Below are 115,343 nucleotides of genomic sequence, written 5' to 3' on the forward strand. Positions count from 1 at the left end.
CTTGTCGTCGCGCTCGTCTGCGGCGGTGGCTCGGCGCTTTTGCCCTCGCCACCACCCGGCTTGACGCTGGAAGACGAGATCGCCGTCAACCGGGCGTTGCTTGCCTCCGGCGCGCCGATCAGCGCCATGAATGCCGTGCGCAAGCACGTCTCGATGATCAAGGGCGGTCGGCTGGCTGCCGCGGCCTATCCGGCCAAGGTCGTTTCGCTGATCGTTTCCGATATTCCGGGCGACGATCCGGCGCTGGTCGCCTCCGGCCCGACACTGGCGGACGCCAGCACGCGCGAGGATGCGCTGACGCTGATCGAGCGCTACAGTCTGAACCTGCCGGCAAAGGTTATGGCGTGGATCAATAGCCCGGAAAGCGCCGCGCCATCTCCTGATGACCCGCGTTTTGCCCGTAACGAAGTCCGGCTGATCGCATCCGCATCCGTCTCGCTCGAGGCCGCGGCTGCAGAGGCGCGTGCCGCCGGCATCGACGCCATCATTCTTTCCGATGCGATCGAGGGCGAGGCGCGCGACGTTGGCGGTGTGCATGCGGCGATCGCCCGGGAAGTCGTCGGCCGCGGTCGACCGTTCACCAAACCGGTCGTCGTTCTCTCGGGCGGCGAGACGACCGTCACCATCCGCGGCAAGGGCAAGGGCGGACGCAACAGCGAATTCCTGCTGGCGCTGGCGCTCGGCATCGACGGTGCCAAAGGGGTCTCGGCGCTGGCCGCAGACACCGACGGCATCGACGGCTCCGAGGACAACGCCGGCGCTTTCGCCGACGACACCACCATCGCCCGCCTCGCGGCGCAACGGCTGGATGCCGCGACATTCCTGCAGAAGAACGACAGCTGGTCGGCGTTCGATGCGCTCGGCGATCTCTTCAAGCCGGGGCCAACGGGCACCAACGTCAACGACTTCCGCGCCATCCTGGTGCAGTGATATCCGCGCGGCGGGTGTGTAGCCTGCCTGTCGTTATACACTTCACGCGAAGTGGCAACTGACCGAGCCATAAGCGCCGAAATCGGCGACGATCGTGTCGCCGTTCCTGGCTTCGAGCGTGCGGATGAAAGAGCCTGAGAGAACGATCTGGCCGGGCTCGATCGCGTCGCCGCATTGCGCGAGACGATTGGCGAGCCAGGCGATGCCGCGCGCCGGATGGTTGAGCACACCGGCCGCAAGTCCCGTTTCCTCGATCACCGCATTGCGCGAGACGATCGCCCCCATCCAGCGCATGTCGACCGTATCGGGGCGCACGGCGCGGCCGCCGAGGATGAGGCCGCCATTGGCGGCATTGTCGGCGATCGCATCGACGAGGATGCGCGCCTTCTTTGTTTTCGGATCCGTGCGGACGATCCGGCTGTCGAGAATTTCCAGCGCCGGCATGACATAATCCGTGGCGTTCAGGACCTGGACGATGTTGACCCGCGGGCCTTTGAGCCCGGTTTTCATGATGAACGCGATCTCCGCTTCGACCCGTGGCTGGATGAAGCGATCGGCGGGTATGCTTGCGCCGTCGTCGAACAGCATGTTGTCGAAGAGCACGCCGGAATCGGGCGTGTCGATGCCGAGCGCCTGCTGCATGGCATTGGACGTCAGCCCGATCTTCCAGCCGATGATGCGGTGGCCGTCGTCGCGTTTGCGCCGGACCAGAGCCGCCTGGATCGCATAGGCGTCGTCGACCGTCATTTCGGGATGCTTGAGCGAGAGGAGCCCGATCTGTTTTCGATCGCGTTCGGCCTGATGCAGGCTTTCGGCGGCCTTGGCGATCTCGGTTGCATTCAGCATGGCGCCCCCCGACTTCAGCGTCCTTAAGGATACACCAAGGTCGGACCCGGCGCGCGCACCGTCTTTGGGCGATCAGATCGGCTGACTTGCCAGCATCAGGCCGAGGCCGATGAGGATCGAACCGCAGGTGCGCGGAACAAGATTGCCGGCGCCACCAACCAGCCGACCGAGCGTGAAGGAGGCGAGGAAGACGGCCGCGATATCGGCGACCGACAGGGCAAGGTTCACCAGCAGGCCGAACATCAGGAACTGCAGCGACATCGGCATCGCCACGGCCGGATCCACGAACTGCGGCAGGAAGGTCACGAAGAACAAGGCGGTCGTGGGATTGAGGACCTCCACCACGATGCTGTCGCGCAGGACGCCGGGTTTCGCAGCCTCGGCGTGGGCGGCATGTTTGCCGACTCCGAGCAGCATGGTCGCGCCGAGCCAGACCAGATAGACGGCGCCGGCAAGCCTGATCGCCCCATAGAGAAGCGGTGCATGGTGAAGCAGGGCGGCAAGCCCGAGCGCCGCGGCGGCGATGTGGACGTAGCAGCCGATATGAATGCCGAGCGCCGCCAGGAGGCCGGCCTTGCGGCCATGCGCCAACGTCTGCGCCGTCATATGGAGAATGGCAGGACCCGGCATGAAGGCGAAAATCGCCGTTGCCAGTGCGAACGAAATCCAATGCTCCAGCGACGGCATGGGGGCTCCTCCCGAAATAGCCGGAACGCCCCGGGCCGACGTCTTGGCGTCGAACCATCTCGGTGGCGCGATAGAGCGGGAGAACTACGCTTGGTTGTATCCGATTGACATACGGCAGGTGCCGTATTTCGGCGTTGTGGCAGGATCGCCTGTTTTGCCGTGGTTAAGGGAAGGTGACTTCCGGAAAGACCGGCGAGGACTGCGATATCAACCGATCGGCAGGCCGATGCGCAGCGCATAGGCCGCGATCTCTGCCGTGTTGTGCAGACTGAGCTTGCGCATCAGGTTCTCGCGATGCTTGCGGGCCGTGAGCGGGCTGATACCGAGGCGATCGGCGGTCTCGCGCGCGGTCAGCCCCTGGGCGGCGAGAGAGAGGATCTGCATTTCGCGGCGGGTGAGGGGGATGGGGGAGAGCGCCGTATCGGTTGTCGGCGGCGGCTGGTGGCTGCGGGGATCGTCGATGGCGAAACGAACCGATTGGCTGAGATAAATTTCGTTTCGCAGCATTGCGTCGAGTGCTGCATTCAGTTCGGCCGGGTCGCCGGTCTTCGTCAGGTAACCGCTGGCCCCGGCGGCGATCACGGCCCGCACGGTTCGCGGCTCGATGTTTGCGGTCAGCGCCAGGATCTTCATGCGCGGCGCGACCGCCCGGAGTTCGTTGATGAACTGCACGCCGGCAACCCCCGGCATGCCGAGGTCGAGGATCACCAGATCAGGACTGCTGGCGCGAACGATGGTCGTCAGCGTCTCGCCGTCGGCCGCTTCCGCAACCACCGATACGTGGTCCATGGTGGAGAGCAGCAGCTTCAGGCCCTCGCGAACGATGGCGTGATCGTCTGCCACCACGATCGTCAGCAGTTTGCGCATGTAAGCAATCCTTCATCGAAATCGGCAATTCTCCGCGGACATGGCGTTGCATCGAGACAGGAGCGGCAATGGAGACTCGCGAACACCTGCAACCTCTCCTGATAGGCTTATTATTTCGTCAATCTTACGCGGTGCTTTTTGCCAATTTCGCAATTCCACTGCCGGTTGCTTATGTCCTGCGCGATCTTGTGTCGTGGGATCTGCTGTTTTCATGGGGTGCCGCACTCTATCTGCTGACGTTCGCCCGCATTCTTCTCGACTGGCGATATCGGCGTCAGACCGATGAAGGGCGGACGCGGGACTGGCGGCGATGGGCCTGGCGCTTCACGCTGCTTTCGTGGGTTTCCAGCGGTCTCTGGGGCGCGCTTGGCTGGTTTGCCTTCCATCCGGACGAGCCGCAGACGCTTGCCTTCGTCTGCATCGTGATCACAGGCATTGCCAGCGGCGCGGTGCCGTCGCTGTCTGCCTTTCCGCTCGCCTATGCCGGCTCGCTGGTTGCGATCCTCCTGCCCTTCGCGATCCGCTGCTTCCTCGGCGAAGGGCCGATCTACGACACCTATCTGATTTTCACCATCTGCCTCTTCGGCGTCGACCTCTACTACAGCCGCGTTACCCACAGGACGCTTGCCGAAACGGTGCGGCTGCGTTTCGAGAATCTGTCGCTGATCACCAGCCTTGAGGCAGAGCGCGACAAGGCGCAGAGCGCCGATCGCTCCAAGTCGCGGTTCCTCGCTGCCGCAAGCCACGACCTGCGTCAGCCGATCCACGCCCTCAGCCTTTTCACCTCGACGCTGGCAGCACTCGGTCGCAACGGTGACGTTCCGGCCAAGAGCGCGCGCGACCTCGCCGATCGCGCGCGCTCGGTCATCGGTAATCTCGGCGGTCTGCTCGATGCGCTGCTCGACATTTCCAAGCTTGACGCGGGAATCGTGACCGTCGCGCGCGAACCGGTGTCCCTACGGCGACTGTTCCACGACCTCAAGGCGGAGTTCTCCCGCATTGCGAAGGACCAGGGCCTCGGATGGCGCGTGGTGATGACGGATGTCTGGGTCGATACCGACCCGATGATGCTGAAGCGCGTCCTCGACAACCTTCTTTCCAATGCCTTCCGCTACACGCGGACCGGCACGGTGCTGATCGGTTGCCGACGCCGCGGTGCTGCGCTGGAGGTGCAGGTCTGGGACACCGGTGTCGGCATCCCGGCGTCCGAACAGGACGCAATCTTCGAGGAGTTCGTACAGCTTCAGAACCCGGCGCGCGACCGGGCGCAAGGGCTCGGGCTCGGCCTTGCTATCGTCCAGCGTACCGCCGCTCTGCTCGGCCACCCGGTCAAGGTGGTCTCGACGGAGGGCCGCGGTTCGATGTTTTCCATCACTTTGCCGGTGGTTGCGCCGCCTTCGCTGGCACAGCCCGGACGCGCCCATCCGGCCGCTGCGACGCAGCATGGGGGCATCGTCGTCATCGACGACGAGCGCGACGCGCTGGATGCGACGGCGCTGTTGCTCCGCACGCTCGGCTATGCGGTCTATGCCGGGCGTTCGGCTGCCGGGGCCCGAAAGGAGCTTGCGAAGGCTGCGCGCTTAGGAGAGGTGCCGGTCGATCTTGTCATCACCGACTACCGTCTCGAGGCCGGAAAGACCGGGATCGGTGCGATCCGGGAGATCAGGGCCTATCTCGGGCGGGAGGTGCCGGCGCTGATCCTTTCCGGCGATACGTCGCCGGCGCGGCTGAAGGAAGTGACCGCAAGCGGCCACCGTCTTCTCCACAAGCCGCTCGATGCGGTGCGGCTGGAGGAGGAGATCGAAGCGCTCCTCGCCGAGCGGGCTGAAGACGCGGCACGCGAGATCCGCACTGTTACTCGATGAAGACGCGCACGCTGGCGGCGCGGCCGACGGAATCGATCACCGTCAGCGTCGAATAGCCGGCACCATCCGGTTGCCACTGCGTGACCCGCCGGCGGGTGAGCTCCGGCAGAGGCTTGCCATTGGCAAGCCAGCGGAACGGCGCGCGTCCGCCTTGGAGCTTGAGTGTCAGCGGCGAAAGCGCCTGATGGTTCGCACTGAGCTCGACGCGTGCGCCCTCGGGCGGAAACACGATCTGCGGTGCCGGCTCGCGGGCCGAAGCGTTGACGAGGCCGCTTGCCGTCAGCGAGAAGCGGCGCTGGCTGATCGGCAGTTCGGCTTGAGAAATGCGGATCGCGCCGGCCGGCGCATCGGGCAGCGGCGTGATGCCGAAGCCGGATTTGGCGAAGCTTTCGAAGAGAATGGGGGCGGCGCTGCCATAGCCGGTGAGACCGGGAACCGCGCCATTGTCGGGCCGTCCGACCCAGACCCCGAGCACATGGCGGCCGTCATAGCCGACCGACCAGGCATCGCGGTAGCCGTAGCTGGTGCCGGTCTTATAGGCGATGCCGCGCTGGCGACTGCCAGCGGGCGGCAACACGCCGGAGAGCGCGTCGGAGACATTCCAGACGGCGACCGGCGAAAGCACCGGTTCCGCTTCGATCAGGCCCGCCTTGCCCTCAACGCCGTCGCCGAGCCGGAGCGGGAAGCCGCGGTTGGCAAGCGCCGCATAGAGCTGCACGAGATCGCGCAGGGAAAGTCCGACGCCGCCAAGACCGATCGCAAGGCCGGGTGCTTCGCCGGCAGGAAGTGCCGGCTTCACCTCGCCGCGGCGAAAGCGCATCATCAGCTCGGCCGGGCCGACCGCGTCGAGCAGGCGGATCGCCGGAACGTTCAGAGACAATTGCAGCGCCTCGCGCACGCTGACATCGCCCTGGTAGCTCATGTCGAAGTTGCGTGGGCGGTAGCCGAAGAAGTCCGCCGGCCGGTCCTCGATGATCGTTTCCTGGCTGACGAGCCCTTCTTCGAAGGCAAGGCCATAGATGAAGGGCTTGAGGGTGGAGCCCGGCGAACGCGTGATGCGCGTCATGTCGATCCAGCCGGAGCGGCTCGCATCGAAATAGTCGGCCGATCCGACCGAAGCGACGATCTCTCCGGTCTTCGCATCGGCCATCACCATGGCGACCGAAACCTTCGGTCCGAGCTTGGCTGCCCCTTCCTTTGCCACGGCTTCGAGGTTGCGCTGGACGGCAAGGCGCAAGCTCGTCTCATGCCGAACCGCCCGCGGGTCCTTGCGCAACGCCCGTTCGGCGAGGTGCGCGGCATAGGCCGGGAGTTGCAGCCTGCGCGACGGAACGGACGTGGCGATTGCGCGTTCCGCTTCGCCGTCGCCAATCACGTCAGCAACGGCGAGACGCGTCAGCACCCGTTCGCGGGCGGCGACAGCGGCGGCATGGTTGCGGTCCGGGCGGCGCTTCTCCGGCAATTGCGGTAGTGCCACGAGCAGGGCCGCTTCGCCGGCCGTCAGCCGTTTCGGCTCCTTGCCTAGCCACGAGAGGCTCGCGGCGCGCACACCCTCGATATTGCCGCCATAAGGCGCATGGGTGAGATAGAGATTGAGGATCTGGTCCTTCGATAGCCGTCGCTCGATCTGGATCGCGCGTGCGATTTGCAACAGCTTGGCGGTTATCGAGCGCTGCTGCCGCGGCTCGATCAGCCGGGCGACCTGCATGGAAAGCGTCGAGGCGCCCGAGACGATCCGGCCATTGCTGACGAATTGAAGCGCGGCGCGGCCAAGCGCCAAGATATCGACGCCGGAATGCTCCTCAAAACGCTGGTCTTCGTAGGCGATCAGCATCTTCAGGAACTGCGGATCGACATCGTCGACCGTGGTCTTCAGTCGCCAGAGGCCATCCGGCGTTGCGAAGGCGCGCAAGAGCTGTCCGTTGGCGTCGTCCACCTCGCGCGAGACGACGTCCGCCTCCGCAAGCGGCGGCGGGAAGGCCTCGTCAGCCTTTTCGATCGCAAAGCCCGTCAGCCCCGTCACCAGCAGGCAGACGGGCAAGGCGATCAGCAGTTTGCGCCCAATCGACATGATCTTGCCTATTGCGCGGCCAGCACCTCCATGCGCCCGGTCGCGGTGCGGGCCGAAAGCTGCGGCCGGTACATGTCCTCGACAGTTGCGGCCGGATGGTCATAGGTGCCCGGCGTTACCGCGCGCACGACATAGGCCAGCGTGACCTCGCGGCCGGCGCCGATGCTGCGGTCGAGTGCTGCGACGAAGCGGTCGTTACGGAACTCCGTATGGGTCGCGGTGATTTCGCCGAGCCACTCGAAATTGCTGAGCTGGGCACTGTCGACGAGGCTCGGATTGTCGATCTGGAAACCGGCCGGCAGCAGGTCGGTGACCAGCACGCGCGACGGCCAGTCGTTGGCCTCCGTGACTTTCAGCACGACGACGTAGCGTTCGTTCTGCCGCGCTTCCATGACGTTCGCCTCGGCTCCGTCGAGCGTGTAGTAGGTGCGCTCGATGGTGAAGCCGTCGCCGCCGGCCGAAAGCGGCTGGGCGGGGGCGGCGACCGTGGTGACCACGGCCGAAACCGGATCGGCACCCTGGTTGCGGATCACCACCGGGTGGGTGATGAGCGCGTCGCCGGTCATCTGGGCGGCATAGCTGCCGGACTTCGATGCGCCGTTGACGTCGAGCGCCATGTCCTCGTCGCCATTCTGGATGGCGCGGGCGGCAAGCAGCATCCAGGCCTGTTCCTGGGTGCTGGTATAGGTCTTCTGTTCCCATTCGCGGGCGACCATTTTCGATAGCTCTGGAACGATCGGCGGGACCGGTCGGCTTTCGGCCGCAAGCGCCAGCACCGCCGCGCCGTCACGCAGCGACGAGCCGTAGTCGGAGCGCGACAGGCTGACATTGACGAGGCCCGTCGACATGTTCGCCGCGTTGGCAAACGTGTCCTGCGCCCCTTGAGCATCGCCATACAGCGAAAGCGCTGCGGCGATATGAGCCTTGGCGAGCGGCGTCGGGAAATCGTTGATCAGCGTGTTTGCGTAATAACGCAGGTCGTTGATCGCCGCCTTGCGATTGCGGGCAAGCACGTAGAGCGCATAGGCGATCTCGTTGCCGCGATCCTTGGCGTTGGTGTCGTAGCTGACGCCGTTCTGCAGGTTTTCCAGCGCCTGAACCATTGCGGCCTCGGGCACGTCATATTTCTGCTCGCGGGCGCGGGTCAGGAAGTCGGTGACATAGGCATCGAGCCAGAGGTCGCCGTAGCCCGGGCCCCAAAGACCGAAGCTGCCCGACGAGGACTGGTTGGAGAGCACGCGGTAGATCGCCTCCTGCACCCGTTTCGTCACGCCCTCGTCATCGGCAAGGCCGGACTGCTTGGCGAGTTCGCTCAGGTAGAGCAGCGGCAGCGCGCGGCTGGTCGTTTGCTCCGTGCAGCCATAGGGATAGCGATCGAGGGTCATCAGCAGTGCCGGCATATCGAAGGCGGCAGAGCGGGTGACGCTGAGGTTGACGGAAGCGCCCTGCAGGATGCTGTCGGCGAGCAACTGCCCGTCGACCGTCAGGCTGCTTCCTGGCGCGATCGAAACCACTTGTCGCTGTGTCACCGGCAGGGTTGCCGGACGCACGAGCAAGTCGAGCGACTGCTCGAGCGAAAGGCCGTTGGCGCCGGTCAGCGCCACGGTGACGACGCCGTTGCCGGGATATTGCCCGACGACCGGCAAGGTGATGGAGGAGCGACCGCCTTGGTCCAGGGTGACCGTGCTGCCCGTCCCCGGTTGCTCGACGGTGGCCTGGCCACTGGTCGTCACATGGATCTGGTAATCGCCGGCCGGTGCGTCGGTATTGGCGATATCGAGCCTCAGGTCCGACCGGTCTCCGGGTGCCAGGAACCGCGGCAGGCTGGCGGTAACGACGACGGGGTCGCGGATCACCACGTCGCGCGTGGCGTGGCCGACACCGGATTTCGTCCAGGCAACGGCCATCAGTCGCGCCGTTCCGTTGAACTGCGGGATGTCGAAGCTGACGGTTGCCTTGCCGTCGCCGTCGAGCTGTACCGGTCCTTCGAAGAAGGCGACCAGCTTTTCCGTGGGCGGGCTGCCCTGGAGCGCGACCTGGCCGCCATCGCCGCCGGTGCGCAGTTTTCCGGTCGCGCCGAGCGAGCCGTCGATCAGGCGACCGTAAAGGTCGCGGATTTCAAGGCCGAGCTGTCTCTGGCCGAAATACCAGGCTTCCGGGTTCGGCGGCTCGTAGCGGGTGAGATTGAGAATGCCGACATCGACGGCGGCGATCGTCACATAGGCTTCCTCATTGGCACCGGCACCGGCGACCTGGAGGCTGATGTCGAGCGGCTGGCGCGGCTCCATCTTTTCGGGCGCGTTAAGCGTGACGGCGAGCTTGCGCTCGGCCGGATCGACGGTGAGCCATTTGATGCCGATGGCGCGCATCGGCATGCGGCTTTCCTGGGCATCGCCCGGCCGGTAGAGCGTGGCGGTGACATAGGCGCCGGCGCCCCAGGCGTCGGTGACCGGCAATTCGACTTCGCCGCCTTCAGCCGCAATCGATACCGTCTCGGTCGTGATCAGGTTCTCTGTGCCGACGGTGACCAGCAGTTCGCCGGCAAAACGCGGCGAGACCTTCAGCTTGGCCGTGTCGCCGACCGCATATTTTTCCTTGTCGAGCGCGATTTCCAGGCCGTCAGGCGTTTCCGTCGAGGTGGCGGCGACATACCAGCCGGCGTCGAATTCCACGCTCGAAGTCGGGCCATCGACCGCGGCCGTCTCGACTTCCAGGCGATAGTGCCCCCAGCCGACGGGCACGGAGATATCGCCGCCGTCTTCCGTCAGGTCGACGCTGCCGTTGGCCACCTGTTTGGTGGTAACGACGGGCTCGTATTTCCAGGCGCTGCCGTCGCGATACCAGTGATAGTTCCGTTCGACGCTGATCAGCTTCCAGAGGAGCCCCTGCATGGCGACCTTGCTGCCGGCCGGATCGACGGCGATGACGCGGAACTTGCCGACGGAGTTTTCGGCGAGCTCACCCTCGAATTCCGGCTTGATGCCGAGCATCGGGCCCTCGGCGCGCACCGGCAGTTTCAGCGAGCGCTCGACGGCGCGGCCGCCGGCTTCACGCATGCGAACGGTCACGGTGGCATTTAGCAGCTGCGTGGTCGAGGGCACTTCGTCGATGAGGACGTCGAAGCTGGATTTGCCTTCCTCGTCGAGCGACGAAAGCTCTTCGAGCGGCAGGCGCGTGTCTTCGCTCGCCTCTTCGTCGGCAAGACCGAAGGAATAGCCCTTGAAGGCGGCGTTTTCGCGCGTCGGCTTGATCGTCACTTCGCCTTCAAGTTCGAGGCCGGCAGCCGGTGCGCCATAGAGATAGCGCCCGTCGACTGCCACGCTTGCCGTCTCACCGACGGCGATTTCCTTGGCGTCGCTGGTGAGATCGAATTCGGTGCGATCCGGCACGAAGTCATCGATCAGGAACTGCTTCTCGCCGATCGCAGGCGACTTCGGGTCAGTGAAGATCTGCATCGTCCAGGTGCCGCGCATGGCGTTTGCCTGGGTGTCGAGGTCGAGCGTATGGCCGCCGAGCTTGCCGCCGGCACTGGTCATGCGGCGATATTCGACACCATCCGGGCGGAGGAAGACGAAGGTCAGCGGCAGGTTCTCGATCGCCATGCCGTCAACGTCACGGGCAAGCGCTGCCGCATGCACGGTTTCGCCGGCACGATAGATGCCGCGCTCGGTCCAGGCGAGAATGTCGATGGCGCCAGGAGCCGCGCGCCCGGTGACGCCACGATCCGAAAGGTCGAAGCCGGCGCGGCTCATGTCGAGGAAGACATAGTCGTCCTCGCCCTTCTTGGCGGTGATGACGGCGGGCGTGAGCCCGGCCGTGCCGCGGATCAGGCCAGCAGTGAAGGTCACGCGGCCGTCATCATCGCTCACCGCCGTGCCGAGGATCTCGTTGTTTTTGGCGACGAGCTGCAGTTCGACGCCTTCGATCGACTCGGCAGTCGCAAGCGAGCGCACGAAGACGTTCAGCCCGTCTGTGCCGGCATAGGTGGAGATGCCGATATCGGAAACGACGAACCATTGCGTCGCGCGCGCATCCCATTCCTGGCTGATACCGGTGGTCGGTGCGGCGGTGAGGACGTAGACGCCGGGCTTGCGTTGAGGCAGTGCCTCGTCGACCGGGAAGCTTGTGACGACCTCTTTGTTGACGTCGCGCTCGATGTCGATCGAGCCCTGCCAGACGAGTTCGCCGATCTCATCCTCGATGCGCTGGGCGCTGTAGCCGTCGAGCTGGGTCAGGAACTGCGAGCTCTGCAGCACCTGGGCGATGCTGCGATCGCCGACGCGGTAGAGTTTCAGCTTGGCGCTGTCGGTGTTGACGGAAACGAGCGGGATGCCGCGGCGCGCGGTCGACGGCAGCACGAAGCTGTCGCCGGTGAAGCGCACCATTTGGGCGCGGTCCGCGACATAGATATCGAGGGTGACGGGCGCTTCGAGCATTTCGTCGACGGTGGACGGCAGGCCGGCGCGAAGGGTCAGCTTGTAGCGCTCGCCATGCGATAGGCCTTCGATGCAGATCTGGTCGCCCTTCGCCTCAAGCGCCTTTGGCGCAGCACCATTGACGGTGACGAAGGAGGCATAGTCGGCGCCGCTCTTCAAAAGCTGCTCGGAGAACTGCACGCAGGCGCGCGGCGTCGCAGCGTCGGAATCGATCGTATGTTCGACGACGCGGAAGCCCTTGCGCTGCTTAAGGTCGAGATAGGCTGCCTCGACCGATTTTGCCTTCACCAGTTCCAGGCTCGCCTTGTAGGCGTTCAGTGCGGCGCGGAAATTCTCGGCGCCTTCCAGCGATTTGGCCATGACGGCAAGCGCATGCGCCCGGCTCTCGGTGGTGCGGGTCAGCTCGTAGCCGTTGATCGCGGCGATCGCCGCCTGGATCGATACGCTTGAATTGTTGGTGATGCGGTTCGCGGTTCGCGCCGCCTCCAGCCAGAGTTCGGCGTCATCAGGATTGATCGCCAACGCGCCCTGGAAGGCCTTCAGCGCATTTTCGATATTGCCCATGCCGGCCTGGCCGCGTGCCATGTCGATGAGCGTATTGACGCCCATGCCCTGCTGATCGTCGGCAAGGGTAAGATTGGCCTTGGTGTTGCGGGCGTCCTGCAGCAACTGATCCGACAGGAATTTCAGGCGCGGCGGCGCCCCGATGTCGGCTTGTGTGACCTGCGGCTGCACGACCTTGCCGGCGATGGCGCCGGGGAAGGTGTTGAGCTGGTTATAGTCGGACTTGAGGAAGCACCACTTCACCTTGGGATTGTAGGTGAAGGCGCGGCAGGCCTGGTCCGCGATGCATGTCTGCTGGCATTCGTCGAGCGAGACGTTCTGTTCGGTCCTGAGGTCGAAACCGAAATAATCGCCGTCCTGAGTGATCTCGATCTGCCGTCCACTCTCCTGGGCAACGGCGGGGATGCCGGCGGTCAAAAGCGACAGGAAGAGGGTGGAAAGGCCGAAAAACGCGCGCACAGACATCAAGTCCTCCCAACGCTGCCGGTCTCGATAGAGGCTTCACTTTTCAGGCTTCCGCCCCGCTTGTCAACCGGAGAGCAGTCGACGTGCGGCGCAATTTCAGCGGGAGCACTGCTGTGAAGGATCGAGCATCGATCCGGAATGAAACACGATAAAACGATATGTAAATCAAACTATTATGACGGTCGGCCAAAGCCGCGGGAGAAACCGCGCCGCTAGCCTCGTTGTTCTCTCAGGAAGACGGTCAGCGAGCGACCGGCATCGAGGATATGATCGCGCGTCAAGGCGCTGGCCCGCTCGGCGTCGCGCGCCACACAGGCATCCAGGATCGCCTTGTGTTCGCGGCGCGCACGCGCAACGCCCGAGGTTAGCGTCAGCTGCGCCCGCAGGTAACGGTCGATGCGATCGAGAGAGGCGCGAACGATCTGCAGGTAATAGGGGCGACGCGCTGCCTCGTAGAGGCTGTAGTGGAAGTTGCGGTTGATTTCGCCCCAGCGGTCGGAATTTTCCTCCTGCTCGAATTCCTCGCAATGCTGGCGTGCAAGGTCCAGCGTACGGCGGTCGAGACTGGGTACGGCAAGCCGAATGACCTCCGCCTCGATCAGTGCGCGAAACTCGAAAATCTCCTCGATTTCCTCAATCGAGAGGCCGGCGACAACGGCGCCCTTATAGCGCTCGGTGGTAATCAGCCCATGCTGCTCCAGCCGCGAAAGCGCCTCGCGCACCGGAATGCGGCTGGTGTTGAACATCTGGGCGATGTGGTCCTGGCGCAGGTTCTCGCCTTCGGCAAGGTCGCCTTCGATGATCGCCTTGCGCAAGGCCTCATAGACGATATCGGCCGCTGAGGCGGCTTGCCTGACATCGACGGCGTCGAGTTTCATCCTGTTCAAACCCCGCTGGCCAAGCCTCTCGGCACGGCGAATTCGGAAGCGTTTTCGCGCTGTTGGTCAACGGTCATAGGTCCAATCCGGGCGCCGGGCAACAGAGCTTTGGAAAGTAGGCGCGACGATCTCGTCGCCGGAACCGGAAATCGTCTGACGGAGGAAAGGTCTCTGATGAAGCGGAGCGGCAGAGCGTGATATGGTCGAGCCTGCGAAGCCAGCCTTGTCTTGGAAACCTCTCGTGGTGTTACCAATGCCGCTCGTTTACAGGCCCGCTCGAGCCGACGAATTGGCTGCGACCGATGCACTGGTCGTCTCAAGCATCAACGATCTTACCATTCGGCACGGCTTCGGCCCGATGGCGGCGACAAGCCCTCCCAATTTTCAGCTTTTTTGCCTTAGGGACGATCCGGACGGCCTCTGGGTGGCCGAAGAGGGCGGGGGCATCGTCGGATGCGCCTGGAGTTGGACTTGCGGGGATCTCTGGTTTCTCGCCCAGTTGTTCGTCGATCCCGCTCAACAGGGCCGGGGCATCGGAAATTCGCTGCTGGAACAAACTCTGGAACATGCGCGCAAGTCAGGCGCAGCCCACAAGGCGCTGATCACCTTCACCTTCAATCGGGTGTCGCAGGGGCTCTACATGCGACACGGCTTCTTTCCGCGCACGCCGATCTATTTTTTCGATGCCAGGCGGGAGGCAGTGCGGAGGCGGTCCTGCGCGCCGTGCCGATCGAACCCGATGCAGCGACCATGGAGACGCTGGCGACGGTCGATCGCTGCGCCATCGGCGTATCGCGGGACAAGCACCATCGCTACCTGCTTGGCGATCTGGCAACCCGAGGGTTTCTGTTTTACGCCGGCAGCGATCCTGCCGGATACGGCTATATCGGCGCCAACGGGCACATCGGCCCACTCGCCGTCCTGCGGCCCGACCATGTTCAAGATGCCTTCGCGGCCGCGTTGCGATTGGCCGCCGCGGGCACGTCTGAGAGGATTTCGGCCTTCTTGCCCGGGGCATGCGACGGCGCTTTGAGCCTTGCGGTCAATCAGGGGATGCGGATCACGTTTCCAATGCTGCTGATGGCGTCTCCCGGTTATGGCGACTGGACGCGCTATCTGCCCCGCAATCCGGGGTTCATGTGAGCTCTTGAGGTGTGCTCGAGGCGCTTCCATGTCGCTGATCGAACTCAAAGCGCAGCTATTTCGACGTCGTTGCCGACAAGCCGGTCGGCGGACTGTCACGGCGTACGTTTGCAGGCCTCTGGCCGGATTTGGATTATGAGTATTTTCAGATTGTATATTGGATCCAATTTTTCTAAGAGTCGTTTCGTCGACGGGCGACGCCATCGCGTCACCCAGTGAAATGGGGGAGCGGCCGCAAGTGAAGGGCGCGCCCGGGTGGCGTCCGTCCACCGTCACGGAAGGAGAAAGCGCATGCGCAGCAACAAGGTCGTTCATATCGTTTCCTGCCACGCGGAAGGGGAAGTCGGCGACGTCATCGTCGGCGGCGTCGCGCCGCCGCCTGGAAACACGCTCTGGGAACAGCGCCGCTTCATCGCCGAAGACCAGGCGCTGCGCAATTTCGTGCTCAACGAGCCGCGCGGTGGCGTCTTCCGCCACATCAATCTGCTTGTGCCGCCGAAGGACCCGCGCGCGACCATGGGCTTCATCATCATGGAGCCCGAAGATACGCCGCCGATGTCCGGCTCGAATTCGATCTGCGTCTCCACCGTTCTGCTCGACAGCGGCATCGTACCGATGCAGGAGCCGGAAACGCGCATGGTGCTGGAAGCGCCCGGTGGACTGGTCAACGTCGTTGCCGAGTGCCGCAACGGCAAGGCCGAGCGCATCACCGTCACCAACGTGCCGTCCTTTGCCGACAAGCTCGACGCCAAGCTTGAAGTCGAGGGTCTGGGCACGTTGACGGTCGATACCGCCTATGGCGGCGACAGCTTCGTCATCACCGACGCTCGCGCTCTTGGTTTCTCGGTGACGCCAGACGAGGCGCGCGAGCTTGCCGAAACCGGTATCAAGATCACCCGCGCGGCCAACGAACAGCTCGGCTTCACCCATCCGGAAAATCCGGAATGGGATCATATCTCCTTCTGCCAGCTGACGATGCCGGTCGAAGAAAAGGACGGCATCCTGCATGGCCGCAACACCGTGGTCATCCAGCCGGCCAAGCTCGACCGCTCGCCGACCGGCACCGGCTGCTCGGCGCGCATGGCGGTGCTGCACGCGCGTGGGCTGATGAAGGTCGGCCAGCGCTTCAGCGGCCACTCGATCATCGATTCGACCTTCAATTGCCGCATCGTCGGCGAAACGACGGTCGGCGGACGCCCGGCGATCGTGCCTGAGATCTCCGGACGCGCCTGGATCACCGGCACGCACCAGGTGATGCTCGACCCGGCCGATCCGTGGCCGGCCGGCTATCGCCTTGCCGACACCTGGCCGCGCAAGCAGTAAGGTCTGCCTTTGCGGGCCGCCTCGTTGCGGCCCGTACCTTTCGGCCCAGGCCTTTGGATTGTTCTGCCGGTTCAGTCTTCCTTGATGATCCGGGTGGTGCCGACCCAGAGTTCGCGGGCCGGTCCCGCGCCGACATTGCGGGCGCGGTGCGGCAGCGAGGCGGGGAAGTGCAGCGTGTCGCCGGCCTTCAGCAGATAGTCCTTGCCATCGATCTGGTAGAGCATCTCGCCCTCGATCAGGTAAAGGAAGTCCTCGCCCTCGTGGCTGGTCAGTTCCGACGCATAGCCCGGCGGCATATGGGTGATGCAGCCGTTGAGCGCCGCGCCCGGAAAGCCGCGTTCGATCAGTTCGTAGACGCGCTCCTTGGTCTCGACATTGTAGCCGGGGCGTTCCCCTGCGTGCGAGACCATCGAATGCGAATGCTGCGGCGGCTGCGACAGGAAGGTGTCGACGCTGGTGCCGAGCGCATTGGCGACGTTGTACAGCGAGATTAGCGACGGGGTAGAAATGCCGCGCTCGATCTGGCTGATGAAGCCTTCCGTAAGCCCGGCCTCGCGCGCCACGTCCTTCATTGTCTTGCCGATTTCCTTGCGGCGGGCTCTGAGCATTTGCCCGAGCGAGGCGGGTGTCGAGGCTTCGGGGAGGGAGGCGCCTTCATGGGCTCCGGGCGCCTCTTCGATCTTTAGGGGCATGACTTTCTTTCCGCTTGACTCACGTCTATCGATGTACTTTAGTCCAGCTAAAGTTGGTTCGGCAAGCCGATCAGATCGTATGCCAGCCTTCTTGAAAAGGGGAACTACAAGAACGTCTTCGCGGCAATCCGTCGGCGGCAAAAAACACTAAGAAAAATTGGATCCAATATCCAATAAACGTGTTCAGCGCGCGATCGATGTCGGCTGCGGTCAAAAGGAGGAGTGAGATGAAACCTATATTGCCTATTCTGCTCGGCACGACGCTGGGTCTGCTTGCGGCCACCTCGGCGTTTGCGATCGAACGCGGTGGCGCGATGACATTCGCCCGCTACGACGACTCGACCGTCATCGATCCCGTTTACGCCGACCGCAATCCCGATCTCTGGATGGTGAACGGTCTCTACGAAACGCTGCTCCGCAACGGTCCTGATGGTTCGATCGTGCCGGGTCTCGCCGAGGCTCACGAGGTTTCGGCAGATGGCAAGACTATCACCCTGACGCTTCGAAGCGGCCTCAAGTTTTCCGACGGCTCCGACCTCACCGGCGCCGACGTCGTCTTCTCGCTGGATCGGGCACGCAATGCCGAACTCGGCCCCTGGGCGGGGCTGCTCGGCGCAGTCGACGCGGTCACGGCCGATGGCAACAAGATCACCGTGTCGCTGAAAAATCCCGACCCGACGATCATCTCGATCCTCGCGACTTTCAACACCGGCATCATGCCAAAGGCAGCCTTCGAAAAGGCGGCCGGCGCGACCGACCAGGAAAAGGCGCGCGCCTTCTTCTCGGCCGGTCCGGTGACATCGGGGCCCTTCGTCATGAAGAGCCATGTGCAGGGCTCGAGCATGAGCTTCGGGCGCAACCCGAACTACTGGCGCCAGGGCGAAGACGGCAAGCCGCTGCCCTATCTCGACCGGGTGGAATTCCTCGTCATTCCAGATGACGCGACCCGCATCCTCAAGCTTCAGGCCGGCGAAGTCGACGCCGCCGAGTTCATTCCGTTTGCCCGCGTCGGCGAGCTCGGCGCCGATCCGAACCTGAAGATGGAGCTCTTCCCCTCGACCCGCATCGTCTACGCGCCGATCAACACGCGCGAAGCGAAGAAGGACGGCGCGAAGAACCCGCTTGCCGACGTCAAGGTGCGCCAGGCGCTGAACTATGCGACCGACAAGAGTGTGCTGATCAAGCTCGTGACCTTCGATACCGGCAAGCCGATGACCTCGCTGATGTCGGCTGCGACGCAGCTCCACTATGGCCCCGAGCCGCTCTACCCCTACGATCCGGAAAAGGCCAAACAGCTGCTGTCCGAAGCTGGCCTCAGCGGTGGTTTCGAGGTGAATCTGACGACGCTTGCCGGCAGCGCAGACGATGCAACATTGTTTACCGCACTTCAGCAGATGTGGGCGCCACTCGGCGTCAACCTCAAGGTCGAGCAGGTCGACAACCCGACCCGCGGCGAGAAGAACCGGTCCGGCGATTTCGACATCCATACGTATGGCTGGGCGAACGACGTCAACGACCCGGCGCAGGTGACCGGCTGGCTCGGCTATTACAAGCAGCGTCAGGCCGTCGGCACCGGCTGGAACAACCAGGAATTCAACACGCTGTTCGAGGCCTCCAACGTCGAGACCGATCCGGCCAAGCGCAAGGACGAATACAAGCGCATGCAGGAGATCTACGCGGCCGAGGCACCGTTGCTCTTCCTGTTCGAAACGCCGTTTGCCGTCGCCGTCTCGAAATCGATCGAAGGCTACGTCCAGACGCCGCTCGGCGCCAATGACTTCTCTGAAGCCTGGCGCGCCGACTGATAGCGGAACGATCTGCGAAAGCCGGGCGGCAAGCCGCCCGGTTCTCCGTTGAAGGTTGGAACCATGCCCTCACTTTCCTATCTCGTTGCACGGCTGCTGCAGATCATCCCGACGTTCCTGTTGGTGATGATCTTCATCTTCCTGCTCGTGCGCCTTTTGCCGGGAGATCCGGCCATCGCCATGGCCGAGGCCAAGGCGACCGATGCGCAGCTTGAACAGATCCGGCACAATCTCGGTCTCGATGAGCCGTTGCCGGTGCAGTTCCTCGTCTTCGTCAAGAACACGCTGGCCGGCGATCTCGGCCGCTCGATCATGTTGAAGGCGCCGGTGACCGAGGTCATTCTCAGCCGGTTGCCGACGACGATCTTCCTGGCGCTCTATGCGGTCGTGCTTGCTGTGTTCCTCGCCGGGCCGCTCGCCTTCCTCGCGGCAGCGCGCGTCAACAGCCCTGTCGATGTTGCCATCCGCAGCGTCTTTCAGGTCGGTCTTTCCATGCCCGTCTTTTACATCGGGCTCCTGCTGCTCACCGTGCTTGCGGCGCAGTTGCGCTGGTTTCCGGTCGGCGGCTACGGCAAGACCTTTTTCGCCAATCTCTATCACCTGATCCTGCCCGCACTCAGCGTCGCGCTCTATACGTCGGCGATCATCCTGCGCAATCTGCGCGCCTCGCTGATCGAGGTGCTCGACGCCGACTATGTGCAGTTCGCGCGGGCCAAGGGCCTGTCGCCGCGCATCATCATGACCCGGCACGTGTTGCGCAATGCGCTCGTTTCGACGGTCACTCTGCTGGGTTTGTCAATCGGCAACCTGATGAGCGGCACGCTGGTGACCGAGACGGTTTTTGCCATTCCTGGTGTCGGCCGGCTGATGCTGGAGGCGATCTTTGCCCGCGACTATCCGCTGATCCAGGGCCTGACGCTCACCTTCGCCGTGCTCGTCTCCGTCGTCTTCCTCTTGACGGATGTCGTGCAATCCTGGCTCGATCCGAGGCTTCGCCAATCATGACGGTCCTGACTCTCACCCATTCGCGGACGCGGGGACGGCTCGCCGCCTTTCTGGCACGCGCCTTCGCCCGTCCTTCTTTCGTGATCGGCATTGTCATTCTCGGCCTGTCGCTGGCGCTTGCGGTGTTCCCTCAGCTCTTTGCTCCTTACGACCCGCTTGCCTTCGACCTTCAGGCGATCCAGCAGGGGCCGAGCCTTGCGCATCCCTTCGGCACCGACAATTTCGGCCGCGATGTGCTCTCGCGCGTCATCTGGGCCTATCGCGTCGACATGCAGATGGCCTTCTTCGCGACGATCTTCGCGCTTTTGATCGGCCTCACCGTTGGCGCCTTCGTCGGTTACTACGGCGGCATTGCCGACGTGATCTTCGGCCGTTGCGTCGACGCGATCATCACCTTTCCCTTCCTGGTGCTGGTGATCGCGATCGTCGCGGTGCTGGGGCCTGGCCTCGTCAACATGTATGTGGCGATCACCGCGGTGAACTGGGTCTATTACGCCCGGCTGACGCGCGCCGAAATCATGGCGCAGAAGGCCAACGACTATGCCGCCGCCGGCCGGGTTCTCGGCTACTCCGATCGCCGCATCATCTTCCGCCATCTGCTGCCGAACGCGATCTCGCCGATCCTCGTCTACTGGATGACCGATATGGCGCTCGCGATCCTGCTCGGCTCGTCGCTCGGCTATCTCGGCCTCGGCGCACAGCCGCCGGCTGCCGAATGGGGCGTCTTGATCGCCGAGGGCCGCAACTTCCTGATGACGGCCTGGTGGATGAGCCTGATGCCCGGCATCGCCATCGTTCTGACCGGGCTCGGCTTCAGCCTCGTCGGCGACGCGCTGGCCGATCTGCTTCGGCCGAAGGGGCGCTGAGATGAAAAGCACAGAAAAACCGGTCGTGCTCGACGTCAGGCACCTTCGAACCGAGTTCGGCCCGCAAGATCGCCCACTGGTCGCGGTGGACGACGTCTCGTTCCAGGTGGGGCAGGGCGAGATCCTTGGGCTGGTCGGCGAATCCGGCTCGGGCAAGAGCATCACGCTGCGCTCGATCCTCGGCATCATCCGGCCGCGCGGCCGGGTCGCCGGCGAAATCCTCTGGAACGGCCGCGACCTCGTTCCGCTCGACGAGGCGCGTCTCCGGCGCATCCGCGGCCGCGAGATCGCGATGATCTTCCAGGAGCCGATGTCGTCGCTCAATCCACTGCTGACGGTCGGCCTGCAGATCCAGGAAAACCTCGTGGCGCATACGAACCTCGACGCAAAAGCGCGGAAGGCACGCGCGATCGAACTGCTCGATCTCGTCGGCATCCCCGGCGCCCGCAATCGTCTCGACGATTTCCCGCACGAGTTCTCCGGCGGTATGCGCCAGCGGGTGATGATCGCCATTGCGCTTGCCTCCAATCCGAAGCTGCTGTTGGCCGACGAGCCGACGACGGCGCTCGATGTCACCATCCAGGACCAGATCCTCAGGCTCATCCAGTCGCTGAGCCGCGATCTCGGCATGGCGGTGATCCTCGTCACCCATGACATGGGTGTCGTCGCCGAGACCTGCGATCGCGTGGCCGTCATGTATGGTGGCAGGCTTTGCGAAGTCGGTACGACGACGGATGTGATCGCCGACGCGCGCCATCCCTATTCCTTGGGGTTGTTGCGCTCGATCCCGCGCGACGTTGCGCCGCGAACGCCGCTCTATTCGATCCCCGGCGCGCCGCCGGCGTTGAACGCGCTTCCAGGCGGCTGCGCCTTCAGCGCCCGCTGCCCGGTCGCAGGACGCGAATGTCCTGACATTCGGCCAGCGCTCGAAGCGATCGGTTCGTCGCGGCTCGTTGCCTGCCATCATCTTGAAGATGCCCAAGCGCATTTCGGACCGCGGGAGGCGGCGCAATGATCATGCCCACTTCAGCAAGCACAACGCCTTTGCTTTCGCTGCGTGCGCTGTCGATCCAGTTCGAGAAACGGCGCTCGCTGTCCGACACGCTCGCCCGCCGTCCGCAGCAGGTCGTCTCGGCGGTCAACGGCATCGACCTAGAAGTGATGCCCGGCGAGACGCTCGGGATCGTCGGCGAATCCGGCTGCGGCAAGTCCACGCTTGCGCGCCTGATCGCCGGCCTGCACCGGCCGACATCAGGCGATATCTTGTTCGAGGGCGAGAGCGTCGTCGGCCTCAAGGGGGCACGGCGGCGCGCCTATAACCGGCGCGTCCAGATGATGTTTCAGGACCCCTATACCTCGCTTAACCCCCGCATGACCGTGCGCGATACCTTGCGAGAGGCGATCACGGTGCATCGCATGCGCGATGGAGCGGCGATCGATCGTCGCGTCGACGAGCTGCTGGATCTGGTGCGGCTGCCCGAAGGGGCCGCGGATAAGTTCCCGCACGAGTTCTCCGGCGGCCAGCGCCAGCGCATCGGCATTGCGCGGGCGCTGTCGCTGGAACCGACTTGCCTGGTCGCCGACGAACTCGTTTCCGCGCTCGACGTTTCGGTGCAGGCGCAGGTCGTCAATCTCCTGATCGAGCTTCAGGACGAGTTGGGGCTGACAGTGCTGTTCGTTGCCCACGACCTTCGTCTCGTACGCCATGTCTCGCACCGCGTCGCCGTCATCTATCTCGGCGCCATCGTCGAAATCGGCCCGTCGGAGGCGCTGTTTTCGAAGCCGATGCATCCCTATTCCAAGGGACTGCTTGCTGCCGCACCGTCGCTTGACCCGGGCGCCAGGCGTCGCACGCCGGCACTGTCGGGTGAGCTGCCGAGCCCGCTCGCCATCCCGCCCGGCTGCCCCTTCCACGTGCGCTGCCCGCACGCGACCGAACGCTGCCGCCGCGAAAAGCCGGCGTTGCGCCCGGTCGGATCGGGCATGACCGCCTGCCATTTCGCCGAGACGATCGGCGGCGCCTCAAACTCCACTCGATAGGAAAGACATCATGGATACGAGAGCAAGGCCGGATATCTCCGGCCGCATCGGCGCGCTGCGGCGCAAACTTGCGGAAGCGGGGCTCGACGGCTACGTCGTGCCGCGCTTCGACGAACATCAGGGCGAATACTGCGCGCCACACGACCATCGACTGGCCTTTGTCACCGGCTTCACTGGCTCGGCCGGCGTGGCGATCGTCATGCGCGACCGCGCCGCGATCTTCGTCGATGGTCGCTATCAGGTGCAGGTGCGCGACGAATTGGATCTCGGCACCTTCGCGATCGAACACTTCTATGACGCACCGCTCAAGGATTGGCTGAAGAACAATCTGCGCAACGGCGAACGCGTCGGCTTCAATGCGATGCTGCTGCCGTCCACCTGGGATGCGGATTGCAGCCGCTCGGTCGAGCTGGCGGGGGGCGTCTGGACGCCTGTCGACGGGGATCTTGTCGACGCGATCTGGACCGACCAGCCGGAAAAACCGCTCGGCAAGATTACCGCCTTCCCGGTCGCCAATGCCGGCGAAAGCGTTGCCGAGAAGAAGCGCCGCATCGCCGCCATGCTGGCGGAGCAGGGGGCCGATCTTTTGATCGAGGCGCAGCCGGACAATATCGCGTGGTTCCTCAATGTCCGCGGCCGCGACGTCGCCTTCAACCCGATGCCGCAGTCCTTCCTGATCTTCGACCGCGCCGGGCAAACGGAATGGCTGGTCGATCATCGCAAGCTTCCGAACGACCTCTCGGACTTCGAGCTTGACGATGTTGCCATTGCCGAGCCTGGCAAGTTGCTCGACCGCGTCAGGGCGATGGCGGCCGGACGCACGGCGCTGATTGATCCCGGATTTGCCCCGTCGGCCACGGCCCATGCCACACGTGCCGCAGGTGGCACCGTGCAGCTCGCGAAGAGCCCGATCACGCTCGCCAAGATGCACAAGAACGCGACCGAGCTCTCGGGCTTCCGCGATTGTCACCGTCTGGACGGCGCCGCCTGGGTTCGCTTCTTTGCCTGGCTCGAGCGGCACGCCGCCGAACGGGAGGCGAGCGGCAAACCGGTGACCGAACTGGAAGCGGAAGAGCGTATCCTCGCCTATCGCCAGATGGCCGAAAGTTTCGTCGAGCCGAGCTTCCGCTCGATTTCGGCAGCCGGCGGTCATGCCGCCATGTGTCACTATGCAGCCACCGAGGCGAGCAACGGGCTGATCCGCAAGGACGGTGTCTATCTGCTCGATTCTGGCGGGCAGTATCTGACCGGCACCACCGATGCCACGCGCACGACGGCGATTGGTCCGGTCAGCGACGAGATCCGGCGGGCCTACACGGCCGTCCTTAAGGGGTTGATCTCTATGGCATCGCTGAAATTCCCCAGGGGAAGCTTCGGCCACCAGCTCGACGCTTTTGCCCGCCGCCCGCTTTGGGATCTTGGTCTCGATTATGACCACGGCACCGGCCATGGGGTCGGTCACTTTCTCTCGGTCCACGAACAGCCGCAGCGCTTCGATCGCCGCGTCAACGAGATCGAGTTGAAGCCGGGCATGGTGACGACGATCGAGCCGGGCTACTACAAGGCCGGCGCCTACGGCATCCGCATCGAAAACCAGGTGGAGGTGGTCGACGACGGCGACGGTTTCCTGAGCTTCCGCAGCCTGACGCTGGTGCCGATCGATCTGCGGCTGGCCGATTTCGGCTTGCTGACGGCGGCTGAGCGGACCTGGATCGATGCCTATCACCGTCGCGTCGCGCAGGAACTGGACGGCTTGCTTGAACCGGAGACGGTGGGCTGGCTTTCCGACCGGACGGCTCCGATCAGCGCGTGATAGCGCCTCGTCCGCTTCTTCTCGCGGATTAATATGACGACAGTGGAGCGGCGGGCCGGTAGGTCCGCCGTTGTCATTTCTTGGCGATCGGCTCCCCGGCCGCGATCAGGTCGCTTTCAATCAATGTGACTCCTCTTGCTTGGGGGAGAGGGTTTGTGATATTTTTCACAAAACCTGTTCACGCCATGAACGGCTGCAGAACTCGTCGGACACGAAAGAAATCATGGTCAGCCGCAAGACAGCCCGCATCATCCAGCTCGCCGATGCCCTTTCAGGACGGAGAGTCTTGCACTTGCGCGACGCCGCGGCCCTGCTCGGCGTCTCTGAAATGACGATCCGTCGTGACGTTGCCGACAATCCCGGACAGTTTGCTTTTCTCGGCGGACATATCGTGCCGGCGTCGGAGATCGAAGGCGATGCGCCCTACGAGCTGGCACGCGAGGCAGACAGCCACGCTGCCGCCAAGCGCGAGGCCTGTGTCCACGCGGCGCGCCATATCCGCCCGGACGAGACGATCTTCATCGATTGCGGCACCACACTCGAATATCTCGTCGACCTCGTTCCCGAGAATTACTCAATAACAGCAGTATGTTATTCCCTGAACGTGGCGGAGAAGCTGACCCATAAGCCGAATGTCCGGATCGTCATGCTTGGTGGCGTCTATCACCCTTCGTCTGCGTCTTTTTCCGGCAACTCCGGTCTGGAGACTCTCGATTCGCTCGGCATCAACGTCGCCTTCCTGTCGGCCGCCGGCATCGATCCGGCGCGTGGTGCGACCTGCGTGCATTTCCACGAGGTGTCGGTGAAGCAGAAGGTCATCTCGCTGGCGCGCGAGAGCCATCTGGTCGTCGACCTCAGCAAGATTGGCAAGCTGAAGCCGGCTTTTTTCGCGCCAATCGGCGTTTTTCGCTCTATCATCACCGAAGAGGGCGAAACGCAGCTGCCGGGCCTGTGAAGGCGGCATCCGCAAAAATATTACGAAATCGTCAAAACGGCGGTGTCTCGCTTGACACTCTCTGTTCTTGATGGAATAGTCACAAAAAATCGATAGAAAAATAACAAAAATGAGTTCTCGGCGGCTGTGCTCGAGTGCGGCTGGTCGTGACAGGGAGTTCAAGGAGCCATCGCTTGGAAGACCTTGCTGTGAAAACTGGCGCGCCGAAGGCCGCGCATTCGCCGGCGGCGGGCCATAACTGGCCGCGCAACAACGGCATCGATCTCGATCTTGGCTGGGTGCTGGACCAGCGCGTCAACCTGTCTGCCGCCGAGCGTCGCGTTGCGACGCTGCCCGGTCGCCGCACGGTGAAGAAGGACGCGCAGGCCGCCTGGCTGTTGAAGGCGGTTACCTGCATCGATCTGACGACCCTCAACGGCGACGACACGACGGAGCGCGTCAAGCGGCTCTGCGCCAAGGCGCGCCAACCGGTGCGCCAGGATCTGCTCGACGCGCTCGGCATGGGCGGTCGCGGCATCACGACGGGCGCTGTCTGCGTCTATCATCGCTTCGTCTCGACCGCCGTCGAGGCGCTCGAAGGGTCCGGTATCCCCGTTGCTGCCGTCTCCACCGGATTTCCGGCCGGCCTCATCCCGCATGATGTGAAGCTGCGGGAAATCGAGGCATCTGTCGCCGATGGCGCCAAGGAAATCGACATCGTCATCACCCGCGAGCATGTGCTGACCGGCAACTGGCAGGCGCTCTACGACGAGATGCGCGATTTCCGAGCCGCCTGCGGTGACGCTCATGTGAAGGCTATTCTTGCGACCGGCGACCTGAAGACGCTGCGCAACGTCGCGCGTGCCTCGCTCGTCTGCATGATGGCTGGCGCCGATTTCATCAAGACCTCGACTGGCAAGGAAGGCGTCAACGCCACGCTGCTGGTGACGCTCATCATGCTGCGCATGATTAGGGCCTATCAGGAGCAGACCGGCCTCAAGGTCGGCTACAAGCCGGCGGGCGGCATTTCTGCGGCAAAGGACATCTTGAACTACCAGTTCCTGATGAAGGACGAGCTCGGGCGCGAATGGCTCGAGCCGGATCTCTTCCGCATCGGCGCATCGAGCCTGCTTGCCGATATCGAGCGCCAGCTCGAACACCACATTACCGGCGCCTATTCGGCCCTCAACCGTCACCCGATTGGATGATCCCGATGACTGTCGCAAGGTATTTTGACGAAATGTCCTATGGTCCAGCACCGGAAGCCGACACGGAAGCCCGCCAGTGGCTGGCGCGCCACAAGGGCGAATTCGGCCACTTCATCAACGGCGCCTTCGTCGCCTCCGCGTCCGGCAAGACCTTCGAGACGAACGAGCCGGCAACCGGCAAGCTGCTCGCAAAGATCGCGCTCGGCGGTGCCAAGGATGTTGACGATGCCGTCGCCGCTGCCCGCAAGGCGCAAGCCGCCTGGGCGAAGCTGCCGGGCCATGCCCGCGCCCGCCATCTCTATGCGCTCGCCCGCGTGATCCAGCGCCATGCGCGCCTGATCGCCGTGGTCGAGGCGATCGACAACGGCAAGCCGATCCGCGAAACCCGCGACATCGACGTGCCGCTGGCCGCCCGCCACTTCTATCACCATGCCGGCTGGGCGCAGCTGCAGGAAACCGAGTTTGCCGATCAGGTTCCGGTCGGCGTCGTCGGCCAGGTCATTCCCTGGAACTTCCCGTTCCTGATGCTCGCCTGGAAGGTCGCGCCCGCTCTGGCGCTCGGTAACACGGTGATCCTGAAACCGGCGGAATTCACGCCGCTGACGGCGCTGCTCTTTGCCGAACTGGCCGCTGCAGCAGGTCTTCCGGCCGGCGTGCTCAACGTCGTTACCGGCGAAGGTGAAACCGGCGCGCTTATTGTCGAGCATGCGGACATCGACAAGATCGCTTTTACCGGCTCGACCGAAGTCGGCCGCCTCATCCGTGAGCGCACCGCCGGCACCGGCAAGTCGCTGACGCTCGAACTCGGCGGCAAGTCACCCTTCATCGTCTTTGACGACGCTGATATCGACGGCGCCGTCGAAGGCGTGGTTGACGCCATCTGGTTCAACCAGGGCCAGGTCTGCTGCGCCGGCTCGCGCATCCTCGTGCAGGAAGGCGTGGCACCGCTGTTCTACGAGCGCCTGAAGCGCCGCATGCAGACGCTGCGCGTCGGCCATCCGCTCGACAAGGCGATCGACATGGCGGCAATCGTCGCGCCGGTGCAGTTGCAGCGGATCGAAGACCTGGTCGCCAAGGGCGTCTCCGAAGGAGCAGCGCTGCATCAGCCGAAGATCGAACTGCCGCAGGGCGGCAGCTTCTATCCGCCGACCCTGCTCACCGGCGTGCAGCCGACCTCGATCGTTGCGACGGAAGAGATCTTCGGCCCCGTCGTCGTCTCCATGACCTTCCGCACCCCGGAAGAGGCGATCCAGCTTGCCAACCATACGCGCTACGGCCTTGCCGCCAGCGTCTGGAGCGAGACCATCGGCCTGGCATTGCATGTCGCGGCCAAGCTCGCCGCCGGTGTGGTTTGGGTCAATGCGACTAACCTCTTCGATGCGTCTGCCGGTTTCGGCGGCAAGCGCGAATCCGGCTTCGGCCGCGAGGGTGGTCGCGAGGGCTGCTACGAATATCTGAAGCCGAAGGCTTGGGCCGGCCGCAAGCCGCGTCCCGCCGCCGTCGAACCGGCATTGAAGCCCGTGGCTGGCGATTTCGCCATGCCTGACGTCGACCGTACCGCCAAGCTTTTCATCGGCGGCAAGCAGGCACGGCCGGATGGCAACTATAACCGCAACGTGCTCTCGCCCAAGGGCAAGGTGCTTGGCGAGGTCGGCGAGGGCAACCGCAAGGACATCCGCAACGCAGTCGTCGCAGCGCAAGCCGCATCCGGCTGGTCGTCGGCAACGACGCACAACCGCGCGCAGATCCTCTACTACATCGCCGAAAACCTGAGTGGCCGTGCGGGCGAATTCGCCGATCGGATCGCCGACATGACCGGCGCGTCTGCCGCCAACGCCAAGGCGGAAGTCGAAGCCTCGATCGCACGCCTCTTCACCTATGGCGCCTGGGCCGACAAGTACGAAGGCGCGATCCACCAGCCGCCGCTTCGCGGCGTAGCACTTGCGATCCCCGAGGCGATCGGTGTCGTCGGCGTCGTTTGCCCGCCGGAAGCGCCGCTGCTTGGCATGATCAGTCTGGTCGCGCCGCTGATCGCCACCGGCAACCGTGTCGTCGTGGTGCCGAGCGAACAGCATCCGCTGGCGGCCACCGATTTCTATACGGTGCTCGAAACATCAGACGTCCCGGCCGGTGTCGTCAACATCGTCACCGGTTCGACGATCGAACTGGCAAAGACGCTCGCAAGCCACAACGACGTGGATGCGCTCTGGGCTTTCGGCTCGGCGGAACTTTCGACCCTCGTGGAGAGGCTCTCGGTCGGCAACCTGAAGCGCACCTTTGTCGACTACGGAAAGGCGACGAACTGGCTCGATCGCGAGGCGGCAGAAGGCCCGGCCTATCTGCGCCGCGCGACGGACGTCAAGAACATCTGGATCCCCTACGGCGAGTAGGAGAGCCACCACGCGCGGGGCGGGGGGAGCCGGCCCGCGCTGTGGGACAATTGAACAGTAGGGAGACGCGTTCGCCTGCAAGGGGGAATGCATTGCGCGCCACGGAAACCGGAGCGCGCCAGGAGGAGGACTGTATGCTGAAGAATATCGATCCGGCGCTGAACGCCGATGTGCTGCACGCGCTCAAGTCCATGGGACACGGCGACACGCTGGTCATTTCCGACACCAACTTCCCGTCCGACGCCATTGCCCGCAAGACCACGCTGGGCACGCTGTTGCGCATCGACAACGTCTCGGCCGCGCGTGCCGTCGAAGCGGTGCTTTCCGTGCTGCCGCTCGATACGCCGCTGCAGCCTTCGGCCGGGCGCATGGAGGTGATGGGTGCGCCCGACGAAGTGCTGCCCGTGCAGCAGGAAGTGCAGGCGGTAATCGATCGCGCTGAGGGTAAATCGGCGCCGATGTACGGCATCGAGCGCTTCAAGTTCTACGAGGAAGCCAAGAAGGCCTATTGCGTCATCACCACGGGCGAGACGCGCTTCTATGGCTGCTTCCTGTTCACCAAGGGCGTCATTCCGCCCAAGACCTGACGGACCGCGCGGTCGCCGCGCGGCACGAGACGACAGATGAAATCGCGAGAGATTGCCTGGGCACGCCGCTTTGCTTGCGGTGCGGTCGCAGGGGGAGGCTTGAATGAAGACTGGTGTTTCGATCCTTGGCATCTTCGTGGCCGACACGGCCTATCTGGCGCGGCGCATGCCGGTTGTCGGTGAAACGATTACCGGCAGCGGCTTTTCCGTCGGGCCGGGTGGCAAGGGCTCGAACCAGGCGGTCGCCTGTGCTCGGGCGGGAAGTCCCGTTTCCTTCATCTCCAAGCTCGGCCGCGACACCTTTGGCGAGATGGCGCTGCGCACCTATGCCGAGGCCGGCGTGACGCCGAAGATCGTTGAGATGGACGATCTGCCGACGGGGGCTGCCTTCATCTATGTCAACGACCAGAACGGCGAAAACGCCATCATCGTCTATCCGGGAGCCGCCGGCTCGATCGGGATCGACGATGTCGAGGCCGCGCGCGAGACGATCGAAGGTTCGCGCATCTTCGTCACCCAATTGGAGCAGCCGGTGGTCGCCGCTCGGCGGGCGCTCGAAATTGCCCATGCGGCCGGCGTCATCACCGTCTTCAACCCGGCGCCGGCCGAAGCCTTCCCGGATGCGATCTATCCGCTCTGCGACTATCTTGTGCCGAACGAGACGGAAGCCGCAGCCATCGTCGGTTTTGCGCTCGCCACGGAAGACGACGTTCGTCGTGCCGGTGACGCGATCCTGAAGAAGGGTGCGAAAACGGCGCTGATCACGCTCGGTGAACGCGGCGTGCTCTATCACAACCACGAGCAGTCGGTGCTGGTGCCGGCGATCGCCAGCGGGCCGGTAATCGACACGACCGGGGCGGGGGACGCTTTTGTCGGAGGCTTCTCCGCAGCGCTCGCCCGCGACCTTTCACCCGTTGACGCTATACGCTTCGGCTGCGCCACCGCCGGCATCGCGGTCACCCGCCGCGGCACCGCGCCCGCCATGCCGACGCTGGCCGAGATCGAGGCGCTGCTTGCGCGCGGGGCGTCCGCATGACGCGCAACGACCCGATCAAGCACTTCTTCATCTGGCCGGCGCTGATCATCGTGCTGATGATCTCGATCTTCCCGCTCGTCTATTCGCTGACGACCAGCTTCATGAGCATGCGGCTGGTGCCGCCGACGCCGGCCCGCTTCGTCGGCTTCGGCAACTATCTCGATCTCCTGCAGAACCCGCGGTTCTGGCATGTGGCGGGTACGACGACGCTGATCGCCTTCATCTCCGTCGGGCTGCAATATGTGATCGGCCTTTCGGTGGCGTTGGCGTTGAATTCAAGAGTGCCGGGAGAGGGCATCTTCCGCGTCAGCTTCCTGCTGCCGATGCTGGTGGCGCCGGTCGCCGTCGCGCTGATCGCCCGCCAGGTGCTGAACCCGACGATGGGCCCGCTCAACGAGCTGATGACGGCAATCGGGTTCCCCAACCTGCCGTTCCTCACCCAGACCAGCTGGGCGCTCGGCTCGATCATTGCCGTCGAGGTCTGGCAATGGACGCCTTTCGTCATCCTCATGCTGCTTGCCGGGCTACAGACCTTGCCCGACGACGTCTACGAGGCGGCCGCGCTCGAAAATGCCACGCCCTGGCAGCAGTTCCGCGACATCACCTTTCCTATGCTCCTGCCGATCTCGGTTGCCGTCGTCTTCATCCGGCTGATCGAGAGCTACAAGATCATCGACACGGTCTTCGTCATGACCGGCGGCGGGCCGGGGATATCGACCGAGACGCTGACGCTGTTTGCCTATCAGGAAGGCTTCAAGAAGTTCAACCTCGGCTACACCTCGGCGCTTTCGTTCCTGTTCCTGATTGTCATCACAGTCATCGGTCTCGTCTATCTCGCCATCCTCAAGCCCTATCTGGAGAAGCACAAATGAGCGTGCGCACTCTCAAAGGGAAACGGCGCTGGCTGGCGCTCGGCGGCTGCCTCGTCTGGCTCGCCATCACCTTCTTTCCGCTCTATTGGGTGCTGATCACCTCGTTCAAGACGCCGATCGCCGTCGTCGGCGGGCCGACCTATCTGCCCTTCGTTGATTTCGAACCGAGCTTGACGGCCTGGAGCGAGCTGTTGTCGGGCCAGCGTGGCCAGTTCTTCAACACCTTCCTGGCCTCGACAATCATCGGCCTTTCGGCGTCGATCGCCGCGACCTTCATCGGCGCCATGGCAGCCTATGCGCTGGTGCGCTTCACCTTCCGCTTTCGCCTGCTCTCGGCACTGATCTTCGTGGTGATCGCCTTCGGAGGCTTCCTGCTCGGCCGCCATGTGCTTGGCTACGGCCAGGGCATCTCGCTGGTCTATGCCTTTGTCGCAGCGCTCGCGCTTGCGGTGATCTCGAGCCGCTTTCGCCTTCCGGGGCCGGAACTCGGCAACAACGACATCGTCTTCTGGTTCGTCAGCCAGCGCATGTTCCCGCCGATCGTCGCTGCCTTTGCGCTCTACCTGATGTATACCGAGATGGGAAAACTCGGCTTCAAGCTGGTCGACAGCTATATCGGCCTGACCTTCGCCTATATCGCTTTCTCGCTGCCGATCGTCATCTGGCTGATGCGCGATTTCTTCGAGGCGCTGCCTGTGGAGGTCGAGGAGGCGGCGATGGTCGACAACGTGCCGTCGTGGCGGATCTTCTTCGGCATCGTGCTGCCGATGTCGAAGCCGGGTCTGATCGCCACCTTCATGATCACGCTCGCCTTCGTCTGGAACGAGTTCCTGTTCGCGCTGTTCCTGACCAACTCCAAATGGCAGACGCTGCCCATTCTCGTTGCCGGCCAGAACAGCCAGCGCGGCGACGAATGGTGGGCGATTTCCGCTGCCGCCCTCGTTGCCATCATTCCGATGATGGTCATGGCCGGGCTTTTGAGCCGGCTCATGCGCTCCGGCCTGCTTCTTGGAGCGATCAAGTAACCAACGCTTTGGCATGCATTCATTCACAGGGAGGATAGAATGAGGAAATTGCTACTGGCATCTGCATCTCTCGCCGCACTCGCATCGGGGAGCGCGGGAACGGCGCTCGCCTGCGACCCGGACTACACCGGCGTCGAACTGACGGCGACCACACAGACCGGTCCTTACATTGCCTCGGCGCTGCAGCTTGCGGCCAAAGGCTGGGAGGAAAAGACCTGCGGCAAGGTCAAGGTCGTCGAGTTCCCGTGGTCGGAGCTCTATCCGAAGATCGTGACCTCGCTGACCTCTGGCGAAGACGCTTTCGACGTGATCGCCTTTGCACCGGCCTGGGCCCCTGATTTCACCGACTTCCTGTCGGAAATGCCGGCCGACATGCAGAAGGGCGCCGACTGGGACGATATCGCGCCCGTCTACCGCGAACAGCTGATGGTCTGGAACGGCAAGGTGCTGTCGCAGACGATGGACGGCGACGCCCATACCTACAGCTACCGAATCGACCTCTTCGAGAACGCCGACAACCAGAAGGCCTTCAAGGAAAAGTACGGCTACGATCTGGCGCCGCCGAAGACCTGGAAGCAGTACCTGGACATCGCCGAATACTTCAACCAGCCGGCCAACAACCTCTGGGGCACGGCGGAAGCTTTCCGGCGCGGCGGCCAGCAGTTCTGGTTCCTGTTCAGCCACGTGGCCGGCTATACCAGCCATCCGGACAATCCGGGCGCCATGTTCTTCAATCCGGAAACGATGGATGCGCAGGTCAACAATCCCGGCTGGGTTCGTGGCCTCGAGGAATACATCCGGGCCTCAAAGCTCGCGCCGCCGAACGCGCTGAACTTCTCCTTCGGCGAAGTGAACGCCGCTTTTGCCGGCGGCCAGGTGGCGGAATCGATCGGCTGGGGTGATACCGGCGTCATCGGCGCCGACCCGAAGCAGTCGAAGGTGGCCGGCAATGTCGGCTCGGCATCGCTGCCGGGATCGGACGAGATCTGGAACTACAAGACCAAGAAGTGGGACAAGTTCGACCACGTCGTCCAGACCTCCTTCATGGCCTTCGGCGGTTGGCAGGCGGCAGTTCCCGCGACCTCGACCAAGCAGGAAGCAGCCTGGAACTACATCCAGTATCTGACGAGCCCGGCCGTCTCGGGCCAGGCGGCGATTACCGGCGGCACCGGTGTGAACCCTTACCGCATCTCGCACACGACCAATCTCGATCTCTGGTCGAAGATCTTCTCCGAGCGTGAGGCGAAGGAATATCTTGGTGCGCAGAAGGAGGCGGTGACCGCCAAGAACATCGCGCTCGACATGCGCCTTCCCGGCTACTTCTCCTACACCGAAGTGCTGGAGATCGAGCTTTCCAAGGCGCTTGCCGGCGAAGTGACGCCGCAACAGGCGCTCGATAGCGTCGCCGAGCAGTGGAACAAGCTGACCGACGAGTTCGGCCGCGACAAGCAGCTTGCCGCCTATCGCGCCTCCATGGGCTTGCCGCAGCAGTAACGAAACCACGCCCGCCCCGAAGCGATCGGGGCGGGCGCCACCGTCCCCGGCGAGACCGGGCACAGACAGCATCAGAGGCTACAGCATGTCACAGGTCCGATTGCAGCAGATCACCAAGTCCTTCGGGAGCGTCACCGTCATTCCGCCGCTCGATCTCGACATTGCCGATCGTGAGTTCGTCGTGCTCGTCGGTCCCTCCGGCTGCGGCAAGACGACGACGCTCAGGATGATTGCCGGCCTCGAAACTGCGACTTCGGGTTCGATCCGGATTGGCGATCGCGACGTGACCGATCTCAGACCGGGCCTGCGCAATTGCTCCATGGTGTTTCAGAATTACGCGCTCTATCCGCACATGACGGTCGCCGAGAACATCGGCTACGGCATGAAGGTGCGCGGCACGCCGAAGGCGGAGATCGAAAAGGCGGTAACGGATGCCGCTCGCATCCTCAACCTCGGCGCCTATCTCAATCGCAAGCCGAGCGCACTTTCGGGCGGCCAGCGCCAGCGCGTGGCGATCGGCCGGGCGATCGTACGCCAGCCGGATGTCTTCCTCTTCGACGAGCCGTTGTCGAACCTAGATGCCAAACTTCGCATCGAAATGCGCACCGAAATCAAGCTCTTGCACCGGCGTCTTCAGACGACTGCCGTTTACGTGACCCACGATCAGGTGGAAGCCATGACCATGGCCGACCGCGTCGTCGTCATGAACCAGGGCCGCATCGAGCAGGCGGCCGATCCGATCACGCTCTATGAGGCCCCCGCCAATCTTTTCGTCGCCGCCTTCATCGGTGCGCCGAGCATGAATTTCCTCGAGGGGCGGCTGGAGCGCGGCGATGGAGGGATGCAGTTCATAGCTGATGGGGACGTGGCCGTGGCTATCCCGGAAAACCGCGCCGAAAAACTCGGCGCCTACGTCGGAAAAGCGGTCGTGCTCGGCATCCGGCCGGAACATACGATGGCGACGGACGCCAATGCGCCAACAGTCAGGCTGATCGTGCGCGATATCGAACCGCTCGGCCCGCATACGCTGGCTCTTGGCCGGGTCGGGCCTGCCGCTTTCACGGCGCAGGTTCACGCCGCGTCACGCATCGGCCCCGACGATCAGATCGCGGTGCCGATCGAGACGGAGAAAATGCATTTCTTCCTGAAGGAAACCGGTGGGGCGATCGGCCGCTGAGCGGATGGATGGCCGAAGGCGATGACGCCTCCGGCCTGCTGTCTTACTTCTTCTCGGCGCGTGCTGCGGCGAGGAAGGCGAGCTTCGCCGGCAGCTCCAGGTGCTTGGAGAGTGCCACGCGCTCCGGCGTGTAGTGATGCTCGACGTCGAGGCAGTTGACGGTGCCGAGCAGCTCGCCGCCGACAACGACCGGGATGTTGGCAACCGAGCCGCAGCCGAGCGACCAGATCGTCTCGTGGTCCGGGAAAACCTTGGCGATATCGGCGATGGTGTTGGCGACGAAGGTCTGGTGCGCCTTGTGCACGATGTCGAACCAGCTGTCGTAGCGGATCGGCTTGGTGCCCGAGGTCGGGTACTCCGCGGGGTGCGAGGTGTAGGCGCGGCGCGCGACTTCGTTGACCATGTCTACGGTCATGATGGTGAAGAGCTTGGCGCCGATCACCTGGCGGCTAAGCGTCTGCAATGCGGTCCATACCGCATCGGCATCGGTGGTCTTGGCAATGGCCGCGTCGAATTCCGCCAGCGCGGCAGCGATCTGTTCACTGTTCATGCTATGTCCTTGGGGTTACTCGATATCTTAGAAGGGGACAGACGATAAATCGTCGGTGTTGTCCCATCCTAGTTGGCATGCGCGGCGCTGATCTGCATCAGCTCGCGCGAATAGGGATCCTTGAGGTCACCGCGCTTGAGGTCGGCGACATCGGCAATCTCGACGATCCGGCCCTGGCGCATGACAGCGAGGCGATCGCAGAGGAAGGAGACGACCGCCAGGTTGTGGGTGACCATCAGGAAGGTGAGGTTCTGCTCGCGCCGGAGGCGCTTCAACAGGTTGAGGATTTCGGCCTGGACCGAAACGTCGAGCGCTGATGTCGGCTCGTCGAGTAAGAGCACCTTCGGCTTCAGCATCAGTGCACGGGCAATCGCCACGCGCTGGCGCTGGCCGCCCGAGAGCTGGTGCGGAAAACGGAAGCGGAACTTGCGATCGAGGCCGACCGAGGTCATGACCTCTTCGATGCGGGCGTTGCGGTCGCCGATGCCGTGGATCGTCAGCGCTTCGCCGAGCGTGGCGTCGACCGTCTTTCGCGGGTGCAGCGAGCCGTAGGGATCCTGGAACACCATTTGGCACTGACGCGAAAAGGCGCGGTCGATGCCGTGGCCGCGGGGCGAGCCGAGCACGGTGATCTCGCCGGTCCATTCCGGCGCGAGACCTGCGATTGCCTTCAGCACCGTCGATTTTCCCGAGCCGCTTTCGCCGACAAGGGCAAAGCTCTCGCCGTCGGCGATATCGAGATTGACGTCGTGGGTGATCTGCACGTCGCCGTACGAGATGTCGAGGTTCTTCAGAGAGAGCGCGGTCATGCCTTGGCCCATGCGCTGCGGTCGAGCACCGGCAGCTCGTCCCGTGTTTCATCGAGGCGCGGAATGGAGGCGATCAGCCCGCGCGTATAGGGGTGCTTGGCCGCCATCAGTTCGCCGGCCTTGCATTCCTCAACCACCTCGCCGGTGTTCATCACGAGGATGCGGTCGCAATAGCTGGAGACGAGATTGAGGTCATGGCTGATGAAGATCAGGCCCATGCCCTTGCGTTTCACCAGTTCGTCGATGATGTCGAGCACCTGGGCCTGGACGGAAACGTCGAGCGCCGAGGTCGGCTCGTCGGCGATCAGAAGGTCCGGCTCGGGGATCAGCATCATCGCGATCATCACGCGCTGGCCCATGCCACCGGAGACTTCGTGCGGGTAGAGCTTGGCGACGCGTTCCGGATCTGCAATGCGCACCGATTCCAGCATCGTAAGCACGCGCGCGTTGACCTCGCGGCGCGGCAGCTTCTGGTGCGTCAGCAACGCTTCGGCGATCTGCTCGCCGATGGTCATGACCGGGTTCAGCGAGAACTTCGGGTCTTGCATCACCATGGAAATGCGGGCGCCGCGGATGGCGCGCATCTGCCGCTCGGACTGCTTCAGGAGGTCGACGCCGTCGAAGACGAGCTTGTCGGCGGTGACCCGACCCGGTGCCCGGATCAGCTGCAGGATCGAGCGACCGGTCATCGACTTGCCCGAGCCGCTCTCGCCGACGATGCCGAGGCGTTCGCGGCCGAGGGTGAAGGAGATGCCGCGCACGACTTCGAGATCACCGCGGGGCGTCGGGAAGGTGACGCGCAGGTTTTCGACTTCGAGAAGATTGCTCATCAGCGCTGCTCCCCGCTCTTCGGATCGAGCACGTCGCGCAGGCCATCACCGAGGAAGCAGAAGCCGAGGCTAACGAGAATGATGGCAAAGCCGGGCATGGTCGCGACCCACCACTGATCGAGAATGAAGGAGCGACCGCGCGAGATCATCGCGCCCCATTCGGGAAGTGGCGGCTGAGCGCCAAGTCCGATGAAGCCGAGACCGGCGGCCGTCAGGATGATGCCGGCCATGTCGAGCGTGACGCGGACGATCATCGATGAGGTGCAGAGCGGGAGCACGTGGCCGAGATTGACCCGGAGGCTCGACGCGCCGAGCAGACGCACCGCCGAAATGAATTCGGAGTTCTTGAAGGTCAGCGTCTCCGCACGAGCGACACGGGCATAGCCGGGCCAGGAGGTGATCGCGATGGCGATGATCGCGTTCTCGATGCCGGGACCAAGGGCTGCAACGAAGGCAAGCGCCAGGATGAGCTTCGGCAGCGACAGGAAGATATCGGTAATGCCCATCAGGATACGGTCGACCCAGCCACCGAAATAACCGGCAGCCACGCCGATCACCAGGCCGGCAGGGGCTGCGAGCACTGCAACCAGCGTGACGATGGCCAGCGTGATGCGTGAACCGTAGACAACGCGGGACCAAATGTCGCGGCCGAGTTCGTCGGTTCCCATCCAGTGGGCGGCACTCGGCGGCAGCAGGCGTTCGCTCAGCGACTGGCGCAGCGGATCATGGGTGGCGAGCCACGGCGCAAAGAGTGCGGTCAGCACCAGAACGAGGATGATGACGGCGCCGACAACGGCGAGCGGATTGCGCATCAGCGCGCCGAAGATGCGATAGAAGCGCCCGAGGCGCGCCTGCATCGGCGAGGCGGGGCTGTCGTCGATCAGCCAGTCGCGAAGTGTGGTCATGGTCGCTCCTCCCTTAGCGTGCACGCGGATCGAGCACGCGATAGAGCACGTCCGAAATCTTGTTGATGCCGATAAAGACCGCGCCGATGACGAGGGTCGAGCCGAGCACGGCCGACATGTCGGCATTGAGCAGAGCGACGGTCAGGTAGTTGCCGATGCCGGGCCAGGAGAAGATCGTCTCGATCATCACGGAGCCTTCGAGCAGGCCGGCATAGGACAGGCCGATAACGGTGATCAGCGGCACGCGGATCGGCCGGAAGGCATGGCGCCAGATGACCAGGCGCTCCGGCACGCCTTTGACCCGGGCGGTCGTCACATATTCCTGGCTCAGCTGGTCGAGCATGAAGGAGCGCGTCATGCGGGCGATATAGGCGAGCGAGAAGAAGCCGAGGCAGGACGCCGGCAGGATCAGGTGCCAGACGGCGTTGCGGAAGATCTCCCATTCGCCAGCAATGATGCTGTCGACAAGGATCAGGCCCGTGACCGGCGACACCATGCCGTCGTAAAAGATGTCGACACGGCCGGGGCCGCCGACCCATTTCAGCTTCGCGTAGAAAATCGCCAGGCCGACGAGACCGAGCCAGAAGGCAGGCACCGAATAACCGAGCAGACCGATGACGCGGATGCCCTGATCGAGCCAGGAGCCACGGCGGGCGGCGGCAAAAACCCCGAGCGGCACGCCGATCAGCACGCCGAGCATGATGCCGAGCGTCGCCATTTCGAGTGTTGCCGGGAAGACGCGAGCGAGGTCCTCGATAACCGGCTTGCCCGTCGAAACCGATGTTCCGAAATTGAAGGTGGCGACGTCACGTACGTAGCTGACGAACTGCGTGATCAGCGGCTGGTCGAGCCCCATTTCCTGGCGCACGCGCTCATAGACGGCGACGGGTGCGCGGTCGCCGACGACAGCCAGAACCGGGTCGATCGGCACGATGCGGCCGATGAAGAAGGTGATTGCGAGCAGGCCGAGGAAGGTTATCGCAAGCGTTACCAGGAAGCCTGCCAGTGAAAGAAGGCGCTGCCGTCCCCGACTGGGTCTGGCGGCGCGGCGCGCCGGCGCTGCTGCTGTCGTGCTGTCGTTTGCCACGTGGCGTCACCATCCCTCTTCGCTTGCGGTCTCACTTGTCGATACCGCAAAAATTTGCTTGGAGTATATAAATAAGTTTGCTTAAATCAAAAAAATTTTACTGGGGCGGAAACGGGAGGAATAACCGCTGTGAGCGATCCGTCAGAGGATACGCAGGCCGCGTCGGGCAAATCGGCCGGGGCAGGGCAACCGAAGGTGGGCGCGCTGGTGCGTGCGCGCCGCCGGCAGATGCATATGACCCTGCAGACGCTCAGCGACGCAGCGGGCGTTTCGGTCGGCTATTTGAGCCAGATCGAGCGCGATCTTGCCATGCCCTCGCTCGGCACACTGGCCCAGATTGCGCAAGGCCTGGGCGCCGAACTCAACCATTTCATCCTGGCACCGGCGATCGACACCGGGCTTTCGCGCGCCGAGGGGCGCATGGTGTTTTCGGTCGGCGGCTCGCCTGTTTCCTATGAGCGCATTGGCGCGGATTTCGCCGGCAACCAGCTTTCGAGTTTCGTCATCACCATTCCGCCGGGGCATCGCTCCGAGGTCTTCAGCCATGAGGGCGAAGAGCTCGTCTACATGCTCGAAGGCGAGATCCTCTTCGGGCTCGATGGCGACGACACCATGCTTTCGCCTGGCGACGGCCTGCACTTCCGCGGCATCCAGCCCCACTACTGGTGGAACAAGACAGACGCACCCGTGCGGTTGATCTGGACCGGCACCCTGCCGCTCTTCCGGCCCCGCGCTTCCCAATCCAACGAGACCGGTCAGCCGCAATCGGCGCTGAAGCCGGCACCGACAAAAACCAAGCCTCATCGAAAATAGGAGAATGATGATGAGAATGTTCAAGGCCGCGGTCTTCGCGGCGTCCCTGATGATGAGCGTGGCGCCGGCCGCACTCGCCGAAACGCCAGCCGATGTGTTGGTCGTTGCCCAGAATATCGACGACATCGTCAGCATCGACCCGGCCGAGGCCTACGAGTTCTCCTCGGGCGAATACGTCACCCAGACCTATGACCGCCTGGTGCAGTACGATGCGCCCGACGTGAAGAAGCTGGCGCCGGGTCTTGCCTCCGAATGGACGGTCGACGATGCGGCAAAGACGATCACCTTCACGCTGCGTGATGGCGTTACCTTTTCCTCCGGCAATCCGCTGCGTGGCGAAGACGTCGTCTACTCCTTCAAGCGCGTCGTCGTTCTCAACAAGGCGCCGGCCTTCATCCTGACGCAGCTCGGCTGGACGCCCGAAAACATCGACAAGATGGTGACCGCCGAAGGTAACAAGGTCACGGTCAAGTATGACGGCGACTTCTCGTCGGCCTTCGTTCTCAACGTTCTCGCCGCTCGCCCGGCTTCGGTGATCGACGCGGAAACCGTCAAGGCCAACGAGGCCGATGGCGACTTTGGCAATGCCTGGCTCAAGGCCAATTCGGCCGGTACCGGCCCGTTCGTGCTCAAGGCCTTCCGCGCCGGCGAGCTGCTCAACCTTGCGAGCAACCCGAACTACTTCGGCGGCGCTCCTGTTATCAAGGGCGTCATCATCCGTCACGTGGCCGAAGCCGCAACCCAGCAGCTGATGCTGCAGACCGGCGACGTCGACATGGCGAAGAACCTGACCCCGGACCAGGTTTCGGGTCTTGAAGGCAAGGACGGCGTGAAGGTCGAATCCTATCCGCAGGCCGCCGTACACTTCCTGTCGTTCAACCAGAAGGACGAAGCATTGCAGCCGGAAGCCGTCTGGGAAGCCGCTCGCTACCTCGTCGACTACAAGGGCATGACCGACAGCTTCCTCAAGGGCCAGATGGAAGTTCACCAGGCCTTCTGGCCGAAGGGCTTCCCGGGCTCGCTCGACGAGACCCCCTACAGCTACGATGTTGAAAAGGCGAAGAAGATCCTGGCCGATGCCGGCATCAAGACGCCGATCAAGGTGACCCTCGACGTCATCAACTCGACGCCGTTCACCGACATGGCGCAGTCACTGCAGGCGTCCTTCGCCGAAGCCGGGATCAACTTCGAGATCATCCCGGGCACCGGTAGCCAGGTCATCACCAAGTACCGCGCGCGCACCCACGAAGCGATGCTGCTCTATTGGGGCCCGGACTTCATGGACCCGCATTCGAACGCCAAGGCCTTCGCCTACAACGAAGACAACGCCGACGACAAGTATCAGTCGACGACCACCTGGCGTAACGGCTGGGCGGTTCCGGCGGAACTCAACGAAGCGACCAAGGCAGCCCTCAAGGAAGCCGATCCGGCCAAGCGCGACGCGCTTTATGTCGACCTGCAGCGCAAGGTTCAGGAAAAGTCGCCGATCGTGATCATGTTCCAGGCAGCGACCCAGGTCGCGATGAAGGACAAGGTCGAAGGCTACGTCAATGGCGCCATCTCGGACTATGTCTTCTACCGCCTGGTGAAGAAGAACTGATCCGCCAGCGATCGCCCTTGCGCCGATGAGAAAAAGGCGCACATATCAAAACGCCCTGGGCCTTCCGGCCCGGGGCGACGTGTTTCTACCGATCGGTTTGATAAGTTCTGGGAAGGTTTTACGACATGGCGGATGTGAAGGTGAGAACGCGGGAAACCGGTGCGACGGCTGTGGTCGGCAAGACCGGCTTTCCGCATGTGACCTCGGTCACCGGTGGTGAACTCGATATCGTCACCGGCCCGTCGCAGGCGGGCTACGGCCCGCTCGATCTGCTCTATGCGTCGCTCGCAAGCTGCCTGGTGCTGAGCGCCCGCATCGCCGCCAGCCGTTTTGGCGTGCTCGACCGGCTGACGCAAGTGAGTGCCAAGGTGACGGGCGAGAAAGCCCATGACGAGCCGTCCCGCGTGGCGAAGTTTAACATCGTCTTCGACATCAAGGGTGATTTTGACGACACAGTCCGCCATGCGATCGCGGAAGCCGCCGAAAACGAGATCTGCACCGTCAGCAATACGATCCGCGGCAATCCGGAATTCGTGACCGAGTTTGCCCACTGACGTTCATTGGGTCTCAGCGTCCAACAAAAGGGCGGGCTGCCATTGGCAGCCCGCCCTTTTCGATGCAACTGGCAGAAGGACTCAGGCCGGTTGCGGCGTAAGCGCCTCCGGTTGACGCCGACCGATCGTCAGCACCAGCAGGGCCGCGACAATGCAGAGCATCCCGGCGGCAATCAGCGCCGGCGTATAGGTTTCAAGCGACGTCCGGCTGGCGCCTGCGAGGAAGGTCGCACTGGCCGCACCCAGCTGGTGACCGGTGAAGACCCAGCCGAAGACGAGGGCGGCGCGTTCCGGACCGAAGCGTTCGGCCGAAAGTTTCACCGTCGGCGGTACCGTCGCGACCCAATCCAGGCCGTAGAAGATCGCAAAGATCGACAGCGTGTAGATGTTGAAGCCGCTGAACGGCAGGAACATCAGCGACAGGCCGCGAAGGCCGTAGAACCAGAAGAGCAGCCAGCGGTTGTCATAACGGTCCGAGAGCCAGCCGGAACCGATGGTGCCGATCAGATCGAATACGCCGATCAGCGCCAGCAGGCTGGCTGCTGCGACGGGGGCAATACCAACATCGCCGCAGATCGAAACCCAATGGGTCTGGATCAGCCCGTTGGTGCTGAAGCCGCAGACGAAGAAGGTCGCAAACAGCACCCAGAAGGTGTTGGTCTTGGCGGCGTCGGAAAGCGCCCGGATCGGTGCCATCAGCAGTTCCCCGAAGCTCTTCGCCTTCGGCGGCGCCGCCACCATTTGCTTGCCGCCGAAGGGCGCAAGGCCAAGGTCCCCAGGGCGATCCTGCATCAGAAGCAGGACCAGGGTGAAGGCCGCAAGCAGGATGACGATGATCAGCGTCAGCGCCGAGCGCCAGCCGATCGTTTCGGTGAGAGAAGCGAGCAACGGCAGGAAGACCAGCTGGCCGGTGGCGTTGCTGGCGGTCATCAGCCCGACGACGAGCCCGCGCCGTTTGTCGAACCAGCGCGTTGCGACCGTCGCGCCGAGCACCAGCGCCGTCATGCCGGTACCCACGCCGAGCACGACGCCCCAGATCGCCACCAGGTGCCAGAGTTCCGTCATGTAGAACGAGGCGGCGATGCCGGAGATGATCAGGATCAGCGCCGTAGACACGACCGGGCGCACGCCGAAATGGTTCATGAACGAGGCTGCGAACGGACCGAGCAGACCGAAAAGGCAAAGCCGGATGGCGAGCGCCAGCGAGATTTGCGCATTGGTCCAGCCGAATTCGGTCTCGAGCGGTTTGATGAGCACGCCGGCCGAGCCCATGGCGCCCGCTGTCGAAAGCATGACCAGGAAGGTGACGGCGGCGACAGCCCAGCCGTAGTGGATATTGCGTCTGGCAAGATAACGCGCAAGCGCCGGACCGAGCATCGTCGACTTCCTTTCGTCGGTGTTTTTAGGGCGTGCGACAGCGCTGCGCGGGCTTTCGGAGCGCAGGTCGCAGATTGAACTGTTGTTTGGCAGTTTTCTGCCGGTTCCTGGCAGCTTAGGCTGCCCGGATTCTTCTGGCCTCAAGTCGCAGACTGCGACCAGAAAGTTGGTCTGGAAACGAGGCGCTAGAGCGCCAGCAGCAGGTCCTCCAGCTGGGCGGCGGCGTCGGCTCCCAGCCGCGCCTCGATCTTGTCCTGAGCGGCCTGCCAGAGCGGCGCGCCGTCAGCCAGTATCCGGTGGCCGCTCTCCGTAAGCTCGACAATGGCCTCCCGCTGATCCTTTCCGCTTCCAGTTGCGGTCAATCCCATTCCCTCCAGCACTTTGACGTTGCGGCTGACCGTCGATCGCTCGAGTTCGATCTTGCGGCCAAGCTCGGTCATCGAGATCGGTTCATCGCGCGCGATGTGTCGAAGCAGGCTGAACTGGGCAAGGTTAAGACCAATCGGCTGCAGCGCGTCGTCATAGACTGACGTCACTCGCCGGGTGGCTTTGCGTAAGAGGGCACAATAGCAACGAGACATAATGTGTGTATATACACGCAAGCGATCGACGTCAACCGTTTCTTGGTGTGAAGGCGCTGTTCGAAGCGATCAGCGGTCCAAGCGAAACTGAAGAACGTGGTTGGGGTAAGCCTTGTCGCCGATCGTGAAATGGGTTTGTCCCGCCATCTCAAAGCCACTCGCGAGGTAGAAGGCCGTGGCTTTTTCGTTTTCGGCGTTCACCGCCAGCCAGGTGCCTAGCTGGCCCGTGTCCAGGCAGAATTGCAGGCCGGTCTTCAGGAGTGCCTTGCCGAGGCCGCGACCATGGTGACGGGGCTGGACATAGAGCGTCGTGATTTCCAGGTCGGAGGCGATATCGACCGGTGCCGGCGAATTCGCGGACATGCGCAAGAAGCCGTCGATACCGACAACGTTCTGCGAAACCCAGACGGTCTCGTTGCGGTCGCCCAGAATTTCTTCGAAGCGCGCGGTGGTAAAGTGCTGCAGCGCATAATCGGCAAAGAATGCGTTGACGCCATCCCTGATATACGTGTTCAGCCAGACTTCCAGGCTGATCGCCGCAAGGCTTGACGCATCCGCGACGGTCGCGCGCCTGATTGTCATATCGTTTGTCACGCTGCTCTTCACTGTCTCAATCGACGAAGGGTTCCAGTTCCTTGTCGAACTCCACTTCGACGACATTGTTGAAAAGCGCCGTCGCCACCATGATACCGGAGAAAGCGACGAGGTCGACCAGCGCCTTGGCGTCGTAGCGTGCCTTGAGGCCAACCCAGATTTCCTCCGTAACGGCATTGCTGTCGGCGACGATGGCGCGGCCGAACGCGATCAGGCGCTGTTCGTCTTCGCTCGGCACGTCCGTGTGAAAATCGATGCCGGCATTGGCGAAGGCGCGACGAAAGAAGCCCATGGCGATTGGGGATTTCATGGCCTCCGAAATGGAATGGGAGAGGAACCAGATCGCCCTGTCGTCGAGGGTAGGGCGTAGTTCCTCGCGGAGCGTGAACCATTCCGCATAGATCCGGTGCGCGACCGGCGAATGTAAAAGCGTGCGCTTCATGTTGGTCATGCGGCCACGCACGCGCACCTCCTCGTCGTGGGCGGCGCGGATTTCATCCGAGGCGGTGTCGTAGTCGATCTGGGGGATATGGCTCATGGTCATGCCTGTCTTGGTCGTGCGCGAGCTGCGCAGATGATGGGTAGGAGCGTCAGACGGTGCTGAGCAGAATGCTCGTTTCGCTGTTCGACACGCCCTCGACGTCGCGCACTTCGCGCAGGATGCGGTCGAAATCGCTGAGGCTGTTGGCGCGGATTTCGGCGACCAGGTCCCAACCGCCGTTGGTGGTGTGCAGGGCATAAAGTTCCGGCAGGCCGCGCAGGTATTTGATCACCTTGGTGGTGTTTCGGCCGCTCACCTCGATCATCATGATCGCACGGATGGCGCGATCGTCATAATCCTGCCGCACGCGCAGCGTGAAGCCCAGGACCGCGCCGCTTTCGAGCAGCCGGTCGATGCGAGTCTGCACGGTCGCCCTCGATATGCCGAGCACCGCAGCGATCTTGGAGTAGGGCGCGCGCCCGTCTTCTCGCAGGAGCGAGATGAGCTGGTGGTCGAGGTCATCGAAGATATGCATGAAAGGTGTATATTACGATTGCGCAAATTGCTCAATATGTCCTGTAATTTTGCGCAGGTTTAAAATTTCAACTCACTTCTTGCAAGCCTAGGCTGACTTCATCGAATTTCTCCGATGGAGTTTTAAACGTGGTTCAGTATGTCGGTGTCGGCAACGTAATCGAGCTGGTCAAATCGATCGGCATTGAGACGTTTCTTGTGGGTCTTGCGGAATACATCGAAGACGATTTCCGCCGGTGGAACGTTTTCGAAAAAACTCCGCGGCTGGCCAGCCACTCGAAGACCGGCGTCATCGAGTTGATGCCGACCTCGGACGGCGAGCACTACGGCTTCAAATACGTCAACGGCCATCCGAAGAACCCCAATGTCGGCCTGCAGACGGTGACCGCCTTCGGCGTTCTTTCCGACGTCAGCACCGGCTACCCCTGTCTCGTTTCCGAAATGACGATCATGACGGGACTGCGCACGGCGGCGACATCGGCGCTTGCCGCGAAGTACCTCGCACGTCCTGATGCCCGCTCGATGGCGATCATCGGTCTCGGCGCCCAGTCCGAATTCCAGGCGCTCGCCTTCCGCGCCCTTCTTGGCGTCAAGCGCCTTCAGGTCTTCGATATCGATGCGGAAGCCGCCGCCAAGTTCTGCAACAACCTCTCGGATATGGACTTCGACATCGTCGTCGCAACCACGGCGGAAGAAGCGGTTGCTGGCGCGGACATCATCACGACCGTCACGGCCGACAAGCGCAATGCCACGATCCTCTCCGACAACATGGTGGGCGCCGGCGTTCACATCAACGCCGTTGGCGGCGATTGCCCCGGCAAGACGGAGTTGCAGGGGGACATCCTGCGCCGCGCCGACGTCTTCGTCGAATATCCGGAACAGACCCGCATCGAGGGCGAGATCCAGCAGATGGCGCCGGATTTCCCGGTCACCGAACTCTGGCAGGTCATTGCCGGCGAGGCCGAGGGCCGCCGCAGCTCCGCCCAGATCACCATCTTCGATTCCGTCGGCTTTGCCACCGAAGACTTCTCGGCCCTGCGCTTCCTGCGCGACAAGATCCAGGGTACCGCATTCTACACCGAGCTCGACCTGACGACCCAGCCGGACCATCCGCGCGATCTCTACGGCCTGTTCCGGCAGCAGCCGGCGGCCCCTGCCGAGCGGAGTGCCGCATAACATGAAGAGACTGTCCGTACAGGCGCCGAAGGGCGTCGTGATGATCCGCCCGCACCACTTCGGCCCCAACCCGATGACGGCCAAGGACAATGCCTTCCAGGCGACCGACGCGGCGCGCCAGCCGACTGCGATCGCCAAGGCCGCCTATGACGAAGTCAGCCGCATGGCCGACGGGCTTTCGAACGCCGGCGTCGCAGTCCATCTCTTCGAAGACGAGACGACGACGCGGCCGGACTCGGTGTTCCCCAACAACTGGTTCTCGACCCATTCGGGTGGCCATGTCGCGATCTATCCGATGTATTCGGAAAGCCGTCAAAGCGAGCGCCGCTCCGACATCATCGAGATGCTGAAGAACGAGTACCGCGTTCAGGACGTGATCGATTACTCCGGCCTTGAAAAGGACGGCGTCTATCTCGAAGGCACGGGCGCCATGGTGCTCGACCATATCGGTCGCGTCGCCTATGCCGCACGTTCCAACCGCACCAATGAAGTGGCGCTAGAACGCTTCTGCACCCACTTCAATTTCGAGCCGATGATCTTCGGCGCGGTCGATCGCCAGGGCAACTCGATCTACCACACCAACGTGCTGATGTGCATCGGCACCGAGTTTGCGCTGATCGGCACGAGCATGATCCCGGATCTCGCCCGTCGCCAGGAGATCTGCTTGCGGCTTGAGGAAACCGGCCGCCAGGTCATCGATCTGACGCTGGAGCAAATCGAGAACTTCGCCGGCAATGCCATCGAACTCGACGGTGCCGATGGCCGCGTCGTGGTCATGTCGGCTCGCGCGCTCGCCTCGCTCCGCGCCGACCAGATCAAGGCGCTCGAAGTCTCTGCCCGTGTTCTCGCCTTCGACGTTCCGACCATCGAGCTCGCGGGCGGCTCCGTGCGCTGCATGCTCGCTGGCGTTCACCTGTCACGTCGGGAAAACGTGAACAAGCAACCGCTTTACGCCGCCATGTCCGATCGATAGAAGCACCTCATCCAAGCCAAAGGTCTACAAATGTCGCAGTCACGCCCCGTCTACCAGTTCAACAACATCATCGTCCGCACCCCGTCGAAGTCGGTCGTCAACGGCCTTCGCGCCGATGACCGCGGCAACCCCACCTTCGAAGGTGTAAAGGCAGAACACGATGCCTATATCGCGGCGATGAAGGACGCGGGCGTCAAGGTGACGGTGCTGCCGGCGCTCGAAGCCTTCCCGGACTCGATCTTCGTCGAAGATCCGGCGCTGGTCTTCACCGAAGGCGCGATCCTCTTGCGTCCGGGTGCCGAAACCCGCGTCAAGGAAACGCCGGAGATCGAGCCGACGCTTCGCGCCATGTTCGAAACGGTTCTCGATCTGCCAGGCACCGGCTTTGCCGATGGCGGCGACGTTCTGACCACCCGCGAAAGCGTGATGATCGGTCTTTCGGCCCGTACCAACAAGGTTGGCGCCGAAGCACTTCAGGCCTGCCTGACCAAGCTCGGTCGCAAAAGCGAGATCGTCGCCACGCCTGAAGGCGTGCTGCACTTCAAGACCGATTGCTCGCTGCTCGACGACGAGACCGTGCTTTCGACCGCGCGCCTCGCCAAGTCCGGCGCCTTCGAGCGCTTCAAGCAGGTGATCATTCCCGAAGGCGAAGAGCCGGCAGCGAATGCGCTGCGCGTCAACGACGTCGTCATGGTCGGCTCGGACTTCCCGCGCACGATCGAGATGCTCGACAAGCTCGGCTACAAGGTCGTGCCGATGAAGACGACGGAGATCGGCAAGATCGACGCAGGTCTTTCCTGCATGTCGCTACGCTGGTTCAGCAACACGCTCTGACCCGACGCAATCCCCGAGGAGGAACATTATGAAGACGTTGAAGACCGCCCTGTTCGCAGGGATCGCCCTTTCCATGGCTGCCGGCAGCGCGTTTGCCGAGGAGACGCTGCGCCTCGGCATGACGCCGGAGCCCTACATGCCCTTCACCCAGGTGAACGCCGGCGGCGAGTGGGAGGGCCTTGAAGCCGATCTCTCCCGCGCGCTCTGCGAGAAGATGGCCGTCAAGTGCGACATCAACCAGATGGCCTGGGACGGTCTCATCCCGTCGCTGAAGGAAAACAAGGTCGATTTCATCATCGGCGCCTTCTCGATCACCGACGAGCGCCGCCAGGTCGTCGATTTCTCGACGCCCTATTACACCGAAGGCACGTCCTTCGTTGGCTCCAAGGGTGACACGAGCGAGATCAAGACGGCCGACGCCGCCGACGGTTCTGGCAAGATCATCGACCCGGCAAGCGTCGAGGGCAAGATCATCGGCGTGCAGACGTCGAGCGTGCAGTCGGCCTATGTCGCCAAGTACCTGACCGGCGCCGAAGCCAAGAGCTACGACACCGCCGACAACTCGGTCGCCGACCTCATCGCCGGTCGCGTCGACTACGTGCTCATCCCCGACCTCTACATCCAGACCTTCCTGAAGACGCCTGAAGGCGCCGACTACGAGGTCAAGGTCGAAGTGCCGAAGAACGTCACGCTCGGCGAAGGCGTCGCCTATGCCGTCCGCAAGGGTGACGCTGCGACCCTCGACAAGGTCAATGCCGGCCTTGCCGCGCTCGAAAAGGACGGCACGACGCAGAAGCTCGTCGACAAGTGGATCTTCGGCAAGAAGTAAACCGAATTTCGGAGGGCGGCGGCCAGCGTCGCCGCCCTCATTCGCCAAAACCGGCCGCAGCGCCGGGGCACCATCGCAGCAACCGCTACAGCCACCTTGCCCGCACCGATCGGGCAGCGGCGTAGGGGCTGACGAGACAATCGGGAACAGGTAACGACGGATGGACTATTACTGGCAATTGCTTGCCTGGGGCGGCGAGGGCTGGGGCGACGATTTCGCCTGGGGCCTGGTGATGACCCTGCAGGTCTCCGTGGTCGCCTATGCGGTTGCGGTTCTCTTCGGCTTCCTGGGCGCTGCCGGCAAACTGTCGAAGCACCGGATCCCGCGTTTCCTTGCCGATATCTACACGACGGTCGTGCGCTCGCTGCCTGAGTTGCTCGTCATCCTGCTTCTCTATTTCTCGGTCGCGAGCGGTGCCGAGCGGCTGTTGAAGCACTTCGGGCTCGTTGCCGAAACCTTTCAGTTCAGCTCGTTCTGGGCGGCGATCATCGCGCTCGCCTTTGTTTCCGGCGCCTTCATGACCGAGGTGCTGCGCTCGGCCTTCCTCTCCGTGCCGCCGGGCCAGATCGAGGCGGCGGTTTCGATCGGCATGAACAGGCGCAAGGTCTTCACCCGCATCATCTTCCCGCAGATGATGCGCCACGCGGTCCCCGGCATGGGCAATCTCTGGCTGTCTATCACCAAGGAAAGCGCCATCATCAGCGTGCTCGGCTCCTTCAGCGAGCTGCTCTACACGGGCTATCGCGCGGCGGCAGGCACCAAGCAGTACATCTTCTTCTACGGGCTGACGGCCATTCTGTTTCTGGCAATTACGCTCGTGTCCGTCCTGGTGATCGCCCAGATCGAGCGCCGCCTCAATCGGGGGCACAACTGATGGAAACGATCTCCAACGTCGTTGGCTTCCTGCCGGCGCTGATCAAGGCGACACCGCTCACGCTGCTTCTGACGGCGGTCGCCGGCGTCTTCGGCCTCGTCATAGGCACGCTCGTGGCGCTCGCCCGGCTTTCCGGTCGCCGCGTGCTTTCGGTTCCGGCCTATGTCTTTACCTTCGCCTTCCGTGGTACGCCGCTTTTGGTGCAGATCTACCTGATCTATTACGGCCTCGGGCAAATCCTACCCGGCACCTGGGTGCGCCATAGCTTCCTCTGGCCCTATCTGCGTGACGGCCTGTGGTATGCGATCTTTGCACTCAGCCTCAACCAGGCGTCCTACAATGCCGAGGTCATCCGCGGCGCGATCAAGGCGATCCCGCGCGGCCAGATCGAGGCGGCAAAATCGATCGGCATGCGCTCGTCGATGGTCCTGCGCCGCATCACCCTGCCGCAGGCGTTCCGCTCGTGCCTGCCGGTTTTGACGGGTGACCTGATCATCCTGCTGAAGACGACGTCGCTTGCCTCGACCATCACCATTCTTGAGGTCATGGGCACCGCCCGCATGCTGCAGCGCCAGTCGCTGCTGATCTTCGAACCGCTGATTACCGCCGGCATCATCTATTTCACCGTCGTGTTCATCCTGACGCGCGTCATGGGCGTGGTCGAGAAGCGGCTGACGCGCTACCGCACGGCGAAGGCATAAGAGGAGGAACGGACATGGCTGCATCAGCGCTTTCCGTAAACAACATTCACAAGAGCTTCGGATCCGTCGAGGTGCTGAAAGGCGTCTCCTTCGAGGCGAAGTCCGGCGACGTCATCTCGCTGATCGGCAGCAGCGGCTCGGGCAAGAGCACGCTTCTGCGCTGCATCAACTATCTGGAGACGCCGGACGAGGGCGAGATCTCCGTCTCCGGCGAGGTGATCCGCACCATCAAGGGCAAGGACGGCAAGTTCCATGCAGCCGACAAGCGGCAGCTCGAACATATCCGCACGCGCCTCGGCATGGTGTTCCAGAGCTTCAATCTCTGGTCCCACAAGACCATTCTCGAAAACATCATCGAAGGGCCGATCCACGTGCTCGGCATGACCAAGAAGGATGCGATCGGCGAAGCCGAACTGCTGATGGAGAAGGTCGGCATCACGCCCAAGCGCGACCACTATCCGAATCAGCTCTCGGGCGGTCAGCAGCAGCGCGCGGCAATCGCCCGCGCGTTGGCAATGAAGCCTGAGGTGATGCTTTTCGACGAGCCGACCTCGGCGCTTGATCCGGAACTCGTCAACGAGGTGCTGCTCGTCATCAAGAAGCTTGCCGAAGAGGGCCGCACCATGGTGATGGTCACCCACGAAATGTCACTCGCCCGTGATATCTCCAGCGAAGTGATCTTCCTGCACAAGGGTTTGGTCGAAGAACGCGGCGCCCCCCAGCAGATGATGCGTGACCCGCAATCGGCGCGCCTGCGCCAGTTCCTGCAGATGGCTTGAGGAAACCCCGATGCGCGACACCAATTTTTCCGAGTTCCTGCCCGAACTCGTCGATATCCGCCACAAGCTGCACGAAATGCCCGAGATCGGCCTTTCCGAGGTGAAGACCTCGGAGTTCGTTGCGGGACTGCTGCAGTCCTGGGGTTTCGAGGTTACGCGCGGTCTTGCGATAACCGGCATCGTTGCAACGCTGAAGCGTGGCAACAGCAACCGCGCCATCGGCTTTCGCGCCGACATGGACGCGCTCCCGATGCACGAAGAGACCGGTCTTGCTTACCAGAGCAAGCATCCGGGCGCGATGCATGCCTGCGGCCATGACGGCCACACCAGCATGCTGCTCGGTGCCGCCTGGGCGCTGTCGAAGGACGAAAGCTTCAACGGTACGGTTCATTTGATCTTCCAGCCGGCCGAGGAAAACTTCGGCGGCGGCAAGCTGATGATCGAAGACGGCCTTTTCGAGCGCTTCCCTTGCGAGCGGGTCTATGCGCTTCACAACTGGCCGGGTCTTCCGGTCGGCCAGTTCTCCAGCCGCGCCGGTGCCATGGCGGCATCGATCGACGTGCTGACGCTGACGATCAAGGGTAAGGGCGGCCACGGCGCCCAGCCGGAACTGACGGTCGACCCGGTCGTCGTCGGTTCCAGCGTGGTGATGGCGCTGCAGACGCTGGTGTCGCGCAATGTGTCGCCGCACCAGCCGTCCGTGTTGACGGTCGGCTCGTTCCAGGCGGGTTCGGCCTCGAATATCATTCCGGATACCGCAGTGCTGGAAATCAGCATGCGCGCGATGGATCCTGTTGTCCGCAAGCAGTTGCAGGAGCGCGTCGAGCAGGTCGCCCGCCTGCAGGCGGAAAGCTACAACGCCGAAGCCGTCTTTGACTGGCAGGTCGGGTATCCCGCGACGATCAACGATGCTGAGGCGGTCGAGGATGCGCGTGCGGTGATCGCCGACACATTCGGCGCGGATGCCTATGTCGAACTGCCCGAGCCGCTGATGGGCAGCGAGGACTTCTCCTTCCTGCTGGAAAAGGTGCCGGGCGCCTATGTGCTGATCGGCAATGGCGACAGCAGCGGGCTGCACACAACCCGCTACGATTTCAACGACGACATCCTTGAGCGCGGCGCGACCTATTTCTACCAGCTCGCACGCGCAGCGCTCGTTTAAGCGCGCGGCATCAATTGCCCGGCCGCTCAGGTGGCCGGGTGCAGGTCGCCGAAGACCGTCGGGATCAGTTCCGACACGGTTGGGTGGATATGAACCGCGTGCGTGATCGTCGTGTAGGGCTTGCCCGCATACATCACGTCGAGGATGCTCTGCACAGCCTCGTCGCCGCTCGTTCCGAGGATCGATGCACCGAGGATCTCCTTGCTGTCGGCGTCGACGATCACCTTCATGAAGCCTTCAGTCTCGCCCTTTTCCACGGCGCGGCCGACGCGGGTCATCGGCCTCGTACCGATGAGCAGCTTGCGCCCCGACTTGCGCGCCTCGGTCTCGGTCATGCCGGCGCGGCCGAGCGGCGGATCGATGAAGAGGCCGTAGGTTGAAATGCGATCGCTGACCTTCCGCGCCTCTCCGTCGAGCAGATTGGCGGCGATGATCTCGAAGTCGTTATAGGCCGTGTGGGTGAAGGCGCCGCGACCGTTGCAATCACCCATCGCGAAGATGTGCGGCACGTTGGTCTTAAGCGTCTCGTCGACTTCAACATAGCCGCGGGCGTCAGTCTTGACGCCGCTCCGGCCGAGATCGAGGTCGTCCGTGTTCGGCCGGCGGCCGGTTGCCAGCAGCAGGTGAGAGCCGACGATCTCGGGTGCGCCCGCCGTGCAATCCACGCCGGCGACGACATCGTCGCCGCTCCTGGCAAAGCGGATGCATTCGGCATTGAGGCGAAACTGGATGCCCTCTTTTTCGAGGATCGCGAGAATGGCGTCTGAAACGTCCGCATCCTCCCGGCCGATCAACCGCGGCCCCTTCTCGATTACGGTGACCTCGGAGCCGAAGCGACGGAACATCTGCGCAAACTCGAGTCCGATATAGCTGCCGCCGACGACGATCAGGTGGCGGGGCAGGGTGTCGAGATCCATGATCGAGACGTTGGTGAGATAGGGCACCTCCGCGACACCAGGGAAATCCGGGGTTGCGGCGCGTCCGCCGACATTCAGAAAGATCTGGTCGGCCGAGAGCAGCGCGGCGCCGACTCGGATCTCATGCGGGCTTTCGAAGCGCGCATGGCCTTCGAAGACTGTGCAGTTCTCCATGCCTTTCAGCCAGTTTTCGATGTTTCCCCGGGACGTGAACCGCACCGTGTCCTTGCGCGCCATGACGCGGGTAAAGTCGATGGTGATGGGACCGGTCGTCACGCCATAGTCCGCGCCCCGTCGCGCCAGATGCGCGGCATAGGCGCTCGCGACCATCGCCTTGGTCGGCATGCAGCCGGTGTTGACGCAGGTGCCGCCGAAGTGCTTGCGCTCGATCAGCGCGACGGTTTTGCCCGCTGCCGTCAGCCGGCCGGCAAGCGATGGGCCGGCCTGGCCGGCACCGATGATGATTGCGTCGAAATGTTTCGTCATGAGACCGAGGACACCACCCAGAGTGCGAGGAGAACGGCAACAGCATCCTCGAGAAGGGCGATCGGCAGGTCCTTGCCGCCGATGGCCGCGACGAGGCGCTTGCGGGCTTCATAGCCGCCGAGCGTGCCGATGACGGCACCGATGACGCCGGCGACCAATCCTTGGAGCATAGCATGTCCGGTCAATCCGAGCGCGGCCCCGCAGAACGCGCCGCTGACGATGCGGGCGCCGAACTGTTGCGGCACCTTTCGGCTCGGTGTGCTCGGCAATTGGTCGGTGACGAACTCAACTAGGGCCAGGAGGCCGAAGATGTAAGGTGTGAAGCGAAAGCCCATGAAGGCCGCCCAGGTACCGCTGAGCGGCAGCCATCCCGCGGCTGCGCCAATACTGACGGCGGCGGGTGCGGTCATGGTGCGCAGGCCAGCGACCACGCCGATAATGAGCGTCAGAAAATAGATCGACATCGTGTCCCCGAACGTTCGCCGGGCGAACCCAAGCCACCAGCCCCCAAGCGGTTCGGGTCGAGCGGCATCGCAACCAAGAGTGAAAGCGGATGTTTCTGGCGGGCCGCGATCAGAGTGGCCGACAACGCCGGCGATTGCAACGCCCAATCAGCTACCGCCATAAACGGTAGTCTATGCTTTCGATCGTGTTTATCAATGTAGGAAAATATTCGCCTGCCACAGTCCCTGGATGCAACCCTATTTTTTGCCGGGGGCTGACATATATGGAATGGCTTGCCCCGACGGAGCGGACGTTCCGTGATCAAACTTGCGCATCGAAATCCGAGGAGAAACCTATGCGCCTGACCAGACTGCTTATCGGAACTGCCCTTGCCTTGACCATGACTGCCGCGGCGGCGAGCGCCGATGTGGTCGTATCCTCGAAGATCGACACGGAGGGCGGGGTGCTTGGCAACATCATCCTTGCCGTGCTCAACGCCAACAACATCAAGACGGTCGATCGCGTCCAGCTTGGGGCGACGCCGGTCGTACGCAAGGCGATCACCGCCGGCGAGATCGACATCTATCCGGAATATACGGGCAATGCCGCCTTCTTCTTCGAAAAGGCCGACGATCCGGTCTGGAAGGATGCTGCCAAGGGTTACCAGACGGCCAAGAAGCTAGACTACGATGTCAACAAGATCGTCTGGCTGACGCCATCGCCGGCCAACAACACCTGGGCGATCGGCCTGCGCAAGGAAGTCGCCGACGAAAACAAGCTGAAGACGCTGAGCGATTTCGGCAAGTACATCGCTGGCGGCGGCAAGGTCGTGCTGGCGGCGTCGTCGGAATTCGTGAATTCGGCCGCCGCACTGCCGGCGTTCCAAACCACCTACGGCTTCACCTTGAAGCAGGACCAACTGATCACGCTTTCCGGCGGTGATACCGCGGCGACGATCGCGGCCGCGGCAAACCAGACCAACGGTGCGAACGCAGCCATGGTCTATGGCACCGACGGCGGCATCGCCCCGTCCGGCCTCGTGGTCCTGGAAGACGACAAGGCCGTCCAGCCCGTCTATCAGCCGGCCCCGATCATTCGCGAAGCGGTGCTCAAGGAAAACCCGCAGATCGAGGAACTCTTGAAGCCCGTGTTCGAGAAACTGGACCTGGTGACGCTGCAAGACCTGAACGGTCGCGTGCAGGTCGGCGGCGAACCGGCCAAGGCGGTCGCCGAGGACTTCCTGAAGAAGAACGGCTTTCTGAAATAAGTTGACGGAGATCGGGGACGCTGGTCGGATGGCTGGCGTTCCGGGGATAGGCCTGCAGGTGCCGGAGATGCGCCGGCACAGGCGGGGAGGGAATGTGGTTTGAAAGCACTCCGCTTTGACAAGCTCGGAGCGATCATTGCGGCCCTGGCGCTCGGCGGCGCCTTCATAGCGCCTTTTGCAACGTTTCGTGCCAACCGTATCGTCGCCGGTGAGGTCAAGTCGGTGGCCGACGCCCTGCCTGCGGGGTGGAGTGCCGTGCTGCTGGGCATCGTGGTCTGCGCGGTCATCGTCGCGCTGGTCCGATCGCCCGCTTACCTGCGTCTCGCTGCCGCCTTTGTCGCGCTCGCCGCGCTGGCGCTCGGCATCGGCGTTGCCGCCACGCATCTGACACCCGAAGCCAACACCTATGCCCGCGTCTCGCCGGCTTCGGGCTTCTGGATCATGCTCTTTGCCTTCGGGTTGCTCGCCGCCGACGCCTTGACGCGACTGCGCCCGGCGCCCTTCGTGCGCATCGTCGTTCTCGCCGTCGTGCTGGCCTTTGCTTCGGCCATCCTTCTCGCCGGCGCCTGGGACGGCCTGTCGATTCTCAAGGAATATGCAAGCCGGGTGGACACGTTTTGGGCGGAGGGCCGCAAGCATGTGACCCTGGCGCTCGGTTCGCTCGTGGCTGCGACCCTCGTCGGCATCCCCCTCGGCATCCTCTGCCACCGCGTCACGCGGCTGCGCGATGGGTTGCTCGGCGTCCTGAACGCGATCCAGACGATCCCGTCGATTGCGCTCTTCGGCATTCTCATCGCGCCGCTCGGCTGGATCGCCCTCCATGTGCCGGGTGCGGCTGCCATCGGCATTCGTGGCATCGGTGTTGCCCCGGCCTTTGTTGCGCTCTTTCTCTATTCGCTGCTGCCTGTCGTCGCCAACACCGTCGTCGGTCTGGCAGGCGTTCCGCGGGACGCGAATGATGCCGCGCGTGGCATCGGCATGACCGATTGGCAGCGGCTGGTCGGCATCGAATTTCCGCTGGCCTTCCCGGTGATCCTCACCGGCATCCGCATCGTGCTCGTCCAGAATATCGGCCTTGCGACCATTGCCGCGTTGATCGGCGGCGGCGGCTTCGGCGTCTTCGTCTTTCAGGGCGTCGGTCAGACCGCGATGGACCTCGTGCTGCTCGGCGCCGTCCCGACGGTCGTGCTGGCGTTCGGCGCGGCGATCGTGCTCGACGCGGTGATCGAGATGGCCACACCCAACACCAGGCAGGCAGAGGCCGCATGATCGAGATCGAGAACATCACCAAGCGATATGGCGAAAGCACCGTTGTCGACGACGTCAGCCTGACGATCGCGCCGCGCACCGTCACCGTCGTCGTCGGCACCTCCGGCTCCGGCAAGACCACGCTCTTGCGCATGGTCAACCGGCTGGTTGAGCCGACCTCGGGCGCGATCCGTCTCGATGGCGAGGACAATCGTTCGCTGCCCGGTTATGAGTTGCGCCGGCGGATCGGCTACGCAATCCAGGGGCACGGTCTGTTTCCCCATCGCACCGTCGCCCAGAACATCGCGACCGTGCCGACCTTGCTCGGATGGGAACGGGCGCGCATCGATGCGAAGGTGGAAGAACTCCTGCGCCTTTTCCAACTCGATCCCGCAGATTTCGGTCCACGCTTCCCACACGAGCTTTCCGGCGGCCAGCAGCAGCGCGTGGGCGTTGCCCGGGCGCTTGCCGCCGAGCCGAAGGTGCTCTTGATGGACGAGCCCTTCGGGGCGCTCGATCCGATCATCCGCGCCAAGGCGCAGGACGACCTGCTTGCCATCCAGAAACACTTCCAGACGACGATCATTCTCGTCACCCACGATATGGAAGAGGCCTTTCACCTCGCCGATCGCATTGCCGTCATGGACAAGGGCAAAGTGGTGCAGTACGCGACCCCCGCCGAAATGCTGCTGAAACCGGCCACGCCCTTCGTCGAAAGCCTGATCGGGGCGGGCGAACGGCCCTACCGCCTGCTCGCGATCGCGCCGGTCTCGAGCGCGGTTGAGCCCGGGGCCGCCGAAGGCGCGCCGATATCGAGCGATGCCAGCCAAAGGGAAGCCCTGGCCGAACTCCTCTGGTCCGGACGAGATGCGTTGCCGGTGGCAGGTCCCGACGGCGCCGTAATCGGCAGGGTCAGCCTGGAGGGGTTGGCCAAACGCGCGGCCGGTCCAGCCTGATGCCGAAGCTCGCCACTCTCATTCGCATCGCGGTTTTCCTGGTTCTCGTCGCGTTCCTGCTGCAGCCCCATTGGTTCGAGCCGCTGCTGCGGCCGCTGGTGCAGGACAACGCCCCTGTCATCTACAACCAGGGAAGCCTGCTGCACCTGACGTTCTTGCATCTGCGCACGGTGGCGCTGGCGGTGGCAGCGGCCGCGCTGGTTGCGCTTGCGCTTGCCATTCTCGTCACACGCGCGTCCGGAGCAGAATTCCTGCCGCTGTCGCGCAGCCTGGTGAATATCGGTCAGACCTTTCCGCCCGTCGCGGTTCTTGCGCTCGCTGTTCCGATCTTCGGTTTCGGCGAAAAGCCGACGCTGATCGCGCTTTTTCTCTATGGCCTGCTGCCGATTTTCGAGAATGCGCTGACGGGGCTGACGACCTTGCCTTCGTCCGTCATGGAGGCGGCGCGCGGCGCCGGCATGACCAGCGGCCAGCGGCTTCTCAAGGTGGAGTTGCCGCTGGCGATGCCGGTGATCCTGGCGGGTATCCGGCTTTCGGTCGTCATCAGCCTGGCAACCGCCACGATCGGATCGACGGTCGCCGCAAAAACACTCGGCGAAGTAATCATCGCCGGGCTGCAATCGAACAACCTTTCCTTCGTCGTCCAGGGCGGCCTGATCGTCGCAACGCTTGCGGTGCTTTTGCACGATGGGTTGCAGGCGGCGGAGCGGAAGCTTGCCGCGCGGATGGGGCGCTAGGCGCAGGCGGTGGAGATGCGCAACCGGGCAATCGGCCGGCTGTCTCAGCAAACTGCCGTTACCCGTGTTAGGATGGCCGATGCTCTACCGCGGCGCCAAAAGTCCTGTTGTCAGGGACATGGGTGGATTCAAGGTCAGGCTCAACATGCCCGGCTGGCTGTTGCCATGGCCGCGCGACCATGGCTACGGACCGCTCGCGATGGTCGCCGAAACGATATTGGATCCTGGCAGGCTGGTCGCCATGCACGAGCACAGGAACGACGAGATCCTGTCATGGGTGCCGGAAGGGGTCATGCGCCACGACGACCGGGCGACCGGCAGACTGGTCACCGATCGCGCGCATCTGATGGTGATGAACGCCGGGCAAAGCTTCTGGCATTCGGAGGAAACCTTGTCTGGTGATCCTCCGCTGCGCATGCTGCAAATTCTCGTGCGCCCCCACAGCGTCGATCTCCCGCCAAACATTCAGTACGGTCCGATCGAGCCGGCGCCCCTCAATTGCTGGCGGCATCTCGTTGGGGCCGAGGGGGAGGGAGCGCCATTCTACGTGCGCAACGCCATCGATTTCTTCGATCTCAGGCTCGAGGCGACGGCAAAGGTGGCGTTTCCCCGGAAGGAGGGGAGGCACCTTTACTTCTATGTGTTCTCCGGTTCGCTGGAAGTCGGGGGCGTCCGGTTTGACGAGGGAGATCAGGGGCTCCACCAGTCGGACGGACCATTGGACCTCGTCGGCATCGGCAACGCGCTGATCGTCGCGTTCCTGATCGATCCGCGGGCGCCGGCAGCGCGCAAGGGGACGGTCGGCGATCATCCCAAGATCCCGTCACCCGTTCTGGCGCGGACCTTGCTGACACTGCTACGCTTGCGCGATCGTCTCCGACGGAGGAGCTAAGTGGATCAGCGACCCCTCACGCAACGTGCAGTGGTCTGGACCGCTTTCCTCCTGCCGTAGAGTTGCGATGCGTGCACCCTTCTTGGTTGTCTGTAGAATGCCTGCTTTGGCGGCATTTGCCTGAGATATGAAAATGAATTTCACAATTTTACAAAATATGCGGATTTGAGTTGACGGCCTGAAAAAACTGTCCCAGTCTGCGAAAATAAATTACGCCAAAAGGCAGGGGAACAGGACGAGCATGAAAGTTGGCATCATCGGACTCGGATTCCGTTTGGGTTATCTCGGCTATGTCTTCAAGGCCATGGACGAGAGCTTCGAAATCGCCGGATACGTCGATCCGAACCCGGCCGGTCTGGCCACGCTCACCGAAAAAGGCATCTCGCCTGGCAAGGCCTACGCGACGCCCGAAGAACTGATCGCCAACGAGAAGCTCGATCTCCTGATGATCGGCTCGCCCAACCACATGCACCTCGACCACATCCGGATCGGCCTTGAAGCCGGCCTGAAGGTCTTCAGCGAAAAACCGATCGTCACGACGATCCAGGAAAGCCTGGAACTCGCAGCGCTGATGGCGAAGTTTGGCCATGAACGGCTGATGGTCGGTCTCGTGCTGCGCTACGCGCCGATGTACCGCGACCTCCGCCAGGCGCTTGCCGAAGGCAAGCTAGGGCAGGTGGTCTCGATTGAGGCTTCCGAGCATATCGAGCCCTATCATGGCGCCTTCTTCATGCGCGACTGGCGCCGCTACGAGCGCTATTCCGGCAGCTTCATGCTGGAGAAATGCTGCCACGACCTCGACCTCTACAATGGCGTCGTCGGAGCCCGGCCGGAACGCGTCGCAAGTTTTGGCGGCCGCAAGAGCTTCATCCCTGCCAACGACCCGGCCCGCGAAGGCATCAACGACCTCGAACTCTTCCATCGCAAGCCGAGCGGCTGGATGGGGTCCGACAAGGTGTTCGACAGCGACGGCGACATCATCGACTACCAGGTGGCGATCGTCGAATACGCCAACGGCGTCGGCATGAACTTCCACACCAATCTCAACGTGCCGGATCAGTTCCGCCGCTTCTGCATCATGGGCTCGCGCGGCATGGCCGAGGGCGATTTCATCCGCGGTTACTTCGACGTACACGAGATGCTGACCGGCAAGAAGGTCATCGAGAACAAGTACAAGGCCACCGAACTGTCGCAGCACTATGGTGCCGACGAGCAGATGGCAACCGACATCATCGGCCACGTCCGCGACGGCCGACCTCTGCCGGTTTCGACGCGCGATGCGCTGGAAGCCGGCATTCTGGCGCTCTCCATGGACGAGGCTCGGCGCAAGAAGAGCGTCATAGACCTCCGGCCCATATGGGACCGTTTCGACGAAGCCCTGCATTCCCGCGCGGCGTAAGGGGAGGCGACGGATGAGTGTTCAACGCAGCACAGTCATCTTCGCCTGGATCCTGCTTCTTCCTGCTGTTCTTTACGTCACGGTGATCGTCGCCTATCCGCTGGTCGACACCTTCATCCTGTCGTTTACGGACGCGTCGCTGAAGAAGACGACCAATTGGGTCGGCTGGACCAACTACGACAAGATCTTCAACGAGACCTTCGCCGAGGTCATCTTCCGGACCTTCATCTGGACGTTCTTTTCGGTGTCGATCAAGATGATCATCGGCGTTTTCGGCGCAACGATGCTGAACGCGGCCGTTCCCGGCCGGGCGCTTTTCCGTCTGCTCACCATGCCGCCATGGATCGTGCCGATGGCCATCGGCATCTTCATGTGGGGCTGGATGTACAACGGCCAGTTCGGGATGATCTCCGGCGTGCTGCAGAACATGGGGTTGTCGAACGGGCCGATCGCCTTCCTCGCCCGCGGAGAGACTGCCTTCTGGGCGACGATCATCACGGACGTGTGGATCGGCGTGCCGCTGGTGACGCTCTATATGCTGGCAGCCATGCAGGCGATCCCGCAGGATCTCTATGAGGCCGCGTGGACCGATGGGGCAGGGCGTTTCTATCGCTTCCGCCGCATCACGTTGCCTCTGCTCGTGCCGTCGCTGATCACCATGTCGATGCTGTCGCTGATCGCGACCTTCAACTCGTTCGATATCATCTGGATCCTCACCCAGGGTGGACCCAACGGTGAGACGACGACGATGATCATCGACACCTATCGCACCGCGATCGGGTCGAAGAAGTATGGCGAAGGGGCAGCGCGCGCCGTGCTGATCTGCATCTTCCTGTCGATCTTCTGCTTTGCCTATTTCCGGGTGACGAGCCGCCTTTCTCAGGGGGAACAGAAATGAGCCAGCCTGCCCTGATCAATCGCTACCGCTGGTACGAGCTTGTCGGAATCTATGCCGGTATCTTCGTGTTCCTGTGCTTTATCCTGGCGCCCTTCGTCGAGGGCTTTCTGGTGTCGCTGAAGCCGCTCGGGCTGCTGTTCTCGTCACCCTATCGCTTCTGGCCGGAAAACGGCTCGTTCGCCGCCTACTTTACGATGTGGGAGAGCGTGCCGGGCTTTGCCCGCTACATCTTCAATTCCTTCTTCATCTCCACCATCGTCACGGCCATCGTGCTGGTGCTGGTCATACCCGCTGCCTATGCCTTCGCCCGCTTCAACTTCCGTGGCGCCGGCGTGCTTTTGGGGGCATTCCTTGCCGTCAACATGTTTTCGGGCGCGGTGCTGCTGATCCCGCTCTTCCGGCTGATGCGCACCTTCGGCGTCCTCAACACCTATCTGGCCATGATCGTGCCGGGCGTTGCCTTCCTGATCCCGTCGGCGATCTGGCTGTTGCGCACCTACATGATGCGCATCCCGCGTGAACTGGACGAGGCCGCCTTCGTCGACGGAGCCAGCCACTTCTATACGCTGCGCCGGGTGATCCTGCCGATCGCCATGCCCGGCATCACCGTGGTGGCGATCACCACCTTCATCGGCGCCTATGCTCAGCAGTTTATCTACGCGCTGACCTTCAATTCCAAGAGCGAATACATGCCGCTTCCTGTCGGGCTGTTTGCCTATTTCGGACGCCAGGAAGTGGTCTGGAACGAACTGATGGCGGCAAGCTTCGTCGGCATCGCGCCGGCCGTCGTCGTGATCTTCCTCTTGCAACGCTATCTCGTCAGCGGGCTCACCGCGGGCGCGGTGAAACAATAAGACTTAAGTCAACCACCAGAGAACGGGAGCATAAAAACGTGTCTATTCAATTCAAGACGGGGGTGCTCGCCCTTGCCCTGCTCGGCTCGACCGCGCTGGGCGCCGTGACCGCCAAGGCGGCCGACCAGGAGATCAGCTGGATCTACTGCGGCGACACCATGGATGCGGTCCACCAGAAGTACATCAAGCAGTGGGAAGAGAAGAACCCGGGCTGGAAGGTAACGCCTGAAGTCGTCGGCTGGGCCCAGTGCCAGGACAAGGCAACGACCCTTGCCGCCGCCGGCACACCGGTCGCCATGGCCTATGTCGGGTCGCGCACGCTGAAGGAATTTGCACAGAACGACCTTATCGTTCCCGTGCCGATGACGGACGACGAAAAGAAGACCTACTACCCCAACATCGTCGATACCGTGACCTTCGACGACAACCAGTGGGGCGTTCCGATCGCCTTCTCGACCAAGGCGCTCTACTGGAACAAGGACCTGTTCAAGCAGGCCGGCCTCGATCCGGAAACGCCGCCGAAGACCTGGGCTGAAGAGATCGAATTCGCCAAGACGATCAAGGAAAAGACCGGCATTGCCGGTTACGGCCTGCCGGCCAAGACCTTCGACAACACCATGCACCAGTTCATGCACTGGGTGTACACCAACAACGGCAAGGTCATCGACGGCGACAAGATCGTCATCGACAGCCCGCAGGTGCTCGCAGCGCTGCAGGCCTACAAGGACATCACGCCTTTCTCTGTTGAAGGCGCCACCGCCTACGAACAGAACGAAATCCGCGCCATCTTCCTTGACGGCAAGGTCGGCATGATCCAGGCGGGCTCGGGTGCCGCAACGCGCCTGAAGGAAACCAAGGTCAACTGGGGCGTAGCACCGCTGCCGCTCGGCCCGGAAGCAAAGGGCGAGGGCACGCTGCTCATCACCGACAGCCTGGCGATTTTCAAGGGCTCGGGCGTTGAGGAGAAGGCGATCGAATTCGCCAAGTTCATCACCTCGCCAGGACCGCAGGGCGAATACGAGCTTCAGGGCGGCGCTGGCCTGACGCCGCTGCGTCCGTCGCCGATGGTCGATGAGTTCGTCAAGAAGGATCCCTATTGGAAGCCGTTCATCGACGGCATCACCTATGGTGGTCCCGAGCCGCTCTTTACCGACTACAAGGGCTTCCAGAACGTCATCATCGAGATGGTTCAGTCGGTCGTGACCGGAAAGGCTGAGCCGGCCGACGCCTTGAAGAAGGCGGCTTCCAGCCTCGAAGAATACAAGTAAGGCCACCGGGGCCGCGCGCCGACAAGATCGGTTCGCGGCCCCACCTAACTCTGCTATAAATGAGCCGCTTCTCGCCGGTGGCCGGAGACAGTTTCTTGGGACAGCTCAATCTCAATCGGGTTCAGAAATTCTACGGGACGTTCGAGGTGCTGAAAAGCATCGACCTCGAAGTCAGGAACGGTGAGTTCGTCGTTTTCGTCGGGCCCTCCGGTTGCGGCAAATCGACCTTGCTCAGGATGATCGCTGGTCTCGACGAGACCAGCTCGGGGGACATCCTGATCGAGAACAAGCGCGTCAACGATCTGCCGCCGGTCAAGCGCGGGATCGCCATGGTCTTCCAGTCCTACGCGCTCTATCCGCACATGTCGGTCTTCGAGAACATCGCCTTTCCGCTTCGCGTGGAAAAGATGGCCGAGGAGAAATTGAAAGCCAAGGTGGAGCATGCCGCGCGCATCCTGCACCTGGACCAGCGGCTGCAGCAGAAGCCGGGGATGCTTTCGGGTGGCCAGCGCCAACGTGTCGCGATCGGGCGGGCGATCGTGCGCGAGCCGAAGATCTTCCTATTTGACGAGCCGCTCTCAAACCTCGATGCGGCCCTTCGGGCCGACATGCGCATCGAACTGGCGAAACTGCACCGGCAACTGAAAGCAACGATGATCTACGTCACGCACGACCAGGTCGAAGCGATGACGATGGCGGACCGGATCGTCGTTCTCAATGCCGGTGAGATTGCCCAGACCGGCGCGCCGCTCGAGCTCTACCACAAGCCGGCCAATACCTTCGTTGCCGGCTTCATCGGCAACCCGAAGATGAACTTCCTGCCGGTCACCTGCAAGGGCGTCAGCGATGCCGGCGTCGAGGTCGATTACAAGGGGCAGACGGCGGTCATCCCCGTCACCCCGCAAAGCGGCCTTGCCGGGCGCACGCTGACGCTTGGCGTGCGGCCGGAGCATATCATGCTCGGGTCCGGCGACCTGACCCTCAAGGTGACGCCAACGGTCATCGAACGGCTCGGCGCCCATACGGTCGCCTATGCGGCTATCGGTGGTGAGGGCGAGAACTTCTGTGCCATGCTGCCGGGAACAGCAGCTGTGCGACCGGAGGAGACCATCCAGACAGGCATCAAGGCAGTCGATTGCCACCTGTTCGACGAGGCTGGCCTCGCGCTCGAACGTCGCGTCGAGTTGACCGACATCGATATGGGCGTGCTCGACCCCGCGGCTGCCTGACGTCGTCGAAGCCAGGATCATGGTCGCGGCCAATCAGGGCGCGGCCAGTGTTTGGCCGTTGTGGCTGGATATCCGGCAGCTCTACCTGTAAGGATTGCCGGTCGCCGACGCCCTCTATTCAAAGGCGATCAAGCGCACTTGGATAGAGCATCATGACGCTTGGCCGCTATACGGAACTTCCCCATCTGGCCGACGCCAATGCCGGGATCGAAGCCGTCTGGGCGTCTGTCAGTCGCAACGAGGGCAGCTACCGGGTCCTGCCGGATGGGCGATGCGACATCATCCTCCGATTTGCGCTGAACGCCCTGCCACTCCGCGAGCTGACGCCGATCGTGACCGGTCCAACCACGGGCTATTGCGATGTTCCGCTGGAACCCGGCGCCGCCTTCGTCGGCGTGCGCCTGCGACCTGGCCATTTCCAGAGAATTCTGGGCCTGGAGCCGATCCGGTTGCACGGTGACGCCCTGATCGGCGCAGCGGTTCTGGGTCAATGGCCCGACATGGCCGCCCTTTGCGTGCCGGCATCGGACCAGCAGGAGCTTGCCGGCCGCCTGGTGCGGTTTGTCCGCAAGCGTGATGCCGAGAGCGACTTTGAAGTGGCGCCGCTCGGCCGCAACATCATAAGCGCGCTGCACGCCTCGGGCGGGCGGCTGCGCATCGCCGAGCTTGCCGCGATGCACGGTGTCTCCGAGCGCACCGCCAGACGCGTTCTCCTTCGCGCAACTGGGCTCACGCCGAAGGCGTTTGCCGCCATCATCCAGTTCCATCGCGCCTTGCGGCTGTTGCGGGATCACCATCTCAGTCCTGCGGATGCCGCGTTCGAAGCCGGTTTCGCCGACCAATCCCACATGACCCGGGTCTTCCGGCGCCTGGGCGGGTTCTCGCCGGCGCGCTTGCCCGAAGTCACACTGGTGACGATCTCGGACTGATGTCCGAATTGTTCAAGATCAGAGCCTGGCAATGAATGATGATCGCCCGTAACCGTTCGCGCTGCTTCGGGTAGCGCGCTTAGCGCGTTGCCGACTTCGGCGGCGAGTAACCCTTGGAGACGAACCATGGCCGTCCGTTTCGGATACACAATCCTCTATGTTCCCGATGTGCCGGCAACGGTCTCGTTTTATGAGGCTGCCTTTGGTCTGAAGCGCAGGTTCGTACACGAAAGCAGCCTCTATGCGGAGATGGAGACGGGTGTGACGGCTCTGGCCTTTGCCAGCGAAACCATGGCGGAGCTGAATGGTCTTGCTGTTCGCGCGAACCGCAGGAGCGATCTTGCCGCCGGGTTCGAAATCGCGCTGGTCTGCTCTGCACCGCACGAGGCCTATGAAAAGGCTGTTTCGGCCGGAGCATCGCCGGTGAAGCCGCCGGAAGAAAAGCCGTCGGGGCAAGTGGTCGGCTATGTTCGCGATCTCAACGGCTGCCTTGTCGAACTCTGTTCCGCCACGCCCGCCTAGCCGCCCGGCCCGACCACGCAACCCACGAACGCCATGACTCAGGAGGAGCCCACCTGTGCGCCCGACCACTGCCTCGCCCTGCATCACGACCACCCAGATCGCCGCGTCGCGAGACTTCTATCAGACATATTTCGCCGCACGGCTGACGTTTGACTGCAGCTGGTACATCAGCCTGGAACTCGGCCAAGGCCTGTCCCTCCAGTTCATGGAACCGCAACAGGGGCAGCCTGTGTGCAACACCGAAGGCCTCACCTACAATTTCTGCGTCGCAGACGTCGACGGCGAGTATAACCGGATCAGGGCAGCAGGCCTTGCCCCGGCGTTGCCGATCGAGGATCACCCATGGGGAGATCGTGGCTTCGCCGTAAAGGATCCGAACGGTGTCCTGCTCTATATCTACTCGAATCGCGAACCCGCGCCCGAGTTCAAGCCGTTTGTCATCGCTTCGGGTGCGGCATGATGGATGACCGGATCCAGACCCTTCTGCGGGAGATCGAGCTTCATCGCGGCGATCAGTTCGTGATCGTCACCCGACTACGGGAAATCGCGCTTGCCTCGGGTCCTGCAGTCACCGAAGAGGTAAAGTATGGCGGCATCCTGTTTTCGTCCAAGGACAGCTTCTGCGGCGTCTTTTCCTACGCCCAACACGTGACGCTGGAGTTTAGCCGGGGCGCCGCTTTGCCCGATCCACATGCCGTCCTGGAGGGTTCAGGCAAGCTTCGCCGCCACATCAAGCTCCTGGGCCCGGCGGATATAGATGAGAAACAAGTCGCGCTATACATCAAGATGGCTCGCGAGGCTGCCGATCGCTGAAGGGTCGGTTGCGCCCGGCGACGGTGCCGCAAACCTCAGGCCGCGCCCTTCTCGGTTCCGTGCGGGTTGTCGACCTTCGGCCAGATGTTCTTCGGCGCGCGCTTGTAGTCGGTCTTGGCGGGATTGTTCGGGTAAGGCGTGCCGGCCGAACAATAGAGGATTTCGGACGCGATCTTGGAGAACGAGGCGTAGAAGTGGTTGGTCGACTTGATGACCAGGATCTTCTTGCTTGTCGGGTCGATGCCCATCACCGAAAACAGGCTTGGATCGAAGCTCTGCGCGCGGGTCGAGTTGAGGATGATGTCGATGCCTTTGAAGCGAATGTGGGCCGCATCGCCGAAGGGGGCGAAGCTCTCGCCGAAGCGCATCTCGGCGTCGCGCACCAGCTTGACCACCTTGACCGTGCCATCGACCGGATTGCCGGTTCCCGGCGCCGACTTGGCGCCGAAGCGCAAGGGGATGTCGGCGCCTTCGCCGGCCGCCATGCAGATCTGCACCGCCATCGGGTCCCAGATCGTGCCGACCGCAACGTCGGTTGCGCCGCGAGCCAGCAGTTCTTCGAGCAGAACTGTCGCGTCGCCGGCCGTACCACCGCCCGGGTTGTCCCAGACATCGGCGATGACGACGGGACCTTTGGTTGCTGCGAGTGCCTCATCGACCGCCTGCCTCTCGTCGATCTGCGGCATGATGAAGGTGCCGCGGTGGGAGAAGAGTTCCAGACCCAATTCCCGTGCGAGGCTCGCGCCTTTCTCCGGCTTGCCGTCGGTGACGGCGAGCAGCTTCGTTCCCATTTCCGGGACGTCGCCGGCCATGAAGCCGTGGATCACGGAGAGCGAAAGCACGTCTGCGTCTTCCTTCTCGATCCGCATCAGCTTGTCGACGAAGGAGCGCATCGGATCGCGAGATGTCGGGTAGACGTCGATCATCCGACAGTCGAAGATCGACATGACGGGCGTGATGCGGCCTTCGAGCGTGTCGACAGCGATCTTCCAGAGGTCCTCCGCGCGGTCGACGAAGTCGGTGTGCGGGAATTCCTTGAAGTAGACGAAGAAGTTCGATGCGGCGGCGCGGTTGGCCGTCAGGTGGCTGTGGGGATCAAGCTCGGCGCAGACGAGGATATCGGGACCGACGATCGCACGGACGCGCGTCAGCAGGTCGCCTTCGGGGTCTTCGTAGCCGTCGGCGACCATGGCGCCGTGCAGGCCGAGCACCACGGCATCGACGGGCATGGCGGCGCGCAACTGGCCGAGGATCTCGTCGCGCAGGCCCTCATAGGTCTCGCGGTTGACGAGGCCAGCCGGGTCCGCCCAGGTCGCGGTTCCCTCGATCAGTTCCCAGCCCTTCTCAACGCAGACGCGCCGGCCGACGGTGATCGGCGCCGTGCAAAGCGTCGGTGTTTCCGGGTGTTCTCCCGGCGGGGCGTAGAGCGAGGCTTCGAAGGCCCGGCGGTCGATGCAGATCGGGGAGAAGGTATTGGTCTCGGTCGCAAGCGCCGCTGTGAAGATCCGCAATGCCGTTGCCTTTTCTATTGCGTCACGCCTGCAGCGCCGCTCATCCGGCCGGATGTGCTAAGGTCGCTGCGGGCTCTAAGTCTGGCGCATGATTTTTCCCGGATGCATGGCGATCCAGGAAACTACGCGGAAGCCGCGCCCATCGGGTTCGGCAGGTAGCCGGTAAAGCCGGCAATCTTCCAGCGTCCTTCGTGCAGACGGCAGTAATAGACCGTCTGCCATTTCAGGATGTCGACGCTGCCGTCCGTCTTCTTCAGGCTGCCATCGAACTTCTTGCGCGCCAACGCCTGGTCACCGTTGATCTCGATGTCCTCGAGCGTCGTCGTGGTGAAGATCGCCGTGCGCGGGTCTTCGGCGAAGCTCTGTGTCGCGAAATCCTGCGCCTGGCGCAGCCACTCTTCGCGATAGGCGGCCAGCGACGGGAAGGTCAGCCGCCAATTGTCCGGATTGGTTTCGCGGCGGCCGTCGATGCCGATGAAGCTCTCCCCGACGAAATCGTCTGCAACCATCGACCAGTCGGCTGCCAGAAAGGCAGTGATGTCGCGGGAGACCAGCATCTCCCAGATCGAGTGGCGTGCAGCATCGGAAGAGGGGAATGGATTGAGAAAAGGATCCCGCATATTCGCGCCCTGGATTGAAATTCTTTTCATGAATGGCGTTTTTCGCTAGCCAAATTCGGCTTTCTATGGTCACTTGTCAACGATCAAAGAAAATAATTTGCAAGAAGGCTCATGATGACGATCAAGCGCTATGGTGCGGAACAGGTCGGCGCTGGCGGCAAACCTTTGCCCTTCGCGCGCGCTGTCGAGGCGGACGGCTGGCTCTATGTCTCTGGTCAGGTTGCCATGGAAAACGGCGAGATCATCGAGGGCGGGATCATCCCCCAGACCCACAAGACGATCGCCAATGTGATGGCCATCCTGACGGAAGCCGGCTACGGTCCGGAGCATGTGGTTCGTTGCGGCGTCTGGCTCGACGATCCCAGGGATTTCTGGACATTCAACAAGATCTACCAGGAGTATTTCGGTGCTCATCCGCCGGCGCGGGCCTGCGTCCAGTCGTCGATGATGGTCGATTGCAAGGTCGAGATCGACTGCGTCGCCTATAAGCCGAAAGAAGGCTGATCCTGGAGCGGGAGCGGTTTTCTGCCCGCATCCCGCTCTCACTCGTGATCCGAAGCAAGGCATAAGCGGGCGATGGACATCTTCGCGACATTGCAGGAAGAAAAGGGGCGGCTCTCCCAGTCGGAAAACCGCATCGCCGATATTCTCCTGAACGATTTCGAGTTCGCGGTAAACGCCTCCATCATCGAGCTCGCGAGCAAGGCGGACGTTTCGCCGCCGACCGTCACCCGCTTCTGTCGGCGGTTGGGTTGTGACAGCTTCTCCGACTTCAAGGTGCAGCTCGCGCGGACCGCCTATATCGGCATGCGCTACCTGAAGCCCGAGCCGAAGAGCCGGGAGACCGGCGATGTCGCCCAGGACATCATCACCAAGTCGCAGAACGCGCTGTTTCTTCTGCATCGCTCGCTCGATCTCGCCGCGATCGAGCAGGCGGTCGAGCGGATTGCCTCAGCGGAAATGATCTACGCCTTTGGTTCCGGCGGCAATTCGTCGATGATCGCCGGCGAGCTTCAAAACCGGCTCTTTCGTTTCGGCCTGCGCATCACATCGAGCTCGGATCACAGCATGCAGTTGATGATGACGGCGGCGGCCCGGCCGACGGACGTGCTGATCGGCTCCTCCTTTTCCGGCCGCAACGCCGAACTCGTGCGCGCCTTCACGCTTGCGCGCGAACTGAAAGTGCCGACCATCGCGCTGACGCAGAGCGGCAGCCCGGTGGCCACCGCTGCCAGCATCACCGTTCCGGTCGATCTGCCGGAGGGCAACAATATCTACCGCCCCACCTCCACCCGCATCGCCTATCTGGCGCTGCTCGACATCCTCTCCAGTCTCGTCGCTTATCGGGTTCAGCCGCAGGCGACAGCCACACTTCGGCGCATCAAACAGCAGCTGGTGACCCACCGCGACGGTGACGACCGCCAGTTGCTCGGAGACTGACGTGCCGCGAAAGGTCAACGCATGACGCAATCTCTCGCGATCGTCACCGGCGCCGCCGGCGATATCGGCCGTGCTATCGCCCGCAAGCTTGCCGACGACCATGACGTGGTTCTGCTCGTCGACATCGATGCGGAGGCCGCCGAAAAGGCAGCGCGGGCGCTTGGCGACGGCAAGCGCTTCGTCGCAGTCGCCTGTGACGTCACCAATGCCGAAAGCGTGGCGGCGATGGCAGCGAAGGCCGCAGAGAAGGGCGCTGTCCGCACCCTCGTCAACAATGCTGGTGCTGCCCGTGCCGTCAGCCTGCACGACACGACGCCGGAGATCTGGCGCATGGACAATGCGCTGAACCTCGAGGCGGCCTTCCTCACTTTTCGCGCCGTCGAGGACATGCTGAAAGAGACCCACGGCTCGGTCGTCAACATCGCCTCGGTCAACGGCATGAACGTCTTCGGCCATCCGGCCTATAGCGCCGCCAAGGCCGGGCTCCTGCACCTGACCCGGCTGATTGCGGTCGAATACGGCAAGTTCGGCATCCGCTCGAATGCGGTGGCACCCGGCACGGTTCGCACCCAGGCCTGGGAGGCGAGGGCGGCATCGAACCCGGATGTCTTCGAAGAGGCGCGCCGCTGGTATCCGCTGCAGCGCATCGTCAATCCGGATGACGTCGCCAATGCCGTGCATTTTCTCGCAGGCCCGCTCGCGGCCGCCATTTCGGGCGTCTGCCTGCCTGTCGATTGCGGCCTGACCGCCGGACAGGCTGAGTTGGCCCGCACGTTCTCGCAATCAAACCACTACTGACATAGAGCATTCTGGAGGAAGAGCATGCACCCGGTTTCCTACCGTCTCGAGGCGTCCTGGCAGCCGGATGGCGGGCCGTTCGGGCGGTTTACCTTCACGCTGTTCAATTTCTCCGGCGCGCCACTTTCCGGCTTCAGGATCGTCTACACCTCGCTCACCCGGGTGATCGATCCCAAGGCCTGCGACAATGCCGTGTTCCTGCGCCGTAACGCCAATTTTCACGAATTCGCGCCGCCTGCGGGGCTGACGATCGAAAACGGCGGGAGCTGGACCTTCACCGTCAGCGGCCTGCACCGCAACGCGCGCCACTGCACCGACGGTGCCAAGTCCGCCTATCTGACGCTTGCCGATGGTGGTCACGTGCCGGTCGCTGTCTCCGATCTGTTGCTTGAAAATGCCGTCAGTGAACCGCCGCCGGTGCGGCTACCGGACGGCAAGCTCGATCAGCCCTATGCGTTGCAGCCCTGGCCAGCGAAGCTTGAGCTTCGTCCTGGAGACGGTTTTCCAGTGGTGCTCTATCCGGCGGTCGGCTCGACGGGCGAGGATGTCGCTGCCATCGATACGGTTCTGGCGATGTACCATCGGCTGTTCCCTGCGGGCCACGCCCCCTTCAGCCTGGCAGCCTCGAAGCAGGGGCGGGCGATTGTCTTTACCGCCGACGCTGGTCTTAAGGCTGAGGCCTATCGGCTCGACCTCTCTGAGACCGAAATCCGGCTTAGCTTTGGCGGCAGCGCCGGCCGGCAATATGGTTTGACCAGTCTGGCCCAGCTTCTGGATGGGGCACGCAACCATCCGGAAAAGTTCCGCTTTCCGGCGAGCGGCAAAATTTCGGATGCGCCGCGTTACAGCTGGCGCGGTTGCCATCTCGACGTCTCCCGCCAGTTCTACCCGACGGCGGATGTGGCGCGGCTGATTGACATTCTCGCCTGGTTCAAGCTCAACGTTTTCCACTGGCACCTGACCGACGACGAGGCCTGGCGCCTGGAGATCAAGGCCTACCCGCAGCTGACGACGCTTGGCGTCCTGCGCGGGCCGGATGAGCCGCTTCTGCCGCAGCTTGGTAATGGCGCTGAGCCTGTCGGCGGCTTCTACAGCCAAGCGGACGTGAGGGCGATCGTCGCGCAGGCGACGGCGCTGCATGTCGATGTCGTGCCGGAGATCGATATCCCTGGCCATAGCACGGCGACCTTGGTGGCGCTGCCGGATCTGACAGACGGTCAGGAGGCCCCGGAGAGCTACCATTCGGTTCAGGGCTATCCCAATAACGCGCTCAACCCGGCCGTTGCCTTTACCTACGAGTTTCTGGAGAAGGTCCTCGACGAAATGGTCGAGCTTTTCCCGAGCGCCTACATCCATATCGGCGGCGACGAAGTGGCGAACGGTTCTTGGCTCGCTTCGCCGCTGGCCAAGAAGCTGATGGAGCAGGAGGGCATCTCCGGCACCTTCGCGCTGCAGTCCTATTTCCTGAAGCGGGTGAAGCAGATGTTGACGGCGCGTGGCCGCAAGCTCGCCGGCTGGAACGAAGTGGCGCATGGCGGCGGTGTCTCGACCGAAGATACGCTGCTGATGGCCTGGGAGCGGCCGGAGGTCGGCATCGAGCTCGCCCGCGAAGGCTATGACGTGGTGATGACCCCCGGCCAGGCCTATTACCTCGACATGGCGCAGGCCGATGCCTGGCAGGAGCCAGGTGCAAGCTGGGCCGGCACGGCGACACCCGCCCACACCTACGGCTACGAGGCCGAGGGCGAATTCCCGGACGAGCTGAAGGCCCGCCTCAGAGGCGTGCAGGCGTGCATCTGGTCCGAGCATTATCTTTCGCGCGGCTACTTCAACCGGCTCGTCTTCCCGCGGCTTCCGGCGATCGCCGAGGCGGCATGGACACCGAAGTCGGCGAAGGACTGGCTGCGCTTTGCGGCCATCGCGCCGCTCAGCCCGAACCTCTGAGAGGAACGCTCATGCGCATCGCCGTTGGTGGCATCCATACCGAATGCAGCACCTATTCGCCTGTTCTGATGACAGAGGAAGATTTTCGCGTTCTGCGCGGCCAAACGCTGCTGGACGCCGAGTACTTCAGTTTCATGAAGGCCGAGGGTGTCGAGCATCTGCCGCTTTTGCATGCCCGCGCCGTGCCCGGCGGCCCCGTGTCGCGCCCAACCTACGACGCCTTCAAGGCCGAGTTCCTCGAAATGCTGCGTGACGCGCTGCCGATCGACGGGCTTTATCTCGCCATGCATGGCGCCATCAAGGTCGACGGGATGGACGACGCCGAAGGCGACTGGATCTCCGCCGCCCGCGCTGTCGTCGGTCCCAATTGCCCGGTGGCGGCGAGCTACGACCTGCATGGCAATGTCAGCCAGGAGATCATCGACCAGCTCGATATTTTTGCCGCCTACCGCACCGCGCCGCATATCGATACGCCGGAGACCATGACCCGTGCCTGGTCGATGCTGGTATCTGCGCTGAGAGACGGGACGCGCCCGGGCATCGCCTGGGCACCGGTCCCGGTCCTGCTTCCCGGCGAATGCACCTCGACCGAGGACGAGCCGGCAAAGTCGCTCTACGTGCAACTGCCCGAGATCGATAAGCGGCCGGGCGTTCTCGATGCCAACCTGATGGTGGGCTACGTCTGGGCCGACGAGCCGCGGGCGACCGCCTGTGCGGTCGTAACGGCCACCGACAGGGCGGCGGCCAAACGGGCAGCGGAAGAGATTGCCGCGGGCTACTGGTCGGAACGTCGAAACTTCCGCTTCGGTCCGGTCACCGGACCGCTCAACGAAATGCTGGATATCGCCGAGCGGGCGACGACGACGCCGATCATTCTTGCGGACTCCGGCGACAACCCGACCGGCGGCGGCGTTGGTGATCGCGCAGACGTGCTGAAGGCGCTGCTCGCCCGCGGCTGGCGGGGCGCGTTGATCGCCGGCATCACGGACCTGCCGGCGGTCGAAGCCTGCTTTGCCGCTGGGGTCGGCGAAACGTTGATGCTCAAGATCGGCGGCAGCCTCGATCCGGCAAGCCCCCGTGCGGAGATGCTGGCCGAGGTCGTCACGCTGGATGATCCCGGGCCTGCGAAAGAGCGGCAGGCGGTGGTGCGGGTCGGCGCGATCGATGTCGTTATCGCGGCACGGCGCAGGCCCTACCACAACATCGAGGACTTCCGGCGGCTGGGCCTCGACCCTGAGGCGGTGCGGCTGCTCGTCGTCAAATCGGGCTACCTGTCGCCCGAACTGGCGCCGATCGCCAACCCCAACCTGATGGCCCTGACTGAAGGGGTCGTCAATCAGGACATCCAAGGGCTCGCGAGCCTCCGCCGTCAGCGGCCGGCCTACCCCTTCGATCAGGACTTTTCCTTTGAACCCGTCGCCCGCTTTTCGGCGCGTTGGTCGAGCGGCGCCTGAGACATGCTTCGCACATTTCCTACCCGAGTTTCGGGTAGGGGCTTCCCTCAAAGCACCGCGCGTCGTTCGACGCGCATGGGCGCTGAAACGCCTTAGCCTTCCGCATAACACCGTCCTTAAATCGATCACAATTTAAGCGATTGTGCGATATCCTCCACCCGCTTCGCGGACACATTCTAGCATGACCTCCACCATTCTCAGCGCCATGCGCAACCCGGCCATGCGGATCAGCATGCTGGCAATCTTCCTGTTCGGGTTTGCCGGTGCGGCCACCTCGCCCTACCAGTCCGTCGTCGGCATCAACGAGCTGGGGCTCAGCGATGCCGTCTATTCGCTGCTGATCCTGCTTGCCTCGACGGTGAACGTCATCGTCAGTGTTTCGATCGGCATTCTGGCCGATCGCGTCGGCAACTACCGGCTGCTGATGTCGACGGCGATCTTTTTCGGCGTTGTCGGCTACGGCATCGTCTATGTGCTCCCGCATCAGATGAGCTTCGTCGTTAGCGTCTTGTTGCTGTTGCCGATCTACGGCGCGGTCTACACGCTGCTCTTTGCCAATGTGCGCAGCATCGCCCGGCGGATGAGCGGCCATGACGCCGCCTCGCTCACGACGGGCGCCCGCGCGGCCATATCAGTGTCCTGGGTTCTGGTGCCAGGACTGGTCGGCTTTGCACTCGCCGGCGGCGACAGCATGCTGCCGGCCTATCTGCTCGCCTGTCTCGGCTGCCTCGCCAATCTGCTGATCGTCTATTTTAAACTGCCCAACGAAAGCGGGGCCGACGCATCGCTCGGCAAGCGGTTTTCTTACTGGACGTCTTTTCGGGAGATCCTGGCGCCAGGGATTTTCCTGCGCGTCATCGCCGTTGCGATCATCACCTCGTCGCTGCACGTCAACGCCGCCGTGCTGCCCCTGATCATGACTGACGAGATCGGCGGCAGCGTCACCGATATCGGCATCATCGTTGGGATCGTCGCTTTCCTCGAAGTCGTGTTCATCTTCGTCTGGGCGCGCATCCAGCTGAGCCTTGTTCCATTCAAGGCGCTGGCGCTCGGAACCGCGATCTACATCGGCTACATGGTGCTGCTCGGCTTCTCGACGGCGACCTGGCAGATCTACGCGCTCACCTTGATCAGTGCCTTTGGTGCCGCCGCGTTGATCACGATCCCGATCAGCTACCTCCAGGACCTGATTGCCGACCGCCCGGGCCTCGGAAGCTCATTGCTCGCCGTGAACCTCTTCCTGAGCGGCGGCCTTTGCGCCGGGCTTTTTGCGCTCGGCACGCGGATCAGCGACTATTCGGGCACGGCGCTGCTTGGCGGCGCCGCAGGCCTTGCCGGGCTGGTGCTGCTGCTCGCGCTCGACGGCGATAAAACAGGGAAGAAAACATTCCGCCGCTCGTGAATTAGTCCCAGGGCTCATCGACAAAACTGCAGGTGAACTTTGTCTGGTTGTCCTGGAGACATCTCTTCTTTTGATCGGCGAGGATCATGATCCTCGCGAAGAAGCGCGAAAAGTCGGCCTTGCTGGAGGTAAACGTGGCTATCCCCAAAGCGTGCGCCTGGGCCTGCGCCACGCAGGTCGCCAATTCCTGATCGGGGACATCGCTGTTTGCAACGATGACAGCGCGGTCAAATCGCCCTTCCGCGGAATAGTTCACGGCGGAAGCGCAATTTGGTACGCCAGTTGCTGCAGTATCGTTCAGCAGCCGCTCGTAGTAGGGGTCGAAGCCGAAATCTTCAATTTTGCTGACGTCGACCCGGCCATTCTTGACGACATCCTTTCTGAAGATCACGCCGATGGTGTTTCTTCCGAGGCCCGGTTGGGCCTTGGTCTCAATTCCGGCGGCCATGGCGATCATTTGAATTGTCGAGAAGACCACGTCCCTCTTCTTGGTCTCCCCTTGGCTCATTCCGACGCCAATAAATTCCGGGAAGGCGGTAAAGTGCCGTTCTCCGTTGCGAACAGGGCCGAAGAAACTCACGTTTTGAGCGACCGCAGACGAGGCAACAAAGACGCTCGCAAGAAGCCCGGTGGCAAACATAAGATGTCTAATGGTTCTTCTCCCGTACCCGCCCCAGCGCATGAAGCCTTCTCATAAAAAACCAGCGCTCGCGTGAGCGAACAGAGATGTTCTGCAACGCGTCGCCAGCAATGCGATGGCATCTCGATTTTTCTAGCATTGCTATCAACAGCTGCAAGGCGCCGGAGCGAGGAAGACGCAGTCCTGACGCTAGTCTCATCAAAAAGTGATTGGGGCGCCTTTCGGCGCCCCAATCAGTATGTCCGTGAGTATGTCGGTCGAGAGCGGATCAGTTGCCGAGAATGCCCGGCAGGCGCAGGCCCTTTTCCTTGGCGCAATCGAGCGCAATGTCGTAGCCCGCATCGGCATGGCGCATGACGCCGGTTGCCGGGTCGTTCCAGAGCACGCGTTCGAGGCGCTTGGCCGCATCGTCGGTACCATCGGCGCAGATGACGACGCCCGAATGCTGCGAGAAGCCCATGCCGACGCCGCCGCCGTGGTGCAGCGACACCCAGGTGGCGCCCGATGCGGTGTTGAGCAGGGCGTTGAGCAGCGGCCAGTCCGAAACAGCGTCCGAGCCGTCCTTCATCGCTTCGGTCTCGCGGTTCGGCGAGGCGACCGAGCCGGAATCGAGGTGGTCGCGGCCGATGACGACCGGCGCCTTCAGTTCGCCGTTCTTGACCATTTCGTTGAAGGCGAGGCCGAGGCGGTGGCGATCGCCGAGGCCGACCCAGCAGATGCGCGCCGGCAGGCCCTGGAAGGCGATGCGCTCACGTGCCATGTCCAGCCAGTTGTGCAGGTGCTTGTTGTCGGGAAGCAGTTCCTTGACCTTGGCGTCGGTCTTATAGATGTCTTCGGGATCGCCGGACAGGGCCGCCCAGCGGAACGGGCCGACGCCGCGGCAAAAGAGCGGGCGGATATAGGCCGGAACGAAGCCCGGGAAGGCAAAGGCGTTTTCGAGGCCTTCTTCCTTGGCCATCTGGCGGATGTTGTTGCCGTAGTCGAAGGTCGGGATGCCCATGTCCTGAAAGGCGATCATCGCTTCGACGTGGTCGCGCATCGAGGCGCGCGCGGCCTTTTCGACGGCCTTCGGATCGCTGACGCGCTTCTCCTTCCACTGGCCCATGGTCCAGCCCTTCGGCAGGTAACCGTTGACCGGGTCGTGCGCCGAGGTCTGGTCGGTGACCATGTCGGGACGGATGCCGCGGCGGACCATCTCCGGCAGGATTTCGGCGGTGTTGCCGAGCAGGCCGACGGACTTGGCTTCGCCGTTCTTCGTCCAGCGGGCGATCATCTCCATCGCTTCGTCCAGCGTCTCGGCCTTTTCGTCGAGGTAGCGGGTGCGCAGGCGGAAATCGATCGAGTCCGGGTTGCATTCGACGGCCAGGCACGAAGCGCCTGCCATGACGGCGGCGAGCGGCTGGGCGCCACCCATGCCGCCGAGGCCGCCGGTCAGCACCCACTTGCCCTTAAGGTTGTCGCCATAGTGCTGACGGCCGGCTTCAACGAAGGTTTCGTAAGTGCCCTGAACGATGCCTTGCGTGCCGATATAGATCCACGAGCCGGCCGTCATCTGGCCGTACATGGCGAGACCCTTCTTATCCAGCTCGTTGAAGTGATCCCAGGTCGCCCAGTGCGGCACGAGGTTGGAGTTGGCGATGAGAACGCGGGGCGCATCCTTGTGGGTGCGGAACACGCCGACCGGCTTGCCCGACTGCACCATCAAGGTTTCGTCGTCGTTGAGGTCCTTTAGCGTCTCTACGATCTTGTCGAAATCGGCCCACGTGCGGGCGGCACGACCGATGCCGCCGTAGACGACCAGCTCGTGCGGGTTTTCCGCGACGTTCGGGTCCAGATTGTTCATCAGCATGCGAAGCGGCGCTTCGGTCAGCCAGCTCTTGGCATTGAGCGTGGTGCCCTGAGGGGCGCGCACGTCGCGAATATTGTGGCGCGGATTGTTGATGGTCATGCCTCGCTCCCTGTCAGTGTCTTGAGGTCAAATGCGATGGTTTCGATGCGGTTCAGGATCGCACCCAGCGGCTTTCGCAACAGGGCGGATCGTGTGGCGTCGAGCGCGAAAGGCGGCTCTTCAGCGGCGAGATGGGTCGATTGCGCGAGCTCCATCTGGATGGCATGCACGCCGGTTTCCGGGCGGCCATAGTGGCGGGTGGTCCAGCCGCCCTTGAAGCGGCCGTTGAGAATGCTGCTGTAACCTTCCGCAGCGGCAGCGATTGCGGCCGTCGCCTTCTCGATGTCAGGCGCGCAGGTCTTGCCCATGTCGGTGCCGATGTTGAGATCCGGCAGCTTGCCTTCGAACAGGAACGGAATGCGCGAGCGGATCGAGTGGCAGTCATAAAGCACGACCACGCCATGGATCGCCTTGACCCGCTCGATCTCGGCGGCAAGGGCCGCGTGATAGGGCGCATGGAATGACCGGAGCCGTTCGGCGATATCCGCTTCAGTCGGTGCCTCTCCGTCCTTCCAGATCGGCTTGCCGTCGAAGTCCGTTTCCGGGATCAATCCGGTCGTGTTCTGGCCGGGATAGAGGCTGACGCCCTCGGGATCGCGGTTGGCGTCGATCACGTAGCGGTGGAAGGTGGCGCGAACGACGGTCACCTCCGGCAGCAGGCCATCATAAAGTTGATGGATATGCCAGTCGGTATCGGCGAGGATCCGACCGTTATCGTTCAGCCGATCCCAGATCGCAGCCGGCACGTCGGTGCCGGTATGCGGAAAGCCGAGAATGACCGGCGAGTTGCCTTGTCTGACTTCGACGACCGCCATTTCAGGCCTCCAGGCTTGGCAGGATACCGGCGGAGACGGCGGCGTTCAGACGGCCCGAGGCGATGAGGTCGCCGGCGGCCTTGAGGTCGTTGGCCATGTAGCGGTCCTCTTCGATCGTCGGCGAGACGGCGCGAAGGGCGGCAGCGGCCTTCTGTAATTCAGGGCTCGTGGCGAGCGGCGCGCGGAATTCGACGCCTTGGACGGCGGTCAGTGCTTCGATGCCGACGATTGAGAACAGGTTCTCGGTCATCTGCAGCAGGCGGCGCGCGCCGTGGCAGGCCATGGAAACGTGGTCTTCCTGGTTCGCCGACGTCGGCGTCGAGTCGACAGACGCCGGATGCGAGAGCTGCTTGTTCTCCGACATCAGCGCCGCCGAGGTGACTTCCGCGATCATCAGACCAGAGTTCAGGCCCGGCTTCTTGGCGAGGAAGGCCGGCAGGCCGTAGGAGAGAGCCGGGTCTACGAGCAGCGCGATGCGGCGCTGCGAGATCGCGCCGATCTCGCAGACGGCAAGGGCGATCTGGTCGGCGGCAAAGGCAACCGGCTCGGCGTGGAAGTTGCCGCCGGAGACGACCGAGTTGTCTGAAAGAACGAGCGGGTTGTCGGTGACGGCGTTGGCTTCGGTTTCAAGCACGCGGGCGACCGAGCGCAGCAGATCGAGGCAGGCGCCGTCGACCTGCGGCTGGCAGCGGATGCAATAGGGATCCTGCACGCGCTCATCGCCTTCGATGTGGCTTTCGCGGATTGCCGAGCCGGCAAGCAGCGCGCGGAGAGCCGCGGCCGTATCGATCTGGCCGCGATGACCGCGCAACGTATGGATATCCGGATGGAAGGGCGCTGACGAGCCCATGGCCGCATCGGTCGACATGGCGCCGGTGATGAGTGCCGCCTGTGCGGCACGATGGGCGCGGAAGAGACCGGCGAGTGCCAGCGCCGTCGACGTCTGGGTGCCGTTGATCAGCGCAAGGCCTTCCTTGGCGGCCAGCACCACCGGTTTGAGGCCGGCGGCGGACAGCGCTTCGCCGCCGGACATGCGACGGCCTTCGAAATAAGCTTCGCCGTGGCCCATCATGACTGCGGCCATATGGGCGAGCGGGGCGAGGTCGCCGGAGGCGCCGACCGAGCCCTTTTCGGGAATGACAGGGATGACGCCCTTTTCGAGCATGGCTTCGATCAGCCGCACGAGTTCGAGGCGGACGCCGGAGGCGCCGCGACCGAGGGAGACGAGCTTCAGCGACAGGATGAGGCGAACGACGTTCTCGGCGAGCGGCTCGCCGACTCCGCAGCAATGTGACAGGATCAGGTTGCGCTGCAGCGTTGCAACGTCGGCGCTGTCGATCTTGATCGAGGCGAGTTTGCCGAAGCCGGTGTTGATGCCGTAGACCGGCGCGTTACCGGCGACGATCTCGGCAATGCGGGCGGCAGCCTTGTTGATGCCGGCGTCAAAGGACGGATCGAGGCGGGCCGGCTCGCCGGACCAGTAAATGGTTTCGAGATCGCGGAGGGGCACGGAGCCCGGGTGTAGAGTGATGGTCATTGACCGATCCTTTGCCCTCTAAAGATGCGTTCATGAAGCGGATTGAAGCCGATGCGGTAGACGAGCTCGGCCGGATCCTCGATGTTCCAGATTGCCAGATCGGCGGATTTTCCGACTTCGATCGTGCCGGTTTCGGCCAGTAGGCCAAGCGCGCGGGCGGCTTCGCGCGTCGCACCGGCAAGGCATTCGGCAACCGTCAGCCGGAAGAACGTCGCCGACATGTTCATGGTGAGAAGCAGCGAGGTCAGCGGCGAGGTGCCGGGATTGCAGTCGGTGGCGATCGCGATACGCGCGCCGGCATCACGCAAAGCCTGGACCGGCGGCAGGCGCTCTTCGCGCAGCGCATAGAAGGCGCCGGGCAAAAGCACGGCGACCGTACCTGATTTGGCCAGGGCCGCAGCCCCTTCGGCGTCGAGATATTCGAGGTGGTCGGCCGAAAGCGCGCCGTAGGAGGCCGCGAGCTTTGCGCCGCCAAGGTTGGAGAGCTGTTCTGCGTGCAGCTTGACCGGCAGGCCGAGTGCCTTGGCGCGGTCAAAGACGCGGGCGATCTCGGCAGTCGAAAACGCGATGCCCTCGCAGAAACCGTCGACCGCATCGACCAGGCCTTCGGCATGGGCGGCGTCGAGGCCGGGCAGCACGACATCGGTGACGTAGTCATCGTTGCGGCCCTTGTAGTCCACAGGCGTTGCGTGTGCGGCGAGATAGCTCGTCATAACGCGCACCGGCCGCAGCGTTTCGAGTTTGCGGGCGGCACGCAGCATGTTGAGCTCGGCCGTGACGTTCAGTCCGTAGCCGGATTTGATTTCGACGGTCGAGACGCCTTCGGCAAGAAGCGTGTCGAGCCGCGGCAGGGTGCTTTCGACAAGCTGGTCGACGGTCAGCGCATTGGTCGCCTTGACCGAGGAAACGATGCCGCCACCGGCACGCGCAATCTCTTCATAGGTGGCGCCTTCGAGGCGCATCTGGAATTCGCGGGCGCGGTTGCCGCCATGAACGAGATGGGTGTGGCAGTCGATGAGAGCGGGCGTCACTACGCGGCCCTCGTAGTCCGTCGCTTCAAGGCTGCGTGCGAGGTCGGCGGGCAGTCCGCTCTCCGGCCCGGCATAGGCGATACGCCCATCGACGACCGCAACGGCCGCATTCTCGACGAGGCCAAGACCGTCAACGGTTTCGCCAAGCGTCACGAGACGCACATTGCGCCAGATGCCGGATGTCTGCCTGCGGGTCGAGAGTTCGTTCATCAGGTCGCCTCCACTGAATATAATGTATATACATATTAATTCGCTCCACAAGGGGAAATTTATGGAGCCTGCGGAAAAGGAAAGGGTGATCGGCCGAGTGAAACAGAACGGGGGCTTTGAGGAGATGACCGTAGAACTCTGATTTCTCGGGAATTTCTCACCCCGGGTTCGTCATCACCGCAGGCAAAAAGAAAAGGCCCCGAGCCATGAGGTTCGGAACCTTTGTCTGTGTCCTTGGAATGGGGATCGCGACGCGTGCCCGCGAGCCGAAATCCTGCCGGGCCGCGAAAACAGATCACGCTAAACCGCGTGATCCGCCTTAGTGCGCAGCCGTTCAACCACCTCGACGAAGCGATTTCCGGCAATGTCGAGGCGACCGCTGTTGTCGATCACGCTGACATCCGGGCCTGAGGTCACGTCTGGAGCCTGGCGGCTGAGGCGTCGCAAAACTTCCTCTTCACTTTCGCGGCCGCGTTCGGCAAGCCGCTTTGCAAGCACAGGCGTCTCGGCTGTAACAACGACGACGGCGATCTCGCCGAAGGCTTCGCGGAACGCCGGCAGGGCACCACGGCTGCCATTGACGATCGCCGTCATGCCGTCCCTGACATTCCTGAGCACGACGACGGGGATGCCGTATTTCAGCCCATGCGCATCCCAGAAAACGGCGAAGGCGCCGTCCTTCTGCATCTCGACGAACTCGTCTTCCGAGACGCTTTCATGTACCTCACTGCCGGCATCCGACGGACGGGTAATGACGCGGCGGACGAAATGCACGTCGTGACAATCCGCGAAATGCCGGGCGGCAAAGCCCATGACGCTGTCCTTGCCGGCGCCGCTCGGTCCAACAACGACGACAAGCGCGCCGCCCTGGTTGTTCGCGCTCATGCGACACGCCGTCCTTCGCGCCAGACGGAGCGCACGACCGGGATGCCTTCCTTGCGATGGACGCGAGCGATATCGGCGCGAAGGCCGACGCCGATGCGGCCGCGGTCATCGAGACCGACGGTACGCGCCGGCGTCGACGTCACCATGGCGATTGCCTTTGGCAGGTCGACGGCGTCGAGTTCGTCGGAGAGCACGAAGGGGGCGTGGATCAGACTGAAGGGCACATAGTCCGACGACAGCACGTCGAGCACGCCGCGCTCGGCGAGATCGCGGGCGGCGATGTTGCCGGAGTGCGACTTGCCGCGCACGATGTTCGGCGCGCCCATCAGAACGCTGAGGCCCGCGCGGTGCGACGCCTCGGCGGCCTCGAAGCTCGTCGGGAACTCCGCAAGCTTGATGCCGAAGCCGATCGATTCCTCGACGTGGTCGATGGTCGCGTCGTCATGGCTGGCGATCGTGATGCCGCGGGCCGCACAGGCCTCGGCGAGCGCGGTGCGGTGCGGACCGGCATACTTGGCCGACAACGCCTGCTGCCGCTCGACGAAGCGCGCGAATTCTTCGTCCGAGAAGCCGCGCTTGGCTTTATAGTAGAGCGTGTACTGGTCCATCGTCTGGAACTGGCGCTGGCCCGGCGCATGGTCCATCAGCGAGACGAGCTTGACCTGCGGATCGTTCTGGAAGTCCTCGTAGTGTTCGAGCACGTCGGACGTTGAAACTTCGCAGCGCAGGTGGATCAGGTGATCGGCGCGAAGGCGACCCTCTTCCTTGGCCTGGGCCAGCGCGTCGGCCATGCTGCGCATCTCGCCCTTCTGGAAGCCGCCATCCTCGTCGGAGCCGAGACGCAGGCAGTCGAAGACCGTGGTGATGCCGGAGGTGACCACCTGTGCGTCATGGGCCTGGATTGCCGCGATCTTCAGCCAGCGCACGCCCGGGCGCGGCGAGTAGTGGGCTTCGAGGTGGTCGGTGTGCAGCTCGATGAGGCCGGGGATCAGATAGTCGCCTTCAAAGTCCTCGCCGCTGGCAACCGTGCCCTCGGAAATGTCGGCAATCTTGCCGTCGCGGATCAGCACCGAACCGTCGAGGATACTATCCTCGAGGACGATGCGGGCGTTGGTCAAAACCTGTTCTTTGCTCATCTCATGCGATCTTTCGTTGGGTGTCGCTGCCGAGCGGCAGCAGGGAGCGGACAGTAAAGGGTGCGCCGCGCTCCGGTTCGACGAAGAGCGCGACTGACGTGACGTGAAGTGGCTTGCCGATATGCTCGGCAAAGGTGGTTTCGAGCGCGGTACGCATCACGCCGCTGGTTTCCGTGGGCACCGGGCCAGTCAAGGTCAGGTGGAACTGGAACTCTTCGAAAACATAGGGATAGCCCCATTCTTTGAGGTAGCGCCTCTGGCGCTCAGGCAGGCTGTTTGGCTTGCGGCGGGCAAAGTCGGCGTCCGACAGCGGCGCGCGGAACGGGTCGAAGCGGTGAACGGCGTCTTCGGCCAAATCCAGCAGGTCGACGCAAGGCGCGGACGGCACGAGTCCGAAGAACGGGCCCAACTGGTGCAGCACGATTTCGGGGATCTCGAACGGGTCGAGGTCGGCGGCAAAGCACTCGAAAATACTTAGGAGCTCGTCTTCGTCCCGGCCTTCGGCAAGCTCGAAGGGAGCCTTCAGCGTACCGTGGAAACCGTAGCGCCGCGGGTCAGCCGTCAATGTGCGTTGCGTCTCTTCGTCAATCCCGGCGATCGTCGGAAGCGTGAGGTCCTCACCGGTAAAGGCGTCGCGCCCCAGCCAACGGGACGCGACCTGCGACAGCCGGTCGTCCGCCGGCGGCGCGAAATAGATGGCATAACGCACGGTCTTCACTTTCTTGTAGCGACCGGCCCGCCAGGGCGGCGGGTCGATTGTTTGCGGGATGCGATGCGCAGCTAGCCGATTTCCATGACAACATCATGATGGCGGACACGCAAATGCTTGGCTGTCGTCAATGTGCCTTGCTGCCCATCAGGCGCGAACGGCACGCGTTCGAGATGCTGTCGAAAATAAAGACAACCAGCAAGATCAGAAGCACCATATAGGCGACATTTTCCCAATCGGAATTGGTACGCATCGCTTCCCAGAGTTTGAGGCCGATACCGCCGGCGCCGACGGCGCCGATGATCGTCGCCGAGCGAGTGTTCGATTCCCAGAAGTAGAGCGCCTGGCTGGCAAAAACCGGCAGCACCTGCGGAAGCACGCCGAAGCGCTGCACGGCAAGCGGCGTCGCTCCGACCGACTTCACGCCCTCGCGCTGCTTGTCATCGATGTTTTCCAGCGCCTCGGAATAGAGTTTGCCGAGCGTACCGGTGTCGGTGAAGAAGATCGCGGAGATGCCGGCAAGCGGTCCGGGGCCGAAGGCGCGGGTGAAGAACAGTGCCCAGATGAACATGTCCACCGACCGCAGGAAGTCGAAGAAGCGCTTGACCACCTGGTTGGTCAGGAAGCTCGGCGTGATGTTTCTGGCGGCAAGGAAGCAGAGCGGGAAGGCGATCAGCGACGCAAAGAGCGTGCCGACGAAAGCCATGACAACCGTCTGCAACAGCTTCGTCCAGACGTCCAGATGCTGCCATTCGGCGTTATAGAGGATGTTGTTCCAGGCGAGCGAAAGGTTCGAACGCGTCGGGTCGATCTGTTCGCCGGATGTGATGAGCGCGACGACCTCGCCATAGCTTTTGCCGAAGAAGGGCGAGTTGGTGTCGAACAGGAAGTTCGCCCAACCGAAGAAGCGGTTGCGGACGGAAACCTCGTCGCCTTCCACTTCGGCCCACCCGGTGGCGCCAAAGGCAAGCACGATCTTTTCGCCTGGCCGCTTCTGTGTCGCCCAGGCGGGCAGTTGGCCCTGCGGCCTCACCGTGTCGGCGCCGTCGACGGTCATCACAAACGTGTCGCCGCCGTGGGTAGCCTTCACCAGACCATCGGCGATCTCGATCCTGGTCGAGCGGTCGTAGGTTACGACGACGCGCGTCAGCACGTCTTCCGTCCGGGTTTCGACACGGTTCTGCGTTTCGGCAGCGGCTGTGCCACCGAGCGCGGAGCCGGGCGCCATGAAGCTGAACGACGAGCTTGCCTTCGGCTTGACCGCCTGCGCGGTGGAGGCCGGTATCGCGACCTGGCGCGTCACCGTCTGCCTGTCGAGCTCCACCCAATCCGGATTGGGATTGGGCCCGAGCGGCGAATTGCGCTGATAGTTGAGACGCATCGTCCGGTCGGGGGCGACGTGGATTTCCGGGCGTACCTCATAGGAAACCCAGTCGGCGAGGTAGGTGCCAGCGATGCCCCAGTTGGCATTGCCGAGCACGTGGCCGATCGAGAAGAACCACCAGCTGAAGATGAGGTAGGCGACGACGCCGCCGGCGATGGCTGCGGTGCGCACGCGGCTGGAGGTCGAGGATTTGAGGAGGTCGGGATGGCGGCTCGCGATCGCGTCCATTTCCATCGGGTTCAATCGTGTGGTCGTGGTCATGGTACGCACCTACTGGGCAAGCTGGAAGGCCTGCTCGCCAACGAGGCGGCGGCGAAGCCAGGCGGAAAACTGGTCGACGGCAAAAATGGTCGCAAACAGCAGGAGGACGATTGCAAGGGTCTTGGCTTGGTGTCCCTGGCCGATCGAAAGGCGCAGCAATTCGCCGATGCCGCCGCCACCGACGGCGCCGATGATCGTCGAGGCGCGCACGTTGATCTCGAGGCGCAGCAGGAAATAGCTGGTGAAATTGGGCAGCACCTGCGGCACCATGCCAAACCAGACGCGCTCGATCCAGTTGCCGCCGGCAGCCCGCAGGCCCTCGTCCGGCTTCATGTCGGCGTTTTCGACCACTTCATAAAAGAGCTTGCCGAGCGCGCCGATCGTGTGGATCGAGACAGCGGCGATCGCCGGAATGGGGCCGAGCGAGAGGATCGCGAGGAAGAAGCCGGCTATCACCACCTCCGGAAAGGCCCGGAGAACTTCCATGATGCGGCGAACGATGCCGCGGATCCACGGATTGGGCATCAGGTTGCGCGCGGCAAGGAAGCAGAGCACGAAGCCGAAGGCCGTACCGATCACCGTCGAAAAGATCGCGATGTTCACGGTCTCCAGCATCTTGTGCACGTATTCGGGGATGTAGATGCTTTCGGTCAGGTACAGCCGGCCCTCGGGGTAGTTGTACTTGAAGCTGCCATCGTCATAGGGCGAGGGCAGGTCGAACATGGCGCGGAAAATTTCTAGCCCGTCGCGCGGCGCGAGATCGCCGACGAAATCGAAGAAATGCGGCAAACGGTCGAAGAACTTGCCGGCATTGGAATCGTTGGCGAACCAGAGCGAGCCCGATAGCGCCAGGAGGAGAACGCCGGAGCCAAGCCAGGAATAGAGCCGGCGGCGGGAACTGAGTTCCTGCCAGTGACGCTCGATGACGGCGCCGTTGTCGCTCAGATGTCGCGGGAGCAGGGAAGTTGCCATGACCGTTCCGGCTTTCGCCGGCCTCTTGAGCATTTCCAGGTAAAGTGCGAAGCGGTTTTCCGCCCCGGAAATGCGTGAAAACAATGCGGCGAAGGATGCGAAAGCACCCCTTCAAACAGTGAAACGCTGGCCGTTTGGGCGGCCAGCGTTCCCGAGTGGTGCGGGTCTATCAGCCGCCGATCGTCGCCTTGCGGGCGTCGATGATCGGCTTGTAGAAGTCGGCGTTGACTTCAGTGTAGCCGGTGAAGTCGCCGCCCTGGATGGCCGAGAAGCAGGCCGCGTCGGTCTTCGGCAGGTCCAGCATGAACTGCTTGAACTTCGCCTTCATGTCGTCGTTCATCGTGTTGCGCACGACGATCGGGCCGTTCGGGATCAGCGGCGACTTCCAGAGCTCGACCAGGTCGTTCATGTCGAGGATGCCCTTGTCGACCATCTTCTTCAGGTTGCCCGAGGTGTAGCCGTCCTTGAATTCGCCGACGCCCGAGCCGAAGGTCGTGCCGGCATCGAAGGTGCCCTTGACGACTTCGAGAACGAGGTTTTCGTGACCGCCGCCGAAGCCGGTTTCACCGAAGAATTCCTTGACCGGGGCGCCGATCGCTTCCGGGAGCGTGACGAGCGGGACGAGGTAGCCCGAGGTCGAGTCCGGGTCGGCAAAGCCGAGCTTCTTGCCCTTCAGGTCTTCGATCTTGGTGATGCCGGAATCCTTGCGGGCAACCATGATCGAGTGGTAGCCGGTCGAACCGTCGGTCTGAACGGTCGTCAGGATCGGCTCGACGGCGTCAGCCTTGGCGAGGTAGATCTTGGCGTAGCCGGAAGCGCCGAGTTCGGCGTAGTCGAGCGTGCCGCCGAGCAGGCCCTGGATGACGCCGTCATAGTCGGCGGCCGGGAACAGCGAGACCTTCTCGACGCCAATGGCGGCCGGCAGCTTGTCGACCAGGCACTGGAAGTTGCGCAGGCGGTCGGCTTCGTTTTCGCCGCCGAGGATGCCGATGCGGAATTCCTTCAGGTCTTCAGCCTGGGCGTGGCCGACGAGGGCGAGGAGCGCTACGGCGCCCAGAAGAGCTTTCTTCAGCATAAGGTTCTCCCGTGTCCGGCTTGGCCGGATCCTATTGGGTTTCAAAGAGGTGCCCTTGACGCGGGCTTTCGATCATGGCGGGCGTCAGATGCCGGCCAGTGCCAGCGGCTTGAGGCCGGCCGATGCCGTTTCTTCCTGCGGTACTGCCGCCGGAATGTTGATGCTGGTGGAGGTCATCGATTCCTCGATGCCTGTGTCGGCGCCGTAGATCTCGGCAACCGCTGCCGCGGTCAGATCCTTGGGTTGGCCGTCGAAGACGACGCGGCCATGCGCCATGCCGATGATGCGTTCGCAATAGTTGCGGGCGGTATCGAGCGTGTGGAGGTTGGTGATCACCGTGATGCCATCGCGCTCGTTGATATCGCGCAGCGCATCCATGACGATCTTGGCGTTCAGCGGGTCGAGCGAGGCGATCGGCTCGTCGGCAAGCAGAACCTTCGGCTGCTGCATCAGCGCGCGGGCGATCGCGACGCGCTGTTGCTGGCCACCGGAAAGCGTGCCGGCCGGCTGGAGCGCGGTCTGCTCGATGCCGAGGCGCTCAAGTGCGCCGATCGCCATGATGCGTTCTTCGCGGGTAAACATGTTGAGGATGCTCAAGACGGTCGAGCGGTGGTTGAGACGCCCGAGAAGCACGTTGGTGAGCACGTCGAGGCGCGGCACCAGGTTGAACTGCTGGAAGATCATCGCGCAGTCGCGCTGCCAGGTGCGAAGGGCAGCACCGCGCAGCGACGAAACTTCCGTGCCATCGAAGACGATCGAGCCGGACGACAGATCGACGAGGCGGTTGATCATACGCAGAAGCGTCGACTTGCCGGCGCCCGAGCGGCCGATCACGCCGACCATCTGCCCTTGCGGTATGTCGAAGGTAACCGAACTCACGGCTGTCTTCTTGCCGAACTGGCGGGTTACATTCTTCAACTGAAACATGTCTAGCAGGTCCTCTTCCGGGGAGACCGGTCATCGGTATGACCCTGCCATATCGGCGCTTCATGAAGCCGGAATGTCAGTTTGTTGTAAGTTCTGTTACAGTTCACAGCCCCGCATGTTTGGTTAACAAAATTTGAATGGCTGCGCGCAGGCGCCTGCGCTCCCCGTCAACTTCAAGGGGCGCGCATCAACATCGAGCGGATATCTGTGGTCGGAGCCGCCGTCGCGGCGCAGGACCGGCGCAGTTGCTAGCTCTGTGGACCGGGGTCCAGCGTCGCGCCGGGAATATAGAGCGCAATCGGCCGGATCTCGTAGATCGCGGTCGGATTGGAGCGGCGCAATTCGCGCGCGGCGTCAACTGCCGCGTCGATGGCCGGGAAGTCGACGACGTAGAGGCCGAGCAATTGCTCCTTGGTTTCGGCGAAGGGGCCATCGGTGACAATGCCTTCGCCCTTGCCCCTCAGCGTCACAGCACCTTCGGTAGGCCCGAGCCGTGCGGCCGGGCCAAAGGCCTTCTGCTGGACGAACCGGTCATGAACTTCAAGCAGGTCGGACATCAGCGCTGCGTCCTCCTCCTCGGTCCAGGATTCGACGACGCCTGCTGTATGGTAGGCCAAGATTGCGTAATACATGAACCGTCCTCCCGCGCGTATTCGTGTCAGGTTTTGCCGGCCGCATCAACGCCTCGTCGTGCGGACGGCGTCACCGAGCGTGCCACCGGAGTGGGGCGCGTGTTCAGCGGATCAGCCCCAGGCCGCCGCAGCCCAGCGACAGGCCTGCCTGGCAATCCGAGAACGGCGCTTGATCTCGCCGCGGGCTGCTGCGTCGCGGGCCCTCCAGACGGGGCCGCGCGCGAGCGAGCGGGCAACTTCGCGCCCGGGTAGATATCTTCGGCTGAGCGCGCGAAGGCCTTCATCGATCGCGGCATTGCCGAAGACCTCGTCACAGTCGTATTTCGACCCCGGCGCGGCCCGCAGTATCGTGCTGGGCGTGGCCTTCCTCGCCTGCGGCCAACTCTGCTCGGGCTAGCGTTCCAATCGAGCCGGGCTGAACTTTACGGCATCGAGGCCGATCGCTTCGAAGGCCTCGGGCGCTGGTGCACCGACGAGGAGGCTTGCGGCGAATGCGCCGAGCGCCGGTGAGGTGAGGATGCCGTAGCCGCCCTGGCCGGCGAGCCAGAAGAAATCCGGTCGCTCGCGGGCAAAGCCGATCACTGGAAGCTTGTCCGGCGAGAAGCTGCGCATGCCGGCCCAACTCTTGAAGATACGGCGCACCGGCACGGTCGTTGCCTCCTCGACGTAGTGCGCAGCCCAGGCGACGTCGATCTCCTCCGGCTGGACGTCGGTCGGATCGCACGGCGTTGCGTCGGCGGGCGAGGAAAGCAGCCGCCCGCCTTCGGGCTTCATGTAGAAGTCTTCATCGATCTCGTTGATTTCGGGCAGCGTCAGCGCGTCGATGCCTTCGGGCAGGTCGACGGTGATTGCGGTGCGGCGATGCGGCACGATGCCGATGGGGGCGACGCCGAACGATTGTGCGACGGGATCGGCCCAGCCGCCGGCAGCATTGACGATCGTCTTTGCACTGACTTCGCCGGCACTCGTCGCCAGCACCCAGCGGTCGCCGTTCCGGCGCGGCGCCAGCACGTCCGAGCGCTCGATAATTACCGCGCCATGGCGACGCGCGCCCCGGACGTAACCCTGCAGCAGGTTCTCGACTTCGATGTCCCAGAATTGCGGATCGTAATAGGCCGCAGCCACATAGTCGCGGCGCAGGATCGGCACACGCGCGATCGCCTCGTCGACGGTCAGCCGTTCAATTTCGGCGTTGGCACGGCTCTCCGCGGCAAACACCTCTTCGAACCGGGCAACTTTCTCGGCATTGGCGATCATGACGCCACCGCGCTGCTTGAGCAGCGCCACTTCGGAGAAGCCCTCAGGTGGATTATCGAAAAAGCCCTTGGATATCGCCGCCAGCGCACAGACCTCCGGCGCGTTATAGCGCAGCACGAACTCTGCCGCCGAGCGGCCGGTGCTGTGATAGCCGAGCCCTTCTTCCCGCTCGATCACCACGACGGAGCGATGCGGTGCCAGGAAATAGGCAAGCGACAGGCCGGCGATTCCACCGCCAATGATCGCCACGTCGTAGTCTTGCATGTCCGCCTCCGTTAGTTGTCGGCCGGACCATAGGCAAGGCGTCATCTGTGTTCAAATTTATAACTGGAAAGGTGGCTATCAATCCTGATGATGGTCGGCCCGATCGTCGAGGCAGTGGTCCAGCGGCTCCGTATCGGCCACATGGGCAAGAAATGCGGCCTCTGCCGGATTGAGGATCGCATTCGGATTGGAGATGCGGAAGACATCGGTGCTGGGCAGATCGCTATAGGGCGGCAGCTGCCACAGTTGGCCCGCCGCGACGGCTGGCGATGCCAAGTGATCCGGCAGCATGCCGATGCCGACATTGGAGGCGATCAGCCGCATCACCTCCTCGACATTGCAGGAGACGGCGCGGACCTGCTGGCCAAAAGACCCGATCGCGCGCACGGCGGTTACCGAGTTCATGTGCTGGCCGCCCAAAACGTCGGCGATGAAAGCGATATAGGGATTGCCCCTGAGGTCGTTGAAGTCGACACCTTCGACCCCGAAAAGCGGATGGCTTCTGCCGCAATAGAGCGCATAGCGCTCGCGCACGTGAAACCGCCTGTTCAGCCAGTCGGAAATGTTGCCGTCGCATAGGCCCATGGTCGCAACATTGCGCTCGACGGCGCTCAACACATCCACGGTAGTTGCGACCGTGACCGACAGCGTGACCTTGGGGTGCAGGCGAAAGAAGCTTTCGAGCTTGCGGTCCCAGGCGGGATTATGCGCGTGGCTGACCGAGTGGATGTTGAGATGGCCGGTGATCTCCTCGCCGGCGGTTTCAAGAACATTCGGCAGGCGGATGACGGCTGCGAAGATATCGCGGCACTGCGCATGCAGGCGCGCACCGGCGTCGGTCAGGTTGAAACGCCCGGGACGCCGGTCGATGAGTTTCTGGCCGACGGTTTGCTCCAACCGCTTCAACGCCATGCTGACGGCCGGCTGTTGCAGGAGCAACCGGTTGGCGGCGGCCGTGATGCTGCCTTCCTCGACGAGCACGACGAAGGTGCGCAGCAGATTCCAGTCGAGATTGTGGGCAAAGCGTTCGAGGCGGTCATTGGCCATGGTCGTGGCTTGCTTCTGATCTCTGGCGTTGAACTGGCCCTTTGTTCTGCAAGGAGGGAAGCGGAGCGAAGGACGTCCGTTCTTGTCGTCATATTCCAGCGAATTTGCAACATGGGCTGCTCGATGGCGAGGGAGGGGCCATTCCCCGGACGCATGAGGCGGTGCCTCAATTTCGTTTGAAACGGCATGCACCCCTTGCGATAACGTGAGCCGAATAATCCGATGGGAGAGAAACATGGCCGGCAAGACGCAATTTCAATGGGATGATCCGTTCCTCCTCGACGATCAGTTGACCGAGGACGAGCGTATGATCCGCGACACCGCGCGGGCCTATGCGCAGGACCGGCTGCAGCCGCGCGTCATCGACGCCTACCGCGAAGAATCGACCGATCCGGAGATCTTCCGCGAGATGGGCGAGCTCGGTCTGCTCGGCGTCACCGTTTCCGAAACCTATGGCGGCGTCGGCGCTTCCTACGTTGCCTACGGCCTCGTTGCCCGCGAAGTCGAGCGCGTCGATTCGGGCTACCGCTCGATGATGAGCGTGCAGTCGTCGCTGGTGATCTATCCGATCTATGCCTATGGTTCTGAGGAGCAGAAGCAGAAGTACCTGCCGAAGCTCATCAGCGGCGAGTGGATCGGCTGCTTCGGCCTGACCGAGCCGGACGCCGGTTCTGACCCGGCCGGCATGAAGACGCGCGCCATCAAGACCGAGAGCGGCTACCGCCTCGTCGGCTCGAAGATGTGGATCTCTAACGCACCGATCGCCGATGTCTTCGTTGTCTGGGCAAAGTCGGAAGCGCATGGAGGCGCCATCCGCGGTTTCGTGCTCGAAAAGGGCATGAAGGGTCTGTCCGCCCCGAAGATCGCCGGCAAGCTGTCGCTGCGGGCGTCGATCACCGGCGAAATCGTCATGGACAATGTCGAGGTCGGCGAAGAAGCGCTGCTGCCGAACGTCGAGGGTCTCAAGGGCCCGTTCGGCTGCCTCAACCGTGCCCGCTACGGTATCTCCTGGGGTGCGCTCGGCGCTGCCGAGTTCTGCTGGCATGCGGCGCGTCAGTACGGTCTCGATCGCAAGCAGTTCAACCGGCCGCTGGCGCAGACGCAGCTCTTCCAGAAGAAGCTTGCCGATATGCAGACGGAGATCACGCTCGGCCTGCAGGGGTCGCTGCGCGTCGGCCGCCTGATGGACGAAGGCCGCATGGCCCCGGAAATGATCTCGATCGTCAAGCGCAACAATTGCGGCAAGGCGCTCGACATCGCCCGCATGGCCCGCGACATGCACGGCGGCAACGGCATCTCGGAGGAATACCAGGTCATGCGCCACATGGTGAACCTCGAGACCGTCAACACCTACGAGGGCACGCATGACGTCCATGCGCTGATCCTCGGTCGCGCCCAGACCGGCCTTCAGGCCTTCTTCTGAGCGGTGCCGTCATGGAAACGCCGCTGAAGGGCATTCGTGTCCTGGAATTGGCCCGCATTCTGGCGGGCCCATGGATCGGCCAGACGCTGGCCGATCTCGGTGCCGACGTCATCAAGGTGGAAAGCCCGGCCGGCGACGACACCCGCACCTGGGGCCCGCCCTTCGTTGCGGACGAGGAAGGCGAGAAGCTCGATGCCGCCTATTTCCACGCCTGCAACCGCGGCAAGCGCTCGGTGGTGCTCGACTTCACGACCGAGGAGGGGCAGGAGGCCGTGCGCCGCCTTGCCGCCCAGTCGGACGTGCTGCTTGAGAACTTCAAGGTTGGCGGGCTTACGAAATACGGGCTCGACTACGAGAGTCTGAAGAAGATCAATCCGCGGCTGATCTACTGCTCGGTCACTGGCTTTGGCCAGGATGGTCCCTATGCGCACCGCGCCGGCTACGACTACATCGTCCAGGGCATGAGCGGCATCATGGACCTGACCGGTGAGCCCGATCGCGAGCCACAGAAAATCGGCGTCGCCTTCGCCGATATCTTCACCGGTCTTTACGGCGTGATTGCCGTGCAGGCAGCACTTGCCCAGCGCGAGCGCACCGGCGAGGGGCAGCAGATCGACATGGCGCTGCTCGACTGCATGACGGGCGTGCTTGCCAACCAGGCGCTCAACTTCCTCGTCTCGGGCAAGGCGCCGCGCCGGCTCGGCAATGCGCACCCGAACATCGCGCCCTATCAGGTCTTCCCGACCTCGGACGGTCACCTGATCGTCGCTGTTGGTAACGACCGGCAGTTCGTGAAGTTCTGCACCCTGCTCGGGCGTTCGGATCTTGCGACCGACGAGCGTTATCTGACCAACGCGCTTCGCGTGCAGAACCGGGACACGTTGACGCCGGAACTCGCCGCCGAAACCGCGAAGATCGAGCGCGACACGCTGTTGAAGTTGCTGGAAGATGCAGGCGTGCCCGGCGGACCGATCAACACCGTTGCCGACGTCTTTGCCGATCCGCAGATCGAGCATCGGCAAATGCGTGTGGATACGCCGCATTCGGGGGCCGCTGCCGGTACGTCGCCCGGGGTCCGGACGCCGATCCGGTTTTCGGCCGCCGAGCTTGCGCTCGAGCGTGGCGTGCCGCGACTTGGAGAGCATACGGCCGAGGTGTTGGCCGAAATCGGGATGGACGCGTCGAAGAGCGATTAACGCGACGTGAGACGCTGAGTGTCTCGTTTAGGCGTGACCTGAAGAAAATAGCGAAAGCCCTGGAAATCGGAGAGATTTCCAGGGCTTCTTTGTTAAGCCTTGAGGGCGCGATCAAAGACGCGCGACAGCCGTTCGGCGAAGCCGCGCGGGTCCTGCGGCTTGTCGCCATCGAGCACGCGCGCCTGGTCGAGCAGGAGTTGGACGGCGTCCGTGCGGAACGCCGTATCGCCGGCGGGGCTCGCGGCCATGGCGGTGATCAGAGCGTGGCTCGGGTTGATCTCAAGGATCGGCTTGGGGGCGTCGTCGAGACGGCCAGCACCTTGCAGCATCTTTTCGAGCTGGCGGTCGGGGCCGTGTTCGGGTGCCACCAGGCAAACGGCGCTTTCCGTCAGGCGGTCGGAGGTGCGCACGTCCGAGACGGACGCACCGAGCGTCTCCTTGGCGAACGCGACGAAGTCGATGACCAGCTGGCTGGCCTGCGGCGCTTCTTCCTTGGCCCCCTCGGCCTTGGCGATGGCGCTGAGATCGGCCGCACCCTGCGTGATCGACTTCCACGGTTTTCCGTCGAAATCGGGCGCGGATGTGACCCAGAAGCTATCGACCGGATCGGTCAACAGCAACACCTCGATCCCGCGGGCGCGAAAACCTTCGAGCTGTGGTGAGGCCTTGAGCTGGGCAAGGTTGTCACCGGTCAAGTAATAGATCGCCGACTGGCCGTCCTTCATGTCCTTGACGTAATCGGTAAGGCTGCGCTGGCTCGCATCCGAAGTAGTGGTGCGGAAGCGCGACAGCGCCACCAGCTGCTCGCGGCGCTCGTAATCCTCATAGATGCCTTCCTTCAGCACGCTGCCGAAGTTTTCCCAGAGCTTGTCGAAGGTCTCTGTCTCGTTTTCCGCAAGCTTCTCGATCGCCGTCAGCACGCGATTGGTGACGCCCTTGCGGATGCTGGCGAGCAGCGGGCTTTCCTGGATCATCTCGCGCGAAACGTTGAGCGGCAGGTCCGACGTGTCGACGAGGCCGCGCACGAAACGCAGGTAACGCGGCAGCAATTCCGCTTCGTCGGTGATGAAGACGCGCTTGACGTAGAGCTTCATCCGGCCCTTGCGGTCCGGGTCGAACAGATCGAATGGCTTGGAGCCGGGCACGAAGGCAAGGGCCGTATATTCATGGCGGCCTTCGGCGCGGAAATGCACGGTCAGCGCTGGGTCGTCATATTGGCCGGCGACGCCGCGGTAGAAATCGGCGTAGTCTTCCTTGCTGATCTCGCTCTTCTGCTTGGTCCAGAGCGCGGTGCCGTCCCCAACCTGGACAGGCTCGGCATCGGGCTTTTCGAGAATCGAGATAGGCACCGGCACGTGGCCGGATTGGTCCTTGACGATGCGCTCGACGGTCCAGCGCGACGTGTAGGTCTTGGTGTCTTCCATCAGGTGCAGCGTGATGCGTGTGCCGCGCGCCGGGGCGTCCGCAAGTTCGGCTGCGGAAACGGTGTAGCTGCCCTTGCCGTCGGACGACCACAGGAAGGCGTGCTCCGAGCCGGCGCGGCGCGAGACCACATCGACCTTGTCGGCGACCATGAAGGCGGAATAGAAGCCGACGCCGAACTGGCCGATGAGCTGCGCGCCCTCCTTGCCCTGGGCGGCTTCAATGCGCTCCATGAAGGCGCGTGTGCCCGAGCGGGCGATGGTGCCGAGCGCTTCGACAAGCTCGTCGCGACCCATGCCGATGCCGTTGTCCTCGACGATGAGCCGGTTGTTTTCCTCGTCCAGCGTCAGGGTGATGCGCGGGGTCGGGTCGCCCGCCAGAAGCTCCGGCGAGACGATCGCCTCATAACGCAGCTTCTCGCAGGCATCCGCCGCGTTCGAAATCAGTTCGCGGAGGAAGACGTTCTTGTCGGAATAGACCGAATGCACCATCAAATGGAGCAGTCGCGCCACATCGGCTTCGAAGACATGTTTCTCTACGGACATTTCGGTTTCGCTCATTGCCTGGCAACTCCTTTGGGTTTCGCCCCAATTGGCAAGCTGTGTCCTGAATTTCAAGGCCCGACTTGCGCACTCCCCATTTCTGGACAATGCTGCACCGCGAAAGATCACTCAACACCAGCGAAACGATGCTTCTTCAACGGGGTCGAAGGCGAGGAATTCGCAAGGGCGACAAGTCGCCGTAACACTCCGCTGTTATGTTCCTGCGACCCGGACAGATGGTCCTGGGTCATCATGCCGAGTTCATATCGCGCTCTGCCGCCAGTCGATTTGACTAAGGTCAATGCGCGACGAATTGCGTTGCTCTATTGGCCTTGGCGACGGGGCTGACCTTCAATCGCACCGAGGAGTGGACATCATGCCCAAGCATTCCACGAGCCCGACAATCCCGACTTTCGCAGATGCCTATTCCTTTTCGCTCGATGCCTGGCAACGTTCGATCCTTTTTCTCGATGTCATGCGTCAGCGCGGCGCGCAATACGAGGAACATCGCACGCAGACCGCGCCGAACGTGCTGGAGTTCGAGGCCCAGCTTGTTACCGATGGGCGCACGCTCGCCCGGCCGGTGAACTATGCGCTGGTCAGCATCGTTCCGCCCGAGGGCGTCACGGTCGATCCGACCAAGCGTCCCTTCGTCGTCGTCGACCCCCGGGCCGGCCACGGCCCCGGCATTGGCGGCTTCAAGGCCGACAGTGAAATCGGTGTCGCGCTGAAAGCGGGCCATCCCTGCTACTTCATCGGCTTCTTGCCGGATCCGGTTCCTGGACAGACGATCGAGGACATCGCACTGGCCGAAGCCGGCTTTCTCGAAACCGTCATCGCCCGCCATCCGCAAGCGGACGGAAAGCCCTGTGTGATCGGAAACTGCCAGGCGGGTTGGGCGGTCACGATCGTCGCCGCGCTGCGTCCCGAACTCTTCGGCCCGATCATCATTGCCGGCGCGCCGCTGTCCTATTGGGCAGGCGTGCACGGGCAGAACCCGATGCGCTATTCCGGCGGGCTTCTCGGTGGCAGCTGGCTGACGGCGCTGACCGGCGACCTCGGCGGCGGCATATTCGACGGTGCCTGGCTGGTACAGAATTTCGAGAACCAGAATCCGGCCAACACCCTCTGGACCAAGCAATACAATCTCTATTCGAAGATCGACACGGAAGCCGCGCGCTACCTCGGGTTCGAACGCTGGTGGGGTGGCCACGTCACGCTCAATGCCGAGGAGATGCAGTTCATCGTCGACGAACTCTTCGTGGGCAACAAGCTTGCCGCGGGCGAAATCCGAACATCGGACGGCACGGCGATCGACCTTCGCAACATCCGCTCGCCGATCGTGGTCTTCTGCTCCAAGGGCGATAACATCACCCCGCCGCAGCAGGCGCTCGACTGGATCCTCGACCTCTATGACAGCGTCGACGAAATCCGGGCCTACGGCCAGACGATCGTCTACACCGTCCACGAGACCGTGGGACATCTCGGCATTTTCGTCTCCGCCGGCGTCGCGCGGAAGGAACATGACGAATTCGCCTCCAATATCGAGTTGATCGACGTGCTGCCGCCTGGGCTTTACGAGGCGGTGCTGACGCCGGCGAGCGAGGCGGCCGAGGGCAGGGCGCTCGTCTCCGGAGAATGGCTGATGCGCTGCGAGCCGCGCACCCTCGAGGACATCCGCGCTCTTGGCGGCAACGACATCGAGGATGACAGGCGTTTTGCCACCGCGGCGAAGCTTTCGGAGATCAATCTGGCACTCTATCGCACCTATCTGCAGCCAATGGTCAAGGCAGCGGCAACGCCGCCCGTGGCGGAGGCGATGCGCAACATGCACCCGCTGCGTCTGCAATACGCGCTTTTCGGGCCCGACAACCCCTTCATGGCCTGGACGTCGGCGCTGGCGGACTATGTCCGTGAAAACCGCGAACCTGCTGCCGCCGGCAACCCGTTCATCGCCTGGCAGGAGGCGCTGTCGCAGCAGATCGTGGACGGGTTAGAGACCTGGCGACGGACGGCTGAATATCTTTCGGAGCAAAGCTTCCACGCCATCTACGGCGCTCCGACCCTGCAAGCGGCACTCGGCATCGACACGAACTCAGACCAGCCGCCGCGCAAAGCGGAGAAGAGCCTCTTGCACCGCGAACTCGTCAAGGCGCGGATCGCCGAACTCAAGGCCAGAATGGCCGTGGGCGGAACCTGTGAAGGTCTTGCCAGAGCCCTGACCTTCGTCGGCATGGCGCGCGGAGGCGCGGACGAACGCGGGTTCGAGGCTGTGCGCCGGCTCCGGCTTTCCCATCCGGAAGCAAAGCAACTGAGCCTGGCCGACTTCAAGACCGTTATGCGGGAGCAGTATTTCATGCTGCTGATCGACGAGGCGGCGGCGCTCGCCGCTCTTCCGAAGCTGCTACCGGAGGCGGTCGAGGAGCGTCGCAGTGCCTTTACGGCCCTTCGTGAGGTACTGGAGGCATCCGGAGCCGTGACGGGCGTGGCTGCCGAGCGGTTGCAGCAGGTTGCCGCGCTCTTCCGCCTGGACCGCGAGCCGCCGGTTCCGATCGCGGCGGGCAAGATCATTCGCAATCGCACCGCTACCTGATGAGGGAGTATCGACGTGTCCGAGGTAACCGAACTGCCGATTGAGCAGTCCAAATACGATCTCCTGATTGCCACCGCGCGAGACGAAACGCCGGCGGTCACCATTGTCGCGCATCCCTGCGACGAGACCTCTCTGCGCGGTGCGTTGGAGGCCGCGCAAATGGGGCTGATCGCGCCCGTTCTCGTCGGGCCAGAGGCAAAGATCCGCAGCGTGGCCGCCGAACATGGCCTCGACCTCGGTCGGTGCGAGATCGTCGACGCGCCGCATAGCCATGCGGCCGCAGCGAAAGCGGTGGCGATGATCCGCGAGGGTCGTGGCGAGTTGCTGATGAAAGGCAGCCTGCATACCGACGAACTGATGAAGGAGGTCGCGGCGTCGGCGACCGGGCTCAGGACCGATCGAAGGATCAGCCACGTCTTCATCATGGACGTACCGGGGCATTCAGAGACGCTCTTCATCACGGACGCCGCCATCAACATCTTTCCCGACCTCGAAGCCAAGCGCGACATCGTGCAGAATGCCATCGATCTCTGGGTGACGATCGGCCTCGGCGAGCCGCGCGTCGCCATTCTTTCTGCGGTCGAAACGGTAACGACGAAGATCCCGTCAACGATCGAGGCGGCAGCACTCTGCAAGATGGCCGAACGCGGCCAGATCACCGGCGGCCTGCTCGATGGTCCGCTTGCCTTCGACAACGCGATCGACCCGGAGGCAGCAAGGATCAAGGGCATCACGTCGCCCGTGGCCGGCCGCGCCCAGATTCTGGTGGTGCCGGACCTTGAGGCGGGCAACATGCTCGCCAAGAACCTGACGTTCCTGTCCCATGCCGACGCTGCCGGCATCGTGCTTGGAGTGCGCGTGCCCATCGTGCTGACGTCGCGGGCGGACTCCGTGCGCACGCGCCTCGCCTCCTGCGCGGTCGCCGCGCTCTATGCGGCGCGCCGGCGGACCTCGCAAGTTGCGGCGGTATGACCATGGATGCGCTTCTCGTCGTCAACGCCGGCTCATCGAGCTTGAAGTTCCAGGTTTTCGGGATCACGGATCAAGGGCTCGAACGCCAGATCAAGGGCCAGATCGGTGGCATCGGCACGCGTCCCCGCCTGCAGGCGAAAGCGGCCGACGGCACCATTCTGATCGACAAGAGCTATGATGCCGACGTCGTTGGCGATCTGCCGGCGGCGATCGCGGCGGCACGCGACTGGTTGATGACGCTCGAAGGCTTCACCTTACGGGCGGTCGGCCATCGCGTAGTACATGGTGGCCCCGATTATGCGGCGCCGGTGCTGATCGATGCGACCGTCCTTGATCGCCTCGCGAGCTACCAGGATCTGGCACCGCTGCACCAGCCCAACAATCTTGCTCCGATCCGTCAGGCGATGGCGATCAATCCGGATGTACCGCAGGTCGCCTGTTTCGATACCGCCTTCCATCATGGCCACCCGGAAGAGGTGAACTGCTACGCCATGCCGCGCAGCTTCTATGAGGACGGTGTGCGGCGCTACGGCTTCCACGGCCTTTCCTATGAGTACATTTCAGAGCGTCTGCGGGATGTGGCGCCTGCGGTCGCAGGTGGTCGCGTCATCGTCGCCCATCTCGGCAGCGGCGCCTCTATGTGCGCCTTGCGCGATGGTCACAGCATCGAGAGCACCATGGGCTTCACCGCGCTCGACGGCCTGCCGATGGGAACGCGGCCCGGTCAGCTCGATCCGGGCGTCGTGCTCTATCTGATCCTGCAACGCGGCATGAGCGCTCAGGCCGTTTCTGACCTGCTCTATCACGAGGCCGGCCTCAAGGGGCTCTCTGGCGTCTCGAATGACATGCGCGACCTGCTCGCAAGCGCAGACGCCCATGCCAAGCTCGCGATCGACCACTTCGTCTATCGCGCAGGGCTCAATGTCGGGATGCTTGCAGCCGCGCTCCGTGGCATCGACGCCTTGGTTTTCACGGCGGGCGTCGGGGAGAACTCCGCACAGATCCGCGCCCGCATCGCCGAGAACATCGCCTGGCTCGGGGCCGAACTCGACCCAGCCGCCAACGAGGCCGGCGCGACGCTGATTTCGACGCCTTCGAGCCGCGTTGCGCTTTACGTCATCCCGACCGACGAGGAACTGATGATCGCCCGCCACACGCTTGCACTGCTTAAAACCCGCGCAGCCTGATCCATCGGAGACAATTGATGTCCATTCCTGTCGCAAAGGCCAAACTTCTGGACGGCCGCAAGGGCCTGATCGTCGGCATTGCCAATGATCGATCGATCGCCTGGGGCTGCGCCCGTGCCTTCCGCGCCTTCGGGGCGGAGGTGGCGGTCACCTATCTGAACGACAAGGCGAAACCTCACGTCGAACCCCTGGCGCGTGAAATCGAAGCGCCGATCTTCCTGCCGCTCGACGTGGCCGTGCCAGGGCAAATGGAAGCGGTGTTCGAGGAGATCGAGAAGACCTGGGGTGAACTCGACTTTGTCGTCCATTCGATCGCCTTTTCGCCGAAGGATACGCTCGGCGGCCGCGTCGTCGATGTCCCGCGCGAGGGCTTCCTGAAGACTATGGACATTTCCTGCTGGTCCTTCATCCGCATGGCGCATCTCGCCGAGCCGCTGATGAAGAACGGCGGCACGCTCTTCACCATGACCTATCATGGCTCACAGGTGGTGGTGGAAAACTACAACATCATGGGTGTCGCCAAGGCCGCACTCGAAAGTGCCGTCCGATACCTCGCCTCCGAACTCGGCCCGAAGGGGATCCGCGTGCACGCCATTTCGCCTGGCGCGCTGGCGACGCGCGCCGCTTCCGGCATTCCGGAATTTGACGCGCTGCTCGAAAAGACCAAGGTCAAATCGCCGAGCCGCGAGCTGATTGACATCGACGACGTCGGCGCGGCCACCGCCTTCCTTGCGCATGACGCCGCCCGCCTGATCACGGGCCAGGTGCTTTATGTCGACGGCGGCTACCACATCATCGACTAACCGCCGGGTCTCCGCATGGGTCAGATATTGCCCATGCAGAGATACTTCATCTCGAGATAGTCTTCGAGCCCGTGGCGGGAGCCTTCGCGGCCGATGCCCGATTGCTTGATGCCGCCGAAGGGCGCGGCTTCGGAGGACATGCGGCCGGTGTTGATGCCGACCATCCCGTATTCGAGCGCCTCGGCCACATGCCAGACGCGCTTCAGATTTTCGGCGTAGAAATAGGCGGCAAGACCGTAGATCGTGTCGTTGGCTTCGGCGATCACCTGCTCGGCGGTCTCGAAGCGGATGATCGGGGCGATCGGACCGAAGGTCTCTTCCTGGGCGACGCGCATGTCTGTCGAAATGCCTGTTAGCACCGTCGGCTCGAAGAAGGTGCCGGACGTGCCGATCCGGTGGCCGCCGGCGCGCACCTTGGCACCCTTCGAAACGGCGTCGGCGACATGGGCCTCGATCTTTTCGATCGCGTGTTTGTCGATCATCGGGCCGATGGTGATATCAGGCGTGAAACCGTCGCCGACAGTCAGCTCGGCGACGCGCCTGACGAACTTTTCGGCAAAGGCGTCGTGCACGCCCGCTTGCACATAGATGCGGTTGGCCGAGACGCAGGTCTGGCCGGCATTGCGGAACTTCGCCTGGATGGCGCCATCGACCGCCTCGTCGATGTCGGCGTCGTCGAACACGATGAAGGGGGCGTTGCCGCCAAGCTCCAGGCTGACCTTCTTGATCTGGTCGGAGCATTGTCGCATCAACAGCCGCCCGACCTCGGTCGAACCGGTGAAGCTGATCTTGCGCACCTTCGGGTTGCTGCAAAGTTCGCGGCCAATTGCAGCGCCTTCCGCGGCATAGAGCAGGTTGACGACACCGGTCGGGAAGCCTGCCTTTTCGGCGAGCACGAACATCGCGCCGGCAACGAGCGGTGTCTGTTCGGCGGGTTTTAGCACGATGGTGCAGCCGGCGGCTAGCGCCGGCGAGATCTTGCGGGCGACCATCGAGGCCGGGAAATTCCATGGCGTGATCGTGCCGACGACGCCGACGGGCTGCTTGATCACAAGCATGCGGCGGTCGTTGGCCGGGGCGGGGAAGGTTTCGCCATAGATGCGTTTCGCCTCTTCCGCATACCACTCGACATAGGCCGCGGCATGCAGCACTTCACCCTTCGATTCGCCGATGGGTTTCCCCATCTCGGCCGTCAGGATGGCTGCAAGGTCGTCGGCATGCGCGACGATCAGGTCGTACCAGCGGCGAAGCACGGCACTGCGGTCTTTGGCAGGCTTTGCCGCCCAGAGAACTTGCGCCTTGGCCGCAGCTTCGATTGCCGCATGGGCTTCGTCGATGCCCATATCCGGCAGCGTCGCCAGCTTTTCGCCGGTCGATGGATTGAAGACGTCGAAGGTTGCGCCAGCCCAATTCTTGCCGGCCGCGGGGATGGAGTGAAGCGAAGCGAACAGGTCGGCGTCGCGCAAGTGCTTGGTCAAGGCGGGGGTCAAGGTCATGGCGGGCATCCTCCGGCGATGGCCTGCCGCGAGACGGCAGGCCCGCTTTTGCTTGTTCTTGCGGGTGCCGATCAATCCCGGCACCCGAGAATTGCGCGTCTGAATTGGCGCGCAGCACCTACAGCGCAGCGAATCCCTCAGGATGCGCTAAGGCCGCCATAGCACTTTGAATTGCTGCATAATTTTGCCCTCAAGTCGATCCTGAATTGAGGAATTATGCACCGGGCAACCCGCGTTGCTGGTCGCCCGGTCGAGGATCAAGCACGCGCTGCGAGGATCGACGCTTCGAGAATGTCGAGCGCTTCGGCGAAGACTTCGTCCTGGATGGTGATGGGCGCCAGGAAGCGGATGACGTTGCCGTGCACACCGCAGGTAAGCAGGATCAGGCCCTTTTCCAGAGCGATCAGGCGCACCTTGTTGGCAAAGTCAGCGCTCGGCAGGTTGGTCTTCACGTCGTTGAACTCGACGGCGTTCATGAAGCCGGGGCCGCGGATGTCGGCGATTTCGGGCGCCTGCTCGCGGATTGCGGCAAGCCGCTGCTTCAGCCGGCCGCCAAGCTGCTCGGCGCGCTCGCAGAGCTTCTCCTCAGCGATAACGTCAAGGACGGCGTGCGCTGCGGCGATGCCGAGTGGGTTGCCGCCATAGGTGCCGCCAAGGCCGCCCGGCGCTGGAGCATCCATGACTTCGGCGCGGCCGGTGACGGCGGCAAGCGGGAAGCCGCCGGCGAGGCTTTTCGCCATGGTGATGAGATCGGGCGCGACATCATGGTGGTCCATGGCAAACATCTTGCCGGTACGGGCAAAGCCGGTCTGAACTTCGTCGGCGATCAAGAGAATGCCGTGCTGGTCGCAAATTTCGCGCAGCGCCTTCATGAAGGCGGCAGGCGCCGGATAGAAGCCGCCTTCGCCCTGCACGGGCTCGAGAATGATCGCGGCGACGCGACCCGGATCGACGTCGGCGGCAAAGAGCTTCTTCAGCGCAGCGAGCGACTGTTCGGTGGTGACGCCGTGCAATTCGATCGGGAAGGGGGCGTGGAAGACGTCGCCCGGCATCGCGCCGAAGCCGACCTTATAGGGAACGACCTTGCCGGTGAGCGCCATGCCCATGAAGGTCCGGCCGTGGAAGCCGCCACTGAAGGCGATAACCGCCTGACGGCCTGTCGAGGCGCGGGCGATCTTGACGGCGTTTTCCACGGCTTCGGCGCCGGTGGTCACGAAGATGGTCTTCTTGGCGAAGTCGCCGGGCGTCAGTGCATTGAGGCGCTCGGCGAGATGCACGTAGGATTCGTAGGGAACGACCTGGTGGCAGGTGTGGGTGAAGCGATCGATCTGCGCCTTGACCGCCTCGATCACCTTCGGGTGGCGATGGCCGGTATTGACGACCGCGATGCCGGAGGCGAAGTCGATGTAGCGATTGCCTTCCTTGTCCCAGATTTCCGAATTTTCCGCGCGGTCGGCGTAGATCTGGGTGGTCATGCCGACGCCGCGCGAGATGGCGGCGTTCTTGCGGTCGGGGAGGCTGGTCATGGCGCGTTCCTGTCGTCTGGAGTTAATATATTGCATTTTTTCTGCAAGTTTATTGTGGAAGTGGTACACCTTTCACTGTCGATTGCAAATCAAATTTGGTGATCGAGACACCACGGTTGCTGATGCGCCGTTCTTGTCAGATCTCGATCGCGGCGGCTAAGGTTGCGGACACGCCGGAATTGCAAGGATTCGGGCAGCGCCGCTGGGCGGTAAAGGGAAATTGGAATGGGCGCAGTGCGCTACAAGGTCGCTGAAGCGGCGCGACTGGCGGGGGTTTCCGCCTCGACGCTGAGGCTATGGGAGACGCAAGGTCTCGTCGTGCCCGAGCGCTCGCCGACGGGGCATCGGCAGTATACCGAGAACGATCTTGCCCGATTGAAGCGCATCTCCTGGTTCCGGGCCGAGCGTGGTCTCAATCCGGCTGCGATCCGTGAGGCGCTGGACGCCGAAGCAGCTGCGGACGACCAGCCCCCATCGGCGACGAGCGACGGGCCTGAAAACCAGATCGGGCGCAAGCTACGCAGCCTCAGGCACGCCGCCGGCAAGACGCTGGAGCAGGTCGCCGGCGAGATCGGCATCGCCGCCTCGGTGCTCTCGACGCTGGAGCGCACGTCGCAGGGCGTCTCGGTCGCTGTGCTGCACAACATCGCGGAATTCTTCGGAACCACCGTTTCCAGCCTTGCTGGTGAAGAGGAGGCGGATACGCGCGCCGTCGTTCGGGCCGGCGAATGGCGGACATGGCCGCGCACGACCCCCGGCGTCACGGTGCAACTGCTTGCCGATGGCCGCAACCAGATGGATTGCCACCGCTTCGTGCTGGAGCCGGGCGCGTCCAGCGAAGGCGCCTACGGGCACGAGGGCGAGGAGTTCGTCTATGTGCTTTCCGGCCGCGTCGAGTTCATTCTCGACAGCGACCAGTTCTACGATCTCGGTGTCGGCGACTCGCTCTATTTCGAGAGCAAGAGGCGACACGCCTGGACGAACCGGCATGACGGCGAAACCGTGCTGCTCTGGGTCAACACGCCGCCGACGTTCTAATCGTCGGCCGATCACGCGGCATTCCCAATTGAAACGAAATCGGCGCGCGGTGCGAATAGAACCGCGCGCCGATTGGTGTTGTGAGCCTAGGCAAGCCGTCTGCTCCCCGATCCGGTGGCCCGGAGCGGGGAGGGATTGTCGGATCAGCCAGCCGCGTAGCGCTTTGCCATTTCCGGCAGGCGCAGCGTGCGGATCTTCGAGGCCTTGCCAGCGGTGCGGAAGGCTTCGAAGCGCTCCTTGCAGACTTCGGTCATCAGCGCGGTTGCCGGCTTCAGGTAGGTGCGCGGGTCGAAGTTTTCCGGGTTCTCGGCGAAGTTCTTGCGGATCGTGCCGGTCATGGCGAGGCGCAGGTCAGTGTCGATGTTGACCTTGCGAACGCCGAGCGGGATCGCCTTCTGGATTTCCGAGACCGGAACGCCCCAGGTCGGCTTCATCTTGCCGCCATAGGTGTTGAAGAGATCCTGCAGATCCTTCGGCACCGACGACGAGCCGTGCATGACGAGGTGGGTGTTCGGCAGCTTCTTGTTGATCTTGGCGATCGTTTCGATCGACAGGATGTCGCCATCGGGCTCGCGGGTGAACTTGTAGGCGCCGTGGCTGGTGCCGATGGCGACGGCCAGTGCGTCGACGCCGGTCTTGGTGACGAAGTCGAGCGCCTGCTCCGGATCGGTCAGCAGTTCTTCACGCGACAGCTTGCCTTCGAAGCCGTGGCCGTCTTCCTTGTCGCCGGCGCCAGTTTCGAGGTTGCCGAGGCAGCCGAGTTCGCCTTCAACCGAAACGCCGGCCGCATGCGCGATCTTCACGACTTCTGCGGTGACGGCGACATTGTATTCATAGCTGGCAACGGTCTTGCCGTCCTTCTCCAGCGAGCCGTCCATCATGACGGAGGTGAAGCCGTTGGTGATGGCCGAAATGCAGGTCGACGGCTGGTCACCGTGGTCGAGGTGCAAACAGACCGGGATATGCGGGTATTCTTCCGCCGCGCCAAGGATGAGGTGGCGCAGGAACGCGTCACCGGCGTAGGAGCGGGCGCCACGGCTTGCCTGAAGGATGACCGGACTGTCGGTCGCATCGGCGGCGCGCATGACGGCCTGAATGTATTCCAGATTGTTCACATTGAACGCCGGCAGCGCGTAGTCGTTCTCCGCCGCATGGTCGAGCAGTTGCCGCAATGTGATCAATGCCATTCGCTATCTCCCTTTGGATACTCGGTGCAACCTATGCGGCGCACCACAAAAACAATCCGGCCGTTGAACCGCACGAAATGCATCGATGGCAAAGTCGATGGCCGGCTTTTTCGTGCGGCGTGACGGCGCGCGCGAATTGGTCGCGCCCACCGAAGTCAGGCGCACAATAGTTCATCGAAGTGGTTTGACAACCGGGCAAAAGGCAGGTTGCCAGAGGTCGAAACTCGCTTCAATCGATTTTACTGTGGACTGGATGCAACACCTTCAGTCTGAAGTGTTTTCACTTTCTGGTGGTGCCTGAGAGGAGGGGGAGTCAAGGGCAGTGGATGCAACCATCGGGCGCTGGTTTTGTCTGTTACACCATCGTGGTGGATGCCCTCTCGGAAACAGTCTGTCGACAGGAGGTGAACGTCCCGCAAGAAGATTGCGGCAACGCCCCTCTTTCTTTGCGCAGATTACGTAAACTGCCGCTAAAATTCACAAACTTTGCATCGCGGATGATTCGAGGCCCAATCCGGCCGACAAAAAGCGCGGACCTAAAACGTTGCAGTAGATTTCGCAAAAATGCCCTGTTCACGTCATATGCCCGTCGCAAAGGCGACGAAAAGAATCGCAAACAAAATACAACCTATGGGATAGGTCGATTCCCCTCCTATAGATAAAGATGCAGACAGCCGCAGAATCCGCCTTGCGTTCGCGAACGATTTGCACTTCTCTCCTGCGATCACAAACCCAAAACAAGGGGAAGGAGAGAAACAAAATGGCATCACTGAAACTCAACCTCCGCGCTGCCGCGCTGATTGGCTCGCTGCTCATCGGAGCAAGCCCGGCACTTGCCGAAGCTGTCCTGCATCGCGGCAACGCAGGTGAGCCGCAGACGCTCGACCAGCACCACACCTCGATCAACATTGAAGCGTTCATCCTCAAGGACCTCTACGAAGGCCTGACGATCTATGACGCCTCTGCCAAGATCGTCCCCGGTGTTGCTGAGACGTGGGAGCTTTCGGACGATGGCACGGTCTACACCTTCAAGCTGCGCGCCGATGCAAAGTGGTCGGACGGTTCGCCGGTAACGGCTGAAGACTTCGTCTTCTCCTTCCGCCGCGTCGAAGATCCGAAGACGGCTGCCGGCTACGCCAACATTCTCTTCCCGATCAAGAACGCCGAAAAGGTAAACAAGGGCGACCTGCCGACCGATCAGCTCGGCATCAAGGCGATCGACGAAAAGACCGTCGAAATCACGCTCGAGCGTCCGACCCCGTTCTTCCTGGAGCTGCTCGCACACCAGACGGCACTTCCGGTCAGCAAGGCCAGCGTCGAAAAGAACGGCGCGGACTTCGTCAAGCCGGGCGTCATGGTATCGAACGGCGCCTTCACGCTGCAGGCCCACGTTCCGAACGACAGCCTGACCGTCGTCAAGAACGCCAACTACTGGGATGCGGCCAACGTCAAGCTCGACAAGGTCATCTTCTACCCGATCGACGACCAGGCTGCTTCGGTTCGTCGTTTCGAAGCCAAGGAAATGGACCTCGTCTACAACTTCTCGGCTGACCAGATCGACCGTCTGCGCACGTCCTATGGCGAGCAGGTCCATGTCTCGCCGTCGCTTGCGACTTATTACTACGCCTTCGACACCCGCCAGGAGCCCTATAGCGACGTTCGCGTCCGCCAGGCTCTCTCCATGGCCGTCGACCGCGACTTCCTCGCCAAGGAAATCTACGCCGGTTCGCAGCTCCCCGCCTATTCGATGGTTCCTCCGGGCATCGAGAGCTACGGTGAGCCGTCCAAGGCCGAGTTCGGCACGCTGTCGCAGCTCGACCGCGAAGACAAGGCCATCGCCCTGATGAAGGAAGCTGGCTACGGCGAAGGTGGCAAGCCGCTCGACATCGAGCTGCGCTACAACACCAACCCGAACCACGAGCGCGTCGCAACGGCTGTCGCCGACATGTGGAAGAACACCTTCGGCGCCAAGGTGTCGCTGGTGAACCTCGACGTGTCCTCGCACTACGCCTACCTGCAGGAAGGCGGCAAGTTCAACGTTGCCCGCGCCGGCTGGCAGGCTGACTACGCGGATGCCGAGAACTTCCTGGCGCTCAGCGTCGGCTCCAACAAGACCTTCAACTACGGCCATTTCGAAAACGCCGAGTTCGACGGCCTGATGAAGAAGTCCTACGACGAGCAGGATCCGGCCGCTCGCTCGAAGCTGATGCATGAAGCCGAAGCGCTGCTGATGAAGGAACAGCCGATCGCTCCGCTTCTGACCCAGGCCGACCTGTGGCTGGTTGCCAGCCGCGTCAAGGGCTGGGCGGACAATGCTCCGAACGAGCACCTCAGCAAGTTCCTGAGCATCGCCGAATAACGAACAGAGACGACGCGCGGTCATAAGGTCGCGCGTCGCCTCCGGAGCACGTCCATGATTTCCTTCATCCTTCGCCGATTGGCGAGTGCGGTGCCGACCTTGTTTATCGTCGTCACCATTTCGTTTTTCTTGATGCGGTTCGCCCCTGGTGGCCCCTTCAACCTCGAGCGTCCTCTTCCGCCACAAACGATGGCGAACCTGATGAAGACGTACCAGCTCGACCAGCCTCTTTGGCGCCAATACACGCACTATCTCAGCAATGCGGTGACCGGCGACTTCGGCCCGAGCTACGTCTACAAGGACAACAACGTCGCTGAACTGATCGGCAAGGGTCTGCCCTATTCGATGGAACTCGGCTTCTACGCGTTGCTTATTGCGCTGATCGGCGGCGTCACCGCCGGAACGATTGCCGCGCTTCGGCAAAACAGCGTCCTCGATTTCACCATCATGTCGTTTTCGACGATAGGGGTCACCGTGCCCAACTTCGTCGTCGGCCCGGTGCTGACACTGGTCTTTGCGATCGTGCTCGCATGGCTGCCGGCCGGTGGTTGGGGGGATGGATCGCTGCGCTTCCTGATCCTGCCGATGATCGCGCTGGCATTGCCGCAGCTTGCAGTTTTTGCGCGGCTCACGCGCGGCTCGATGATCGAGGCGCTGCATACCGACCATATCCGAACAGCCAAGGCCTATGGCCTGCCATCGCGAACGGTCGTCGTTACCCATGCGATGCGTGGTGCGATGCTGCCGGTCGTGTCCTATCTCGCGCCCTGTGCTGCGGCCCTTCTTACCGGCTCGGCCGTCGTTGAGACGATCTTCACCATCCCGGGCGTCGGTCGCTACTTCGTCCTTGGCGCCATCAACCGTGACTACACGCTGGTGATGGGCACAGTTATCCTCGTTGCCATCTTCGTCATCGTTTTCAATCTCCTGGTCGACATTCTCTACGGCCTGCTCGATCCGAGGGTTCGCCATGACTGATATCGCCCAGACCCCGGCGGCGACGCCGGAAACAAAGGGGCGCAGCCTCTTCCAGCTCGCCGCCATGCGTTTCAAGCGCAACCGCGCCGCCATGGCCGGCTGCTTCATGCTGGCGCTTATCGCGCTGTTCTCGTTCCTCGGCCCGTTCTTCGTCCCGCACACCTATGATCAGGTGTTTCCGTCCTACGTCTCGATCAGCCCGAGCCTGGAGCCGCGTCCAGATACGTCGACGCTTCAGGACGTGATGGAAGGCGTCGCCACACGGGCACGCGTCACGCTCAAGGAGTTCAATCTCGAGGGTGAAACCTTCACCGCGACGATTACCTCCGAACAGCCGATCGATTCCCGTGCCACGCGCTACTTCGACCGCGCCAACGAATTCCGTGACACCCAGGTGGTGGCAACGGAAAACGACGGTAAGACGCTGAAGGTGACCGGTCAGGTCGACCGGGAATACTTCCCCTTCGGCACGGATTCCAACGGCCGCGACCTCCTGGTTCGCGTCATGCTCGGCGGCCAGATCTCGATCGCCGTCGGCCTGCTTGCGAGCCTCGTGTCTCTCGGGATCGGCGTCGTCTACGGCGCGACATCGGGCTACATCGGCGGTCGCGTCGACAACGTCATGATGCGTCTGGTTGAGATCATGTATTCTCTGCCCTTCGTGTTTCTGGTCGTCGTTCTCGTCGTGTTCTTCGGGCGCTCGTTCATCCTGATCTTCCTGGTGATCGGGGCAGTGGAATGGCTCGACATGGCCCGTATCGTGCGCGGTCAGACATTGGCGTTGAAACGTCGAGAATTCGTCGGCGCCGCGCAGGCGCTCGGTCTCACGGATTGGCAGATCATCCGCCGGCACATCATCCCCAACACGATTGGCCCGGTCATCGTTTTCGTGACCGTCGTCGTGCCCAAGGTGATCCTGCTCGAGAGCTTCCTCTCCTTCCTCGGCCTCGGCGTTCAGGCGCCGCTGACGAGCTGGGGGGCGCTGATCTCGGAAGGCGCAAACAACATCCAGTCGGCGCCATGGCTTCTGATTTTCCCGGCCATCTTCTTCGTCCTGACGCTGTTCTCGCTGAACTTCGTCGGCGACGGCCTGCGCGACGCGCTCGACCCGAAGGATCGCTGACATGGCAGATACCAAGGAAACCATCCTGGCCGTTCGCGGTCTCAAGGTGAACTTCTCGACGCCTGACGGCACGGTCGAAGCGGTCAAGGGCATCGATCTCGATGTGCGCACCGGCGAAACGCTCGCGGTCGTCGGCGAGTCCGGCTCCGGCAAGAGTCAGACGATGATGGGCATCATGGGTCTGCTTGCCAAGAACGGCACCGTGACCGGCTCGGCAACCTACCGCGGGCAGGAGCTCGTCGGACTGCCGGCTAAGGCCTTGAACCAGGTCCGCGGCGCGAAGGTCACCATGATCTTCCAGGAGCCGATGACCTCGCTCGATCCGCTCTATCCGGTCGGTCGCCAGATCGCCGAGCCGATCGTTCACCACCGCGGCGGCACGTTCAAGCAGGCGCGGGCGCGCGTGCTCGAACTGCTGGAGCTCGTCGGCATTCCGGAACCGGCACGCCGCATCGACAGCTATCCGCACGAGCTATCGGGCGGCCAGCGCCAGCGCGTGATGATCGCGATGGCACTTGCGAACGACCCGGATCTGCTGATTGCGGACGAGCCGACGACGGCGCTCGACGTGACGATCCAGGCGCAGATCCTCGATCTCCTGAAATCGCTGCAGAAGCGATTCGGCATGGCGATCGTGCTGATCACCCACGACCTCGGCATCGTCAAACACTTCGCCGACCGTGTCGCCGTGATGCGTCGCGGCGAAGTGGTTGAAAAGGGCACGACGGCCGACATCTTCGAACGGCCGCAGGCCGACTATACGAAGATGCTGCTTGCCGCCGAACCGAGCGGCCGCAAGGCGTCTCCGCCCGACAGTGCGCCGATCATTCTTGAAGGTCGCGACGTCTGCGTCGACTACCAGATCGGTGGCGGCCTCTTCCGCGGCGGCAAGTCCGTCTTCCGTGCGGTAGACAGCGTCCATCTGCGCCTGAAGGAAGGGCAGACGATCGGTGTCGTCGGCGAGTCCGGTTCGGGCAAGTCGACGCTCGGCCGCGCGCTTCTTCGGCTCCTGCCGAGCAGCGGCCACTACCGCTTCGGCACGACGGATATCTCCGGCTTCGACCGCGGGCAGATGCGGCCGTTGCGGCGCACCCTGCAGCTCGTCTTCCAGGATCCCTACGGCTCGCTTTCGCCACGGCGCACCGTCGGCGAAATCATCACCGAAGGCCTGCACGTGCACGAGCCCGAGCTCACCCGCGCCGACCGCGACCGCCGGGCGTCGGAAGCGTTGAAGGAAGTGGGCCTCGATCCCGCCTCCCGCAACCGCTACCCGCACGAGTTCTCGGGCGGCCAGCGCCAGCGCATCGCCATTGCTCGTGCCATGATCCTGAAGCCCAAGGTCGTCATCCTCGATGAGCCGACGTCGGCGCTCGACCGTTCGGTCCAGGGGCAGGTGATCGAGCTGTTGCGCGACCTGCAGCGCTCACACGGGCTCTCCTACATCTTCATCAGCCACGACCTTTCGGTGGTGAAGGCGATGTCGGACTATGTGATCGTCATGAAGAACGGCAAGATTGTTGAGGAAGGCGAGACCGATGCGATCTTCGAGGCGCCGAAGCAGCCCTATACCAAGACGCTGATCGGCGCTGCCTTCAACGTTTGAGCAGGCACAGGCCTTCAAAATTTGGCGGGGACGCGAGCGATCGCGTCCCCGTTTCCGTTCTCGGGCTCGGAAACG

Annotated in this window: 101 protein-coding genes and 1 pseudogene (1 of these 102 cut by a window edge); 62 read left to right on the forward strand and 40 right to left on the reverse strand. The window is 63.1% G+C overall.

Annotated elements, in window-relative coordinates; all coding sequences use genetic code 11:
- Positions 1 to 930, forward strand: the 3' portion of a protein-coding gene (locus FA04_RS22240) for a glycerate kinase type-2 family protein (RefSeq protein ID WP_034799388.1). The gene continues 339 nt to the left of window position 1, outside the view; 930 of the gene's 1,269 nt are visible here — the last part of the coding sequence; the start codon falls outside the window, past its left edge; it ends in the stop codon at positions 928 to 930.
- A gap of 42 nt (positions 931 to 972) precedes the next feature.
- Here FA04_RS22240 and hpaH read toward each other — a convergent pair whose 3' ends face one another.
- From hpaH to FA04_RS22255, 3 genes are all read right to left on the reverse strand, one after another.
- Positions 973 to 1,776, reverse strand: coding sequence for a 2-oxo-hept-4-ene-1,7-dioate hydratase (gene hpaH / locus FA04_RS22245; protein ID WP_034799390.1), 804 nt, complete (start codon positions 1,774 to 1,776; stop codon positions 973 to 975).
- Positions 1,777 to 1,848: 72 nt separating this feature from the next.
- On the reverse strand, positions 1,849 to 2,463 hold the full coding sequence (locus FA04_RS22250; RefSeq protein WP_034799394.1) for a LysE family translocator: 615 nt from the start codon (positions 2,461 to 2,463) through the stop codon (positions 1,849 to 1,851).
- A 207-nt stretch (positions 2,464 to 2,670) separates the two neighbouring features.
- On the reverse strand, positions 2,671 to 3,330 hold the full coding sequence (locus FA04_RS22255) for a response regulator (protein ID WP_034799397.1): 660 nt from the start codon (positions 3,328 to 3,330) through the stop codon (positions 2,671 to 2,673).
- Positions 3,331 to 3,518: 188 nt separating this feature from the next.
- On the opposite strand from FA04_RS22255, the gene FA04_RS22260 reads away from it, so the two are divergent.
- On the forward strand, positions 3,519 to 5,195 hold the full coding sequence (locus tag FA04_RS22260; RefSeq protein ID WP_234798804.1) for an ATP-binding protein: 1,677 nt from the start codon (positions 3,519 to 3,521) through the stop codon (positions 5,193 to 5,195).
- Here FA04_RS22260 and pbpC read toward each other — a convergent pair.
- From pbpC to FA04_RS22275, 3 genes are all read right to left on the reverse strand, one after another.
- Positions 5,185 to 7,266, reverse strand: a complete 2,082-nt coding sequence (pbpC, locus tag FA04_RS22265; protein WP_034799403.1) for a penicillin-binding protein 1C — start codon at positions 7,264 to 7,266, stop codon at positions 5,185 to 5,187. The two genes, FA04_RS22260 and pbpC, sit on opposite strands and share 11 nt — an antisense overlap.
- A gap of 8 nt (positions 7,267 to 7,274) precedes the next feature.
- Complete coding sequence (locus tag FA04_RS22270) at positions 7,275 to 12,731, reverse strand: alpha-2-macroglobulin family protein (RefSeq protein ID WP_472323159.1); 5,457 nt, start codon at positions 12,729 to 12,731, stop codon at positions 7,275 to 7,277.
- 212 nt (positions 12,732 to 12,943) lie between these two features.
- Entirely contained in the window at positions 12,944 to 13,609 is a 666-nt protein-coding gene (locus FA04_RS22275) for a GntR family transcriptional regulator (RefSeq protein ID WP_051659493.1), read from the reverse strand.
- Positions 13,610 to 13,967: 358 nt separating this feature from the next.
- Between FA04_RS22275 and FA04_RS36570 the strand changes: the two are divergent.
- From FA04_RS36570 to FA04_RS22285, 3 genes and pseudogenes are all read left to right on the forward strand, one after another.
- A pseudogene (locus tag FA04_RS36570) lies at positions 13,968 to 14,210 on the forward strand (GNAT family N-acetyltransferase); the annotation flags it as partial.
- A 149-nt stretch (positions 14,211 to 14,359) separates the two neighbouring features.
- A complete protein-coding gene (locus FA04_RS36575) occupies positions 14,360 to 14,752 on the forward strand; it encodes a hypothetical protein (RefSeq protein ID WP_246806890.1) in 393 nt (130 codons plus the stop codon).
- A 291-nt stretch (positions 14,753 to 15,043) separates the two neighbouring features.
- Entirely contained in the window at positions 15,044 to 16,075 is a 1,032-nt protein-coding gene (locus FA04_RS22285; protein WP_034799409.1) for a trans-3-hydroxy-L-proline dehydratase, read from the forward strand.
- A gap of 71 nt (positions 16,076 to 16,146) precedes the next feature.
- Here the strand turns inward: FA04_RS22285 and FA04_RS22290 are convergent, their stop codons facing one another.
- On the reverse strand, positions 16,147 to 16,767 hold the full coding sequence (locus FA04_RS22290; RefSeq protein ID WP_082566307.1) for a helix-turn-helix domain-containing protein: 621 nt from the start codon (positions 16,765 to 16,767) through the stop codon (positions 16,147 to 16,149).
- A gap of 227 nt (positions 16,768 to 16,994) precedes the next feature.
- Between FA04_RS22290 and FA04_RS22295 the strand changes: the two genes are divergently transcribed.
- From FA04_RS22295 to FA04_RS22365, 15 genes are all read left to right on the forward strand, one after another.
- On the forward strand, positions 16,995 to 18,572 hold the full coding sequence (locus FA04_RS22295) for an ABC transporter substrate-binding protein (RefSeq protein WP_034799412.1): 1,578 nt from the start codon (positions 16,995 to 16,997) through the stop codon (positions 18,570 to 18,572).
- A gap of 63 nt (positions 18,573 to 18,635) precedes the next feature.
- Entirely contained in the window at positions 18,636 to 19,577 is a 942-nt protein-coding gene (locus FA04_RS22300) for an ABC transporter permease (RefSeq protein WP_034799415.1), read from the forward strand.
- Positions 19,574 to 20,443: an ABC transporter permease gene (locus FA04_RS22305; protein ID WP_034799417.1), complete on the forward strand. Its 870-nt coding sequence runs from the start codon at positions 19,574 to 19,576 to the stop codon at positions 20,441 to 20,443. The genes FA04_RS22300 and FA04_RS22305 overlap by 4 nt, the downstream gene beginning before the upstream one ends.
- A gap of 1 nt (position 20,444) precedes the next feature.
- Positions 20,445 to 21,458 (forward strand): ABC transporter ATP-binding protein, encoded by a 1,014-nt coding sequence (locus FA04_RS22310; RefSeq protein ID WP_034799420.1) that lies wholly within the window; start codon positions 20,445 to 20,447, stop codon positions 21,456 to 21,458.
- Positions 21,455 to 22,483, forward strand: coding sequence for an ABC transporter ATP-binding protein (locus FA04_RS22315; RefSeq protein WP_034799423.1), 1,029 nt, complete (start codon positions 21,455 to 21,457; stop codon positions 22,481 to 22,483). The genes FA04_RS22310 and FA04_RS22315 overlap by 4 nt, the downstream gene beginning before the upstream one ends.
- Positions 22,484 to 22,493: 10 nt before the next feature.
- The gene (locus FA04_RS22320; protein ID WP_082936548.1) at positions 22,494 to 24,296 is read left to right on the forward strand and encodes an aminopeptidase P family protein; all 1,803 of its coding nucleotides are present in this window, start codon (positions 22,494 to 22,496) and stop codon (positions 24,294 to 24,296) included.
- 223 nt (positions 24,297 to 24,519) lie between these two features.
- Complete coding sequence (locus FA04_RS22325) at positions 24,520 to 25,251, forward strand: DeoR family transcriptional regulator (RefSeq protein ID WP_034799429.1); 732 nt, start codon at positions 24,520 to 24,522, stop codon at positions 25,249 to 25,251.
- A gap of 173 nt (positions 25,252 to 25,424) precedes the next feature.
- On the forward strand, positions 25,425 to 26,438 hold the full coding sequence (deoC, locus tag FA04_RS22330; RefSeq protein WP_034799432.1) for a deoxyribose-phosphate aldolase: 1,014 nt from the start codon (positions 25,425 to 25,427) through the stop codon (positions 26,436 to 26,438).
- A gap of 5 nt (positions 26,439 to 26,443) precedes the next feature.
- A complete protein-coding gene (locus FA04_RS22335) occupies positions 26,444 to 28,828 on the forward strand; it encodes an aldehyde dehydrogenase family protein (protein WP_034799435.1) in 2,385 nt (794 codons plus the stop codon).
- A 134-nt stretch (positions 28,829 to 28,962) separates the two neighbouring features.
- A complete protein-coding gene (locus FA04_RS22340; RefSeq protein WP_034799438.1) occupies positions 28,963 to 29,415 on the forward strand; it encodes an RbsD/FucU family protein in 453 nt (150 codons plus the stop codon).
- Positions 29,416 to 29,518: 103 nt separating this feature from the next.
- On the forward strand, positions 29,519 to 30,451 hold the full coding sequence (gene rbsK, locus FA04_RS22345) for a ribokinase (protein WP_034799441.1): 933 nt from the start codon (positions 29,519 to 29,521) through the stop codon (positions 30,449 to 30,451).
- Complete coding sequence (locus FA04_RS22350) at positions 30,448 to 31,323, forward strand: carbohydrate ABC transporter permease (RefSeq protein WP_034799444.1); 876 nt, start codon at positions 30,448 to 30,450, stop codon at positions 31,321 to 31,323. The genes rbsK and FA04_RS22350 overlap by 4 nt, the downstream gene beginning before the upstream one ends.
- Positions 31,320 to 32,348, forward strand: coding sequence for a carbohydrate ABC transporter permease (locus FA04_RS22355; protein WP_034799447.1), 1,029 nt, complete (start codon positions 31,320 to 31,322; stop codon positions 32,346 to 32,348). Before FA04_RS22350 ends, FA04_RS22355 begins: the two co-directional genes overlap by 4 nt.
- A gap of 39 nt (positions 32,349 to 32,387) precedes the next feature.
- Entirely contained in the window at positions 32,388 to 33,842 is a 1,455-nt protein-coding gene (locus FA04_RS22360; protein WP_034799450.1) for an extracellular solute-binding protein, read from the forward strand.
- Between the two features lie 85 nt (positions 33,843 to 33,927).
- The gene (locus FA04_RS22365) at positions 33,928 to 35,019 is read left to right on the forward strand and encodes an ABC transporter ATP-binding protein (protein WP_034799453.1); all 1,092 of its coding nucleotides are present in this window, start codon (positions 33,928 to 33,930) and stop codon (positions 35,017 to 35,019) included.
- A 43-nt stretch (positions 35,020 to 35,062) separates the two neighbouring features.
- Here the strand turns inward: FA04_RS22365 and FA04_RS22370 are convergent, their stop codons facing one another.
- The 5 genes from FA04_RS22370 to FA04_RS22390 form a co-directional block, all read right to left on the reverse strand.
- Complete coding sequence (locus tag FA04_RS22370) at positions 35,063 to 35,569, reverse strand: GAF domain-containing protein (protein WP_034799456.1); 507 nt, start codon at positions 35,567 to 35,569, stop codon at positions 35,063 to 35,065.
- 68 nt (positions 35,570 to 35,637) lie between these two features.
- A complete protein-coding gene (locus tag FA04_RS22375; RefSeq protein ID WP_034799753.1) occupies positions 35,638 to 36,378 on the reverse strand; it encodes an ABC transporter ATP-binding protein in 741 nt (246 codons plus the stop codon).
- A complete protein-coding gene (locus FA04_RS22380) occupies positions 36,375 to 37,208 on the reverse strand; it encodes an ABC transporter ATP-binding protein (protein WP_034799458.1) in 834 nt (277 codons plus the stop codon). Before FA04_RS22380 ends, FA04_RS22375 begins: the two co-directional genes overlap by 4 nt.
- Positions 37,208 to 38,113: an ABC transporter permease gene (locus FA04_RS22385; protein ID WP_034799460.1), complete on the reverse strand. Its 906-nt coding sequence runs from the start codon at positions 38,111 to 38,113 to the stop codon at positions 37,208 to 37,210. Before FA04_RS22385 ends, FA04_RS22380 begins: the two co-directional genes overlap by 1 nt.
- Before the next feature lie 13 nt (positions 38,114 to 38,126).
- Positions 38,127 to 39,200 (reverse strand): ABC transporter permease, encoded by a 1,074-nt coding sequence (locus tag FA04_RS22390; protein ID WP_051659494.1) that lies wholly within the window; start codon positions 39,198 to 39,200, stop codon positions 38,127 to 38,129.
- Between the two features lie 129 nt (positions 39,201 to 39,329).
- On the opposite strand from FA04_RS22390, the gene FA04_RS22395 reads away from it, so the two are divergent.
- The 3 genes from FA04_RS22395 to FA04_RS22405 all read left to right on the forward strand — a co-directional run bounded on the left by FA04_RS22395 (position 39,330) and on the right by FA04_RS22405 (position 42,167).
- Positions 39,330 to 40,013 carry a helix-turn-helix domain-containing protein gene (locus FA04_RS22395; protein WP_034799462.1) on the forward strand — a complete coding sequence of 228 codons (684 nt, stop codon included), beginning with the start codon at positions 39,330 to 39,332 and terminating at the stop codon, positions 40,011 to 40,013.
- Between the two features lie 10 nt (positions 40,014 to 40,023).
- Positions 40,024 to 41,613: an ABC transporter substrate-binding protein gene (locus tag FA04_RS22400; protein ID WP_034799757.1), complete on the forward strand. Its 1,590-nt coding sequence runs from the start codon at positions 40,024 to 40,026 to the stop codon at positions 41,611 to 41,613.
- 125 nt (positions 41,614 to 41,738) lie between these two features.
- Positions 41,739 to 42,167, forward strand: coding sequence for an OsmC family protein (locus FA04_RS22405; protein ID WP_034799464.1), 429 nt, complete (start codon positions 41,739 to 41,741; stop codon positions 42,165 to 42,167).
- 81 nt (positions 42,168 to 42,248) lie between these two features.
- Here FA04_RS22405 and FA04_RS22410 read toward each other — a convergent pair whose 3' ends face one another.
- From FA04_RS22410 to FA04_RS22430, 5 genes are all read right to left on the reverse strand, one after another.
- Positions 42,249 to 43,544 carry an MFS transporter gene (locus FA04_RS22410; protein ID WP_034799465.1) on the reverse strand — a complete coding sequence of 432 codons (1,296 nt, stop codon included), beginning with the start codon at positions 43,542 to 43,544 and terminating at the stop codon, positions 42,249 to 42,251.
- A gap of 185 nt (positions 43,545 to 43,729) precedes the next feature.
- Positions 43,730 to 44,125, reverse strand: a complete 396-nt coding sequence (locus tag FA04_RS22415) for a MarR family winged helix-turn-helix transcriptional regulator (RefSeq protein WP_034799468.1) — start codon at positions 44,123 to 44,125, stop codon at positions 43,730 to 43,732.
- A 69-nt stretch (positions 44,126 to 44,194) separates the two neighbouring features.
- Positions 44,195 to 44,719, reverse strand: coding sequence for a GNAT family N-acetyltransferase (locus FA04_RS22420; protein ID WP_034799471.1), 525 nt, complete (start codon positions 44,717 to 44,719; stop codon positions 44,195 to 44,197).
- A 16-nt stretch (positions 44,720 to 44,735) separates the two neighbouring features.
- The gene (locus FA04_RS22425; protein ID WP_034799759.1) at positions 44,736 to 45,257 is read right to left on the reverse strand and encodes a carboxymuconolactone decarboxylase family protein; all 522 of its coding nucleotides are present in this window, start codon (positions 45,255 to 45,257) and stop codon (positions 44,736 to 44,738) included.
- Positions 45,258 to 45,309: 52 nt separating this feature from the next.
- Positions 45,310 to 45,735, reverse strand: a complete 426-nt coding sequence (locus tag FA04_RS22430) for an Lrp/AsnC family transcriptional regulator (protein ID WP_034799473.1) — start codon at positions 45,733 to 45,735, stop codon at positions 45,310 to 45,312.
- A gap of 92 nt (positions 45,736 to 45,827) precedes the next feature.
- Between FA04_RS22430 and FA04_RS22435 the strand changes: the two genes are divergently transcribed.
- The 8 genes from FA04_RS22435 to FA04_RS22470 all read left to right on the forward strand — a co-directional run bounded on the left by FA04_RS22435 (position 45,828) and on the right by FA04_RS22470 (position 53,062).
- Positions 45,828 to 46,910, forward strand: coding sequence for an ornithine cyclodeaminase (locus FA04_RS22435; protein ID WP_034799476.1), 1,083 nt, complete (start codon positions 45,828 to 45,830; stop codon positions 46,908 to 46,910).
- A 1-nt stretch (position 46,911) separates the two neighbouring features.
- Complete coding sequence (gene ctlX / locus FA04_RS22440; RefSeq protein ID WP_034799479.1) at positions 46,912 to 47,883, forward strand: citrulline utilization hydrolase CtlX; 972 nt, start codon at positions 46,912 to 46,914, stop codon at positions 47,881 to 47,883.
- Positions 47,884 to 47,913: 30 nt separating this feature from the next.
- Positions 47,914 to 48,717 carry a dimethylarginine dimethylaminohydrolase family protein gene (locus tag FA04_RS22445; protein WP_034799482.1) on the forward strand — a complete coding sequence of 268 codons (804 nt, stop codon included), beginning with the start codon at positions 47,914 to 47,916 and terminating at the stop codon, positions 48,715 to 48,717.
- A 28-nt stretch (positions 48,718 to 48,745) separates the two neighbouring features.
- Positions 48,746 to 49,546, forward strand: a complete 801-nt coding sequence (locus tag FA04_RS22450; protein ID WP_034799485.1) for a transporter substrate-binding domain-containing protein — start codon at positions 48,746 to 48,748, stop codon at positions 49,544 to 49,546.
- 160 nt (positions 49,547 to 49,706) lie between these two features.
- The gene (locus FA04_RS22455) at positions 49,707 to 50,420 is read left to right on the forward strand and encodes an ABC transporter permease (RefSeq protein WP_034799489.1); all 714 of its coding nucleotides are present in this window, start codon (positions 49,707 to 49,709) and stop codon (positions 50,418 to 50,420) included.
- Positions 50,420 to 51,121 (forward strand): ABC transporter permease, encoded by a 702-nt coding sequence (locus tag FA04_RS22460; RefSeq protein ID WP_034799492.1) that lies wholly within the window; start codon positions 50,420 to 50,422, stop codon positions 51,119 to 51,121. Before FA04_RS22455 ends, FA04_RS22460 begins: the two co-directional genes overlap by 1 nt.
- Before the next feature lie 14 nt (positions 51,122 to 51,135).
- A complete protein-coding gene (locus tag FA04_RS22465; RefSeq protein ID WP_034799495.1) occupies positions 51,136 to 51,900 on the forward strand; it encodes an ABC transporter ATP-binding protein in 765 nt (254 codons plus the stop codon).
- Between the two features lie 10 nt (positions 51,901 to 51,910).
- Positions 51,911 to 53,062 carry a M20 aminoacylase family protein gene (locus tag FA04_RS22470; RefSeq protein ID WP_034799498.1) on the forward strand — a complete coding sequence of 384 codons (1,152 nt, stop codon included), beginning with the start codon at positions 51,911 to 51,913 and terminating at the stop codon, positions 53,060 to 53,062.
- A gap of 26 nt (positions 53,063 to 53,088) precedes the next feature.
- On the opposite strand, the gene FA04_RS22475 is transcribed toward FA04_RS22470, so the two are convergent.
- Both FA04_RS22475 and FA04_RS22480 read right to left on the reverse strand, forming a co-directional pair.
- Positions 53,089 to 54,465: an FAD-containing oxidoreductase gene (locus tag FA04_RS22475; protein WP_034799502.1), complete on the reverse strand. Its 1,377-nt coding sequence runs from the start codon at positions 54,463 to 54,465 to the stop codon at positions 53,089 to 53,091.
- Complete coding sequence (locus tag FA04_RS22480; protein ID WP_034799505.1) at positions 54,462 to 54,929, reverse strand: membrane protein; 468 nt, start codon at positions 54,927 to 54,929, stop codon at positions 54,462 to 54,464. Before FA04_RS22480 ends, FA04_RS22475 begins: the two co-directional genes overlap by 4 nt.
- 335 nt (positions 54,930 to 55,264) lie before the next feature.
- Between FA04_RS22480 and osmF the strand changes: the two genes are divergently transcribed.
- From osmF to FA04_RS22550, 14 genes are all read left to right on the forward strand, one after another.
- Complete coding sequence (gene osmF / locus FA04_RS22485) at positions 55,265 to 56,176, forward strand: glycine betaine ABC transporter substrate-binding protein OsmF (RefSeq protein ID WP_034799508.1); 912 nt, start codon at positions 55,265 to 55,267, stop codon at positions 56,174 to 56,176.
- Positions 56,177 to 56,275: 99 nt separating this feature from the next.
- Positions 56,276 to 57,445 (forward strand): ABC transporter permease, encoded by a 1,170-nt coding sequence (locus FA04_RS22490; RefSeq protein WP_034799511.1) that lies wholly within the window; start codon positions 56,276 to 56,278, stop codon positions 57,443 to 57,445.
- Positions 57,442 to 58,380, forward strand: a complete 939-nt coding sequence (locus tag FA04_RS22495) for an ABC transporter ATP-binding protein (RefSeq protein WP_034799514.1) — start codon at positions 57,442 to 57,444, stop codon at positions 58,378 to 58,380. Before FA04_RS22490 ends, FA04_RS22495 begins: the two co-directional genes overlap by 4 nt.
- A complete protein-coding gene (locus FA04_RS22500) occupies positions 58,380 to 59,117 on the forward strand; it encodes an ABC transporter permease (protein WP_034799517.1) in 738 nt (245 codons plus the stop codon). Before FA04_RS22495 ends, FA04_RS22500 begins: the two co-directional genes overlap by 1 nt.
- 79 nt (positions 59,118 to 59,196) lie before the next feature.
- The gene (locus tag FA04_RS22505; RefSeq protein WP_051659495.1) at positions 59,197 to 60,009 is read left to right on the forward strand and encodes a pirin family protein; all 813 of its coding nucleotides are present in this window, start codon (positions 59,197 to 59,199) and stop codon (positions 60,007 to 60,009) included.
- Positions 60,010 to 60,250: 241 nt separating this feature from the next.
- A complete protein-coding gene (locus tag FA04_RS22510) occupies positions 60,251 to 61,408 on the forward strand; it encodes a Gfo/Idh/MocA family protein (RefSeq protein ID WP_034799520.1) in 1,158 nt (385 codons plus the stop codon).
- Between the two features lie 13 nt (positions 61,409 to 61,421).
- Positions 61,422 to 62,306: a carbohydrate ABC transporter permease gene (locus FA04_RS22515; RefSeq protein WP_034799524.1), complete on the forward strand. Its 885-nt coding sequence runs from the start codon at positions 61,422 to 61,424 to the stop codon at positions 62,304 to 62,306.
- Positions 62,303 to 63,160: a carbohydrate ABC transporter permease gene (locus FA04_RS22520; RefSeq protein WP_034799530.1), complete on the forward strand. Its 858-nt coding sequence runs from the start codon at positions 62,303 to 62,305 to the stop codon at positions 63,158 to 63,160. Before FA04_RS22515 ends, FA04_RS22520 begins: the two co-directional genes overlap by 4 nt.
- Before the next feature lie 38 nt (positions 63,161 to 63,198).
- A complete protein-coding gene (locus FA04_RS22525) occupies positions 63,199 to 64,428 on the forward strand; it encodes an ABC transporter substrate-binding protein (protein WP_034799533.1) in 1,230 nt (409 codons plus the stop codon).
- A gap of 95 nt (positions 64,429 to 64,523) precedes the next feature.
- Positions 64,524 to 65,657 (forward strand): ABC transporter ATP-binding protein, encoded by a 1,134-nt coding sequence (locus FA04_RS22530; RefSeq protein WP_034799536.1) that lies wholly within the window; start codon positions 64,524 to 64,526, stop codon positions 65,655 to 65,657.
- Positions 65,658 to 65,809: 152 nt separating this feature from the next.
- Positions 65,810 to 66,586, forward strand: a complete 777-nt coding sequence (locus FA04_RS22535; protein WP_034799539.1) for a helix-turn-helix transcriptional regulator — start codon at positions 65,810 to 65,812, stop codon at positions 66,584 to 66,586.
- A 126-nt stretch (positions 66,587 to 66,712) separates the two neighbouring features.
- Positions 66,713 to 67,108: a VOC family protein gene (locus FA04_RS22540; RefSeq protein ID WP_034799542.1), complete on the forward strand. Its 396-nt coding sequence runs from the start codon at positions 66,713 to 66,715 to the stop codon at positions 67,106 to 67,108.
- Positions 67,109 to 67,163: 55 nt separating this feature from the next.
- Entirely contained in the window at positions 67,164 to 67,568 is a 405-nt protein-coding gene (locus tag FA04_RS22545) for a VOC family protein (protein WP_034799545.1), read from the forward strand.
- Entirely contained in the window at positions 67,565 to 67,921 is a 357-nt protein-coding gene (locus FA04_RS22550; protein WP_034799548.1) for a DUF1801 domain-containing protein, read from the forward strand. The genes FA04_RS22545 and FA04_RS22550 overlap by 4 nt, the downstream gene beginning before the upstream one ends.
- A gap of 35 nt (positions 67,922 to 67,956) precedes the next feature.
- Here the strand turns inward: FA04_RS22550 and FA04_RS22555 are convergent, their stop codons facing one another.
- Entirely contained in the window at positions 67,957 to 69,432 is a 1,476-nt protein-coding gene (locus tag FA04_RS22555; protein ID WP_034799551.1) for a M81 family metallopeptidase, read from the reverse strand.
- Between the two features lie 122 nt (positions 69,433 to 69,554).
- Positions 69,555 to 70,052 carry a hypothetical protein gene (locus tag FA04_RS22560; RefSeq protein ID WP_034799555.1) on the reverse strand — a complete coding sequence of 166 codons (498 nt, stop codon included), beginning with the start codon at positions 70,050 to 70,052 and terminating at the stop codon, positions 69,555 to 69,557.
- A gap of 114 nt (positions 70,053 to 70,166) precedes the next feature.
- Between FA04_RS22560 and FA04_RS22565 the strand changes: the two genes are divergently transcribed.
- The 6 genes from FA04_RS22565 to FA04_RS22590 all read left to right on the forward strand — a co-directional run bounded on the left by FA04_RS22565 (position 70,167) and on the right by FA04_RS22590 (position 77,090).
- Positions 70,167 to 70,556, forward strand: a complete 390-nt coding sequence (locus FA04_RS22565; RefSeq protein ID WP_034799761.1) for a RidA family protein — start codon at positions 70,167 to 70,169, stop codon at positions 70,554 to 70,556.
- 72 nt (positions 70,557 to 70,628) lie between these two features.
- A complete protein-coding gene (locus FA04_RS22570) occupies positions 70,629 to 71,492 on the forward strand; it encodes a MurR/RpiR family transcriptional regulator (protein ID WP_034799558.1) in 864 nt (287 codons plus the stop codon).
- Positions 71,493 to 71,513: 21 nt separating this feature from the next.
- The gene (locus FA04_RS22575; RefSeq protein WP_034799561.1) at positions 71,514 to 72,290 is read left to right on the forward strand and encodes an SDR family oxidoreductase; all 777 of its coding nucleotides are present in this window, start codon (positions 71,514 to 71,516) and stop codon (positions 72,288 to 72,290) included.
- A gap of 24 nt (positions 72,291 to 72,314) precedes the next feature.
- Positions 72,315 to 74,234, forward strand: coding sequence for a beta-N-acetylhexosaminidase (locus FA04_RS22580; RefSeq protein WP_034799563.1), 1,920 nt, complete (start codon positions 72,315 to 72,317; stop codon positions 74,232 to 74,234).
- An 11-nt stretch (positions 74,235 to 74,245) separates the two neighbouring features.
- Positions 74,246 to 75,688: a M81 family metallopeptidase gene (locus FA04_RS22585; RefSeq protein ID WP_034799565.1), complete on the forward strand. Its 1,443-nt coding sequence runs from the start codon at positions 74,246 to 74,248 to the stop codon at positions 75,686 to 75,688.
- A 181-nt stretch (positions 75,689 to 75,869) separates the two neighbouring features.
- On the forward strand, positions 75,870 to 77,090 hold the full coding sequence (locus FA04_RS22590) for an MFS transporter (protein ID WP_034799567.1): 1,221 nt from the start codon (positions 75,870 to 75,872) through the stop codon (positions 77,088 to 77,090).
- A gap of 1 nt (position 77,091) precedes the next feature.
- On the opposite strand, the gene FA04_RS22595 is transcribed toward FA04_RS22590, so the two are convergent.
- The 15 genes from FA04_RS22595 to FA04_RS22665 all read right to left on the reverse strand — a co-directional run bounded on the left by FA04_RS22595 (position 77,092) and on the right by FA04_RS22665 (position 93,820).
- Positions 77,092 to 77,730 (reverse strand): hypothetical protein, encoded by a 639-nt coding sequence (locus tag FA04_RS22595; protein ID WP_034799569.1) that lies wholly within the window; start codon positions 77,728 to 77,730, stop codon positions 77,092 to 77,094.
- A 268-nt stretch (positions 77,731 to 77,998) separates the two neighbouring features.
- Entirely contained in the window at positions 77,999 to 79,672 is a 1,674-nt protein-coding gene (hutU, locus tag FA04_RS22600) for a urocanate hydratase (protein WP_034799763.1), read from the reverse strand.
- A gap of 2 nt (positions 79,673 to 79,674) precedes the next feature.
- Complete coding sequence (gene hutG / locus FA04_RS22605) at positions 79,675 to 80,493, reverse strand: N-formylglutamate deformylase (RefSeq protein WP_034799571.1); 819 nt, start codon at positions 80,491 to 80,493, stop codon at positions 79,675 to 79,677.
- 1 nt (position 80,494) lies between these two features.
- Positions 80,495 to 82,030: a histidine ammonia-lyase gene (hutH, locus tag FA04_RS22610; protein ID WP_034799573.1), complete on the reverse strand. Its 1,536-nt coding sequence runs from the start codon at positions 82,028 to 82,030 to the stop codon at positions 80,495 to 80,497.
- On the reverse strand, positions 82,027 to 83,271 hold the full coding sequence (hutI, locus tag FA04_RS22615; RefSeq protein ID WP_034799575.1) for an imidazolonepropionase: 1,245 nt from the start codon (positions 83,269 to 83,271) through the stop codon (positions 82,027 to 82,029). Before hutI ends, hutH begins: the two co-directional genes overlap by 4 nt.
- Before the next feature lie 300 nt (positions 83,272 to 83,571).
- The gene (gene phnN / locus FA04_RS22620; protein ID WP_034799577.1) at positions 83,572 to 84,156 is read right to left on the reverse strand and encodes a phosphonate metabolism protein/1,5-bisphosphokinase (PRPP-forming) PhnN; all 585 of its coding nucleotides are present in this window, start codon (positions 84,154 to 84,156) and stop codon (positions 83,572 to 83,574) included.
- Positions 84,153 to 85,292: an alpha-D-ribose 1-methylphosphonate 5-triphosphate diphosphatase gene (locus FA04_RS22625; protein WP_034799579.1), complete on the reverse strand. Its 1,140-nt coding sequence runs from the start codon at positions 85,290 to 85,292 to the stop codon at positions 84,153 to 84,155. The genes phnN and FA04_RS22625 overlap by 4 nt, the downstream gene beginning before the upstream one ends.
- 1 nt (position 85,293) lies before the next feature.
- Entirely contained in the window at positions 85,294 to 86,001 is a 708-nt protein-coding gene (locus tag FA04_RS22630) for a DUF1045 domain-containing protein (protein ID WP_034799581.1), read from the reverse strand.
- 127 nt (positions 86,002 to 86,128) lie between these two features.
- On the reverse strand, positions 86,129 to 87,646 hold the full coding sequence (gene phnE, locus FA04_RS22635) for a phosphonate ABC transporter, permease protein PhnE (protein ID WP_034799584.1): 1,518 nt from the start codon (positions 87,644 to 87,646) through the stop codon (positions 86,129 to 86,131).
- 9 nt (positions 87,647 to 87,655) lie between these two features.
- Positions 87,656 to 88,618: a phosphonate ABC transporter, permease protein PhnE gene (gene phnE, locus FA04_RS22640; RefSeq protein ID WP_034799765.1), complete on the reverse strand. Its 963-nt coding sequence runs from the start codon at positions 88,616 to 88,618 to the stop codon at positions 87,656 to 87,658.
- Between the two features lie 169 nt (positions 88,619 to 88,787).
- A complete protein-coding gene (gene phnD / locus FA04_RS22645; protein WP_034799586.1) occupies positions 88,788 to 89,693 on the reverse strand; it encodes a phosphonate ABC transporter substrate-binding protein in 906 nt (301 codons plus the stop codon).
- Positions 89,694 to 89,777: 84 nt separating this feature from the next.
- Positions 89,778 to 90,620 carry a phosphonate ABC transporter ATP-binding protein gene (gene phnC / locus FA04_RS22650; RefSeq protein WP_034799588.1) on the reverse strand — a complete coding sequence of 281 codons (843 nt, stop codon included), beginning with the start codon at positions 90,618 to 90,620 and terminating at the stop codon, positions 89,778 to 89,780.
- Positions 90,621 to 90,868: 248 nt separating this feature from the next.
- The gene (locus FA04_RS22655; protein ID WP_034799590.1) at positions 90,869 to 91,252 is read right to left on the reverse strand and encodes a YciI family protein; all 384 of its coding nucleotides are present in this window, start codon (positions 91,250 to 91,252) and stop codon (positions 90,869 to 90,871) included.
- 393 nt (positions 91,253 to 91,645) lie between these two features.
- Positions 91,646 to 92,773: an NAD(P)/FAD-dependent oxidoreductase gene (locus FA04_RS22660; protein WP_034799591.1), complete on the reverse strand. Its 1,128-nt coding sequence runs from the start codon at positions 92,771 to 92,773 to the stop codon at positions 91,646 to 91,648.
- A gap of 78 nt (positions 92,774 to 92,851) precedes the next feature.
- Positions 92,852 to 93,820, reverse strand: a complete 969-nt coding sequence (locus FA04_RS22665; RefSeq protein ID WP_034799593.1) for a LysR family transcriptional regulator — start codon at positions 93,818 to 93,820, stop codon at positions 92,852 to 92,854.
- A gap of 235 nt (positions 93,821 to 94,055) precedes the next feature.
- Here FA04_RS22665 and FA04_RS22670 point away from each other — a divergent pair, with 235 nt between their 5' ends.
- Both FA04_RS22670 and FA04_RS22675 read left to right on the forward strand, forming a co-directional pair.
- Positions 94,056 to 95,243: an acyl-CoA dehydrogenase gene (locus FA04_RS22670; RefSeq protein ID WP_034799596.1), complete on the forward strand. Its 1,188-nt coding sequence runs from the start codon at positions 94,056 to 94,058 to the stop codon at positions 95,241 to 95,243.
- 11 nt (positions 95,244 to 95,254) lie between these two features.
- Positions 95,255 to 96,439: a CaiB/BaiF CoA transferase family protein gene (locus tag FA04_RS22675; RefSeq protein WP_034799598.1), complete on the forward strand. Its 1,185-nt coding sequence runs from the start codon at positions 95,255 to 95,257 to the stop codon at positions 96,437 to 96,439.
- Positions 96,440 to 96,531: 92 nt separating this feature from the next.
- On the opposite strand, the gene htpG is transcribed toward FA04_RS22675, so the two are convergent.
- Positions 96,532 to 98,421, reverse strand: a complete 1,890-nt coding sequence (gene htpG, locus FA04_RS22680) for a molecular chaperone HtpG (RefSeq protein ID WP_034799600.1) — start codon at positions 98,419 to 98,421, stop codon at positions 96,532 to 96,534.
- 358 nt (positions 98,422 to 98,779) lie between these two features.
- Here htpG and FA04_RS22685 point away from each other — a divergent pair, with 358 nt between their 5' ends.
- Genes FA04_RS22685 through fabI form a run of 4 tightly spaced genes read left to right on the forward strand, consistent with a single transcriptional unit; the run spans position 98,780 to position 103,958 of the window.
- Entirely contained in the window at positions 98,780 to 100,996 is a 2,217-nt protein-coding gene (locus tag FA04_RS22685; protein WP_034799602.1) for a DUF3141 domain-containing protein, read from the forward strand.
- Positions 100,997 to 101,011: 15 nt separating this feature from the next.
- Positions 101,012 to 101,968, forward strand: coding sequence for a phosphate acetyltransferase (locus tag FA04_RS22690; RefSeq protein WP_034799604.1), 957 nt, complete (start codon positions 101,012 to 101,014; stop codon positions 101,966 to 101,968).
- Positions 101,969 to 101,970: 2 nt separating this feature from the next.
- On the forward strand, positions 101,971 to 103,155 hold the full coding sequence (locus FA04_RS22695; RefSeq protein WP_034799605.1) for an acetate/propionate family kinase: 1,185 nt from the start codon (positions 101,971 to 101,973) through the stop codon (positions 103,153 to 103,155).
- A 17-nt stretch (positions 103,156 to 103,172) separates the two neighbouring features.
- Positions 103,173 to 103,958, forward strand: a complete 786-nt coding sequence (gene fabI / locus FA04_RS22700) for an enoyl-ACP reductase FabI (RefSeq protein ID WP_034799607.1) — start codon at positions 103,173 to 103,175, stop codon at positions 103,956 to 103,958.
- Positions 103,959 to 103,978: 20 nt separating this feature from the next.
- On the opposite strand, the gene FA04_RS22705 is transcribed toward fabI, so the two are convergent.
- Together FA04_RS22705 and FA04_RS22710 are read right to left on the reverse strand one after the other, a co-directional pair.
- On the reverse strand, positions 103,979 to 105,454 hold the full coding sequence (locus FA04_RS22705; RefSeq protein WP_034799609.1) for an NAD-dependent succinate-semialdehyde dehydrogenase: 1,476 nt from the start codon (positions 105,452 to 105,454) through the stop codon (positions 103,979 to 103,981).
- A gap of 257 nt (positions 105,455 to 105,711) precedes the next feature.
- Positions 105,712 to 106,980 carry a 4-aminobutyrate--2-oxoglutarate transaminase gene (locus tag FA04_RS22710; protein WP_034799611.1) on the reverse strand — a complete coding sequence of 423 codons (1,269 nt, stop codon included), beginning with the start codon at positions 106,978 to 106,980 and terminating at the stop codon, positions 105,712 to 105,714.
- A gap of 225 nt (positions 106,981 to 107,205) precedes the next feature.
- On the opposite strand from FA04_RS22710, the gene FA04_RS22715 reads away from it, so the two are divergent.
- Positions 107,206 to 108,018, forward strand: a complete 813-nt coding sequence (locus tag FA04_RS22715; RefSeq protein WP_034799613.1) for a MerR family transcriptional regulator — start codon at positions 107,206 to 107,208, stop codon at positions 108,016 to 108,018.
- A gap of 143 nt (positions 108,019 to 108,161) precedes the next feature.
- On the opposite strand, the gene fba is transcribed toward FA04_RS22715, so the two are convergent.
- A complete protein-coding gene (gene fba, locus FA04_RS22720; RefSeq protein WP_034799614.1) occupies positions 108,162 to 109,205 on the reverse strand; it encodes a class II fructose-bisphosphate aldolase in 1,044 nt (347 codons plus the stop codon).
- 760 nt (positions 109,206 to 109,965) lie between these two features.
- Between fba and FA04_RS22725 the strand changes: the two genes are divergently transcribed.
- Genes FA04_RS22725 through FA04_RS22740 form a run of 4 tightly spaced genes read left to right on the forward strand, consistent with a single transcriptional unit; the run spans position 109,966 to position 115,268 of the window.
- Entirely contained in the window at positions 109,966 to 111,564 is a 1,599-nt protein-coding gene (locus tag FA04_RS22725; RefSeq protein ID WP_034799615.1) for a peptide ABC transporter substrate-binding protein, read from the forward strand.
- 54 nt (positions 111,565 to 111,618) lie between these two features.
- A complete protein-coding gene (gene oppB / locus FA04_RS22730) occupies positions 111,619 to 112,542 on the forward strand; it encodes an oligopeptide ABC transporter permease OppB (RefSeq protein ID WP_034799616.1) in 924 nt (307 codons plus the stop codon).
- The gene (locus tag FA04_RS22735; protein ID WP_034799617.1) at positions 112,535 to 113,665 is read left to right on the forward strand and encodes an ABC transporter permease; all 1,131 of its coding nucleotides are present in this window, start codon (positions 112,535 to 112,537) and stop codon (positions 113,663 to 113,665) included. Before oppB ends, FA04_RS22735 begins: the two co-directional genes overlap by 8 nt.
- Position 113,666: 1 nt before the next feature.
- Complete coding sequence (locus tag FA04_RS22740; RefSeq protein ID WP_034799618.1) at positions 113,667 to 115,268, forward strand: ABC transporter ATP-binding protein; 1,602 nt, start codon at positions 113,667 to 113,669, stop codon at positions 115,266 to 115,268.
- Positions 115,269 to 115,343: the final 75 nt, after the last annotated feature.

This window comes from Ensifer adhaerens, assembly GCF_000697965.2.
GTDB lineage: Bacteria > Pseudomonadota > Alphaproteobacteria > Rhizobiales > Rhizobiaceae > Ensifer > Ensifer adhaerens.

Coding starts and splice junctions, on each gene's coding strand:
- FA04_RS22340 (WP_034799438.1), top strand. CDS start 28,963: ATGCTGAAGAATATCGATCCGGCGCTGAACGCCGATGTGCTGCACGCG.
- FA04_RS22320 (WP_082936548.1), top strand. CDS start 22,494: ATGGATACGAGAGCAAGGCCGGATATCTCCGGCCGCATCGGCGCGCTG.
- htpG (WP_034799600.1), bottom strand. CDS start 98,421: ATGAGCGAAACCGAAATGTCCGTAGAGAAACATGTCTTCGAAGCCGAT.
- phnN (WP_034799577.1), bottom strand. CDS start 84,156: ATGAGCGCGAACAACCAGGGCGGCGCGCTTGTCGTCGTTGTTGGACCG.
- pbpC (WP_034799403.1), bottom strand. CDS start 7,266: ATGTCGATTGGGCGCAAACTGCTGATCGCCTTGCCCGTCTGCCTGCTG.
- FA04_RS22655 (WP_034799590.1), bottom strand. CDS start 91,252: ATGTATTACGCAATCTTGGCCTACCATACAGCAGGCGTCGTCGAATCC.
- FA04_RS22255 (WP_034799397.1), bottom strand. CDS start 3,330: ATGCGCAAACTGCTGACGATCGTGGTGGCAGACGATCACGCCATCGTT.
- FA04_RS22560 (WP_034799555.1), bottom strand. CDS start 70,052: ATGCGGGATCCTTTTCTCAATCCATTCCCCTCTTCCGATGCTGCACGC.
- FA04_RS22705 (WP_034799609.1), bottom strand. CDS start 105,454: ATGACCTTGACCCCCGCCTTGACCAAGCACTTGCGCGACGCCGACCTG.
- FA04_RS22715 (WP_034799613.1), top strand. CDS start 107,206: ATGGGCGCAGTGCGCTACAAGGTCGCTGAAGCGGCGCGACTGGCGGGG.
- fabI (WP_034799607.1), top strand. CDS start 103,173: ATGTCCATTCCTGTCGCAAAGGCCAAACTTCTGGACGGCCGCAAGGGC.
- FA04_RS22710 (WP_034799611.1), bottom strand. CDS start 106,980: ATGACCAGCCTCCCCGACCGCAAGAACGCCGCCATCTCGCGCGGCGTC.
- FA04_RS22740 (WP_034799618.1), top strand. CDS start 113,667: ATGGCAGATACCAAGGAAACCATCCTGGCCGTTCGCGGTCTCAAGGTG.
- osmF (WP_034799508.1), top strand. CDS start 55,265: ATGCGCCTGACCAGACTGCTTATCGGAACTGCCCTTGCCTTGACCATG.
- ctlX (WP_034799479.1), top strand. CDS start 46,912: ATGAAGAGACTGTCCGTACAGGCGCCGAAGGGCGTCGTGATGATCCGC.
- FA04_RS22270 (WP_472323159.1), bottom strand. CDS start 12,731: ATGTCTGTGCGCGCGTTTTTCGGCCTTTCCACCCTCTTCCTGTCGCTT.
- FA04_RS22585 (WP_034799565.1), top strand. CDS start 74,246: ATGCGCATCGCCGTTGGTGGCATCCATACCGAATGCAGCACCTATTCG.
- FA04_RS22550 (WP_034799548.1), top strand. CDS start 67,565: ATGATGGATGACCGGATCCAGACCCTTCTGCGGGAGATCGAGCTTCAT.
- hutH (WP_034799573.1), bottom strand. CDS start 82,030: ATGACCATCACTCTACACCCGGGCTCCGTGCCCCTCCGCGATCTCGAA.
- FA04_RS22570 (WP_034799558.1), top strand. CDS start 70,629: ATGGACATCTTCGCGACATTGCAGGAAGAAAAGGGGCGGCTCTCCCAG.
- hpaH (WP_034799390.1), bottom strand. CDS start 1,776: ATGCTGAATGCAACCGAGATCGCCAAGGCCGCCGAAAGCCTGCATCAG.
- FA04_RS22405 (WP_034799464.1), top strand. CDS start 41,739: ATGGCGGATGTGAAGGTGAGAACGCGGGAAACCGGTGCGACGGCTGTG.
- FA04_RS22695 (WP_034799605.1), top strand. CDS start 101,971: ATGGATGCGCTTCTCGTCGTCAACGCCGGCTCATCGAGCTTGAAGTTC.
- FA04_RS36575 (WP_246806890.1), top strand. CDS start 14,360: ATGGAGACGCTGGCGACGGTCGATCGCTGCGCCATCGGCGTATCGCGG.
- FA04_RS22290 (WP_082566307.1), bottom strand. CDS start 16,767: ATGCCCCTAAAGATCGAAGAGGCGCCCGGAGCCCATGAAGGCGCCTCC.
- FA04_RS22725 (WP_034799615.1), top strand. CDS start 109,966: ATGGCATCACTGAAACTCAACCTCCGCGCTGCCGCGCTGATTGGCTCG.
- FA04_RS22685 (WP_034799602.1), top strand. CDS start 98,780: ATGCCCAAGCATTCCACGAGCCCGACAATCCCGACTTTCGCAGATGCC.
- FA04_RS22350 (WP_034799444.1), top strand. CDS start 30,448: ATGACGCGCAACGACCCGATCAAGCACTTCTTCATCTGGCCGGCGCTG.
- FA04_RS22565 (WP_034799761.1), top strand. CDS start 70,167: ATGACGATCAAGCGCTATGGTGCGGAACAGGTCGGCGCTGGCGGCAAA.
- FA04_RS22285 (WP_034799409.1), top strand. CDS start 15,044: ATGCGCAGCAACAAGGTCGTTCATATCGTTTCCTGCCACGCGGAAGGG.
- FA04_RS22500 (WP_034799517.1), top strand. CDS start 58,380: ATGCCGAAGCTCGCCACTCTCATTCGCATCGCGGTTTTCCTGGTTCTC.
- FA04_RS22455 (WP_034799489.1), top strand. CDS start 49,707: ATGGACTATTACTGGCAATTGCTTGCCTGGGGCGGCGAGGGCTGGGGC.
- fba (WP_034799614.1), bottom strand. CDS start 109,205: ATGGCATTGATCACATTGCGGCAACTGCTCGACCATGCGGCGGAGAAC.
- phnC (WP_034799588.1), bottom strand. CDS start 90,620: ATGTTTCAGTTGAAGAATGTAACCCGCCAGTTCGGCAAGAAGACAGCC.
- FA04_RS22665 (WP_034799593.1), bottom strand. CDS start 93,820: ATGGCCAATGACCGCCTCGAACGCTTTGCCCACAATCTCGACTGGAAT.
- rbsK (WP_034799441.1), top strand. CDS start 29,519: ATGAAGACTGGTGTTTCGATCCTTGGCATCTTCGTGGCCGACACGGCC.
- FA04_RS22460 (WP_034799492.1), top strand. CDS start 50,420: ATGGAAACGATCTCCAACGTCGTTGGCTTCCTGCCGGCGCTGATCAAG.
- FA04_RS22410 (WP_034799465.1), bottom strand. CDS start 43,544: ATGCTCGGTCCGGCGCTTGCGCGTTATCTTGCCAGACGCAATATCCAC.
- FA04_RS22315 (WP_034799423.1), top strand. CDS start 21,455: ATGATCATGCCCACTTCAGCAAGCACAACGCCTTTGCTTTCGCTGCGT.
- FA04_RS22365 (WP_034799453.1), top strand. CDS start 33,928: ATGTCACAGGTCCGATTGCAGCAGATCACCAAGTCCTTCGGGAGCGTC.
- FA04_RS22515 (WP_034799524.1), top strand. CDS start 61,422: ATGAGTGTTCAACGCAGCACAGTCATCTTCGCCTGGATCCTGCTTCTT.
- FA04_RS22300 (WP_034799415.1), top strand. CDS start 18,636: ATGCCCTCACTTTCCTATCTCGTTGCACGGCTGCTGCAGATCATCCCG.
- FA04_RS22375 (WP_034799753.1), bottom strand. CDS start 36,378: ATGACCGCGCTCTCTCTGAAGAACCTCGACATCTCGTACGGCGACGTG.
- FA04_RS22495 (WP_034799514.1), top strand. CDS start 57,442: ATGATCGAGATCGAGAACATCACCAAGCGATATGGCGAAAGCACCGTT.
- FA04_RS22470 (WP_034799498.1), top strand. CDS start 51,911: ATGCGCGACACCAATTTTTCCGAGTTCCTGCCCGAACTCGTCGATATC.
- FA04_RS22275 (WP_051659493.1), bottom strand. CDS start 13,609: ATGAAACTCGACGCCGTCGATGTCAGGCAAGCCGCCTCAGCGGCCGAT.
- FA04_RS22595 (WP_034799569.1), bottom strand. CDS start 77,730: ATGTTTGCCACCGGGCTTCTTGCGAGCGTCTTTGTTGCCTCGTCTGCG.
- FA04_RS22475 (WP_034799502.1), bottom strand. CDS start 54,465: ATGACGAAACATTTCGACGCAATCATCATCGGTGCCGGCCAGGCCGGC.
- FA04_RS22430 (WP_034799473.1), bottom strand. CDS start 45,735: ATGCATATCTTCGATGACCTCGACCACCAGCTCATCTCGCTCCTGCGA.
- FA04_RS22380 (WP_034799458.1), bottom strand. CDS start 37,208: ATGAGCAATCTTCTCGAAGTCGAAAACCTGCGCGTCACCTTCCCGACG.
- FA04_RS22310 (WP_034799420.1), top strand. CDS start 20,445: ATGAAAAGCACAGAAAAACCGGTCGTGCTCGACGTCAGGCACCTTCGA.
- phnE (WP_034799584.1), bottom strand. CDS start 87,646: ATGACCACGACCACACGATTGAACCCGATGGAAATGGACGCGATCGCG.
- FA04_RS22250 (WP_034799394.1), bottom strand. CDS start 2,463: ATGCCGTCGCTGGAGCATTGGATTTCGTTCGCACTGGCAACGGCGATT.
- FA04_RS22735 (WP_034799617.1), top strand. CDS start 112,535: ATGACTGATATCGCCCAGACCCCGGCGGCGACGCCGGAAACAAAGGGG.
- FA04_RS22510 (WP_034799520.1), top strand. CDS start 60,251: ATGAAAGTTGGCATCATCGGACTCGGATTCCGTTTGGGTTATCTCGGC.
- FA04_RS22335 (WP_034799435.1), top strand. CDS start 26,444: ATGACTGTCGCAAGGTATTTTGACGAAATGTCCTATGGTCCAGCACCG.
- FA04_RS22540 (WP_034799542.1), top strand. CDS start 66,713: ATGGCCGTCCGTTTCGGATACACAATCCTCTATGTTCCCGATGTGCCG.
- FA04_RS22465 (WP_034799495.1), top strand. CDS start 51,136: ATGGCTGCATCAGCGCTTTCCGTAAACAACATTCACAAGAGCTTCGGA.
- oppB (WP_034799616.1), top strand. CDS start 111,619: ATGATTTCCTTCATCCTTCGCCGATTGGCGAGTGCGGTGCCGACCTTG.
- FA04_RS22535 (WP_034799539.1), top strand. CDS start 65,810: ATGACGCTTGGCCGCTATACGGAACTTCCCCATCTGGCCGACGCCAAT.
- hutI (WP_034799575.1), bottom strand. CDS start 83,271: ATGAACGAACTCTCGACCCGCAGGCAGACATCCGGCATCTGGCGCAAT.
- FA04_RS22625 (WP_034799579.1), bottom strand. CDS start 85,292: ATGAGCAAAGAACAGGTTTTGACCAACGCCCGCATCGTCCTCGAGGAT.
- FA04_RS22660 (WP_034799591.1), bottom strand. CDS start 92,773: ATGCAAGACTACGACGTGGCGATCATTGGCGGTGGAATCGCCGGCCTG.
- FA04_RS22385 (WP_034799460.1), bottom strand. CDS start 38,113: ATGACCACACTTCGCGACTGGCTGATCGACGACAGCCCCGCCTCGCCG.
- FA04_RS22355 (WP_034799447.1), top strand. CDS start 31,320: ATGAGCGTGCGCACTCTCAAAGGGAAACGGCGCTGGCTGGCGCTCGGC.
- FA04_RS22415 (WP_034799468.1), bottom strand. CDS start 44,125: ATGTCTCGTTGCTATTGTGCCCTCTTACGCAAAGCCACCCGGCGAGTG.
- FA04_RS22450 (WP_034799485.1), top strand. CDS start 48,746: ATGAAGACGTTGAAGACCGCCCTGTTCGCAGGGATCGCCCTTTCCATG.
- FA04_RS22445 (WP_034799482.1), top strand. CDS start 47,914: ATGTCGCAGTCACGCCCCGTCTACCAGTTCAACAACATCATCGTCCGC.
- FA04_RS22675 (WP_034799598.1), top strand. CDS start 95,255: ATGGAAACGCCGCTGAAGGGCATTCGTGTCCTGGAATTGGCCCGCATT.
- FA04_RS22580 (WP_034799563.1), top strand. CDS start 72,315: ATGCACCCGGTTTCCTACCGTCTCGAGGCGTCCTGGCAGCCGGATGGC.
- FA04_RS22305 (WP_034799417.1), top strand. CDS start 19,574: ATGACGGTCCTGACTCTCACCCATTCGCGGACGCGGGGACGGCTCGCC.
- FA04_RS22400 (WP_034799757.1), top strand. CDS start 40,024: ATGAGAATGTTCAAGGCCGCGGTCTTCGCGGCGTCCCTGATGATGAGC.
- hutG (WP_034799571.1), bottom strand. CDS start 80,493: ATGGCGGTCGTCGAAGTCAGACAAGGCAACTCGCCGGTCATTCTCGGC.
- FA04_RS22360 (WP_034799450.1), top strand. CDS start 32,388: ATGAGGAAATTGCTACTGGCATCTGCATCTCTCGCCGCACTCGCATCG.
- phnD (WP_034799586.1), bottom strand. CDS start 89,693: ATGCTGAAGAAAGCTCTTCTGGGCGCCGTAGCGCTCCTCGCCCTCGTC.
- FA04_RS22370 (WP_034799456.1), bottom strand. CDS start 35,569: ATGAACAGTGAACAGATCGCTGCCGCGCTGGCGGAATTCGACGCGGCC.
- FA04_RS22670 (WP_034799596.1), top strand. CDS start 94,056: ATGGCCGGCAAGACGCAATTTCAATGGGATGATCCGTTCCTCCTCGAC.
- FA04_RS22325 (WP_034799429.1), top strand. CDS start 24,520: ATGGTCAGCCGCAAGACAGCCCGCATCATCCAGCTCGCCGATGCCCTT.
- phnE (WP_034799765.1), bottom strand. CDS start 88,618: ATGGCAACTTCCCTGCTCCCGCGACATCTGAGCGACAACGGCGCCGTC.
- FA04_RS22520 (WP_034799530.1), top strand. CDS start 62,303: ATGAGCCAGCCTGCCCTGATCAATCGCTACCGCTGGTACGAGCTTGTC.
- FA04_RS22505 (WP_051659495.1), top strand. CDS start 59,197: ATGCTCTACCGCGGCGCCAAAAGTCCTGTTGTCAGGGACATGGGTGGA.
- FA04_RS22575 (WP_034799561.1), top strand. CDS start 71,514: ATGACGCAATCTCTCGCGATCGTCACCGGCGCCGCCGGCGATATCGGC.
- FA04_RS22295 (WP_034799412.1), top strand. CDS start 16,995: ATGAAACCTATATTGCCTATTCTGCTCGGCACGACGCTGGGTCTGCTT.
- FA04_RS22480 (WP_034799505.1), bottom strand. CDS start 54,929: ATGTCGATCTATTTTCTGACGCTCATTATCGGCGTGGTCGCTGGCCTG.
- FA04_RS22590 (WP_034799567.1), top strand. CDS start 75,870: ATGACCTCCACCATTCTCAGCGCCATGCGCAACCCGGCCATGCGGATC.
- FA04_RS22425 (WP_034799759.1), bottom strand. CDS start 45,257: ATGAGCCATATCCCCCAGATCGACTACGACACCGCCTCGGATGAAATC.